This window comes from Pseudomonas neuropathica (genome assembly GCF_051174785.1).
GTDB classification, from domain to species: domain Bacteria; phylum Pseudomonadota; class Gammaproteobacteria; order Pseudomonadales; family Pseudomonadaceae; genus Aquipseudomonas; species Aquipseudomonas neuropathica_A.
This window is the reverse complement of sequence record NZ_CP195111.1, coordinates 2,367,501-2,480,056: the sequence shown is the minus strand read 5'-3', so window position 1 is coordinate 2,480,056 and position 112,556 is coordinate 2,367,501. Positions and strand designations below refer to the sequence as shown.

The following is a 112,556-nucleotide window of genomic DNA, read 5'->3' as shown; positions in this document are numbered from 1 at the left end:
CCTGGATCAGAACCGTTTGGCGATGTTGCTTGCCGTTTTGCACCGCCACGGCGGAATTCCGACTCACGATCAGGATGTGTTCCTCAACGTGGTCGGTGGGGTGAAGGTTCTGGAAACGGCGTCTGATCTGGCGTTGATGGCGGCGGTCATGTCGAGTCTGCGCAACCGACCGTTGCCGCATGATCTGTTGGTGTTCGGCGAGGTCGGGCTGTCTGGTGAAGTGCGTCCGGTGCCGAGCGGTCAGGAGCGGTTGAAGGAAGCGGCCAAGCATGGCTTCAAGCGGGCGATTGTGCCGAAGGGCAATGCGCCGAAGGAATCCCCGCCGGGCTTGCAGATCATTGCCGTGACCCGCCTCGAACAGGCCCTCGACGCATTGTTTGAGTGAACGCCTAACCTGTGGGAGCGAGCCTGCTCGCGAAGGGGCCGTGTCAGTCGGCATCATTGCTCAATGACACACCGTCTTCGCGAGCAGGCTCGCTCCCACAGGGGATTTGTATTGATGGCTAGATTTCGATCAGGGCGCCCAGTTCGCGCTCGAGTTCGGCCTCGTCAGCCAGGTTCAGCTCGATCAGGCGCCGCAAGCGCTGGATCGATTCCAGGCTGATATGTCGGCAGACAAAGCCCAGCTGGCCATTTTCTTCGTGGGCCAGATGCACATCCATCTCGATATCGACGTCATCGCTCAGGTGAATGTCGACGAAAAAATCCTTCTCCGCATCCCCCAGCCACGGCTCAGGCCGTTCGATCAGCAGCCCCTTGAGCGACAGATCAATCAGCTTCACCGGCCACATAAACTGCCCCTGACTCAGCTCGGTTCTGGCATCGAACGCAATACGTTTGAAACGACGTCGATTGGCGGGGTGCTCGCTCATGGCGCAATCCTCATGAAGGTTCGCTGACTATAGACCGCGAATGCGGGCGCCAGCCAATCGCTAAAGCGTCTAGACCAACGTCGGGGTATGGCCTTTGGCGCCGTAAGCGCTAAACTCGGGGTGGCTGTCTTTCTTGTCCACCCTGGCTGGAATAATAAAATGAAAAATAATAATAGCCTGCTACGCCACTTACCCTGGCTATTGCTGGCAATCGTAGGAGCGTGCGCCCTGGGCGTAGTGGCATTGCGCCGCGGCGAGGCGATCAACGCCTTGTGGATTGTGGTCGCCGCTGTGGCCATTTATCTGGTTGCGTACCGTTACTACAGTCTGTTCATCGCCAACAACGTGATGCAACTTGATCCACGTCGGGCCACCCCCGCCGTGCTCAACAACGACGGTCTGGACTATGTGCCGACCAACAAACACATTCTTTTCGGGCACCACTTCGCCGCGATCGCGGGCGCCGGACCTCTGGTCGGCCCGGTATTGGCGGCGCAGATGGGCTACTTGCCCGGCACGCTCTGGCTGATTGCCGGCGTGGTGCTGGCGGGCGCGGTGCAGGACTTCATGGTTCTGTTCATGTCGACCCGGCGCAACGGCCGTTCCCTGGGCGACATGGTGCGTGAAGAAATGGGCCGCGTGCCCGGCACCATCGCGCTGTTTGGCTGCTTCCTGATCATGATCATCATCCTCGCGGTGCTGGCGCTGATCGTGGTTAAAGCGCTGGCCGAGAGCCCGTGGGGCATCTTCACCGTGATGGCGACCATCCCGATCGCGATGTTCATGGGCATTTACATGCGCTACATCCGCCCGGGCCGCATTGGCGAGATCTCCGTGGTCGGCGTATTGCTGCTGCTCGGTTCGATCTGGCTGGGTGGGCAGATTGCCGCTGATCCGGTGTGGGCCAAGGCGTTCACCTTCACCGGCGTGCAGATTACCTGGATGCTGGTCGGTTACGGTTTTGTCGCGGCATCGCTGCCGGTGTGGCTGATTCTGGCACCGCGCGACTACCTGTCGACGTTCCTGAAAATCGGCACCATCGTCGCTCTGGCGATCGGCATTCTGATCACCATGCCCGAGCTGAAAATGCCGGCGCTGACCCAGTTCGTCGACGGCACTGGCCCGGTGTGGAAGGGCGGTCTGTTCCCGTTCCTGTTCATCACCATCGCTTGCGGTGCGGTTTCCGGTTTCCACGCGCTGATTTCTTCGGGCACCACGCCGAAGCTGCTGGATAACGAAACCAACGCCCGTTACATCGGTTACGGCGGCATGCTGATGGAGTCGTTCGTCGCCATCATGGCCATGGTCGCCGCTTCGGTGATCGAGCCTGGCGTGTACTTCGCCATGAACAGCCCGGCCGCTGTGGTCGGCAGTGATGTCGCTTCGGTTGCGCAAGTGGTTTCCAGCTGGGGTTTTGCGATCACGCCAGAAGCGCTACAAGCCGTGGCGCATGACATTGGCGAAACCACCATTCTGGCCCGTGCCGGCGGTGCGCCGACCCTGGCGGTCGGTATCGCGCAGATCCTGCACAGTGTCCTGCCGGGTGAAAACACCATGGCGTTCTGGTACCACTTCGCGATCCTGTTCGAAGCGCTGTTCATTCTGACGGCTGTCGACGCCGGTACCCGTGCCGGACGTTTCATGCTGCAGGATCTGCTCGGCTCCTTCGTTCCGGCGCTGAAACGCACCGAATCGTGGACCGCCAACCTGATCGCCACTGCCGGTTGTGTGGCGATGTGGGGCTGGTTGCTGTACCAGGGCGTGATCGATCCACTGGGCGGCATCAATACCCTGTGGCCACTGTTCGGTATCTCTAACCAGATGCTGGCCGGTATCGCGCTGATGCTCGGCACCGTGGTCCTGATCAAAATGAAGCGTCAGCGCTACATTTGGGTCACCCTGCTGCCAGCCACCTGGCTGCTGATTTGCACCACGACCGCGGGCTTCATCAAACTGTTCGACGCCAACCCGGCGATCGGCTTCCTGTCGCTGGCCAAGAAATACAGCGATGCGCTGGCCAATGGTCAGGTGCTGGCACCGGCAAAAAGCGTCGAGCAGATGCAGCACGTGATCTTCAACGCCTACACCAACGCAACGCTCACCGCGCTGTTCCTGTTCGTGGTCTTCAGCATCCTGTTCTATGCGCTCAAGGTCGGCATCGCCGCCTGGGGCAAAAAAGAACGTACGGATAAAGAATCGCCATTCCAGGCTCTGCCGGATGCGTAACCAGAGGATTGCACCATGTTCAATGACCTGAGTCGCCTCGGTAAATACCTCGGTCAGGCCGCGCGCCTGATGGTCGGCATGCCCGACTACGACACCTACGTCGAGCATATGCAAACCAAGCACCCGGACAAACCGGTGATGAGCTACGAGATGTTCTTTCGCGAACGTCAGGAAGCCCGTTACGGTGGCAAGGGTGGGCCGAAGTGCTGTTGAGCTGACAGCCTGCGGTTGAGGTAATCCCCCTGTGGGAGCGAGCCTGCTCGCGAATACGGAGTGTCAGTTGATGAATGATTTGACTGACACACCGCTTTCGCGAGCAGGCTCGCTCCCACAGTTGTTTTTGTGTTGTTCATTCATTTTGTGAAGGGGATCAGTTTTGTCTTCTCCCATACCTGTAACGGTACTCAGCGGTTTCCTCGGTGCCGGCAAGACCACTTTGCTGCGCCATATTCTGAAAGCCGAGCACGGCCTGAAAATCGCCGTGATCGAAAACGAATTCAGCGACGCCGGTATCGACACTCAGTTGTTGGGTGATGAACCGGTGCAAGTCATGACCCTGGCCAACGGCTGCGTGTGCTGCACCATTCACACTGACCTGACCAAGGCGCTGTACCTGCTGCTTGAGCGCCTGGACAGTGGCGAGATCGCCTTTGATCGTCTGGTCATCGAGTGCACCGGTCTGGCCGATCCGGCTCCCGTGGCACAGACCTTTTTCATCGACGAAGAACTGCGCGAGCGTTACCTGCTCGACGGCATCATCACCCTGGTCGATGCCGCCCACGCGGACGTGCACCTGACCCAGACCATCGCTCAGGCGCAGATCGGTTTTGCCGATCGTCTGCTGGTGAGCAAGACCGATCTGGTCGACGAAGCGACATTCAATGCGCTGAGCGAACGCCTGACGCGGATCAACCGTCGCGCGCCGATCCGTGTGGTCAAGCACGGCAACATTGATCTGGCGGAATTGCTCGATGTACGCGGCTTCAACCTCAATGCTGATTTCGGCGGTGGTTTGAATTTGCGTCCGGTGGGCAAGGCGCCGTCGATCGATCGTATTTCCAGTCTGGTACTGCGCACCGATCAGCCGCTGGATATCGATCAGCTCAGTGAATTCATGAATGAGTTGCTCGAGGAACACGGCAAGCAATTGCTGCGTTACAAAGGCGTGCTGAACATCGCAGGTGAGGATCGGCGTTTGGTGTTCCAGGGTGTGTTGAAGCTTTACGGTTTCGACTGGGACACTGAATGGGCCGAGGGTGAGGCGCGGGAAAGTGTGATTGTGTTTATTGCTGATGAGTTGCCGGAAGAGAAGATTCGGGCGGGGTTTGCCAAAGTCGCTTCTGCCTGATGGATCTTGGTTGTCAGTGATGGCCTCTTCGCGAGCAAGCTCGCTCCCACAGTCGACCGCACTCTGTCAGTCGAATGCAATTCACTGTGGGAGCGAGCTTGCTCGCGAAGGCGATCTAACTGACAGCACATTGCTCAAGGTCTGAACCCAGCAGTGTCTGCTCAAGCTGATCCAGATGCCGATTCATCAGCATCCCGGCCTTGGAAACATCCCGATTCTCCACCGCTTCAACCAAGGCCAAATGCTCCTGCCATGCGCAACAGCTGTGCGTTTGACGCTCACTTCGCGCAATTGCCAACGACGTCAGCGGCACCAGACTGCCAAGAAAATGCGCCAACGGTGCATTCCCCGCCATCTGCGCCAACGTCAGATGAAACTCCCCCGACAAGCGAATCGCCGCGCCGCGCCGATCCTGCTCAATCGCCTGACGCTCACGCTCAATCAGTCCACGCAGCCGTTTCAAACTGTCAGCCTGCGGACGCTGACACGCCAGTCGCACCAGCGTACTTTCAGCTAGCCGCCGTGCATGCAACGTCTGCCGTGTTTGCTCCCGATCAGGTGCGGCGACACGCGGCCGATGATTGGCGCGCAGCACAATGACCTGCTCAAGCGACAACTGCGTCAACACCCGCCGCACATCGGCGCGGCTGGCGCAGAACATCTCTTTCAAACTGTCTTCGGTGAAACGGCTGGCCGAATCGATGCGCTGTTCGAGAATCGCGTCAAACAGTCGCGGATAAAGACCCTCTGCCGGTTCGCGGAGGCGGGAGAAGGGCAGGGGCGCAGTAGTCGATTGGGTTTGCGACGGTGAAGCGAAACTGTTCATGGCCTGTCTCCAATAGAAATCAGCGACTCAGGTTGTCTTCCGGAATATTCAACTCAATCCCCATCCGCTGGCCTTCGCGCAAAATATGTCGACGCATTTCGGCGCTGGCCTGGGCGCTGTTCTTGCTGCGGATGGCACGAACCACGGCTTCGTTTTCTTCCAGACGTTCAGCCAAGTGTTCAGGGGAATTGCGCAGCACCTCGGCGCTCTGCTTGAGGGCGTTGCTGGTTTGCTGCACGACGCTCTGGAAAATCGGATTCGACGTCAGGGTGAACAGCTCTTCGTGGAAGGCGATGTAAGCGCTGACCCCGGCGTCGCTGTCGCCGGCTTCAAGGGCTTCACGCATGTCCATCAAAGTCAGGCGCAACTGGCCGACTTCCTTGCTGCTGATCGATTGCGCGACCAGGCCAACGATGAACGGCTCAAGGGTGTAACGCAGTTGCAGCACGTCTTCGAGGCTGGCACCGGCCACCGCACTGTCGTGGCTTTGACTGTCGCTCGATTGCGCATCGAGCACGACCACGCCTTTGCCCGGCATCGAACGGACGAGGCCGAGGGTTTCCAGGACGATTACTGCTTCGCGCAGGCTCGGGCGGCTGATGCCCAGTTGTTCTGCCAGTTCACGCTGGCCCGGCAGCATCTCACCGGAGCGCCATTGGCCACGGGCGAGGGCGGCGCGGAGTTTTTCTACGACTGAGTTGACGACGGTTGATGTGGTGATCACTTGTCTTGCTCCATGTGCCTGTGGGAGATAGCCGCAGACTCAAGATCAAAAAATCGAAGTCTGCGACAGCTCCTGCAGGGTTAAATCAGAACTCCTGCTGGTGCGCCGGAGTTGCTGGTTTACGCGGCTGAAAGGTGTAGCCCTGCTGACCGCTGAGTACTTTGTTGGCGCGTTGTACGTCGATGTCTTTTTCCCAACGGGCGATGGCGACGGTGGCGACGCAGTTGCCGATGAGATTGGTGAGTGCCCGGCCGATGCCCATGAACCAGTCCACCGCCAGCACAAGTACCAGACCGACTACCGGGATCGCCGGAATCGCCGTCAGCGTGGCCGCCAGAATCACCAGCGCCGAACCGGGAATGCCATGGGCGCCTTTGGAGGTAATCAGCGACACCAGCAGAATGGTCAACAAGTCGGTCATAGCCAGTGGTGTGCCCGTGGCATTGGCAATGAACACAATGGCGAGGGTCAGGTAGATCGAGAAACCGTCGAGGTTGAAGGAGTAGCCGGTGGGAATCACCAGCCCTACGGTCGAGCTGCCGATGCCCAGGTGTTCGAGTTTGCGCATGATCTGCGGCAGCACAGCGTCGGACGAGGCGGTGCCCATGACGATCAACAGCTCTTCACGCAGGTACTTGAGCAGTGGCCACATACGCAGGCCGGACGCACGCATCACCAGACCGAGAATCACGCTGACGAACGCGATGCAGGTCAGGTAGAACAAACCGACCAGGCTACCCAGATGCTGCAGCGAATCGAGGCCATATTTGCTGGTGGTAAACGCGATGGCGCCGAACACGCCGATCGGCGCCAGACGCACGATCATGCCCATGATGCGGAAGATCACGTGGCTCAGCTCGTTGATCAGGCGCGAGATCCCGGAAGCCGCTTCGCCGACCAGATTCAACGCGCTACCGAACAGCACTGAAAACAGCAGCACTTGCAGGATGTTGTTGTCAGCGAAGGCGCCGATCACCGAAGTCGGTATCAGGTCCATCAGGAACTGCGTGGTGGTGTGCATGTGCTGGCTGCGTTCGGCGAGATCGCCCATGTCGGCCGCAGACAGTTGCTCGAGATGGATATTCGCGCCGCTGCCGATGCCGGTGCTGAAGGCGAAGACCAGGCCGATCACCAGAGCGATGGTGGTCAACACTTCGAAGTAGATCACCGACTTGAGTCCGATGCGCCCGACCTTCTTCAAATCGCCGGCACCGCTGATGCCGCTGACCACCACGCAGAACACGATGAGGCCGATGAGCATCTTGATCAGTTTGATGAAGCCGTCGCCGAGCGGTTTGAGCTGGGCCGAGTATTCAGGAAGGGTCAGCCCGCAGACGATGCCGAGCATCAGTCCGAGAACCACTTGGAGGAAGATTGAACGCGAGCACCATCTGAGCATGGGAGGAATCCTGGTCGGTGTCCTGGTTGCCGAGTGCGGAGCACATCAGATTCAGGACTTAATTATTGTGGTCTTACCGGTATGTCCAGTGCAGGCGCAGTCTAGGCGCTGATTTTCCATGATCGCAAGTGAAAAATGACGAATTGGCATGACCGGTCTGACCAGTTGTGCGACAAGTCCCATTCTTGAGCGGTTCAGGCGTTTGAAAATATTCAGGCGAAAAAAAACCGGCCAATCACTTGGCCGGTTTTTCATGCTGCGGATTTAACGTCGCAATCAAGCGCCGTATACCGGCAGTTTCTTGCAGATGGCTTTGACTTTCTCACGAACGGCGTCGATCACCGCTTCGTTGTTCAGGTCAGCCAAGATATCGCAGATCCAGCCGGCCAGCTCTTTGCACTCGGCTTGCTTGAAGCCGCGAGTGGTCACGGCCGGAGTACCGAAGCGCAGGCCGGAAGTGACGAACGGCGAGCGTGGGTCGTTTGGTACGGAGTTCTTGTTCACGGTGATGAACGCTTTGCCCAGAGCGGCGTCGGCGTCTTTACCGGAGATGTCCTGCTTGATCAGCGACAGCAGGAACAGGTGGTTCTTGGTACCACCGGAAACTACGTCGAAGCCGCGCTCGATGAACACTTCGGCCATGGCCTGGGCGTTCAGTACCACTTGTTCCTGGTAGGCCTTGAACTCTGGCTGCAGCGCTTCCTTGAAGCAGATCGCTTTAGCGGCGATCACGTGCTCCAGCGGGCCACCCTGGGCGCCCGGGAATACCGCGGAGTTCAGCTTCTTCTCGATGTCGGCGTTGGCGCGCGCCAGGATCAGGCCGCCACGTGGACCGCGCAGGGTCTTGTGCGTGGTGGTGGTCACGACGTCAGCGAAAGGCACCGGGTTCGGGTAAACACCAGCAGCCACCAGACCGGCTACGTGAGCCATGTCGACGAACAGGTAAGCGCCAACCTTGTCAGCAATGGCGCGGAAGCGCGGGAAATCCAGAATCTGCGAGTAGGCAGAGAAACCGGCCACGATCATTTTCGGCTTGTGCTCTACAGCCAGACGCTCGACTTCGTCGTAGTCGATCAGGCCGTTGGCATCGATACCGTATTGAACGGCGTTGTACAGCTTGCCGGAGGAGGAAACGCTGGCGCCGTGGGTCAGGTGACCACCGTGGGCCAGGCTCATGCCCAGAATGGTGTCGCCACCTTGCAGGAGTGCCAGGTAAACAGCAGCGTTGGCTTGCGAGCCGGCGTGCGGCTGAACGTTGGCGTAATCGGCGCCGAACAGCTCTTTGGCGCGGTCGATGGCCAGTTGCTCAACGATGTCGACGTACTCGCAACCACCGTAGTAACGCTTGCCTGGGTAGCCTTCAGCGTACTTGTTGGTCAGGACCGAGCCTTGAGCTTCCATCACCGCTGGGCTGGTGTAGTTTTCCGAAGCGATCAGCTCAATGTGTTCTTCCTGGCGCTGAGCTTCTTGCTCCATAGCGGCAAAAAGGTCGGCGTCGTACTTGGCAATAGTCAAATCACGGCTGAACATGGCGGTCCTCAAGGATCGGGGGCAGAAAAGGGGGGCATTCTAACCCAATGGGTTTTGGATGGCATATGAAACGACATCATGTCGCAGACAAGTGGCGTTCATGACAGATGTGCGGTGCTTTTGAAGGCTCGCTTCCACAGTAACCGGGGTGCTCTTGCGATTTTCTGACCGACATCAATCCCTTGTGGGAGCGAGCCTGCTCGCGAATGCCGCGCCGCCGATCTTCAGTCGAACATAAAGAGCGCGTCATTACTGAACTGCGCCTCAAACCGCCCCGCCGGCATCGGCCGCCCGAACAGATAGCCCTGAACCTCATCGCAGCCATGTTCGCGCAAGAAGTCCAGTTGCTCATGGGTCTCCACACCCTCGGCGATCACCGCCAGATTCAGGCTGTGCGCCATGGCGATGATCGCCCGGGCGATCTGCGCGTCCTGCTCACCGGACGGCAAGCCATCGACAAAGGTGCGGTCGATCTTCAGCACGTCGATCGGGAATTGCTTGAGGTAGTTCAGCGATGAGTAACCGGTGCCGAAGTCATCGACCGCGATGCTCAGACCAAGGTTTTTCAGCCCGGCAAGAATCTGCATCGCTTCGCTGACTTCGCGCATCAGGATACTTTCGGTCAGTTCAAGCTCCAGACACGCCGGCGGCAGGCCGGTTTCGCGCAGGATCGTGGCGATCCGCGTGCCGAGCTGACCATCGGAGAACTGTCGCGCCGAAATGTTCACCGACACTTTTGGCACGCGTACACGATTCTGGTGCCAGGTCTTCAGTTGACGGCACGCCTCGCTGATCACCCAATCGCCGACGTCGACCACCAGCCCCAGTTCTTCCAGCACCGGAATGAAATCCCCCGGCGGCACCAGCCCGCGACGCGGATGGCGCCAGCGCAACAGCGCTTCGGCGCCGGTCAGGCGTTTGCCGTCGCCGCTGAATTGCGGTTGGTAATACAGGACGAATTCGTTTTGCTCCAAGGCATGGCGCAAATCGCTTTCCAGCTCCAGACGCTCCAGCGCACTGGCGTTCATGTCGGCCTGATAGAACTGGAAGTTGTTCTTGCCGCGTTCCTTGGCGTGGTACATCGCGGTGTCGGCGTTCTTCATCAACTGGCTGAGTTCGTTGCCATCCTGCGGACTCAGGGCGATGCCGATACTGGCGGTGACAAAGAACTCACGGCCTTCAAGCACGAACGGCCGCACCAGGCTGCCGAGAATCTGTTCGGCGACATGAATCGCCCGGTTCAATGCCATTTCGCGGCTGGAGCGATGTTGCAGCAGCAACGTGAATTCGTCGCCGCCCATGCGTGCCACGGTGTCGTCGTCGTCGACGCAGGCCAGCAGGCGCGTGGCCATGTCTTTCAACATGCGGTCGCCGGCAGCGTGGCCGAGGGAGTCGTTGATCGGTTTGAAACGGTCGAGGTCGAGGAACATCAGCACCACCCACGACTTCTGCCGTTCGGCCGATTGCAGCGCGGTGTGCAGGCGATCCTGGAACAGCGTGCGGTTCGGCAGATGGGTCAGGGCGTCGTAATAGGCGAGGCGGTGAATCCGCTGCTCGCTGGCCTTGCGCTCGCTGATGTCGCTGAAGAAGCACACATAGCTGGCCAGATCGCCTTCGTCGTCGAGCACCGCGGTGATGCCGACCCACGCCGGGTAATGCTCACCGTTACGGCGCTTGAGCCAGACTTCGCCTTCCCAGGTGCTGTGCTGATGCAGTTGCTTGAGCACGTAGCGCAGATGCGCGTCCTGTTGTTCGTCGACGGTGAGCATGTTCGGCAACTGGTCGAGCACCTCGCTCACCGCGTAACCACTGACGCGGCTGAAGGCTTCGTTGGCCTGCACGATGTAGCCGGCCGGGTCGGTGATCAGAATCGCCGAGGTCGAGTGCTCGAAAACCGTGGCAGCCATGCGCAGGTCTTTTTCGGCACGGCGCTGCTGGCTGATATCGCGACCGACACCGAGCACGCCTTCGAACGCGCCATGCTCGTCCCATACCAGCACCAGACGCAGCTCGATCGGGATCTTGCGGCCATCGGCGCGCAGGCAATCGAACAGGAACATTTGCGTCTGCACCTGGCTGCGCAACACGGCCAGTTGCTCGGGTTGGTCCAGCGCTTTGCTGACGCGATCCATCAGCGTGTAGATGCCGCTCAGTTGCTGCGGGTTGGCGATGGTCGATTGCCAGCCGTTCTGGAAAATCCACTCGGCGTCGTACCCCAGCACAGCCTGCACTGACGGGCTGACGTAGTTCAGCGAGAGCTTGCTGTCGGTGGAGAAGATCACGTCGCTGATGCTTTCGGCGAGCATGCGATAACGCTGCTCACTGTCGCGCAGGGATTCGCTGGCTTCGATCTGTTCGGTGATGTCCTTGGCTACGCCGATGATCCGCGTAACCTGATCGTGCTTGTCGCGGGCCAGTGCCTGCTCACGGATATCGAAGCGCCGCCACTTGCCGTCGCGATGACGGAAACGCAGTTGGCATTGCAGCAACTGGCTGTAACCGGCGTGACGCTGCATCTGCCGCGAGCGATGGTAATAGTCGGCGTCTTCCGGGTGCAGCAGGATCTCCCAGAAATACTCACCCATCTGGTGCAACTCGGTGCGGTTGTAGCCGAGGGTCTGGCCGAGATGATGATTGCTGAAAATCATCCGCTGGCTGATCACGTCCTGCACATACAGATGATCCGGCACGGTGCGCACCACGTCCGACCAGAAACCTTCGCGTTCGAGCAGCGACAGTTCGATCAGCTTGCGGCTGGTGATGTCGTTGATACTGAGGATCACGGCTTTATAGTCGTGCTGCTCGGTCGGCAGACGCAACACCATCCACAGGTGCTGGTCACGGCCATTGATGTCCGGCAGTTTGATTTCCAGTTCCAGCTGCTTTTGTTGCTGCAGCACAGCGTCGAGCACTTGATTGCCGATGGCGCACTGGCGCTGAGGATGGCCGTCGATCAGCAGTTGCCAGGCGTGCTCGCAGGAGTTGACGTTGAGCAGTTGCAAGGCGACCTGGTTGACCTCGGTGACGCGCAATTCCTGTAGCAGTTGCTGGCGCTGCTGCGGTTGGTCGAGCCAGGCCTTGAGTTGGTCGCTGGTCTGGATCTGTGCCTTGTCGAACACCTGCTTCAGCCCGGACAGGTCCAGCACGCACAACGCCACCCCGGTGCCTTCGAAGATGTCCTGATAGCGTCGACGTCCCTCATGCAGCTGGCGCTGGCGGCGGCGCATGTTCAACAGTGCAATCACCGGCAGCATCGAGAACGCCAGGCCCAACAGGCATTTGCCGATAAACGCCGGCAGCAGTTCTTCGAGTACGCGCTGGCGGTCGAACAGGCCACGCAACTGCCAGTCGCTGCTGCTCAGCGGCACGGTCAACACCGTGTTGGCCATGTCGTCTGGACTCAAGACGCCGGGCCTGGCTGAGGACTGTGCTTCGTCGCGACTGATGATCTGATGGTTGAGGCGGTTTTCCACCAGCCACAGTGGGCGCAGGCCGGTCTCGCTTTGCTTGGTCAGCGAGTCGAAGAACGTCGGGGTCAGACGCAACGCCCAATAACCGCGCGTGCTGCCGCTGGCCTGATGCAGCAACAGATGCACCACCGAGCCGTCATCGGCATTGCTGAAATAATGCGCCTGTGCGCGGCTGCGGCGGACCAGTTCGGTCAGGTAGTCGGCATCGTGACTGTCAGTCGCGCTGTCGCTGATCACTCGCCCGGACGGGCTGAGCAACGCGAGACTGCGCAGGTCGGGCAGCGACTGCTGGAGCTTGCGCAGCAGCGCCTGCTGTTCGTCGGCTGATTGCGGTTGTTCGACAATCGGTAGCAGGTTGAGCGCGATTTGCGCGTTCAGCGCCATGTTCAGGCTGACCTGCGAGGCGAGGTCGGCGGTGTAATCGATGGTGTACTGGCGCTGGTTTTTCTGGGTTTCGCGCAGTTGATCGAGCAATTGCCAGAACAGCAATGCGAGCAACAAAAGCACAAGCGTCGCCAGCGCACCCTTTAATGTACCGCGCAGGGACGAGCCGGGCGCCGGTGGGGTGCTGCTCACAGAGGCTGGCGGAGTGACATTGGACAAGCTGTAATCCTGCGATTTGGCTGGACTGGCGCGACGTGCACTATAAGCCGGACGCCCAAAGGGCGGCTAGCATGCCTTGAGTCGTGGCGAAGTGCCAGCCCCGCTCGGCTGGACTGCCTTCCGTCATTCAGGTAGCTTTGCCGGTTACGCGGGAGCCCAGACACTGTTAAAACTACTGCGCTCGGAAATACTGCGTTGAAAACAGGCTCGGACTGCTCATTTACAACCCGTAAAGTCGAGCGCGACTCCGACCGGTCCTCGCCTGTTTTCGCCTTGTCTTTCCTTCGCTCGTTACGTTTTAACAGCGTCTGGTCCAGCTCCTAGACTCAGACTTTTTCAGCGCGCACGCATTGATAACCATCAAGTGAACGACGCGCATGGTCTGGCCGGGCATCGCCCGCGCTGCAATCATTCATCTGTCACTGACCCAAGGTTCTCCATGGCTCAATACGTCTTCACCATGCATCGGCTGGGCAAGGTTGTTCCGCCGAAGCGGGAAATTCTCAAAAACATTTCGCTGTCGTTCTTCCCCGGCGCCAAGATCGGCGTACTCGGCCTCAACGGTTCGGGTAAGTCCACGCTGCTGAAAATCATGGCCGGCGTCGACACCGAGTTCGAAGGCGAAGCCCGTCCGATGCCGGACCTGAACATCGGTTATCTGCCGCAAGAGCCGCAACTTGATCCAACCAAGACTGTGCGTGAAGTGGTCGAGGAAGCGGTCAGCGTGATCAAGGATGCGCAAGCGCGTCTGGACGAGGTCTACGCCGCTTACGCCGATCCGGATGCCGACTTCGACAAGCTCGCTGCCGAACAAGCCAAGCTCGAAGCGATCCTGCAGGCCAGCGACGGTCACAACCTTGAGCGCCAACTGGAAGTCGCCGCCGATGCGCTGCGTCTGCCAGCGTGGGACGCGAAAGTGGAACACCTGTCCGGTGGTGAAAAACGTCGTGTGGCCCTGTGCCGTCTGCTGCTGTCCGCCCCGGACATGCTGCTGCTCGACGAACCGACCAACCACTTGGACGCCGATTCGGTGGCGTGGCTGGAGCACTTCCTGCACGACTTCCCGGGCACCGTGGTAGCGATCACGCACGACCGTTACTTCCTCGACAACGTGGCTGGCTGGATTCTCGAACTCGACCGCGGCGCGGGCATTCCGTACGAAGGCAACTACTCGGGTTGGCTCGAAGCCAAGTCCGATCGTCTGGCTGCGGAATCCAAGCAGCAGTCGGCTCACGAAAAGGCCATGAAAGAAGAACTGGAGTGGGTGCGCAAAGGCGCGAAAGCCCGCCAGTCGAAATCCAAGGCTCGTCTGCAACGCTTCGAAGAAATGCAATCGCAGGAATTCCAGAAGCGCAGCGAAACCAACGAGATCTACATCCCGGCCGGTCCGCGCCTGGGCGACAAGGTTATCGAATTCAAGAACGTCACCAAGGGCTACGGCGATCGCGTGCTGATCGACAACCTGTCGTTCTCGATGCCCAAAGGCGCCATTGTTGGCGTGATCGGCGGTAACGGTGCCGGTAAGTCGACCCTGTTCCGCATGCTGATGGGCAAGGAAACACCAGATTCGGGCAGCATCGAAGTCGGCGAAACCGTGCAACTGGCCTGCGTCGATCAGAGCCGCGACGACCTGGATGGCAGCAAGACTGTGTTCCAGCAGATTTCCGACGGTTCCGACCAGATCCGCATCGGCAACTACGAGATCCCGTCGCGTACCTACGTCGGTCGCTTCAACTTCAAGGGCGGCGATCAGCAGAAGTTCGTCAAGGACCTGTCCGGTGGTGAACGCGGTCGTCTGCACTTGGCGCTGACCCTGAAGGAGGGCGGCAACGTCCTGCTGCTCGACGAACCGTCCAACGACCTCGACGTTGAAACCCTGCGTTCCCTGGAAGAAGCCCTGCTGGACTTCCCGGGCGCTGCGATTGTGATCTCTCACGATCGGTGGTTCCTTGACCGCGTCGCGACGCACATCCTGGCGTACGAAGACGACTCGCAAGCGATCTTCTTCGAAGGTAACTACACCGAGTACGAAGCGGATCGCAAAAAGCGTCTCGGCGAAGCAGCTGCCCAGCCACACCGGGTACGTCACAAGAAACTGGCCTGATTCGGGTTGGTTGCATAAAGAGCGGAGCCTTCGGGCTCCGTTTTTTTTGCCTGTGTTTTTCAGGTTTAACCGAGTCGAACCCTTCGCGAGCAAGCTCGCTCCCACAGGGGAACGCATTTCAAAATGTGGGAGCGAGCTTGCTCGCGAATGCGGTGTAACTGTTGGTGCATGGCGTTAATCCGATATCACCATTCAGGTGCAAAACAGGGTAAAAAATCAGCATTATTTATATCCTGTGCACCATTTAATTTCATAACTGCGACATTTTGCTCTGTTCCTGTGCGCGATCCGTTTGTTACAGTCCGGCCCAATCTCTTCCAACGACAATAAATTTGCCGAGACTTTTCCCATGATCGAATCCGTCGAATCCTTCCTCGCTCGTCTGAAAAAACGCGACCCGGATCAACCCGAATTTCACCAGGCCGTCGAAGAAGTCTTGCGCAGCCTGTGGCCGTATCTTGAAGCCAATCCGCATTACCTGACTTCAGGAATTCTGGAGCGCATCTGCGAACCGGAGCGAGCGGTGGTGTTCCGCGTGTCATGGGTCGACGATCAAGGCAAAGTGCAGGTCAATCGCGGTTTCCGCATCCAGATGAACAGCGCCATCGGCCCGTACAAGGGCGGCTTGCGTTTCCATCCTTCGGTGAACCTGGGCGTGCTGAAATTCCTCGCCTTCGAACAGACCTTTAAAAACTCCCTGACTTCGTTACCCATGGGCGGCGGCAAGGGCGGCTCGGACTTCGATCCGAAGGGCAAGAGCGACGCCGAGGTCATGCGTTTCTGCCAAGCGTTCATGAGCGAGTTGTATCGCCATATTGGCGCCGACGTTGACGTGCCGGCCGGTGATATCGGTGTCGGTGCGCGTGAGATCGGCTTCCTCTTCGGCCAGTACAAACGCCTGAGCAACCAGTTCACCAGCGTCCTCACCGGCAAAGGCATGACCTACGGCGGCAGCCTGATTCGTCCGGAAGCCACGGGTTTCGGTTGCGTGTACTTCGCTGAAGAAATGCTCAAGCGCCGCGAGCAGACCGTCGAAGGCAAACGCGTGGCGATTTCCGGTTCCGGCAACGTGGCGCAATACGCCGCGCGCAAAGTCATGGATCTGGGCGGCAAGGTGATTTCCCTGTCCGACTCAGAAGGCACGTTGTATTGCGAAGCTGGGCTGAGCGAAGAGCAGTGGCTGGCACTGCTGGAGCTGAAAAATGTTAAGCGCGGACGCATCAGCGAACTGGCGGCAGCGTTCGATCTGGAATTCCGCGCCGGTCAACTGCCGTGGTCGTTGCCGTGTGACATCGCGCTGCCGTGCGCCACGCAGAACGAACTCGACGCCGAAGCCGCGCGTACGCTGTTGCGCAATGGCTGCGTGTGCGTGGCCGAAGGGGCGAACATGCCGACCACGCTGGAGGCTGTGGATATCTTTATCGAGGCCGGCATTCTCTTCGCCCCGGGCAAGGCATCCAATGCCGGCGGCGTGGCAGTGAGCGGTCTGGAGATGTCACAGAACGCCATGCGTCTGCTGTGGACGGCGGGCGAGGTTGACAGCAAGCTGCACGCGATCATGCAGTCGATCCACCACGCCTGCGTGCACTACGGCGAAGAGAACGGGCGTATCAACTACGTCAAAGGCGCGAACATCGCCGGTTTCGTCAAAGTTGCCGACGCGATGCTCGCGCAGGGCGTGGTTTAAGCCGGTTCGATGCGGATCACTTCAATCATTTGATCACCGGCGGGGCGCTGCCACAGCACCTCGTCGTTGAGTCGGGCGCCAAGCAGCGCCCGGCCCAGCGGTGAACCCCAATTGATCAGGCCTTTGCCGGCATCGGCCTGATCTTCGCCGACCAGTTGCACGCGGCATTCGGTGTCGTGCTCATCGGCGTAGGTCACCCAACTGCCGATCTGCACTTTTTCGGTAGACGTGGCGGCAACCGCCACTTGTGCGCTGCTCAGGCGCTGATTGAAATAACGCAAATCCCGTTGCAGATCCGCCAGGCGTTGCTTGTCGGCCTGCTCACCTTTGGCCGATTGTTCGGCGTGCAAGGTTTGCAGTTCAGCGACTTTCGCCTGCAGCTGCGCCAGCCCTTGCGCGGTGACGTAATTGGGCTGCTCGCTGACCTGGCGTTCGACCGGCTGATCGGCTTGCGCGGCGGCGTTGTCTTCGTTGACGAATGCGCGACTCATGGTGTCCTCCTCGTATGAGGTTTGGGCCATGCTCGCAGGCATTTGGTTTCACTGGATTTCTGGAAACGACCTATTGCGAGCGATAAGCCCGTCCGGCGTCCTGATCTTTTTGTTGCTGCCAGGCGCGCTCGCGTTCGTCCCAGTGTTCGTTGCGATACTCTTCGCGATCCTTGTTTTCGAGCATTGCCTGACATTGGCGGAAGCCGTCGGTCCAGCCTTCGGCGTATTGCTTGTCCTTGAGATAGCGCGGCACGTTCTTGCGGAACTCGCCGCTGATCGAACCGGCTGCCTGGCGGCCGCTGATGCAACCGTCATCAAAGCCGTCGGCGAAGGATGGTGGATAACCCTTGGCGATCAAGTCTTCATGGGTGGTCTGGCAACCGCCCAGCAACAGCACAACACCCAGCAACCGCGCACACCGCCACATCGCACTCTCCCGCGCCGGTTGTCCGGCTTATGGGGAAAGTCTAGAAGGGGATTCATGAGGCGGCTGTCGAAGCCCCGTGAAAAATCCATTAACACCACAAATCCCCTGTGGGAGCGAGCTTGCTCGCGAAGGCGTCGTGTCAGGCAACTCTGATATCGACTGACCCACCGCTTTCGCGAGCAAGCTCGCTCCCACATTGGTTTGTGCTGTGTTCAGGATCAGTAGTGATACCACTTCACTTCAAGCATGACCTCGGTTTCCGGCGTGGCAAGGTGGCTGAACTCACGCTGCGCACTCAGGCGCAAACCCAGATTGCGCGACAACTCCCACTGCTGATTCAAACTCAGGCTGCGGCGCACTTCGCCATTGAAGAAGTAATCGCCCTTGGCCTCCAGGCTCATATTCCCCAGCGGGTTTTTCCACAGCACGCCGGTATTGAAACCACCGGCGGGGGAGACGAACTCGGCGAAGTCATTGTTGTGTTCAACGCGCACGGTGCCGAGGGCAAAACCCAACACATCGTCACCCAACGCCCACGTGCCGCCACCGCCGCCATTCACATGGCTGACCAGCGTTTCGTCATCATGCTTGCCCGGTACGCGCTCAAGACCACCGGTGACCTGCCACGACAGCGGTTGCAGCAGCTCGTTACGCGGCGTCAGCGAGCGAATCGTCGCCAGATCCAGTTGCTGGAACTGCCAGTGATTGCCTTCGTATTGACGCAACTTCATCTGCAGGATTTCGATCTGCGCGCCGAGCGGGAAGCTTTCGGCGTTGTCGTTGAGATCGTGATAGGCCATGCGCAAGCCGTACTCACCGAACGCCCGGTCGCCACGGGTGCCGAGACCGGCCTGCCAGGTGCGTGATTCATGGCCATCTTCAGGCAAGCCCGGTTGTGGGATTTCCAGTTCGGGCGCGGGGTTTTTGTTGATCGCCCGCAGCAATTCGAAACTGCGCTGCGCCCGTTGCGGATCACGCTCCTGACCGTTGGCGCGGTAGCGCTCCAGACGATAAGCCGCGTCGATGATCAATGCTTGACGGGCACGGGGCAGGGCTTTGAATGTCGGATCCTGCAACACTTGCTGATCGGCGCTGACGTTCAGCACCCATTGCTGTTCTTCGTCACTCAACGGTTCGGCGCGGCTGAGCAGTTCGCGCTCGCGGGACGGGCGGTATTCGATACTTTCCACCAGCCCGGCCTCTTTCACCGCTTTAACGGTGTCGGTAGGAATGGCGGTCAGCGGAAATTGTTCGGTCAGGCGCAGGCTCGGCCGTGCCACCTGCAGCAACTCAAGCAGCCGATACGAGCAGTTTTCATCGAAGAAGAAATAGTCGAACTGGATCTGCTTCAACTCCCACACATGCTCGACCATGCGCGCGGTTTCTTCCTGGGTCAGATTGAGCCGGTATTCCCACAGGTCGCGGTTTTCCAGGCTGCGGTATTCGGAGAGTTTTTCCTGATAAGGCACCAAAGCGAACAGTCCCGGATAACCGCCCATCAAACCTTTCCAGGCGTACAGAATGCTGTTGTCCGAACCTTCGATGTAGGCGCCGAAGTTGATCGCGTAACTGAGCAGCGACGTCTTGTCCGCCTGCACATCGGCCTGATCGATGCGCAGCAGGGTGTGGCCGAACATCGATGACGGGCTGTTCAAATAAGCCGCCGGGAAGATCATCACCGCGCTGTGCGGCGAAACATCCTTGAACCACTTCTTGTACTCGGCGCATGCAGGTGTCGGTAGATCGCTGAGATTGAGTTGCGCTTTCAGCCAGCGAGTGCGCGCCGGATAAACGCATTGCGCATGTTGCTCGCCGAGACTGGCCGGGGCGTACAGCGCTTGCACGGTGGCCGTCAGTTCGCGGTCGGGATGTTCATTGCCATCGGGCGCGAGAAAGAATTTCTTGTCACTGACATAGCTGCGCCAGCCGCCGAGTTTGGCGGTTTCGTAGTGACCGAGGGAAATCCAGAAACGGTCGTTGGCCAGTTGCTGCAAACGTTGAGGGTCGATGGTTGGCGCGGCGGACAGCGGGGCGCAGACACAGAGCGCCAGCCAGGCAAGGCGTTTGAGCATAGTCGGCAACTTGAACAGGAAAGAAATAAAGACCCAAGGAGGGCGGGCCGAAAAAATAAAACCCGCTTCCCGAAGGAAGCGGGTGGGGTCGAGCTTAAGCCTGAGTTGCGTACTTGGCCAGACGAGGATCCGATTTCAGTACGGCCAGGGTGTTGGTATGCACGTCTTCAGCGGTCACGTCAGCCTTGCTGAAGATCTGCTGGAAGTGCTCGTGAGTCACAGCAGCGAAGTGCGCACGGTCTTCCGGCGCCACGCCCAGTACCACGGCATAAGTCGTCAGCGCTTCGCCGTTGCCTTTGGCCATGTCTTCGGACAGCTCGTTCATCATGCCATTCATGGCAAACCAGGATTTGCCGCCGTAGGTCAGCGATGCGTTGGTCGAGCAGCCGTTGGTGCCGGACGTCATCCCGAAGGTGGCGTTACCGGAAGTGCCGTTGGTGGTGGAAGCGAGGAAGTGCGCCGGGGTGCCACGCTGACCTTCGAACAGCATGTTGCCCCAACCGCAATCCGGGCCGCCTGGAGCTTGCGCCATTGCGTTGATGGATACAGCGGTGAAGAGAGTACCGAGAAGAATCCGTTTCATAGCTTTGTTCTCTTTGTGTGCATACCAATGGACAGGGTTCTGACACCTGACGGTGCCAGTGGGCCAGTATTAGTTCCAGCCGCGCAGTTTGGAGTTTAGGCACGTTCCTGGGGTTCCGTGAGTTTTTACAAAAGATTTGGCGATAACCCCGATTTCATGGGCGCAGGGACATGGGCAGCCGGTTGTCTATGCTTTGTCATGTGGCGCGCCTTGCCAGTGGGGTATGGGCAGCGCCAGAATGCCGCTATCCGCCCCGCCTGATTGTTAAGGAAGCCCGATGCCTGATCCTGTTGCTGCCAGCTTGCGTCTTGCGCCCGAAGCGCTGACCCGTCCGTTTTCCGCTGAACAGTTCAGCTTCACTACCACCAATGATCTGGAGCCCTTTCGCGGTGTGCTCGGCCAGGAACGCGCGGTCGAAGCCTTGCAGTTTGGTGTGGCCATGCCACGCCCCGGTTACAACGTATTCGTCATGGGCGAGCCCGGCACGGGTCGTTTCTCGTTCGTCAAACGCTACCTGAAGGCCGAAGGCAAACGCCTGCAGACCCCGGCGGACTGGGTCTACGTCAACAACTTCGATGAGCCGCGCGAACCCCGCGCACTGGAATTGCCTTCGGGCACTGCCGGCGCATTCATCGGTGACATCAACGGCTTGATCGATAACCTGCTGGCGACGTTTCCGGCGGTGTTCGAGCACCCGTCCTACCAGCAAAAGAAAAGCGCCATCGACCGCGCTTTCAACCAGCGCTACGACAAAGCCCTCGACATCATCGAGCGTCTGGCCCTGGAAAAAGACGTCGCCCTGTACCGCGACAGCAGCAACATCGCCTTCACGCCGATGCTCGATGGCAAGGCGCTGGACGAGGCTGAATTCGCCCAATTGCCAGAAGCTGATCGCGAGCGCTTTCACGATGACATTTCCGGCCTCGAAGAGCGCCTGAACGAAGAACTCGCCAGCCTGCCGCAATGGAAACGCGAGTCGAACAATCAACTGCGTGCGCTCAACGAAGAAACCATCACTTTGGCCCTGCAGCCGTTGCTGGCGCCGTTGTCGGAGAAATATGCCGAGAACGCCGCAGTGTGCGGCTACCTGCAAGCGATGCAGGTCTATCTGCTGAAAACCGTGGTCGAGCAACTGGTCGATGACAGCAAGACTGATGCTGTTGCGCGCAAGCTGCTGGAAGAGCAATACGCACCGAGTCTGGTGGTCGGCCACCCGGTGAGCGGTGGTGCGCCGGTGGTGTTCGAACCGCACCCGACTTACGAAAACCTTTTCGGTCGCATCGAATACACCACCGATCAGGGCGCGCTCTACACCACCTATCGGCAGTTGCGTCCGGGTGCTCTGCACCGCGCCAACGGCGGTTTCCTGATCCTTGAAGCGGAAAAAATGCTCAGCGAGCCGTTCGTGTGGGATGCGCTGAAACGCGCCCTGCAATCGCGCAAGCTGAAAATGGAATCGCCGCTGGGCGAGATGGGCCGTTTCGCCACCGTGACCCTCAACCCGCAGCACATTCCGTTGCAGGTCAAAGTCATCATCATCGGTGCGCGGTCGCTTTACTACACGTTGCAAGACCTCGATCCGGACTTCCAGGAGATGTTCCGCGTTCTGGTCGATTTCGACGAAGACATCCCGATGGTCGACGAGAGCCTGGAGCAATTTGCCCAGCTGTTGAAAACCCGCACATCGGAAGAAGGCATGGCGCCGCTGACCGCCGATGCGGTGGCGCGCCTGGCGACGTACAGCGCACGGTTGGCCGAGCATCAGGGGCGTTTATCGGCGCGCATTGGCGATCTGTTCCAACTGGTCAGCGAAGCGGATTTCATTCGTCATCTGGCCGGCGATGAGATGACTGATGCCGGGCATATCGAACGAGCCTTGAAGGCCAAAGCCACGCGCACCGGGCGTGTGTCGGCGCGGATTCTCGACGACATGCTCGCCGGGATCATCCTGATCGACACCGATGGTGCGGCGGTCGGCAAGTGCAACGGTCTGACCGTGCTCGAAGTCGGCGACTCGGCGTTCGGTGTGCCAGCGCGGATTTCCGCCACGGTGTACCCGGGCGGCAGCGGCATCGTCGACATCGAGCGTGAGGTTAACCTCGGTCAGCCGATCCACTCCAAAGGCGTGATGATTCTAACCGGGTATCTGGGCAGCCGTTACGCCCAGGAATTCCCGCTGGCGATTTCCGCGAGCATCGCACTGGAGCAGTCTTACGGTTACGTCGATGGCGACAGTGCCTCGCTGGGCGAGGCGTGCACGCTGATTTCGGCGCTGTCGAAAACCCCGCTCAAGCAGTGCTTCGCGATCACCGGTTCGATCAACCAGTTCGGCGAAGTGCAGGCGGTGGGCGGAGTCAACGAGAAGATTGAAGGCTTCTTCCGTCTCTGCGAAGCACGCGGGCTGACCGGCGAGCAGGGCGCGATCATTCCGCAGGCCAACGTCGCCACGCTGATGCTCGATGAGAAAGTCCTGGCGGCGGTGCGTGCCGGGCAATTCCACGTGTATGCAGTGCGTCAAGCCGATGAGGCGTTGAGTCTGTTGGTGGGCGAACCGGCGGGTGAACCAAATGCCGATGGCGAATTCCCGGAAGGCAGCATCAACGCACGGGTGGTGGAGCGCTTGCGCGACATCGCCGAGATGATCAGCGAAGAAGACCTCAAGGAAGCCGAGAAGGAATTGGCGCAGGAGGCGTTGGCCGAAGCCAAACCAGCCTGAGCCTAAACGCGGTCAAAACTGTGGGAGCGAGCCTGCTTGCGAAAGCGGTGTATCAGACGACGAATAAGTTGCCTGATACTCCGCATTCGCGAGCAGGCTCGCTCCCACATTTGTTTGGTGTGAATCCATCTGAAATTCGCCACAACTCTGGCGTCAATATTCACACAATGACCATTCGGCGCCTTCTGGTTCTATCTTGCTTGCGCAGCGGACTTTTCTTCTATTCTCAGCTCAAGGATATCGACAGTATCACTGGATCGAGCCAGTCCTCCCGTGGGGGCTGAATACCGGCTTCACCGAGGGTCGCCGCCATGTCGCGCAACCTCTGTCTCACTCGTCAATGCCTGGGTCTGGTGACCCGTATCGAATGCGCCATCAAGCCGTTGGCCGGCGATAACGGCATGTGGACGCTGCTCTTCGCCGCCGGCATGGCCGGTGAACAACCTTCCGCCATCAAGGCTCAGGGCCCGTTTCATGGGCCGGTCGCCGCCGAATCGATACTCGACACCATTGTCGAAAGTCTGACCTTGCATGGCTACGAACTGGCTGACGATCCGCAGATATGGAGCTTGCACCTGCAAGCCCAGTTGCGGCAAATCAACGGTGGTCGCGGCCGCGCTCTTTAGGCGCTGCCGCAGGCTGCGATCTTTTGATCTTGCCCTTCAAGGGGCAGCATCAGGCAGCTGCGCCTTGTCGAGTTTGACCTCAAAACCGTATTGCACGGTAGCGAGGTCGGTTCGCTGATAGGTTTCTACGTGAGTCGGGCGGCCGTAAAAATAGTGCACACCAAACAACGCCGGGCCTTCTGCGCCCGCGTCGTGGCTGACTGAAAGAATCTGCTTGAGGTAGTTGCCACTGTCGTCTTTGACGAAGAAACGCCACTCGTTGGGCGGGAACAGTTTCAGATCCACCACCAACTGGTTGTTCTTGATCTCCAGGCCTTTGGGCAAAGACTTGGCGTCGTATGCCTGTTTGGCAACTGTGGCGAGAAACAACGGCATTGAGCCAACGGCAATCGCCGGAGTTTCCGGGAACAGGTTCAGGTCGTAAGTGATCGTCGCGCGCAACGGATCGACTTGATAGGCCTCGGGCGGCAATTCAATCGGTTCATCGAGCTTGCCACCGCGCTTTTCGGTAAAGAACGTGACGGGGCTGACACCCGGACTGAAATCATCGCCAAGCAATTCATCGTTGAAAGTACGGCGATGAGAAAACTCGATGCGTGCAGCGCTTGGCTCTTCTACGGATTGATGAATGCGGATGCCGGCCTTCAATTGTTCTTCGGTCAGGCTCGCGCCCTTTAGCCAGTTGACTGCCAGGTCGTCGTAAACCGTCACTGACGGATCCAGCGGCTGGATGGTTTTCTCCGTGGTGTGCTGATTGAACGTGCGAATCGGCAGATCCAGCGATTTGCGGGTCACGGTCGCCGAGGAAAAATCCAGCACGCTGACTTCCAGTGTTTCGATCGGGCCATTGAAATAGACCTTGTTGTAGCGACGCGGGTGTTTCTGCTCGAAATCCTGCTGTTCCTGGGTGAGTTGTTTTTCAAGCGTATCGCTCCAGCTCTTTTGCTGTTGCAAGTGGCCCAGTTGCTTTTCGTAGAACGCCACTTGTTCCGGACTTTCGTTGATCGAGCCGGCGCGTACCAGGTACTGCCCGGTCTTGTCGCGGGCCTGGACGATCAGCGGATTGAGCTGAGTCTGCGCGACTTCCTCGGCCAGTGGCAGGTTATTGCTGAATTCGACTTCGGCGTAGTTGTTTTCAAGCTTCAGCAGTTTGACGCTGAGGTTGTCATTGCTGCGGGTCTGGCCGACGTCCTTTTGCGTCAGGTCGAAGCTGTACAGACGACGTGGGGCGATGACTTCGATCTGGCCTTGCAGGCTGACCGGTTGCGGCAGGGTCTTCTTGTCCACGTCCAGGCCGTCAATGAACGGGTAGGTCACGGTCAGGTCATCGGGGTTGGTGACGTTGGAGCTGGAGGGGCTGAGCTGGATGCCCGGATCGGTTTCCGACCATTCCGGCTGAAAGGCAATCACACGTTTGTTGCTCAACGTCACCGACTGCCATTCCACGCCATGGGGGAACAGGAAGCCGCCGGGAATGTTCAGGTTGAACGGGAACACCGGTTGCAGATCGGTGAGGTAATCGGAACTGGCGTCCTTGTGCAGCACGAACAGGCCATTGATGAAGGTGTCGACCAGCGTCTGCGGGGCAGGGTAGTGCTTGAGCACGGCGAGGGCGTCTTCGCCATATTCGGTGCGCGGTGGATTGTCGGCGAGTTTGAGCTGCGCGCGTTCGAGCAGCAGCAGTGAGCCGCCGAGTTCGGTGACGGCGTCCTTGAGTTTCGAATCGGTGATGGCGTCCAGCGACTGTTCGAACTTTGCGGTCTTTTCTTCAAGGCTGGCGGCGTGTTTCTCGTCGCCGGGCGAGCAACCGCTGAGCAGTACAGCAAGGCATATTCCGGCGGTCATTATCGGCAATCGCACATCCATTTCCACACGTCCTGTCTACAGTCACTGGGCTGTCAATGGTTTGGACACTAGCAGAAAAAAAATCACCCACACACGCAGGTGGCGGATTTTCCGGCGGTTTCTGGCTGTCATAGGGGGCTGTTATACTCGCCGCCATTTCCAGCCCCCATGTGTGAGATTCAATGGAACGCTTTATCGAAAATGCAATGTACGCCTCGCGCTGGCTGCTGGCGCCAATCTATATCGGGCTGTCCCTCGGACTGCTGGCGCTGGCACTGAAATTTTTCCAGGAAGTTTTCCACATCCTGCCCAACGTGTTCTCGATGGCCGAGTCGGAACTGATTCTGGTGCTGCTGTCGCTGATCGATATGGCGCTGGTTGGCGGCCTGCTGGTCATGGTGATGATTTCCGGCTACGAGAACTTCGTCTCTGAACTGAACATCGATGAAGGCAAGGAAAAGCTCAGCTGGCTCGGCACCATGGACTCTTCGTCGCTGAAGATGAAAGTCGCGGCTTCGATCGTGGCGATCTCCTCGATCCACCTGCTGCGCATCTTCATGGATGCCAAGAACGTCGATCCCGAGCACTTGATGTGGTACGTGATCATCCACATGACCTTCGTTGTCTCGGCGTTCGCCATGGGTTACCTGGACAAGGTCACCAAGCACTGATCAACCGTTGGTCACTGCAAAAACACCGCCCGTCTGTTGTGAAACAGACGGGCGGTGTCGTTTGTGGCTTGTGCTTTGATGCGCGCGGGCATATCCCTGTAGAGGTCCTGACTCGCCACGTTGTGAGGTGCGTTCATGAATCTGCAAGAGTTGAATGCGTTTGCCATCGCCAAGAAGGTTGATGAGCTGAATCTGATTTCCATGGAAGGCGGGATTTATCTGCTAGAAGCGCGGATGCATGGCGCTGCGTATCCGTTGAGTGATCTCAAGGGCAATATGCTGACGCTGCGCTCGGTTGAGCACGCGCGGGATTTGCTGCATGCCTTTCCGCGGCTGCCATTCAACCTTGTACACACCTCGGTACATGATGAAATGTGCGGTCTGGGCGCCAGTGGCGAGGAAAGCCTGAAAGTGCCGCTTGCCTGGCGTTCTGCCCTGTAGGCGTTGCGCGCCATCGCCGGAACATCTGTGCTAGTCTGCTCGCCCTTTTGGTTCCGGGCGCGCCGGGACGCGCTGTGCACGCACGGCAAGTCTTGTGGCCGTCCGCACAGCGGAGCAGTGTCATGTCCGAAGTAAATCTGTCCACCGACGAAACCCGCGTCAGCTACGGCATCGGCCGTCAGTTGGGTGACCAGTTGCGCGACAACCCGCCACCGGGCGTTAGCCTGGATGCGATCCTGGCTGGCCTGACCGACGCGTTCGCCGGTAAGGAAAGCCGTGTTGGCCAGGAAGAAATGTCCGCCAGCTTCAAGGTGATCCGCGAAATCATGCAAGCCGAAGCGGCTGCCAAAGCTGAAGCCGCTGCTGGCGAAGGCTTGGCCTTCCTCGCTGAAAACGCCAAGCGTGACGGCATCACCACTCTGGCTTCCGGCCTGCAATTCGAAGTGCTGACTCAGGGCGAAGGCGCCAAGCCGACCCGTGAAGATCAAGTGCGTACTCACTACCACGGCACACTGATCGACGGCACTGTGTTCGACAGCTCTTACGAGCGCGGCCAGCCTGCAGAATTCCCGGTTGGCGGCGTGATCGCTGGCTGGACCGAAGCCCTGCAACTGATGAACGCCGGCAGCAAATGGCGTCTGTACGTGCCGAGCGAACTGGCTTACGGCGCTCAAGGCGTTGGCAGCATCCCGCCGCACAGCGTTCTGGTATTCGACGTCGAGCTGCTGGACGTTCTGTAAGACCTTTGTGGGAGCGAGCCTGCTCGCGAATGCAGGCGACTGGATCTAACTTGAGATTCGAGTTGAAGCCTTCGCGAGCAAGCTCGCTCCCACAGGTTTTGTATTGCTGCTCATAGTTCTATCTTGTGATGCAATTCACTGGTCGGGCGCAAGGCCCGGGCGTAGCAGAACAGGAACAGATTGCGTACCAGTTCCTTGAGCACCAGCGGCTCGCTGGAATTCAGGCTGCTGACGTCCAGATCCCCTTGATCTTGCAGCTCATGCAAGGCTTCTTCTTCAAGCACCGCACAGACTTCACCGGTTTCCCGATGGAGGATTCTGAGGTAAGGGTGCGGGCGGTCCAGCCAGGCATCGATCAGATAAGTCATGGTTCTCGTCTCCTTGAAAGGTTTCAATGAGAATAATTCTTATTCGTCAAATAGCAAGCGTCTATTGGCGGATTCTGAGCTTTTCCGGGTAAAGATTGCGTAAGGTCAAAACGGCTGGCGTTTGGCTATTGCGTGGTTTTACCGGGGGGGAAGCGGGGGAGGGCGAAGCTCCATCCCACGGCTGGCGCGGGATGGACGACAGCGGAATCAGACCTTTCTGACGAACTCGGATTTGAGTTTCATCGGGCCGATGCCGTCGATCTTGCAGTCGATGTCGTGGTCGCCATCGCACAGGCGGATGTTCTTGACCTTGGTGCCGACCTTGACCACCAGCGAGGTGCCCTTGACCTTGAGGTCCTTGATCACGGTGATGGTGTCGCCGTCTTGCAGGACATTGCCGACCGAATCTTTCTTCACGGCATCATCGGAGGCCACTTCGGCTTCGCCACTGGCGGACCACTCGTGGGCGCACTCCGGGCACACCAGTTGGGTACCGTCTTCGTAGGTGTATTCGGAATTGCATTTCGGGCAGGGTGGCAACGTGCTCACTAAGGCTCCTTGGGTAGGGATCGCTAAAAGTCGCACATTGTATAGGGTTTTAGCTTTTCAGGCAGTCAAAAGCAAAAATCGCAGCCCCGACAACCCCTGTAGGAGCTGCCGAAGGCTGCGATCTTTTGATCTTGCTTCAGCGATATCAGTGCGTACGGGCGACCGCAAACTCACTCAGTTCCACCAGCGCATCGCGATATTCGCTGGCTGGCAGCGCCTCAAGGCACTTGATCGCGCGGGCCACGTAATCACGGGCCAGTTGCGCGGTGTACTCCAGCGAACCGGAAGCTTCCACGGCAATGCGGATGCTTTCCAGGTCTTCGATCCCGCCTTTCTGGATCGCCTGACGCACCAGTGCAGCCTGTTCCGGCGTACCTTCGCGCATGGTGTAGATCAGCGGCAGGGTCGGTTTGCCTTCGGCCAGATCGTCACCGACGTTCTTGCCCAGGGTTTCCGCGTCGCCCTTGTAGTCGAGCAGGTCGTCGACCAGTTGGAATGCGACACCCAGGTGATCACCGAAGGTGCGCAGGGCTTCGCTCTGTTCGGCGGTAGCGCCGGCCAGCGCGGCGGCACTGTGGGTCGAGGCTTCAAAGAGCATCGCGGTCTTGCCGCGGATGACTTCCATGTAGGTTTCTTCGGTGGTGCTGGCGTCGCGAACCTTGGACAGTTGCAGCACTTCGCCTTCGGCGATGATGCGCGTGGCCTGGGACAGGATCTTCATCACCGGCATCGAGCCCAGTTCGACCATCATTTCGAACGAGCGCGAGTACAGGAAGTCGCCGACCAGCACGCTCGGGGCGTTGCCCCACATGGCGTTGGCGGTCGAGCGGCCACGGCGCATGCCGGACATGTCGACCACGTCGTCATGCAGCAGAGTGGCGGTGTGCAGGAATTCGATGGTGGCGGCCAACAGGCGCATATCGTCGCCTTCGCGACCCAGGGCCTTGCCACAGAGCAACACTAATAAAGGACGCAGACGTTTGCCGCCGGCCGAGGTGATGTAATCGCCGATTTTCGATACCAGCGGTACTCGGGAAGTCAGCTGCTTCTTGATGATGCCGTCGACGGCGCTAAAATCGTCCGCCACCGCGCGGTAGAAAGCTTGGGGTTGCATCAGCGAGAGTCGCTCCAGAAGGGTTGCGCGGCATGCTAGGACCCCCGTCCAGACCTGTCAAGGCGCGATGGACGGCTACTTGCAAGCCTGCCGCGCCTTGCGTACAATCGCGCACCCTGAACTTCCTGGGCAGCACCTGCCTTACGCAATTGCAACGGGCCTTCCAGCCCTATGCAGCCATGCCAGCCAATACCTCTTCCTATAAAGAGCTGGGTGAGCAGGATTATCGGAGAAATACCATGTCTTATGCAGTAATCGTTACTGGCGGCAAGCAGTACAAAGTCGCCCCAGGTGAATACCTGAAGATCGAAAAACTGGAAATCGCTACCGGCGAATCCGTTACCTTTGATCGCGTTCTGTTGGTTGCCAATGGCGACGACGTGAATATCGGCGCTCCAGTTGTTGCTGGCGCTACCGTTGTGGCTGAAGTGATCTCCCAAGGTCGTCACGATAAAGTCCGCATCATCAAGTTCCGTCGCCGTAAGCACCACATGAAGCGTATGGGCCACCGCCAGTGGTACACCGAGATCAAAATCACCGGTATTCAGGCTTAATTTCAGCCTAATTCCTCACTAGGAGAATTGACTCATGGCACACAAAAAAGCTGGTGGTAGTACCCGTAACGGTCGCGACTCAGAAGCCAAACGCCTTGGCGTTAAGATGTATGGCGGCCAGAAAATCATTCCGGGCAACATCATCGTGCGTCAGCGCGGCACCCAATTCCACGCTGGCTACGGCGTTGGCATGGGTAAGGATCACACTCTCTTCGCGAAAATCGAAGGCGTGATCAAGTTTGAAGTAAAAGGCGCGTTCAACCGCCGTTACGTGAGCGTTGTCGCAGCTTAATTGCGCGATCGCTGGAAAAGCCCTGTCTCGCGACGGGGCTTTTTCGTTTGTGGGGTGAGTCTCTTGCAAAACTGTTTGTATGGGCTGTCGGCGTGCGATACATGTCGTGTTTTGGGGTCGCTGCGCTCATTTTTGCAAGAGTCTTATGTCTTGATTGTTTTTCGGCTCGTCCGTACGGCGAGAGGCGTTGGTTATGAAGTTTGTTGATGAAGTATCGATTCGCGTAAAGGCTGGTGATGGCGGCAATGGCGCCATGAGTTTCCGTCGGGAAAAATTCATCGAAAACGGTGGTCCTAACGGCGGTGATGGCGGTGACGGCGGTTCCATCTACATGATGGCTGACGAAAACCTCAACACCCTGGTCGACTACCGTTACACCCGGCACTTCGATGCCGAGCGTGGCTCCAATGGCGGCAGCACCGACTGCACCGGCAAGAAGGGCGAAGACCTGATCCTGCGTGTGCCGGTCGGCACCACGGTGATCGACTCCGCTACCCAGGAAGTGATCGGCGACCTGACCAAGGCTGGCCAGAAGCTGATGGTGGTGCAGGGCGGCTGGCACGGTCTGGGCAACACCCGTTTCAAATCCAGTACCAACCGCGCGCCGCGTCAAACCACGCCGGGCAAGCCGGGTGAGCAGCGCGACCTGAAGCTGGAAATGAAAGTACTGGCTGACGTCGGTCTGCTGGGCTTGCCGAACGCCGGTAAAAGTACCTTCATCCGTTCCGTTTCGGCCGCCAAGCCGAAAGTTGCCGATTACCCGTTCACCACGCTGGTGCCGAACCTCGGTGTGGTCAGCGTCGATCGCTGGAAGAGCTTCGTAGTCGCCGACATTCCGGGTCTGATCGAAGGCGCTTCCGACGGTGCTGGTCTGGGTATTCGCTTCCTCAAGCACTTGGCGCGTACCCGTCTGTTGCTGCATCTCGTCGATATGGCGCCGCTGGATGACAGCAGTGCGCCGGATGCGGCTGAAGTGATCGTCAACGAGCTGATCAAGTTCAGCCCGTCCCTGGCTGAGCGTGATCGCTGGCTGGTGCTGAACAAGTGCGACCAGATCCTTGAAGAAGAGCACGATGAGCGCGTCAAGGAAATCGTTGATCGCCTGGAGTGGACTGGCCCGGTCTACGTGATCTCGGCCATCGCCAAGATCGGTACCGAGCGTCTGTGCCACGACATCATGCGTTACATGGAAGATCGCGCCGATCGCCTGGCCAATGATCCGGCTTACAAGGAAGAGCTGGCTGATCTCGATCAGCGCATCGAAGACGAAGCCCGCGCGCAACTGCAGGCGCTGGATGACAAGCGTGCCCTGCGTCGCAGCGGCGTGAAGTCGGTTCATGACATCGGTGACGATGATTGGGACGAAGAAGATGTCGATGACGAAGACGGTCCGGAAATCATTTACGTGCGTGACTGATTCGTTGCAGTAAACTTAAGCGCCGCTCAATCGAGCGGCGTTTTAGTATCTGGAAATCGCAAGTCACAAATAACGTCATGGGTGGCGCTGGGTCGCGCTGCCCTCAAGCTAAGGTTGAAGATGATGCGGAGCAAGGTGACAGGTGCGCAGCGTTGGGTCGTGAAGATCGGCAGCGCTTTGCTGACAGCTGATGGCAAGGGGCTCGATCGCGCGGCAATGAGTGTCTGGGTCGAACAGATGGTGGCCTTGCATGAGGCTGGTGTCGAGTTGGTGCTGGTGTCCTCCGGGGCAGTGGCCGCCGGCATGAGTCGTTTGGGCTGGACCGCACGACCCAGTGCGATGCATGAGCTTCAGGCGGCTGCGGCTATCGGTCAGATGGGCTTGGTGCAGGCGTGGGAATCAAGCTTCGCCGAGCATGGTCGGCACACGGCGCAGATTCTGCTGACTCACGACGACCTGTCCGACCGCAAGCGCTACCTCAATGCCCGCAGCACTCTGCGTGCACTGGTCGAGCTGAAAGTCATCCCGGTGATCAACGAAAACGACACCGTGGTCACCGACGAAATCCGTTTCGGTGACAACGATACGCTGGCGGCGCTGGTGGCTAACCTGGTCGAGGCGGATCTGCTGGTGATTCTGACCGATCGCGATGGCATGTTCGACGCTGATCCGCGTAACAATCCTGAAGCGCAGTTGATCTACGAGGCGCGCGCTGATGATCCGGGCCTTGATGCGGTAGCGGGCGGCACGGGTGGTGCGCTGGGGCGTGGCGGTATGCAGACCAAGTTGCGAGCGGCGCGTCTGGCTGCGCGTTCCGGTGCGCACACCATTATTGTTGGTGGGCGTCTTGAGCGCGTGCTCGATCGTCTGAAGGCGGGTGAGCGCATCGGCACGTTGCTGTCGCCTGAGCGCGGCATGCTTGCGGCGCGTAAGCAATGGCTGGCTGGGCATCTGCAAACTCGTGGCACCTTGGTGCTGGACGAGGGTGCGGTGTCGGCGTTGTCCAAGGGCAACAAAAGCTTGCTGCCCGTCGGTGTGAAGTTGGTGCAGGGCAGCTTCCGACGCGGCGAGATGGTCGTCTGCGTGGCGCCCGATGGTCGCGAGATTGCTCGTGGCCTGGCTAACTACAGCGCGCTGGAAGCACAAAAAATCATCGGTCAGTCGTCGGATGCGATTGTCGGTTTGCTCGGTTACATGGCAGAGCCTGAGCTGGTTCACCGTGACAACCTGATTCTGGTTTAAGGAAAACTCGATGCGTTTAGCGAAAGGATTGTTGGGCTTGCTGATGGCAATGCCATTGCTGGTCTCGGCCGAGGAAATCGGTCAGGTGTCGACGGTGTTCAAGTTTGTCGGCCCGAACGACCGGATTGTGGTTGAAGCTTTCGATGATCCGAAAGTTGAAGGGGTGACCTGCTACCTGTCGCGTGCCAAGACTGGCGGTGTGAAGGGGGGTCTGGGTCTGGCTGAGGATCGCGCCGAAGCGTCGATCGCCTGTCGTCAGGTGGGGCCGATCAAGTTCAAGGGTGATCTGAAGGATGGCGACGAGGTGTTCAAGGAGCGCACTTCGCTGGTGTTCAAGACCATGCAGGTGGTGCGTTTCCTCGACAAGAAGCGTAATACGCTGGTGTATCTGGTCTACAGCGATCGCTTGATTGAGGGTAGTCCGCAGAATGCCGTGACCGCGATCCCGATCTTGCCATGGGTGCCCGTCCAGCAATAACGCCGCAAATCTAAATGTGGGAGCGAGCCTGCGAGCGCAGAGGTCGTGTCAGTCGATAGAAGTATCAACAGGCAGATCGAATTCGCGAGCAGGCTCGCTCCCGCATTTTTTTGCTGTGCATTTGTTAAATCACAGGCAATAAAAAACCGACCCTAAGGTCGGTTTTTTAATGACTACGTCGGATTAAGCAGCTTCTTTCAGCGCTTTGACGTGGCCATTCAGGCGGCTCTTATGACGAGCAGCCTTGTTCTTGTGGATGATGCCTTTATCGGCCATACGGTCGATAACTGGCACAGCCAGAACGTATGCAGCTTGAGCTTTTTCAGCGTCTTTTGCGTCGATGGCTTTAACTACATTCTTGATGTAGGTGCGAACCATGGAACGCAGGCTGGCGTTGTGGCTGCGACGCTTCTCAGCCTGTTTTGCACGTTTTTTGGCGGAAGGTGAGTTGGCCACCGTCGAGCTCCTCGAAAGACTTTTTAGGAAATAGCAAACAAAATAGGCCGCGAATCATGCCGATGAGTTGAAGTCTTGTCAAGGGCACTTGAAACGTTCCGCTAAGTGGTAGGTATAAAGAGGCGGGATATTTATTTCCGGCGCTTGACCTGTAAACTCGCGAGCTTTGGCTCTGTGCTGCTGCGGCGCGGAGTATCGCACAAGTAGGCGCTTTGTTCGCCTGCTGTTTATCGACAGGCACAAATTCCCTCAATGAATCTGCTCAAATCGTTGGCCGCCGTCAGCTCTATCACGATGCTTTCCCGGATTCTGGGCTTTGTTCGTGACACGCTGATTGCCCGTACATTCGGCGCCGGGATGGCGACGGATGCCTTCTTTATTGCCTTCAAACTGCCCAATCTGTTGCGGCGTATCTTCGCTGAAGGCGCGTTCTCTCAGGCATTTGTGCCGATTCTCGCTGAATACAAAAGCCAGAAGGGTGAAGAGGCGACCCGAACCTTTATTGCCTATGTGTCGGGTCTGCTGACGCTGGTATTGGCGGTAGTGACGGCGCTGGGCATGATCGCTGCGCCTTGGGTGATCTGGGCGACGGCCCCGGGTTTTACCGATACGCCGGAAAAATTCCAGCTCACCTCCGATCTGTTGCGGGTGACGTTCCCCTATATATTGCTGATCTCCCTGTCCTCACTGGCGGGCGCGATTCTCAATACCTGGAACCGTTTCTCGGTGCCGGCCTTCGTGCCGACGCTGCTCAACGTCAGCATGATCGTGTTTTCGCTGTTCCTCACGCCGTACTTCGATCCGCCGGTGATGGCGCTAGGCTGGGCAGTACTGGTCGGTGGACTGGCGCAGTTGCTCTATCAGCTGCCGCACCTGAAAAAGATCGGCATGCTGGTACTGCCGCGCCTGAACCTGCGCGATACCGGCGTCTGGCGCGTAATGAAGCAGATGCTGCCGGCGATTCTCGGCGTGTCGGTCAGCCAGATCTCGCTGATCATCAACACCATCTTCGCCTCGTTTCTGGTCGCAGGCTCGGTGTCGTGGATGTATTACGCCGACCGCTTGATGGAGTTGCCATCCGGCGTGCTCGGCGTGGCATTGGGCACGATTCTGCTGCCGACGCTGGCCAAAACCTACGCCAGCAAGGATCGCCACGAATACTCGCGAATCCTCGATTGGGGCCTGCGTCTGTGCTTTGTACTGGTGCTGCCCTGTGCGCTGGCGCTGGGGATTCTTGCCGAGCCGTTGACCGTTTCACTGTTCCAGTACGGTCAGTTCAGCGGTTTCGATGCCGAAATGACCCAGCGTGCGCTGATTGCTTATTCTGTCGGTCTGCTGGGGATTATCGTGATCAAGGTGTTGGCACCGGGCTTCTATGCGCAACAGAACATCCGTACGCCGGTAAAAATCGCAATTTTCACTCTGGTGTGCACGCAGTTGTTCAACTTGATGTTGATCGGCCCGTTGGCTCATGCCGGTCTGGCTTTGGCGATCAGTGCTGGCGCCTGCCTTAACGCCGGGTTGCTGTTCTATCAATTGCGCAAGCAACAGATGTATCAGCCGCAGCCGGGTTGGGCCAAGTTCGGTTTCAAACTGGTGATCGCGGTGGTGGTGATGTCGGCAGTGTTGCTGCTTGGCATGCATTTCATGCCGGCGTGGGATCAAGGGCACATGCTTGAGCGTTTCCTGCGTCTGGGCGCATTGGTCGCGGCGGGCGTGGTGTCCTATTTCGGTATGTTGCTGCTGTTGGGTTTCCGCTTGCGTGACTTCAATCGCAAGGCCTTGAGCTAAGGTTTTACCCTTTATAAACAGGCGCGGGCCGGCAGTTTTGTCGGCTCGTTCACTTTGCGTTACGGTGTTGCCTGTCGTCGGCCGTCGGGTGTGGTTATAATCGACCACTTTATGAGCAAGAAGCGCGTTATGCAGCTGGTTCGAGGCCTCCACAACTTGCGCCCCCAGCATCGGGGCTGCGTCGCCACTATTGGCAACTTTGACGGTGTTCACCGTGGTCACCAGGCTATCCTGGCCCGACTGCGTGAGCGTGCGCTCGAGTTGGGCGTACCCAGCTGCGTGGTGATTTTCGAACCGCAGCCACGAGAGTTCTTTGCCCCCGAGACCGCGCCGGCGCGTCTGGCCCGGTTGCGCGACAAGCTGCAACTGCTGGCCGCCGAAGGCGTCGACCGGGTGCTGTGTCTGGCGTTCAACCAGCGCTTGAGCAAACTCAGCGCCAGTGAGTTCGTCGACACTATCCTGGTTGATGGTCTTGGCGTGCAGCATCTTGAGGTTGGTGACGATTTCCGTTTCGGTTGCGACCGCCTCGGCGATTTCGACTTCCTGCTGCAGGCCGGGCAGATGCACGGTTTCACCGTTGAAGCGGCACAAACCGTCGAGCTGGACGGCATTCGCGTCAGCAGCACACAAGTGCGCAACGCGTTGGCCGCCGCCGATTTTGCCTTGGCCGAACGTTTGCTCGGCCGCCCGTACCGCATTGCCGGTCGCGTGCTGCACGGCCAGAAGCTGGCCCGGCAACTGGGTACGCCCACTGCCAATATTCAACTCAAGCGTCGTCGCGTACCGTTCACCGGGGTGTATCTGGTGGATGTCGATATCGACGGCAAGACCTGGCCCGGCGTCGCCAATATCGGCGTGCGGCCCACGGTGCAAGGTGATGGCAAGGCCCACCTTGAAGTCCATCTTCTAGATTTTGCCGGCGATCTGTATGACCGGCGTTTGACGGTGGTTTTCCACCAAAAGCTGCGTGAAGAGCAGCGCTTCGCCTCCCTGGAGGCATTGAAAACGGCGATCAATGCGGATGTCGCCACCGCCCGTGCACTAGCCGCACCTAGCGCCCATCGCTAATGAAGAGCCTTAAATGACCGACTATAAAGCCACGCTAAACCTTCCGGACACCGCCTTCCCAATGAAGGCCGGCCTGCCACAGCGCGAACCGCAGATCCTGCAGCGCTGGGACAGTATTGGCCTGTACGGAAAGTTGCGCGAGATTGGCAAGGATCGTCCGAAGTTCGTTTTGCACGACGGCCCTCCGTATGCCAACGGCACGATCCACATCGGTCACGCACTGAACAAGATTCTCAAGGACATGATCATCCGCTCGAAGACCCTGTCGGGTTTCGACGCGCCTTATGTTCCGGGTTGGGACTGCCACGGCCTGCCGATCGAGCACAAGGTTGAAGTGACCCACGGCAAGAACCTGGGCGCGGACAAGACCCGCGAGCTGTGCCGTGCCTACGCCACCGAGCAGATCGAAGGGCAGAAGTCCGAATTCATCCGTCTCGGCGTGCTGGGCGATTGGGCCAACCCGTACAAGACCATGGATTTCAAGAACGAGGCCGGTGAAATCCGTGCCTTGGCTGAAATCGTCAAGGGCGGTTTCGTGTTCAAGGGCCTCAAGCCGGTGAACTGGTGCTTCGACTGCGGTTCGGCCCTGGCTGAAGCGGAAGTCGAGTACGAGACCAAAAAGTCCTCGACCATCGACGTGGCCTTCCCGATCGCTGACGAAGCCAAACTGGCTGCTGCGTTCGGTCTGCCGTCGCTGGGCAAACCGGCCTCGATCGTGATCTGGACCACCACCCCGTGGACCATCCCGGCCAACCAGGCGCTGAACGTGCATCCGGAATTCAACTACGCGCTGGTTGATGTCGGCGACAAGCTGCTGGTGCTGGCTGAAGAGCTGGTCGAAGCGTGCCTGGCTCGCTACAGCCTGGAAGGTTCGGTCATCGCGACCACCACTGGTAAAGAGCTGGAGCTGATCAACTTCCGTCACCCGTTCTATGACCGTCTGTCGCCGGTGTACCTGGCTGACTACGTTGAACTGGGCGCTGGCACCGGCGTGGTTCACTCCGCTCCGGCTTACGGCGTGGACGACTTCGTGACCTGCAAGAAGTACGGCATGGTCAACGACGACATTCTTAATCCAGTGCAGAGCAACGGCGTGTACGTGCCGTCGCTGGAATTCTTCGGCGGCCAGTTCATCTGGAAGGCCAACCCGGCCATCGTCGACAAGCTGACCGAAGTCGGTGCGCTGATGCACACCACCGTCATCGAACACAGCTACATGCACTGCTGGCGCCACAAGACTCCGCTGATCTACCGCGCCACCGCGCAGTGGTTCATCGGCATGGACAAAGAGCCAACCAGCGGCGACACCCTGCGTGTGCGCTCGCTCAAAGCCATTGAAGACACCAAGTTCGTCCCGGCCTGGGGCCAGGCGCGTCTGCACTCGATGATCGCCAACCGTCCGGACTGGTGCATCTCGCGTCAGCGCAACTGGGGCGTGCCGATCCCGTTCTTCCTCAACAAGGAAAGCGGCGAGCTGCACCCACGCACCGTCGAGCTGATGGAAGAAGTCGCCAAGCGCGTTGAAGTCGAAGGCATCGAAGCCTGGTTCAAGATGGACGCTGCCGAGTTGCTCGGCGACGAAGCGCCGCTGTACGACAAGATCAGTGACACCCTCGACGTCTGGTTCGATTCGGGTACCACGCACTGGCACGTCCTGCGCGGTTCGCACCCGATGGGTCACGAAAGCGGCCCGCGTGCCGATCTGTACCTGGAAGGTTCCGACCAACACCGTGGCTGGTTCCACTCGTCGTTGCTGACCGGTTGCGCCATCGACAACCACGCGCCGTACCGCGAACTGCTGACTCACGGTTTTACCGTTGATGAGTCTGGTCGCAAGATGTCGAAGTCGCTGAAAAACGTGATCGAGCCGAAAAAGATCAACGACACATTGGGCGCTGACATCATGCGTCTATGGGTCGCTTCGACAGATTATTCGGGTGAGATCGCGGTATCGGATCAGATCCTGACGCGCAGTGCGGACGCCTATCGTCGTATCCGTAACACCGCGCGTTTCCTGCTCTCGAACCTGAGCGGTTTCAACCCGGCCACCGACATCCTGCCGGCTGAAGAAATGCTCGCGCTGGATCGTTGGGCGGTCGACCGCACCTTGCTGCTGCAACGCGAGTTGCAAGAGCACTACGGCGAATACCGTTTCTGGAACGTCTACTCGAAGATCCACAACTTCTGCGTGCAGGAGCTGGGTGGTTTCTACCTCGATATCATCAAGGACCGTCAGTACACCACTGGCGCCAACAGCAAGGCCCGCCGTTCGGCGCAAACCGCGCTGTTCCACATCTCCGAAGCGCTGGTGCGCTGGATCGCGCCGATCCTCGCCTTCACCGCCGACGAGTTGTGGGAATACCTGCCGGGCGAGCGTAACGAGTCGGTCATGCTCAATACCTGGTACGAAGGTCTGACCGAACTGCCGGCTGACGTTGAACTGGGCCGCGACTACTGGGAGCGCGTGATGGCGGTCAAAGTAGCGGTCAACAAAGAAATGGAAATCCAGCGCGCAGCGAAAGCGGTTGGTGGCAACCTGCAAGCCGAAGTGACGCTATACGCCGAAGACGCGCTGAGCGCCGATCTGGCCAAACTGAGCAACGAACTGCGCTTTGTCCTGATCACTTCGACTGCCAGCGTTGCGCCGTTCGTTCAGGCTCCGGCTGATGCGGTAGTGACTGAAGTCAGCGGCCTGAAGCTGAAGATCGTTAAATCGGCCTTCCCGAAGTGCGCCCGTTGCTGGCACTGCCGTGAAGACGTTGGCGTGAACCCGGAGCATCCGGAAATCTGCGGCCGTTGCGTCGACAACATCAGCGGCGCTGGCGAGGTTCGTCACTATGCCTAATGCCGTTGGCCGTTTCGGACGGTTGAGCTGGCTCTGGTTGAGTTTGCTGGTTCTGGTCATCGACCAGGCCAGCAAGTTCTACTTCGAAGGCAAGCTCGAAATGTTCCAGCAGATCGTGATCATTCCCGATTACTTCAGCTGGACCCTCGCTTACAACACCGGCGCTGCCTTCAGTTTCCTGGCTGACAGCTCCGGCTGGCAGCGCTGGTTGTTCGCCCTGATCGCGATTGTGGTCAGTGCGGTGCTGGTGGTCTGGCTCAAACGCCTGGGCCGCAATGACACCTGGCTGGCTGTCGCTCTGGCACTGGTGCTGGGCGGTGCACTGGGCAATCTGTATGACCGCATTGCCCTGGGCCATGTGATCGACTTCATTCTGGTGCACTGGCAGAACCGCTGGTACTTCCCGGCGTTCAACTTCGCCGACAGCGCCATTACCGTTGGCGCGGTGATGCTGGCACTGGATATGTTCAAAAGTAAAAAGACCGGAGAAGCCGTTCATGACTGAACAGGTATTGGCTGAGCAACGCATCGGCCAGAACACGGAAGTCACTTTGCACTTTGCATTGCGCCTGGAGAACGGCGACACCGTCGACAGTACTTTCGACAAAGCCCCGGCGACCTTCAAGGTCGGCGACGGCAACCTGCTGCCGGGTTTCGAAGCGGCGCTGTTCGGCTTCAAGGCCGGCGACAAGCGTACGCTGACCGTCGAGCCGGAAAACGCCTTCGGCCAGCCGAACCCGCAGAACGTGCAGATCATTCCGCGTTCGCAGTTCGTCGATATGGAGTTGTCGCCGGGTTTGCTGGTGATCTTCAACGATGCGGCCAATACTGAGCTGCCGGGCGTGGTGAAAGAGTTCGATGACGCGCAAGTGACCATCGACTTCAATCACCCGCTATCGGGCAAGACGCTGACCTTTGACGTGGAAATCATTTCCGTCAAAGCGCTGTAAAAATGTGGGAGCGACGGTGCGACGATTCGACCTGCTCGCGAAAGCGGTGTTTCAGGCGACATCGATGTTGACTGTCAGTCAGCTTTCGCGAGCAGGCTCGCTCCCACAATGTTTTCCACTGTTTTCGCTATTTCTTGCGCGCAAGACACGAGGCACAGCATGCAAATCAAACTCGCCAACCCCCGTGGCTTCTGCGCCGGTGTGGACCGGGCGATCGAAATCGTCAACCGCGCCCTGGAAGTCTTCGGGCCACCGATCTACGTGCGTCATGAAGTGGTGCACAACAAGTTCGTCGTTGAAGACCTCCGCAGCCGCGGGGCGATCTTTGTCGAAGAGCTGGATCAGGTGCCGGACGACGTCATCGTGATTTTCAGTGCTCACGGCGTATCCCAGGCCGTGCGTACCGAAGCCGCCGGCCGTGGCCTGAAAGTATTCGACGCCACGTGCCCACTGGTGACGAAGGTGCACATCGAAGTGGCGAAATACAGCCGCGACGGTCGCGAGTGCATCCTGATCGGTCACGCCGGTCACCCGGAAGTCGAAGGCACCATGGGCCAGTACGACGCCAGCAATGGCGGCGCGATCTACCTCGTCGAAGACGAGAAAGACGTCGCTGAATTGCAGGTGCATAACCCGGACAAACTGGCTTTCGTCACCCAGACGACGCTGTCGATGGACGACACCAGTCGCGTCATCGATGCGCTGCGTACGCGCTTCCCGGCCATCGGTGGCCCGCGCAAAGACGACATCTGCTACGCCACGCAAAACCGCCAGGACGCGGTCAAGCAATTGGCCGACGAGTGCGACGTGGTGCTGGTGGTCGGCAGCCCGAACAGCTCCAACTCCAACCGTCTGCGTGAGCTTGCCGAACGCATGGCCACACCGGCCTATCTGATCGACGGCGCCGAAGACCTGCAGAAGAGCTGGTTCGATGGCGTTGAACGTATTGGCATCACCGCCGGTGCCTCTGCGCCGGAAGTGCTGGTGCGCGGCGTGATTCAGCAATTGCAGGCCTGGGGCGCAACCGGCGCCGATGAGCTGGCCGGGCGCGAAGAGAACATCACGTTCTCGATGCCTAAAGAGCTGCGCGTACGTTCGATCTGACGTTTTCGGTTTTTTGACACAGCGCCTGCTCAGTCTCTTGACTGTTCAGGCGCACGCGACCGGTCGCCGCCAGTACTATCTGGCGCTGACTGACCGGCTCGCGAGCCGAGCAGACATGTAATGTCCCTGCCTGAAACGCCCGTCCGGGCATCAGTGGCTGCCCCAGACTGCTGAATCTGATGTAACGACTCACCAGCCAATTGCCGACCACCGGCACCTTCGCCTCGCTTGCGTGCTCCACCAGCAGCGGATTACTGCTGTCTTTTGGCCCGGTGCCGCTGATATCCAGAATGATCCGCCAGCCTTGGCTCCAGTCGCCGTTGATGCCGTGAATCACTACGCTCTGATTGCGCGTGATCGCCAGCGTTCGCGCGTTGCGAATGCCGTCGAGCAGCGATTGCGCGGCCTGATCACGCTGGTTCGATTCCCTGAGCGTGGCAAATGCCGGACTGACCAGCAGCAGAACAATTGCGCCAATCGCCAGTCCCATAAGCAGTTCTATCAGGCTGAAACCCTGTTGCGGCATGAAAACGCCCTCCGTGGCGTGTGATGTGCGGCGCGGTCCGTGCGCCGGGCAGGGCAAATCAACCGACGCGGGCCGGTTGAATGTTCTAGCGTGTAGAAGCAGGTATAGCCGACGGCAACGGAGGGCATCGATGGATCTTCGTACAAAAGGTTTCACGCTGATCGAGTTGTTGGTTGCGATCGCGATCTTCGTGGTTCTGATCACCCTGGCAGTGCCGGCGTTCACCCGTTCGGTACAGGGCAGCAAGGCTGATACCGAAATGGGTGACCTGCAACGGGCGATCAATTTCGCCAGGCTCGAAGCGATCAACCGTGGCACCACTCTGCGCCTGCGCCCGACCGCTGGCGGCAGCGTATGGAACGGGGAACTGGCGGTCTACGACAGTACTGGCAATCCGGCCAATGTGTTGCGGGTTGTTCCCGCGATGAGCAGCGGCGCGACTCTGACGCTACCCTCTGGAGTGACCGCACTGGATTTCAACAACCTCGGCGGTCTGGCAGCACCGTCGACGGCGGTGGTCATCAGTTACACGCTGGGAACGCAAAGCAGGACGCTGAACGTGTGTTTGAACGGACGAATTCAATTGGGTGGAACTTGCGGATGAGGGCAGGGAGTACACAAGCACAGCAGGGCATGACGCTGATCGAAGTACTGGTCGCGTTGCTGATTCTGACGGTCGGGCTGCTGGGTGCGGCGGCGGTGCAACTGAATGCGCTGAAATACACCGACAGCTCACGGATGACCAGTCAGGCCAGTTTCATTGCCTACGACATGATGGACCGCATCCGCGCCAACTCCGGCGCCGACTACACCGTCACGCCGCCGGCCGCGGGCAATCTCAGCGTTGCCCGCGATCAGGACCTCTACGATTTTTCGACCAATATCATCAATTTCGGCGGACCGACGGCGACCGGCAGTATCACCGTCAATCAGCGGGTTTACACCATCACGATCAACTGGAGCGATGCGCGAGCCGCCAACACCGCCAGCGCTCAACGCAGTTTTGTCCTGACCAGCCGCGCCGCAGTCGATCCGGTGGCTACACCATGAGGCGTCGTCAGCGTGGTTTTGGTCTGATCGAGATGCTCGTTGCCCTGGCACTGGGACTGATTGTGGTGCTGGGCGTGGTGCAGATTTTCATCGCGGCGAAAAATACTTATGTCAGCCAGAACAGCGCCGCCGCGATGCAGGAAGACGCGCGGTTCGTGTTGAGCAAAATGATTCAGGAAATTCGCATGGTCGGGATGTTCGGCTGTCTGGGCACTATCCTCGATTCGAGCTCCGCGGGTGACTTTAACGCTGCGCAGGTCATGCCGATCAGTTGGGATAATGCCAACCTGAAACTGACGCTGGTCACTGCCGATGTCGGCAGCGGCGGGGGCACCCCGACCTGGACGGTGATTTCCGATTGCCGCAACAATGCGACGGCCTATACCGGCTTGCGCTCCCCGGCGAGCGGGCAGATCGCGTTCCCGATCCGGCGCCTGATCTACAGCTTCAGCAACAATCAGATTCTCATGGGCACCGGCAGCGGTAATCCTGCGCAGCAGGTGCTGGTGAACAATGTCAGTGCGTTCACGGTGATGTTCGGTCTGGCCAGTTCCGCGACGGATGTGGCCGCTTCGACTTACAGCGCCAACCCCAGTGATCCGGCGCGCATCCGCAGTGTGCGCCTGAGCCTGACCCTCAACGACCCGAACAATCGGGTGCGCAGTCAAACCTTCAACGTGGTTGCCGCTTTGCGCAACCGCTTGCAATGAAGGGGCAGCGATGAGGATTTCCATGAAACAACGTCAAGCACAGCGCGGCATGGTCTTGTTGGTCAGTCTGGTATTTCTGCTGTTGCTCACGTTGATCGGGTTGTCCTCGATGCAGAGCGCCAACCTGCAAGAGAAAATGGCCGGCAGCGTGAGTCTGCGCAATCAATCGTTCCAGGCCGCCGAGGCGGCGTTGCGGGTCGGCGAAAGCGCGGTGCAACTGAACAGTTATTCGCTCGCCGTGTGCAGCGGCACCACCCAATGCGCACCGCCAGCGGAGTCATCAGTGGTCAGTTCGGCGGGGTTCAACTCGACCTCCGGGGTGACCTGGATCGCCGCTGGCAATGGTTTCTATGGTGTACAGAATATCGGCACCACACTGACCGCCGTCAACGTGCCGAGCAACACCTCGGCGACGTTGTATCGCGTCACCGCTATCGGCCTTGCCGGCAGTTCGCGCAGTGTGGTGGAGAGTGTTTATGCGAAGTATTGAGCGCTGCACATCGCTGCTGCTCGGCATGCTGCTGAGCTTGTATCTGGCGACGCCTGTCTATGCATTCACGCCCTCTGATTCACCACTGTTGAGCGCTGCGGCGGTGCCACCGAATGTGATGCTGCTGATCGACGATTCGGGGAGTATGAACAGCATCATTTACGCCGCTGGATTTGATCCGAACATCAACCGTACACCCGCGCGGCAGTGCAATGCCTTCCTGGGATTGTGCTCTGCGCTCAATGCTCCGCAGATCACTGGCGACACGGTGTTTCTATCGAGCCTGCCGACCTCCGGGTGCTCGGGCGGCGCCTATGCGTTCTACAACAACAGCGTGGCGCCGTTATGCCTGAAACTGCCCGACCCCGTCGGCAATGAGAACACCCGATATTCCGCCGATTACATTTCCTATATCGTCGGCCTGGCCACGAGTAACGGCACCCGCGACTTCACCACCGGAGCGATTCCCAACGACTACCGCATCAACGTCGCGCGCAACGTCTCTACAGCCTTGGTCAGTAGCAACCGCACGTTGCGTATCGGCCTGTCGACATTCAACCCTGCCACCAGCACCAATTCCGGCAATGGCGGCTTCATCGCCCGTGCGATCAGCGATTTGTCGCCGGTGTCCGGCAGCGTGACTCAAGCCCAGGCCGACACCAATTACAACGCACTGATCTCTTCCATCAACGGCTTGAGCGCCGTGGCCAACACGCCGTTGGCGGAAACCTATTACGAAATCACTCGCTACATGCGCGGCATGGCGCCCTACTACAACAGCACGCCGAGCACCTACACCAGCCCGATTCAGTACCGCTGCCAGAAAAACTATGGAGTGGTGATCACCGACGGCTTGCCGACCTTCGACCGTACTTTCCCCACCAATGACCCGTTGGGCGGCAGTCGTTTGCCGAACTGGGATGGCGTCAACAACGACGGCAACAACCTCAACGGTGATGGTGAAGGGGATACGCTGTATCTGGATGACATCGCCAAGTTCGCCTTCGATATCGACATGCGTTCGACCGGAACGGACGCCGCAGGCAAGAGCTGGAATGCGGTGGATTTTCCCAAGCAGAACATGAACACCTACACGGTCGGGTTCACCGCCGATAACGACGTGCTCTCCGATGCCGCCGCTTATGGGCAGGGCAAGTACTATCAGGCGACGGACAGTACCGGGCTCAATGCGGCGTTGTCGTCGGCATTGAGTGACATTACTTCCAAGGCTGGATCCGGCGGCGCAGCTGTTGCCAGCGTTGGGACACTCTCCAGTGGCAGCAGTTTTTACCAAACCACTTATGATCCCAAGGATTGGCGAGGCACCATCAAGTCTTTCGGTTTTACGTCGGCCGGGGTTGTGAATACTTCGACCGCACTCTGGACGACTGACACAACCATCGTGCCGGGGGCGACCGCGCCGACGTATCAATCATGGAACACCACAAGCAGCGCCGCCGTGACGCTGGCTTACGGCAACTTTTCCCCTGCGCAGCAGACGACGCTCAGCCAGAGTCTGCCCACGGGTATTACCGGCAATGACCTGGTGGAGTGGAGCAAAGGCACCAACAAAACCGGGCTCAAGGTTCGCAGTGTGTTGCTCGGTGACATCATCAACTCGCCGTTGGTGCTGGCGGCCCCCACGGACAAGACCGCTGCTGACTTGTCCGGCGATACCACTTACACCTCATACCTGACCACCAAAGCTGCCAACATGAACTCCAGCCTGGTGGTGAATGCCAATGACGGTTTCGTCAACGTCATCAACTCGGTCAACGGCACCCGGCGCTATGCCTACATGCCATCCAGTGTGTTGCCGTCGCTACGGTTGATTGCTGATCCGACCTATATCAACGGTGTCAGCCACAAGTTTCTCGTCGATGGTCAGGTCGGGGTGTTCGACGCGCAGTCCGGCACGGCCTGGAAAACCCTGGCCATTGGTGGCGTCGGTGCCGGGGGTAAAACGTTCTACGGGTTGCAGCTGTTTGATGCTTCTGCGGGCAATGTGATCAAGGCGTTATGGGAGGTCAGTGCGCCGTCCGCGGCCAACACCTCCAACGCATTTAATGATCTGGGTTACGCCTACGCCCGCCCGGAAGTGGCACGCTTGGCCGATGGTCGTTGGGCGGCGTTCATCTCGAATGGTTACGGCAGCAACTCCGGTGTGGCCGCCCTGTATGTGCTGGATGTGCGCGATGGTTCGCTGATCAAGAAAATCGTCATCGACAGCACGGAAACCACTAACGGTTTGTCCTCGGTAATACTCAAGGTCAACTCTTCAAATGTCGTCCAGGCCGCTTATGGGGGTGATTTGAAAGGGCGCCTGTGGAAATTTGATCTGAGCGCGACATCGTCGGACAGCTGGGGCGTGGCATTTTCCGGTAAACCACTGTTCACCACGGCGGGCGGGCCGACACAGCCGATTACCGCGCAGCCGCTGCTGGCGGATAACGCATTGGGCGGCAAACAGATCTTTGTCGGCACTGGCAAATTCAATGAAACGGCCGACAAGACCAACAAGGATTTGCAGGCATTCTATTCGGTATGGGATGCCGATGGCGGCTCAGGGAACATCACTGTCAGCAGTTTGCAGACGCAGGCGATTACCGGATCATTTTCTGGCAGCTCTGGGCAGTTTCTGACCACGACGCAAAATGACACGACATATCCGGGGGAGAAGGGCTGGTACCTGCCATTGGTCTACAACAACGTGTTGACCGGCGAACGGGTGATCAATCAAGCGAATATCGTGCTTGGCCGTATCGTCTTCACCACGGCTATTGTCGATACCACCGATCCGTGTGCGAGTTTTGGTACGGGCAAGTTGGTCGAACTCGAGGCGTTCAGCGGTAAGATGCTCAACTATGCGGTGATTGATACTGGTGGGGATAGTTTGGTCGACAACAATGACTCAATCTCCAGCGGCGTGAGTTTCGCTGACGGCATTCCGAACCTGGCGTTTATAAACCCGAATGCTACGAAAAAGGGAGTGAATGACACCAGTGGGAAGCTCACGATAATCAATGAAAAGGGCGGTGGCGGCAGCCGTCGTATCATGTGGCGACAAATACAGTAAGCGAGAGTTTGAGGCATGCGCAGATCCAACCGAGGCTTCACCCTGATCGAAATCATGATCGTGATTGCGATCATCGGGATCGTCATCACCATCGCCGCACCGAGCTATACCGAGTACCTGAAAAAGGGCCGCCGCGCCGAAGTGGTGTCGCTGCTCTCGGAGCAGGCACAGAGCCTCGAACGTTTCTACACCAAGAACAATGTCTACACCGGCATCACCGGACTCAGCACGGGCAATGATTTCTACACCATCACCCCGACCATCGCTGACCAGACCTTCCTGCTGACCGCTACCCGTAAAACGGGTACCTCCATGGCCACCGACAAGTGCGGGGATTTCACCCTGACCAACACCGGTGTCCGCAGCATGAACAACGCGACTACCGGGCTGACCACCAAGGATTGCTGGGGCCGCTGAGGCGCTTTCTTTCGGGTGCCTTTTGCGCCCACTGTCTTTTTTACGGTTGGATCAAACATGACCAGGCAACAGCAAGTGGTGATTGTCGGTGGCGGGGTGATTGGCCTGCTGACCGCCTACAATCTCGCCTCCGAAGTGCGCAATGTGGTGCTGCTCGATCGTTCGAACCTCGGCCAGGAATCGTCCTGGGCCGGCGGCGGTATCGTTTCGCCGTTGTATCCGTGGCGTTACAGCCCGGCGGTCACGGCACTGGCGCACTGGTCGCAGGATTTTTATCCACAGCTCGGCGAGCGCTTGTTCGCTGACACTGGAGTGGATCCTGAAGTGCACACCACCGGCCTGTACTGGCTGGATCTGGACGATGAAGCCGAAGCACTGGCCTGGGCCGAGCGGGAAAACCGTCCGCTGCGGGCTGTGGATATCTCGGCGGCGCATGATGCGGTGCCGGTGCTCGGTGGCGGTTTCTCCCGAGCGATCTACATGGCGGATGTCGCCAACGTACGCAATCCGCGGCTGGTGAAATCACTGAAAGCGGCACTGCAGGCATTGCCGAACGTGACCATTCACGAACAATGCGAGGTCAGCGGGTTTGTCCGCGAGGGTGAGCAGGTTGTTGGCGTCGAGACGTCGAAGGGTGTGATCAGCGGTGATCAGGTCGTACTGACCGCGGGGGCGTGGAGCGGTGATCTGCTCAAGACGCTGGACCTGACACTGCCGGTCGAACCGGTCAAAGGCCAGATGATTCTCTACAAGTGTGCGGCGGATTTTTTGCCGAGCATGGTATTGGCCAAGGGCCGTTATGCGATTCCGCGTCGCGACGGCCATATCCTGATCGGCAGCACGCTGGAGCACGAGGGCTACGACAAGACGCCGACCGAGGTGGCGCTGGAAAGTCTCAAGGCTTCGGCAGTGGAGTTATTGCCAGCGTTGGCCGATGCCGAAGTGGTCGGGCACTGGGCGGGGTTGCGTCCGGGCTCGCCGGAGGGCATTCCGTATATTGGCCGGGTGCCGGGGTTTGACGGGTTGTGGTTGAACTGCGGGCATTACCGCAATGGACTGGTGCTGGCGCCGGCGTCGTGTCAGTTGTTTGCCGATGTGATGCTGGGAAGGGCGCCGATTATTGATCCGACGCCGTATGCGCCCGAGGGCCGCATTTAATCTGATAGTTCTCTGTAGCCTGGCAGATCGCTTTCGCGAGCAGGCTCGCTCCCACAGTTGATCTTGGTCGTTCACAAAATCCAATGTGGGAGCGAGCCTGCTCGCGAAGGGGCCCTCAATCCAGGCCCAATTTCTTCAGGCGATAACGCATCGACCGAAACGAAAGGCTCAACCGCTGCGCCGCCGCCGTGCGATTCCAGCGCGTTTCTTCCAGCGCTTGCAGAATCAGCTTCCGCTCGACGTTCTCCAGATAATCCTCCAGATTATCGATCTGGGTCAGATCGGCAATCCCGCCATCCGCCGCACAATTGCCTTCACTCAGACGCAAATCCTGCGCCTCGATCGTGCGGTTTTCACACAAGGTGTGCGCCCGTTCGAGAACGTTCTCCAGCTCCCGTACATTCCCCGGAAACCGGTAATTCTTCAAGGCTTCCAACGCCTGCGGATGCAAGCGTGCTGCCGGCTGGCCGGTGTCTTTGGCGAGGCGCTTGAGCATATTGGCCGCCAGCACTTCAATGTCATCACGGCGCTCACGCAGGGACGGCACGCGCAATTCGATTACGTTGAGACGGTAATACAGATCCTGACGAAAGCGCTCGGCCGCGACTTCGGCATCGAGATCCTTGTGGGTGGCGCAAAGAATCCGCACATCGACCACGCTCTCCTGCTGGCCGCCGACACTGCGCACGGCTTTTTCCTGAATTGCGCGCAGTAACTTCACCTGCATCGACAACGGCAAGTCCGCTACTTCATCGAGAAACAACGTGCCGCCATGCGCTGCTTGAAACAGCCCTGGCTTGTCTTCGACCGCGCCAGTGAAACTGCCTTTGCGATGGCCGAAAAACTCGCTTTCCATCAGCTCCGAAGGAATCGCCCCGCAGTTGACCGGAACGAACGGCTGGCTGGCGCGCGGCCCTTGCTCATGAATCAGGCGAGCGACCAGTTCCTTGCCACTGCCCGACTCGCCACTGATGTACACCGGCGCCTGGCTGCGAGCGAGTTTGTCGATTTGCTTGCGCAGACTGCGCATCGGCGGCGAATCGCCCAGCAAGCGCCGTTCTATCGTTGTAAAGCTGCCTCCTGCCGCCGGCATGCGCAGGGCCGTGCCGACCAGTTCGCGCAGGCGCGTGAGGTCCACCGGTTTGGTCAGGAAGTCGAAAGCACCTGCTTTCAATGCGTTGATGGCCGTTTCCAGGCTGCCATAGGCGGTGATCATCGCTACAGGCAGTTGTGGATAACGTTGCTGAATGTGCTGCACCAGTTCCAGGCCCGTACCGTCGGGCAGGCGCATGTCGGTCAGGCACAGGTCGAAGCTCTCGCGGTTCAGCAGTGCCTGCGCTTCAGCCAGATTGCGCGCGCTGTGGGTGTCGAGTTTCATCCGTCCCAGGGTGATTTCCAGGAGTTCGCGGATGTCCGGTTCGTCGTCGACGATGAGGATTTTTTGCCGTGGGCTCGTATTCAACTTTGTTTCCGTCCGTGAGCAAAGGTGATGCGAAAGCAGCCGCCGCCTTGGCGTGATTGAAAGTCTAGGCGCGCTTGGTTGCTTTCGCACAGCTCACGGGACAGATAAAGACCAAGACCGGTGCCCTGGCTGCTGGTGGTGAAGAACGGTTCGAACAGATGCGTCTGTTCATCGGCTGGCACGCCGGGGCCGTTGTCCTGCACTTCGAGGACCGCCAACTGGCTGTCGGGGTCGATGAACAGGGCCAGCCAGACTTGCGCCTGATCGTGCAGCAGGGCGCTGTGGCGCCAACCGTTGCGTAACAGATTGTCGAGAATCTGCGTGAGCTGGCCGGGGTCCATCAGCGTGGTGAAATCCCCCGAATGGGTCCGCAGGTGAATCAGCTGGTGCTCGCTGGCCTGTTCGCGGCTCTCGGAGACGAAGTTTTCCAGCCATGGCTTGAGATCCAGCCGTTGCGGGGCGCTCTGTTGGCGGCGGGACAGTTGCAGGACGTTTTCGATGACTCGGTTCATGCGTTGGGAGTGGTCTTGAATGATCTGTGTCAGACGCCGATCCGCGCTGTCGAGTTCCTCGGATTCAGCCAATAGCTGTGCGGCGTGACTGATGGCACCCAGCGGATTGCGGATCTCGTGGGAGATGCCGGCGGTCAAGCGGCCGAGTGCGGCAAGTTTCAGTTGCTGCGCTTGCTGGGCGATTTGCGCGAGGTCTTCGAGAAACACCAGGGTTTGCTGTTTGGGACTTTGTTCGAGGGCGATGAAACTCGGTTGCAGCTCCAGGCCGTTGCCGGGGATTTTCAGGCTTTGTGGACGCAGGGTCGGGTTATTCATCCACAGTTGCAGGCGATCAACCAGCGCGGTCGAATAGTCATCGATCAGGTGTCCCTGAAGATGCGATTGCGCGAGCAGGGTTTGCGCGCTGTGGTTGGCCAGCTGCACCCGACGCTCTTCGTCGAGCACCAGAATGCCGGTGCGCATGCGTTGCAGGATCAGCGCGTTGAGGGCTTCGAGGCCGACGACTTCGCTGGCGCGCTTTTCCGCGAGTGTCTCGCTGACTTCGAGGCGAGTGATCAGTCCTTGCACCAGCAACGACGCGGCAAAGCACAATGCACCGAGGGTGCCGGCTTGCATGTATTCATTGGCGCTTAGCGGGTGGTTGAAACTCAGCAGGAAACTCGAACCGACGATGCCCAGCGCCGCGATCGCGGCGATCAACAGGCCGATGCGCCGTCGTAGCAGGGTGTTGCTGATCGCCACCGAGACGATCAGTAAATTGCCCAGCGCACTGCCAACCCCGCCCGCCGCAAAGAACAAACCGCATAAAAGCAGGACATCGACGAGGGCCAGACTGAACAGCTGCGCCGGCCGTCGCGTGTTCTCAAGGAATACCACCAGCAGAATGTTGAGGATCAGATACAGCCAGCTGCCGCCGCGCAGCAATTCGTCATTGGCCGAGGTCAGCAGGCGGTTGTCCATGTTGCTGGAGATCAGCAACACCAGTGTGATGCCGACGCTTAGACGGTAAAGATGATAAAGGCGCAGCAGGCGCTGCGCCTGTTTGCTGTCGGCGCTGGTGGCCTCAGCGATCACTGGCACCCGGGCCTTGCTCAAGGTGAGCCTGGCTGCAATACCACTGTTGTTGAACGCTCAGCGCACGGTCGCGCGGTAAATGCACGCCGCAATGGGCGCAGCGCACCATCGGTGGAGCGTCCTGTTCGCGAGGGGCGCGATTGGATTGATTGGACGCGACAGGCGCCTTGAATTTACGCCACAACCATATCGCGGCGAAAATCACGACGATCCAGAACAATATACGAAGCATGATGAGCGGCTTTTCGACTGATGATCCGGCAGTTTAGCCAAGGACCCGACAAGCGCACAGCCAATTAAAGCGCGGAAATGAAAAAGGGAGATCCGCAGATCTCCCTTTTCTGTACATCCGATGTGATCAGTCGAACACGCCGAAAGTCATGTAGCTGAACCACGAGCGGTCGGTGTTGCTCGACTCAGGCTCCGGCTCTTCGATCACGTCGCCGTTTTCGTCTTTAGGCTTGAGCTCGTTCGGGATCGCGTCTTTCGCGTCCTGGAACTGCTTCTGCACGTCCTGGTTGGCGCGGGTTTCGCCCGGCGGCAGTGGTGGACGCGACTCGATCAAGCCCAAAGTCGCCTTGCTCAGGAACGAACGGTTGTCGGCTTCGGCAACCCGTGGCACGAACTGGCCATCCTGCAGGCTCGGGTGATTCGGGTAATTGAGCTTCAGGGTTTCCAGGCTGGTCGCCGCCAGATCGTCCAGGTGCAGACGCTGATAGGCTTCAGTCATCACCGCCAGGCCGTCACCGACCGATGGGGTTTCCTGGAAGTTTTCCACGACGTAACGGCCACGGTTGGCAGCGGCTACATAAGCCTGACGGGTCAGGTAGTAGTCGGCCACGTGGATTTCGTAAGCTGCCAGCAGGTTGCGCAGGTAGATCATGCGCTGCTTGGCGTCCGGCGCGTAGCGGCTGTTCGGGTAACGGCTGGTCAGCTGGGCAAACTCGTTGTACGAGTCGCGCGCGGCGCCCGGGTCACGCTTGGTCATGTCCAGCGGCAGGAAGCGCGCCAGCAGGCCGACGTCCTGATCGAAAGAAGTCAGACCTTTGAGGTAGTACGCGTAATCCACGTTCGGGTGCTGCGGATGCAAACGAATGAAACGCTCGGCAGCGGACTTTGCAGCTTCCGGCTCGGCGTTTTTATAGTTGGCGTAGATCAGCTCCAGCTGTGCCTGATCGGCGTAGCGACCGAACGGATAACGCGACTCCAGAGCCTTCAGCTTGGCTGTGGCGCTGGTGTAGCTGTTGTTGTCCAGGTCAGTCTGAGCCTGCTGATACAGCTCGGCTTCGCTGAGGTTTTCGTCTACGACTTCCTTCGATGAGCAAGCAGCGGTCAATGCGAGGATGGCGATCAGCAGCAGGTGTTTCACTTGCATGGCGGCTTGCGTCCCTATGACGGCCGCTGTCTTGGGCGGGGCCGTCCTGTTATGATGAGCGCCCCGTTGAAAAGCCTCGGGGCAAAAGACGCCGTATTTAACCACAAGCGCGCAGCCGAAACCAAAAGCTGTGCCGACGCACAGTCAGAGCATGTCCGATAAAATTGAACTTCGCGCAGAGGTGCCGTCCGAATTGGGCGGCCAACGCCTCGATCAAGTCGCAGCCCAACTCTTCGCTGAGCACTCTCGCTCGCGCCTTTCCGCCTGGATCAAAGAAGGTCGCCTGACTGTGGACGGGGCGGTCATCCGCCCTCGCGACATCGTGCACGGCGGTGCCATCCTTGAGCTGACTGCCGAGCAGGAAGCCCAGGGCGAGTGGATCGCCCAGGACATCGAACTCGACATCGTCTATGAAGACGACGACATTCTGGTGATCAACAAGCCTGCGGGCCTGGTGGTGCACCCGGCTGCCGGTCACGCCGATGGCACGCTGCTCAACGCCTTGCTGCACCACGTGCCGGACATCATCAATGTCCCGCGCGCCGGTATCGTGCATCGTCTGGACAAGGACACCACCGGTCTGATGGTGGTGGCCAAGACCATTCAGGCGCAGACCAAACTGGTCGCACAGCTGCAAAGCCGTAGCGTCAGCCGCATCTACGAGTGCATCGTGATTGGCGTGGTGACGGCCGGTGGCAAGATCAACGCGCCGATCGGTCGCCACGGCCAGCAGCGCCAGCGCATGGCGGTAATGGAAGGTGGCAAGCCTGCCGTCAGTCATTACCGCGTGCTGGAGCGCTTCCGTTCCCACACCCATGTACGGGTGAAACTGGAAACCGGTCGTACGCACCAGATCCGCGTGCACATGGCGCACATCAACTTCCCGTTGGTCGGCGACCCGGCGTACGGCGGTCGTTTCCGCATTCCGCCAGCGGCCAACCCGACGATGGTTGAATCGCTCAAGCATTTCCCGCGTCAGGCCCTGCACGCGCGTTTCCTTGAGCTGGATCACCCGACGAGCGGTGAGCGCATGAGCTGGGAATCGCCGCTGCCGGAGGATTTCGTCTGGCTGCTGACCCTGCTCAAGCAGGATCGCGAGGCCTTCGTCGGATGAACTGGCTGACGCCGGACTGGCCTGCGCCGGCCAGCGTCAAAGCCTGCGTCACCACCCGTGAGGGCGGTGTCAGCGCGGCGCCGTTCGACAGTCTCAATCTGGGCGATCATGTTGATGATCGTCCTGAGGCGGTCGCCGAGAACCGTCGGCGCCTCACTGAACACTTCTCTATAAAGCCTGCCTGGTTGCAGCAAGTGCACGGGATTACCGTGGCGCATGCTGATCCGAGCATTGTTGCGACCGCCGATGCCAGCTGGACGACAACGCCGGGCATTGCCTGCGCAGCGATGACGGCGGATTGTCTGCCGGCATTGTTCTGTGATCGTGCCGGTACTCGCGTCGCAGCGGCTCACGCCGGTTGGCGTGGTCTGGCGGCGGGTGTGCTGGAAGCGACCCTCGACAGCCTCGATGTTCCGGCTGAAGAAGTGCTGGTCTGGCTCGGCCCGGCCATCGGCCCGCAAGCCTTTGAAGTCGGCCCGGAAGTGCGGGAAGTCTTCGTCAAGCAATTGCCGGAAGCGGCGGATGCCTTTGTACCGAGCAGCAATGCTGGCAAGTTCATGGCCGACATCTATAGCTTGGCGCGTCTGCGTCTGGCAGCCCGCGGTGTCACAGCGGTTTACGGCGGCGGTTTGTGCACCGTCACCGATCCGCGCTTCTTTTCCTACCGTCGTGCATCTCGCACCGGTCGCTTCGCCTCCCTTATCTGGCTCACCCGCTAGACTTGCCTGACCTGAATCAACTCTCTGACGCTTGAATCTCCCAGAATTGACCACATCTACAGTGGTATCTGGCAGGTTTCTTTATTCAGGATGGTTTTTAGGTCCGGCCTGCTCAAAAGGAAGGTGACTTATGCGAATAGACCGTTTAACCAGCAAATTACAGTTGGCCTTGTCCGACGCCCAGTCGTTGGCTGTCGGCCACGATCATCCGGCCATCGAGCCGGCGCACTTGATGCAAGCCATGCTTGAGCAGCAGGGTGGTTCGATCAAACCTCTGCTGATGCAAGTGGGCTTCGACGTCAACAGCTTGCGCAAAGAGCTGACCAAAGAGCTCGACCAATTACCGAAAATCCAGAACCCCACCGGCGACGTCAACATGTCGCAGGATCTGGCGCGCCTGCTTAACCAGGCCGACCGTCTGGCCCAGCAGAAGGGCGACCAGTTCATTTCCAGCGAATTGGTATTACTCGCGGCGATGGACGAGAACAGCAAGCTTGGCAAGTTGTTGCTCGGTCAGGGCGTGAGCAAGAAAGCCCTGGAAAACGCGATCAACAACCTGCGCGGCGGCGAAGCGGTGAATGACGCCAACCACGAAGAGTCGCGCCAGGCGCTGGATAAATACACCGTCGACCTGACCAAGCGCGCCGAAGACGGCAAGCTCGATCCAGTGATCGGTCGTGATGACGAAATCCGTCGCACCATCCAGGTTCTGCAACGCCGCACCAAGAACAACCCGGTGCTGATCGGCGAACCTGGCGTGGGTAAAACCGCCATTGCCGAAGGTCTGGCCCAGCGCATCATCAACGGCGAAGTGCCGGACGGCCTTAAAGGCAAGCGTCTGCTCTCGCTGGACATGGGCGCGCTGATTGCCGGTGCCAAGTATCGCGGTGAGTTCGAAGAGCGCCTGAAATCGCTGCTCAACGAGCTGTCGAAGCAGGAAGGACAGATCATTCTGTTTATCGACGAACTGCACACCATGGTTGGCGCCGGGAAAGGCGAAGGCTCGATGGACGCCGGCAACATGCTCAAGCCTGCGCTGGCTCGTGGTGAGTTGCACTGCGTTGGTGCGACCACGCTCAACGAGTACCGCCAATATATAGAGAAGGACGCGGCGCTCGAGCGACGCTTCCAGAAAGTCCTGGTGGATGAGCCGAGCGAAGAAGACACCATCGCTATCCTGCGCGGCCTTAAAGAGCGTTACGAGGTTCACCACAAGGTGGCGATCACCGACGGTGCGATCATCGCGGCAGCAAAGCTCAGCCATCGCTACATCACTGACCGGCAGTTGCCGGACAAGGCCATCGACCTGATCGACGAGGCCGCCAGCCGCATCCGCATGGAAATCGATTCCAAGCCGGAAGTTCTGGATCGTCTGGAGCGTCGCCTGATTCAGTTGAAGGTGGAATCCCAGGCGCTGAAGAAAGAAAGCGACGAGGCGGCGATGAAACGTCTGGAAAAACTCCAGGAAGAAATCGTCCGTCACGAGCGTGAGTACTCGGATCTGGAAGAAATCTGGAACTCGGAAAAAGCCGAGGTGCAGGGTTCTGCGCAGATTCAGCAGAAGATCGAGCAGTCGCGTCAGGAACTGGAAGCCGCGCGCCGTAAAGGCGACCTCAACCGTATGGCTGAATTGCAGTACGGGGTGATCCCGGATCTGGAACGCAGCCTGCAAATGGTCGACCAGCACGGCAAGAGCGAAAACCAGCTGTTGCGCAGCAAAGTGACTGAAGAAGAAATCGCTGAAGTTGTATCAAAGTGGACCGGCATCCCTGTGTCGAAAATGCTCGAAGGCGAGCGCGACAAGCTGATGAAGATGGAAAGCCTGTTGCACAAACGAGTCATCGGTCAGGAAGAGGCCGTGGTCGCTGTGGCCAACGCCGTGCGGCGTTCGCGTGCCGGGTTGTCCGACCCGAATCGTCCGAGCGGCTCGTTCATGTTCCTCGGCCCGACCGGTGTCGGTAAAACCGAGCTGTGCAAGGCGCTGGCCGAATTCCTTTTTGATACTGAGGAGGCGATGGTGCGGATCGATATGTCCGAGTTCATGGAGAAACATTCCGTGGCTCGCCTGATCGGTGCGCCACCGGGATACGTCGGTTACGAAGAGGGCGGTTATCTGACCGAAGCGGTACGCCGCAAGCCTTACTCGGTGATCCTGCTGGACGAAGTCGAGAAAGCGCACCCGGATGTGTTCAACATCTTGCTGCAAGTGCTTGAGGATGGTCGTCTGACCGACAGCCATGGCCGTACGGTGGACTTCCGCAATACCGTGATCGTCATGACTTCGAACCTCGGCTCTGTGCAGATTCAGGAACTGGTCGGTGATCGCGAGGCTCAACGGGCTGCAGTCATGGATGCGCTGACGTCGCACTTCCGTCCGGAGTTCATCAACCGGGTCGACGAAGTGGTGATCTTCGAGCCTTTGGCACGGGATCAGATTGCGGGCATTACCGAGATCCAGTTGGGCCGTCTGCGTACTCGTCTGGCCGAGCGCGAGCTGAAGCTGGAACTCAGCCCAGAGGCGATGGACAAGTTGATCGCCGTTGGTTACGACCCGGTGTATGGCGCACGTCCTTTGAAACGGGCGATTCAGCGCTGGATCGAAAACCCGCTGGCGCAACTGATCCTCTCGGGTCACTTCATGCCAGGCGACACGGCGACCGGCGCTGTCGAGAACGACGAAATCGTTTTCAACTGAGTCCAGGCGCCAATGAAAATTGGGAGGCTCTACATCGTAGGGCCTTTTTTTTCGTTAGGCTGTTGAACTCAAAGGAAAAGGCTTGTAAAGTGCGCCCCGCAGTCAGTCGCCAAGACGGTCTCAGCTCACTGAGTTGAAATCTGAAATAAGTTGCAAATCATTAACTTGAAAGCAATTTAGGGGGTTGACAGAGGTGTTCTAGGTTGTAGAATAGCGCGCCTCAGACACACGAACGCAGCGATGCGAACGAGTGACTAGATGCAACAAGTTTCACCGTTGTAAATTGAAATATGTAGTTCCGTGATAGCTCAGTCGGTAGAGCAAATGACTGTTAATCATTGGGTCCCAGGTTCGAGTCCTGGTCACGGAGCCAATTTCAAACCGGGGTATAGCGCAGTCCGGTAGCGCGCCTGCTTTGGGAGCAGGATGTCAGGAGTTCGAATCCCCTTACCCCGACCATTTTTGGGTCGTTAGCTCAGTTGGTAGAGCAGTTGGCTTTTAACCAATTGGTCGTAGGTTCGAATCCCACACGACCCACCATTTTTGAAACCAGTTAGCGCTGGGATCGAATCTTAAGATCAGAGGCCAAAAGCGCTGATCGAAGAAGGCGATCTTTGAAAGGTCGCCTTTTTTTTACCGGGGTATAGCGCAGTCCGGTAGCGCGCCTGCTTTGGGAGCAGGATGTCAGGAGTTCGAATCCCCTTACCCCGACCATATTAAAAATCCTCGTATCGAAAGATACGGGGATTTTTTTTGTCCTACAAAAACTCATTTCCCCTTCAAGTCATCATACAACCTGCCGATAGCCCGCTAACAAGAGGGGACTGCCATGGCTTCGCCCCTTGAATCTGGCCAATACAAGAATAAGGGCGTTCGTCATGTTGCTTCGTCAGTTGAATATTGCTCCCCGGGCTGCCCTGGGATTTGCCCTGATCGCGGTGTTGGTGGCATTGCTCGGCGTATTTGCGCTCGGGCAGATGTCGAGCATTCGCGACAGCGAGGTCGCGGTAGAAAATCAGTGGCTGCCGAGCATTCGTGGCGGTGACGAGATCCGCGAGATCATGCTGCGCATCCGCACCATCTCGCTGCGCATGGCGCTGGATCAGGACCCGGCCAACATTGCGACTTACCGCAGCCAGATGGACACCCGCGACAAGGAGTTGAGCGAGAAAATCGCCGCCTACGACAAACTGGTCGACACCCCGGAAGGCCAGCAGCTATACGACCAATTCAGAAAGACATTTGCCGCGTATCGCAGCGGTATCGCTCAATCCTTCGCCCTCGCCGAGCAAGGCAAGCGTGATGAGTTGACCAAATTGTTGCTGGTCGACATGAAAACTGTCGTCGATGGTTCCGGCAAGCAACTCAATGATCTGGCGGACCTGTTCGCCAAACAGGTCGCCGCCGAAAGCCAGAAGTCCGCTGCGCACTACGAAAATTCGCGCACGATTGTCAGCTTGTTCATCGCCTTGGCCGCGCTGGCCACGGTGGCACTGGCGATGATGCTCACGCGCAGTATCGTTCGGCCGCTGAGCAGCGCTGTCAGCGCAGCAGAAAGTGTCGCGCAGGGCGATCTGACCCGGCCGATCGAGACCCATGGCAATGATGAAGTCAGTCGCTTGCTCAAGGCTCTGGCGACCATGCAGCAGAACCTGCGCGAGACGCTGCAAGGCATCAGTGGTTCGGCGACGCAACTGGCGACGGCTGCCGATGAACTCAATGCGGTAACACTCGACAGCACACAGGGGCTGCAGCAGCAGAACAACGAAATCGAACAAGCTGCGACTGCGGTCAATCAGATGACGGCCGCAGTGGAAGAGGTCGCACGCAATGCGGTGTCGACGTCTGACGCGACCCGTCAATCCAGCGAGTCGGCGCATCTGGGCCAGGTGCGCGTCAGTGAGACCGCCACCGCCATCAATGCCCTGGCCAGCGATGTGCAGCAGACCGGTGAGTTGGTGCAATCACTGGCCAACCAGTCGCAGGACATCGGCAAAGTGCTGGACGTGATTCGGGCGATTGCCGAGCAGACCAACCTGCTGGCGCTCAACGCGGCGATTGAAGCGGCGCGCGCCGGTGAGAGCGGGCGAGGCTTTGCTGTAGTCGCCGATGAAGTGCGGGCGCTGGCTTATCGCACGCAGCAATCGACGCAGGAGATCGAGCAAATGGTTCAGGGCATGCGCAGCGGTTCGAGCCTGGCGCTGGATTCGATGCAGGCCAGCACGGCGCGGGCAACCACCACGCTGGCGTTGGCTGAGCGCGCCGGTGAGGCGCTGCAAACCATTACCGCGTCGGTGCATGAGATCCATGAGCGCAATCTGGTGATTGCCAGCGCGGCGGAAGAACAAGCGCAAGTCGCCCGCGAAGTCGATCGCAATCTGGTGAACATTCGTGATTTGTCGGTACGTTCTGCCGCAGGTGCTGACCAGACCAGTGCCTCCAGCCATGAGTTGTCGCAGCTGGCCAATGCTTTGCAGGGCATGGTGCGGCGTTTCCAGCTGTAAATAACCACACATGAAAAAGCCGCGCTTCTCACAGGAGAAGCGCGGCTTTTTTCTGCCGATCAGGCGCCGTCTTGATCCTTCAGGTGTTCGAACAGGCCTTTCGGCATCTTCTTGCCGTTGGCTTCAAAGTTGGCCTTTACGTTGTTGTAGGCCTCTTGCTCGTCGATGAAACCGTCATGGTTGGTGTCGATCTTGTCGAAGTCGGACTTCGGCGCGACTTTGAGGAATTCGGCGCGGGAGACCTTGCCGTCACCATCGCTGTCAGTCTTGGCCATCGAAGCATCGCCACACTTGCCTTCACCGCATTTGCCTTCCGGCGCTTTCACCGAGGTTTCCGCCGAGGCGACCATGTAGCCCTGCGCCAGTGGCTGGGCGGCAAATACCGAGCCGGACAACATCAGACCGCCAGCCAGTGCGGCGCCGATCAGGCCAATGGATTTTTTACCGAGGGTCGAAGTACGGGACATATACATTCTCCAGGGCTGCGCTGTGCAACCACACGTTAAGGACGATTGCCTGAGCAGGTGTGCTCGGGTGTGGCCATTAAGCGGTCGCGGTGTATCGCGACTGTGTCGCGTAGCGGGGGAGTTTGTAAGCGAAGGGCGATAAGGAGGGCGCAGATACACTACGAGACAGAATCACAGATCAAATGTAGGCCTTCGCCTGCTCGCGATAGCGGTGTGTCATTCAACAATGATGTCGACTGACCCACCGCTATCGCGAGCAGGCGAAGGCCTACAGGTTTTTACATCAATGCAGTTTCAGACGCGGCTCGGTGCCACGACCAATCTTGCTGCCCAGCATCAGCATCGCCGTGCGGAACGGCCCGTACAGCGCCATCTGGTGCATGCGATACAGCGATACGTAAAACATCCGCGCCAGCCAGCCTTCGAGCATCACGCTGCCGGTCAGGTTGCCCATCAAGTTACCCACAGCCGAAAAACGCGACAGCGAGATCAGCGAGCCGTAGTCGGTGTACTTGTATTCCGGCAGGGTCTTGCCTTCGATGCGCAACTTCAGGGACTTGGCCAGCAGCGACGCCTGTTGGTGCGCCGCTTGTGCGCGTGGCGGTACGTTGCGATCGGTGCCGGGTTGCGGGCACGCGGCGCAGTCACCGAAGGCGAAGATGTTCTCGTCGCGAGTGGTTTGCAGGGTCGGCAGCACTTGCAGTTGATTGATGCGGTTGGTTTCCAGGCCGTCGATGTCCTTGAGAAAACCCGGTGCGCGAATACCGGCAGCCCAGACTTTCAGGCTGGCCTTGATCTCATTGCCATCGGCCGTGATCAGACTGTCGGCGGTCACTTCGCTGACCGAAGCGTTGGTCATCACATTGACCCCGAGCTTTTCCAGGGTTTTGTGCACCGGCCCGCTGATGCGCTCAGGCAGGGCGGGCAGCACCCGTGGCCCGGCTTCGATCAGGGTGATGTGCATGTTTTCCGGTTTGATCCGGTCCAGGCCATACGCCGCCAGTTCATGGGCGGCATTGTGCAGTTCTGCCGCCAGCTCGACGCCCGTGGCGCCAGCGCCGACGATCGCGACGCTGATCTGCTCGACCACATCGGTTTGCCCGGCGTGTGCACGCAGGTAGTGATTCAACAGTTGCTGGTGAAAGCGCTCGGCCTGTTTGCGGGTATCGAGGAACAGGCAGTGCTGCGCCGCGCCCTGAGTGCCGAAATCATTGGTGGTGCTGCCGACGCTGATCACCAGCGAGTCGTACTGCACTTCACGCGCCGGCACTAGCTCGACGCCGTTTTCGTCGTAGGTCGCCGCCAACTGGATTTTCTTCTGTGCGCGATCAAGCCCGCTCATGCGCCCCAGCTGGAACTCGAAGTGGTTCCATTTCGCTTGGGCAACATAGTTGAGTTCGTCTTCGGAAGAGTTCAGCGATCCGGCGGCCACTTCGTGCAGCAGTGGTTTCCAGATGTGCGTCAGGTTGGCGTCGACCAGCATCACGCTGGCCGTGCCGCGCTTGCCCAGAGTCTTACCCAGACGGGTAGCCAACTCCAGACCGCCGGCGCCGCCGCCGACAATAACAATACGATGGGACATGGGGATAACTCGCAAGGTTTTTAAAGGAAATCGGTGCGGTTACCCAAGCGAGCGCGAGGCTGCTCATAGCGTCAGGTAACTGATAAATCGGCTCAACAGGCCAAGACCAATGGTCACTGCCAGCACCAGCACCAGGAGCATCCACGGCCGGAATGGCCGGCGCTCGACTCGGTGCTGGGACAGTTGCAGGTACTCTTCGACATGTTTCTGGTCTTCAGGGTTCAGGCGGCTGGTCATATTTGCCTCGTCAGGTAGACGTTGCTGAATGGGCAGAAGCTACAGCGGTTTTTATCCGGGGTTGAACGCAGCATAGCCGCTGTCCGGAACCGGCTCGACGCTCACACTATCTTCGAGGCGAATGATCCCGCTTTGTAACACCCGCGCGGTAATTCCGCCATGCCCGCGCACCGCTTGAAACGTGCCGGGGCCGAGGTTGTTCTGCAAGCGTGCGCAGGGCTGACACCAGCCCGTGGTTTCGAATATTGCCTGACCGATGCGAAAGCGCCGACCCTTGAGACTAAACAAATTGATACCGCTGATAACGAGATTGCGCCGCAGATCTTCAGGTCTGACCGGTTGATCGTGCGCACGGCCCATCAATCCGCTGATCACCGCCAAATGTTCCCACTGGATCAGGGTCACCTGCCGTGCGTTGCGCACACCGGGGCGGGCGTGATCGCCGGTCAGTCCAGCTTCAAGTCGAGCCTCCACGGCATCGAGTTCGATCATCGGCCCACGGGATTCTGGACGCACGCCGATCCAGCGCACACATCCGGTCTGCGGCACATCGGCGATCAATTGCTGCAGCGGCGTCACAGGCTGATCCCGACATCGAAAACGATGCTGCGACCGAGGTTGCTGCGCAGGAAGTCCGGTGCGTCCGGGTGGGCGAACAGCACTCGGGCGAAGGCCGGGCCGACCAGCGATAGTGAGCGCCAACCCTGGCGCAGATATTCAGTGGGCGGGGGGAAATGGCTGTTCAGATCCAGCACCTCACGTTTAAGACTGGCGAAGGCGATGATGTCCAGTTCGCCCAGGTCCATGCCGCGTTCTTTGTAGTTGTGCGCTTTTTTGCGCAAGGTCGGCGCCAGTCGCAGCAGGAATTCATTAGCCGGAATCCGCTTGGGCTTGGCTTCACGGCGCACCAGTTGGCTGAGGGAAAAGGCGCTGCGGCGGCGCTGCAGTTCATCGCGCCATTCGTCGTTGAGCCGGCGCCCCTCGTCGAGCACAAAGAACACCTCGAAATTGGCATCGCGAAACAGCACGTCCGGCGGTTCGCCGGCCGGCGCGAATTCGTCGGCACGGTAGGGAATGTTCAGGCCTTGCAGCAGGCGTTGGCAAACCCAACGCTCACGCTCCCATTTGCGGGCATTGGACAGAAAGGCGTTGGCCTGCTCGGCCGCGATGGTCAGCAGGCGTAAATAATCTGAGTCATCCATAAGCCCAAGCTTAGCGTTCAAATGCGACAAGCTGAAAGCGTTACGCGGCAAAGTGCATCAGTGGGCAGTCGAGAAGGGCGGTGTAGACTCATGGAAATCGATTGTTTGCGTCAAACCGTGAGGACTTATCGTGAAATTTCGCTGGCTGCTGCTGTTTGCTGTTTTTCCGCTGTTTGCCCATGCACTCGAAACCGGCGAGCGTCTTGCACCCTGGACGTTGCTTGATCAGTACGAGCAGCCCTTCACCCTAGACGACAGCACTACAACGTTGCTGGTAGCGCGGGATATGGACGGCGCCAAGCTGATCAAAGAAGCGTTGAAGGATCAGCCCAAGGGCTATCTGGAGGCGCGCCACGCGGTATTCGTTGCCGATATCCAGCGCATGCCGGCGCTGATTGCCAGGATGTTTGCCGTACCGGCCATGCGCGACTACCACTACCGGGTCATGCTTGATCGAGAAGGCCGGGTCGCGTCGCGCTATCCCGTCGCAGAAGGCCAGGTGTTGTGGTTGCAATTGAAGGACGGTCGATTGCTTTCGCAACGTGAGTACGCCAACGCGAGCGAACTGCGTGAGGCGCTGGAGAAGGCGCGCCCATGATCGGCGTCGAGGTGCTGGCGACTGAAAGTCTGCTGCTGGGCTGGCTGATTTATCTGTCGGTGCTGCTTTGGGCGATCGTGCGGGCGCCGTGGGTCGAGTTATTCAGCGACAGCCGGCGTCAGCATCTGCTGTTCGGCACCGTGTTTGCGTTGTTTCTGTTGTGGTTGATGCGCAGGGATTTCGACACGGGCGTGTCGTATCACTTCCTCGGCATGACGGCGGTAACGCTGTTGCTGGACTGGCCGCTGGCAATTGTCGGCGGGCTGGTGGCGCAAATCGGCCTGGTGCTGCTCGGGCGTCAGGATCTCGCGGCGATGGGGGTCAATGGCGCGATGTTCATTTTGCTGCCGGTGCTGGTCACCGAGTGCGTGGCAATCCTTGTCGAGCGTGCTCAACCGCGCAACCCGTTCGTGTACATCTTCTGTTCCGGTTTTTTTGCCGCCGCGTTGTCGGCCTTGTTGTGCCTGATCCTCAGCCTGACGCTGCTGTGGTACGACGGCCTCTTCGCCATGCCGGAATGGCTGGAAGATTTCATCGGTTACGTGTGGCTGATCATTTTTCCCGAGGCGTTCATCAACGGCATGATCGTCAGTGCGCTGGTGGTATTCAGCCCGGAATGGCTGGAGACCTTCAACCGCACGCGCTACCTTTCGGCGCCGTGGAAGGACGACGACCCCAAGTCTTGATCCATATCAAACCCGCCAGACGCGGGAAATTTCATGCTCGCGCAAATCCCTTCAGGAGCAGCGGCATGAGCGTTTACGAGTGGGCAAGGCAGGAGACCCGGCAGAGTCTGGACATGGCGCAGGAGGTGGGCTTTGACCCGGGGTTGAGTTTGCGTGCCTTGCTCAGTGCGGTGGTGCAGCAGAGCAAGGCTGTGCGCAACGCCGAAGACCTGGCCGACGAGTTGCGCTTTCTAGCGGAAAACCTCGACGACGAACAGGACTACAGCTTTATGCGGCCCTGATCAGGTCAGTGGCGCGGATCGAAATCGCCGGAAAACAGCTCGTCCTCGGCATCCGGTGCGACCGGAATCTTGTGTTCTTCCGACGCCCATGCGCCGAGGTCGATCAATTTGCAGCGATCGGAGCAGAACGGACGGAATTTGTTCTCGGGAGTGTATTCCACGGGGGCGCCGCAGGTTGGGCAGTCAACGGTGGGGATCTGGCTCATGCTTGGCCTCCGGATAAAGTCAGGTAAAAGTGATGCAGACGCTCGACCTCGCACTGCAACCAGGCGAGGTCGCGATCATTGACCACCACGTCGTCGGCACGGCTCACTCGGTCTTCGCGGCTCGACTGAGCCTTGAGGATCGCCTGAACCTGCTGCTCGCTGGTCTGGTCACGCTGCAAGGTGCGTTCGATCTGCAATTGTTGCGGGGCGTCGATCACCAGGATGCGCTGGGTCATCGCGTATTGCCCGGATTCGATCAACAGCGGCGACACCAGAATCGCGTAAGGCGATTTTGCCAGCGCCAGATGATGGGCGATTTCCTCGGCGATCAACGGATGAAGCAGGGATTCTAGCCAGCGACGTTGCTCCGGCACTTCGAAGATCAGCTTGCGCAGGGCGGCGCGATCCAGCGTGCCATCGGCCTGCAACACGTCGGGGCCGAAGTGTTCGGCAATCTTCGCCAGCGCCGGGCGCCCCGGTTCAACCACCCAGCGCGCCGCGTGATCGGCATCCACCACGTGGATACCCAGATCAATGAAGTGCTGAGCCGCCGCGCTCTTGCCGCTGCCGATGCCGCCGGTGAGGCCGAGAATCCAGGGTTTTTCCACAGGGGTATTCATTTCAAACCGACAAACTGCCAATAGAAGTCGGTTATTTGACCACCCCAGAGCAAGGCAATCCAGCCGGCAATTGCCAGATAAGGGCCGAAAGGGATTGGCGTCGAGGTTTTCTGCTCGCGAAGGCGCAATAAAATCACCCCGATAATGGCGCCGACCAGCGATGACAACAGGATCGTCAGCGGCAGAATCTGCCAGCCGCCCCAGGCGCCGAGCAGCGCCAACAGCTTGAAATCTCCGTGACCGATGCCGTCCTTGCCGGTCAGCAGTTTGAACAGCCAGAACACCGACCACAACGCCAGGTAACCGGCCACCGCGCCCCACAGCGCATCGTGCAAAGATACGAACAGGCCGAAACTGTTGACGATCAACCCCAGCCACAACAACGGCAGCACCAGCACATCTGGCAGCAGTTGATGCTCAGTGTCGATCAGACTCATCGCCAGCAAACCCCACGTCAGGACAATCAGCAGGCATGCCGCCCAACCGAAGCCGATATGCCAGGCGATGAAGGCCGAGAGCAGCCCGCAAGCCAGTTCGGTCAGCGGATAACGTTTGCTGATGGGCGCAGCACACGCGGAACAACGCCCGCGCAGCCACAGATAACTGAGCAGGGGAACGTTCTCCCACGGACGGATCCGGTGGGCGCAATGCGGGCATTCAGAGTGCGGCAGCATCAGGTTGTAAGTGGGCAGCGGCGTCTCGCCGGGCAAACCGAGCACATCATGGGCCTGCTGGCGCCAATCGCGTTCGAGCATTTTCGGCAGACGCCAGATCAGCACGTTGAGAAAGCTGCCGACCACCAGACCGAGCAGCAGGGCGGTAAAGACAAAGGCCAGCGGATACAGGGCAAACAGTTCGTCGATAGGCATGTCAGATCGCTGAGCCGAGTTGGAAGATCGGCAGGTACATGGCTACCACCAGACCACCGACGATCACCCCCAGTACGACCATGATGAACGGCTCCATGAGACTGGTGAGGTTGTCGACCATGTTATCCACTTCCTCTTCGTAAAATCCCGCGACCTTGTCGAGCATCTCGTCCAGCGCGCCGGACTCTTCGCCGATCGCGGTCATCTGCACGGCCATGTTGGGAAAGACCCCGGTGCTGCGCATCGAAAAATTCAGCTGCATACCGGTTGAGACATCCTGGCGAATCCGCAGCACGGCACGTTTGAACACCACATTGCCGGTGGCGCCGGCCACCGAGTCGAGCGCTTCCACCAGCGGCACACCGGCAGCGAATGTGGTCGACAGGGTTCGAGCGAATCGCGCCACGGCGGACTTGTACATCAGCGTGCCCACCAAGGGCAGTTTCAACAGCCAGGTGTCTTTGCGATCGCGTAATGCCTGAGATGTTTTCAGTGCATGGCGGGTACCAAAGATCGCCGCGACCAGCGCACCGAGAATCGCCCACCACCATTGCTGCATGAACTCCGAAAGGCTGATCACCATCAGGGTGAACGCTGGCAACTCAGCGCCGAAACCGGAAAACACGGATTGAAATTGCGGTACCACTTTCACCAGCAGAATTCCGGTCACGACCGCTGCGACCAGCACGACGGCGGTGGGGTAGGTCATGGCTTTTTTGATTTTGGCCTTGAGCTGTTCGCTTTTTTCCTTATAAGTCGCGACACGTTCGAGCAAGGTGTCGAGCGCGCCGGACTGCTCGCCGGCATCGACCAGGTTGCAATACAACTCGTCGAAGTATTGCGGCTTCTTGCGCAGGGCTGCGGCGAAGCTGTTACCGGCCGCGACCTCCTGTTTCACCTCGTCTACCAGTTTGCGCATGGCCGGGTTTTCAAAGCCTTCGCCGATGATGTCGAACGACTGCAACAGCGGCACGCCGGCCTTCATCATGGTCGCCATCTGCCGGGTGAACAGGGCGATATCCTGGGCCTTGATACGTTTGCCAAAGCTCAACAGTGACGCGGATTTTTTGCGCACCTTGCCCGGGTTGATCCCCTGTTTGCGCAATTGTGCCTTGATCAACGCCGGGTTCTGTCCGCTCAACTCACCGGTGACCTTACTGCCTTTCCTGTCCGTACCTTCCCAGGCATAAATACTGATTTTCGCTGCCTTGACCGCCATGTTCAGTCCTTGGTGACCCGGTTGATTTCTTCAAGGCTGGTGATGCCTTGCATGGCCTTGTGCAGCCCGGAGGTGCGCAGGTCGTCGAAGCCGTCGCGGCGCATTTGCAGGTCAATTTCCAGCGAATTGCCTTCGGCCATGATCAAGTGTTGCAGTGCCGGTGTGTTTTTCACCACTTCATAAATCCCCACGCGTCCCTTGTAACCGCCGTTGCAGTGATCGCAACCGACCGGCTCGTAGATCGTGAAATGGCCGATGCGTTCCTCGGGGAAACCTTCCTTGATCAAGGTTTCGCGCGGGATCTCGATGGCTTTCTTGCAGTGGCTGCACAGTTTGCGTGCCAGGCGTTGGGCGATGATCAGGCTGACCGAGGTGGCGATGTTGAAGCCGGGAATGCCCATGTTGTGCAGACGGGTCAGGGTTTCCGCGGCGCTGTTGGTGTGCAGGGTCGAGAGCACCAGGTGACCGGTCTGCGCGGCTTTGATCGCGATCTCGGCGGTTTCCAGATCGCGGATCTCGCCGACCATGATCACGTCCGGGTCCTGACGCAGAAACGAGCGCAGCGCCTGGGCAAAGTCGAGCCCTTGTTTGGGATTGACGTTGACCTGATTGATGCCTTCCATATTGATCTCTACCGGGTCCTCGGCGGTGGAGATATTGATGTCGACGGTATTGAGGATATTCAGGCCGGTGTACAGCGACACGGTTTTCCCCGACCCGGTGGGGCCGGTGACCAGAATCATCCCCTGTGGCTGTTTGAGCGCGGCCATGTACAAGTCTTTCTGCACCGGCTCATAGCCGAGGGCGTCGATGCCGATCTGTGCGCTGGACGGGTCGAGAATCCGGATCACCACTTTTTCGCCCCACAGGGTCGGCAGGGTGTTGACCCGGAAATCGATCGACTTGCTTTTCGACAGGCGCATCTTGATCCGCCCGTCCTGGGGTTTGCGCCGTTCCGAAATATCGAGACTGGCCATGACCTTCAGGCGTGCGGCGATACGCCCGGCCAGTTGAATCGGTGGCTTGGCCACCTCGCGCAGGATGCCGTCGGTGCGCACCCGCACCCGGTAGTTTTTCTCGTAAGGCTCGAAATGCAAATCGGACGAGCCGCTCTTGATCGCATCGAGCAGCATCTTGTGCACGAAACGCACCACTGGCGCATCGTCGGCGTCGAGGCCACCGATGGCCTCCTGTTTGCTGTCGTCGATGGATTCGACATCGAGGCCATCAAGATCGACATCGGCCATGTCCTCAAGGCCGCTGGTGTGGGTATCGAAGAACTTCTCGATGGCATCGGTGAGTTTGTCGTCCTCGACCAGAATGGCTTCGGTGCTCAGCCCGGTGCTGAACTGGATGTCGTTGATCGCTTGATGGTTGCTCGGGTCTGAAATGCCCACGAACAGCTTGTTGCCACGTCGCCACAGGGGCAGGGCGTGATGCTGGCGCACGAGTTTTTCGCTGACCAGGCCTTTGGGCTGGGTTTCCTTGTCGAGGCAGTTGAGATCAAGGAACGCCATGCCGAAATGCTCGCTGGCAATCTCGGCCACCTGCCAGCTCTTGACCAGTTTGTTCTGCACCAGATAGCTGACCAGCGACAAACGATTGCGCTGGGCCTGTTGCCAGGCTTGCTGGGCGCTTTTTTCCGTGAGCAGCTCGGCCTGCACCAATTGCTTGGCCAGACCGCTCAGAGCGATGTCATTCATGGGGATTCCGCACGCTTGCAGTTCATGACTTATAGCCTAGTCAAGTGACAGCGCCAAACACGGCCAGTGCAGGTGACAAAAAGTGTCAGATAGTGCGGTTGTGGGTTGTAGGAAATGGCGTTGTAGAGGGTTCGCACTCAACGGGCGGGGCTTGGAGGCGTTGGCATGGCCTATGCTGCTTCCCTTTCAGATCATGAGATTTCGACTCATGCATGGAGTGTGTCTATGAAAAAACAACAAGGTTTTACTTTGATCGAGCTGTTGATCGTGGTGGCGATCATCGGGATTCTGGCGACCATCGCCTTGCCGCAATATTCCAAGTATCAGGCGCGGTCGAAGGTGACGGCGGGGCTGGCGGAAATCAGCGCAATGAAAGTGCCGTTCGAGGATGTGATTAATCAAGGCACCGATCCATCGCTGACTAACGTGGCGGGCAGTGCAACGGTTACAACCTCCAATTGTTCGGTATCTGCATCGGGCACAGCTTCCTCGGGTGCCGGGTCAATTGTTTGCACGATTAAAAACGCTCCAGGCCCGGTACTCGACAAAACCATCACACTGACCCGCTCTTCCGGTACGGGCGCAGGTGTCTGGACGTGTGCCACGACGGTTGCACCGGATTACTCGCCAAAAGGCTGTACGGCAAGCGGTACATGATTAGTTGATGGACAGGTAAATGCCCCGCACTGCGGGGCATTTTTCATTGCGCAGCCGTTCACAAAAGCTTCAATAATTTCAGCGTCTTAGGAACTTTCCAAAAAACCGCAACTTGCATGTGAATATTGCGCGCGTCATGCAAATTGCATGATTCCGAAAATCTGCGTTAAGCATAAACTATTGATTTACAAGGGTTTTATGTTGATGGAAAAGTTGGCACAGCGTTCGCAACTACCTTGGTAACCCTGCTGACAAGACAACCAGCAGACTTTCCAGAAAAACAGGAGTTACTCGTATGAAGAAGTTCGCTATCACTGCCGCTGCTGCTACCGCGCTGACCCTGACCATGGCTTCCGGTGCATTCGCACAATCCACCCAGGCTACCCAGGCTCCAATGACTTTGGCTGCCGGTGAAGTCACCCAGGCTAAAGAAGCTACTTCTGACACCTGGATCACTACTAAAGTCAAAGCTGACCTGGTCACCGAAAAAGGCATTCCAGGTACTGACATCAAAGTAGAAACCAACAAAGGCGTTGTATCGCTGTCGTCGACTACTGCTGTAACTGATGCGCAGAAAGCCACAGCTGTTGCGATCGCCAAGAAAATCAAAGGCGTCAAAGCGGTCTCCGCTGACGGCCTGAAAGCCGAGTAAGGCATGACTTCTCGCCTGGACCGGGAGAAGACGCGACAGACGGGCCGAGCAATACGTCTGCCGCAACTTTAGAGTTCATGCGAACGGTCACACGGATGTGACCATTACAGGCCCCGCCACTTGTGTCGGGGCCTGTTCTATTTCAGGGGCAACACAAAACAATTGTGGGAGCGAGCCTGCTCGCGAATGCGGTCTTTCAGCCGATGAAGATGTCGACTGACACGACGCATTCGCGAGCAGGCTCGCTCCCACAGAGGTTTGGTGTTGGTTTAGTTACCGCGTTTGCTGTTGATCTGGCGCAGGCGATTGCCTTCAAAGCGCAGGTATTGGTACATGCCGTTGCTCGGGCCGTAGGTCCATTCCTCGACCTGAAACTCCTCGCGGCGATTGGCGCTGCGTTTGTAGCCGAGCACATCACGGCTGACCGGCTCACCGCACTTCTGCAGGACTTCGCTGGAACGGTCGCCAAGGCTGATCAGCTGACTGCCGCAGCGCAACGTATCGGACGCCGAGGCGTGACTGGCCGCGAGCGTCATTGCGAGCAAGGCCAGCCACTGTAGTTTCATTACTCTGCATCCAGGTGCATTTGCGTCACCACGCGGCCATCGCTCTCGGCTTCACCGAGATTGGCGTCGATGAAGTACACGCGGTCGTCTGCCAGTTGGCCTTTATCGACCAGATAATCCTTGATGCTGCTGGCCCGGTCCTGACCCAACTGACGCAGCAGCACATCGCTGCCACTCCAGAACTGGATCACGCCTTCGCGCATCTTCGCCGTACGTTCTTCCTTGCCCAGATCCTTCCATTCCGCCGGTGGCTGGGTTTTCAGGCGGGTGCGGTAAATGCCTTCGAGCAGCGGGCCTTTTTCGCTGTCTGGCACTTGCAGCAACGAAGCTTGGGCCGGGACTTTATCGCCACGACGCTGGAGCATCTTGTAGTAGTTGTACTGGTATTCGCGTTCCAGACGTTGCTCGGCGAGCAACGGACCGTCACTGCTTTTGGCCGCAGTGCCTTCGATTTCCAGACGCAGGGCCGGACGCTCCTTCAGCGCCTGGGACAATTTGACCAGTGCGGCCTCGGCATCCTTGCTCAACTCGCTGGAACCCGGCGCAAACGACACGGTGCCAAGGTCTTGCGAACTGCCGCCACTGATCAGCCCGCCAATCATTTTGAAGGGCGCGGCAGCGGCTTTGACGATCAGGTTGCGCAGGGTCTGCCAGACAATCGGCATCACGCTGAACTGCGGGTTGTTCAAGTCGCCGGTCACCGGCAACTCGATGGAAATCTTGCCGTCGACATCCTTGAGCAGGGCAATCGCCAGTTTCAGCGGCAGGCTCACGGCATCCGGGCTGTCGACCTTTTCACCGAGCTGCAATTGCTCGACCACCACTTTGTTCTCGGCTTTGAGCTGGCCCTTGGTAATCAGGTAGTGCAGGTCGAGGTTGAGCCGGCCTTTGCGGATGCGGTAACCGGCGAATTTGCCGGAGTAGGGCGTCAGCGTGGTCAGTTCGACCCGTTTGAAACTGGTGGCGATGTCGAGGCTGGCCATTGGGTCAAATGGATTGACCGCGCCCTTGATGGTCACCGGTGCATAGCGGTCGACCTTGCCTTTGATGTCAACGCTGGCCGGTTTCGCCTGACGACTGTCGATGGTGCCGATCTGGCCGTTGAGTTGCTGCACGGCGGTGGCGAAGTTGGGTGTCAGACTGAAGTCGGCGAAGTTCGCCGAGCCGTCATTGATCGCGATGCCACCAATGTGAATACCCAACGGTTTCTCGTTGCTGGCCGGTTTGGCTGCCGTGGTTTTCGCGCCACTGTCGGCGGGTTGGGGGATCAACAAGTCATCAATGTTGGTGGTGCGGTCGTCGTTGATCATGAACCGCGCATACGGCTGGAACAGGTTGACCTTGTCGATCGACAGACTGTCGCCGTGCTGATAATTCAGGCCTTCGACCACCACTTGCTGCCACTTGAGGAAGTCGCGGGTTTTCAGGGTGTCGAGGGTGTGCAATTGATCGATCTGCGCGCGGCCGGTGACGCTGAGTGCCAGTGGTTCGGTGCTCTTGAGATTGACCTTCAGGTCACTGCCGAGCATGCCGCTGCGCAGTTCCAGACGAATGAACGGATTGATGTAGGACTGTGCGACGCGCAGGTCGATGTCCTGGGTTTTCACGTTGAGCTGGGCGTTTACCGGGGCGAGATTGACCGTGCCGTCAGCCGTGATCTTGCCTTGTTTGCCCACGCCGCCGTCGAGCTTGAGCTTGAAAGGCGAACCGTTGAGGCTGTCGAAATCCTGCAGGTCGACGTTCAGCGGTGTGATATCGAGTGCCACTGCCGGTGTCGCCGAACGGTCGGCCAGGTGCACGGTGTAGTCGCGTAATTGCACGTCTTTGAGCAGCACTTGCCATGGTTTGCTCGGCGCAGTCGGTTCAGCTTTCGGCGAATCGGCAGCGGCTGGCGTGTTCGCCGGTTCAGCGGCGGCTTTGGCGGCGGGTTTCGACGGTTGGCTGGCGAACAGTTTCTGCCAGTCCAGTTGGCCGTCGGCTTCGAGGGCGGCCCAGGTTTCCAGTTTGTTGCTGCGGATCTTGCCGACCACGACTTGTTGCTTGGCCAGATCCACCGAAGTTTCGCTGACGTCGAGACGCTCGAGTTTCGCCAGTGGCCGCCCGTCCGGAGCCTTGATGGCGAACGGCGCGATGCTCACCGCGACATTGTTCAGCAGCAATTCGGTTTCTTTCGACAGATTGAGTTTGTAGTCGGTGCTGATGCTGATCACGCCATCTTCGAGCACCAATGGCACCGAGTCACGCACGTAGGGCCAGAAGGCTTTCATCTTGCCGTCGGTGACTTTCAGGGTACCTTCGGAGGTGAACGGGATCAGGCTGAAATTACCGCTCCAGTCGATCCGCCCACCGGCCGGGCCGATGGCGACCAAGGTCATGTCGGCGCTGTCTTCGGGCAGGGTGCTGAGGTTTTTCAGTTCGAAGCTGAGGTCGTCGTAGAGAAATTCGATGGGCTCGCTCGGGCGCACGTCCTGAAAGTGCACGACACCGCTGGCCAGTTTGATGTTGTCAATGCGTAGCGGGAAGGGCTTGGCATCCGGGTCGGCCGGTGTAGGCTCGCTGGACGGCACGTTGAACAGGCCCAGCAGGTTGAGTTTGCCGTCTTTGGCGAAAAGGATTTCGCTTTTCGGTTTGTCCAGCTCGATGTTCGCCAGATGCAGGGCTTTGGTCCACAGGCTGTCGATTTGCAGGTCGGCGTACAGGCGATCGAAGCCGATCTGTTCCTTGCCCGGCTCGCCGATGACCAGCCCCCACAAGGTGACTTCCAGGCTGAACGGGTTGAGCTCGATGCGCTGGATATGCGCAGGCACCGTCGCGTAGTTGGCCAGTTGCTGGTTGGCTACCCGCAGAGCGATGCCCGGCAAAATCAGAAACCCCAGCAGGCTGTAGAGGGCCAGAGCAGTCAACAGGGCGCCAATCGCGCGAATCAATCCTTTGGGCATGTGCGGCTTCATCTGTCTGAATCGGAGTGCCTTGGAGTATGGCACGCGATTCTGGTTCCGAAGTACCTCGCGTGGAGCAGGATTGTTCAGATTCTTCTGTAGGAACAGATCCCATGTGGGAGCGAGCCTGCTCGCGAAGGCGTCATATCAGTCGCTCTATTTGTTGGCTGATACACCACTTTCGCGAGCAGGCTCGCTCCCACATTAGATAGTTGTCAGCCGCGCGAGCGGTTTAGAGCTGCAGGATCAAGGTTTTCAGCGGTGGTTGCTGGTCCATGGACGGGAAGTCCGCGCCGGGAGTCATCACGCTCCACTCGCGCACAGGCCGGCCAGCCTTTTCGGCGCAGCGCAGGACCTGCTCGCGCCATTCGTCCATGCTGACTTTCGCCAGGTTGTTGCAGCAGATCAGCACGCCGTTGTCGGCGGTGGTCAGCAGGGCCGGTTTGAGCAGGCTCTGATAGTCGCGCAGCAGGTCGACGGTGCCGAATGCGCTCTTGGCCCAGGCGGGCGGGTCGAGCAGGACCAGATCATATTGACGCTGATCGAGACGCTGGTAGCTCGGCAGTTTCTGTCCGCGGCGCTGACTGATCGGCAGACCGGCGAGTTGGCGGATTGCCGGAAAGTAATCGGACTGGATGAACTGCATCTCCGGCAATTGCGGGTTGAGCAGACCGTTTTCGCGTCCGACCGCCAGATTGCCTTCGGCGAAATCCAGGTTGCACACTTCACGCGCGCCACCGGCGGCGGCACTCAGGCCAACGCCGCAGGTGTAGGCGAACAGGTTGAGCACGGATTTGCCTTTCGCGTGATCCTTGACCCAGCCACGCGTATTGCGCAGATCGAGGAACAGCAGCGGATCCTGCCCTGCATGGCGTCCACGCACACGGTAGTTCAAGCCCCATTCATGGCCAACCAGATCGGCCAGTGCGGCATCGTCGGCTTTGTAGACGCTATCTTCGCGGTCGATGCGCGAGTTGCCACGGGAACGGTCGTTGTAAACCAGCAACATTTCCAGGCCCAAAGCTCGATTGACCACGGCGTGCAGTTGCAGCAGGTCATCGCGCTCGAGCGTCTGGTGGAAGCTTTGCACCAGCAGTTGCGGGCCGTAGCGGTCGATGGTCAAACCGCCGGCGCCTTCCTGGCTGCCATGGAACAGCCGATAGCAATCGGTGCCCTGGCTGTGCAGCTCGGCGAGCAAGTCCTGGCGTTGATCGAGGGCGGCGCGCAGCGCCTGATTCAAGGAAGACATGCGGGCGCCTTGCTGGAGAGAATGGGGGCGCGGGAGTTTAGCAGCTTGGCGGGCAATCGAGTTGCGCCCTTCGCGAGCAGGCTCGCTCCCACATAGGATCTATGCTGCAAATCAAATCTCCTGTGGGAGCGAGCCTGCTCGCGAAGCTTTCAGGTCAGCAAACCCATCCGGCGTTTGGCGCGTTGCACCGAACCATTGCGCATCGCCCAGCGCAGCATCGGTGCGCTGCGCCTCACGCTGGCACGAATCAATTGCCGTTGCAGCGAGCTCTGCCGGACATCAAGCATGTTGCTGGCCCAGTCCGGCAGCAGGTCGATGCCGGCCTTCATCATCAAATCACCAAATGGTCGCGCCAGAGCACTCGGCGCCGGTGCTGCAAGCAACAATCGCAAAACCTCGCGGCTGCGCTCATCGCACAGCAACTGCGGGCGCATGCGTTGCAGATAATCGGCCACCGCTTGCCGTGATTTCGGCACATCCCGCGCGCCCAGGCGTTCAGCAATCACGGCAATCTCTGCGTAATAACGATCCTGATCCGCCCCCGACAACTGCGGGTTGCGATAGCGCAAATGCGCTGCGAGAAAGTTACTCACTTCCGCCACATGCACCCACGTCAGCAAATCCGCATCGCTGGCCGCGTAGGGGCGGCCATCTGGCGCGGTGCCAACCACTTGCAAGTGAATGGTGCGCACTTTCTCGATCAACCAGTCGGCGTCGCGGCGCGAGCCGAACGTGGTGCCGGAAACAAACTGACTGGTGCGCCGCAAACGCCCGAGCATGTCCTGACGAAAATTCGAATGATCCCAAACCCCGGCCAGTGCCAGCGGATGCAAAGCTTGCAGCAAGAGCGCGCTGATGCCACCGATCAACATGCTGCTGAAGTCGCCGTGCACCTGCCAGCTGATCGAATCCGGACCAAACAGGCCGGGATCGCCCTTGGGGTTTTCCAGATCGAGCTGACCGAGCGACAGCCCGGTCAGGCTCATGAGCTGGTTTTCAATACGACTGCGGATGAATTCCATGAGCACTCAGTGAAGAAGGGAGGGCGCGGCCGATGGGCCGCGCCCGGGATGCTACTGATTGAGGCGCTTGTCGATCAGGCCTTGCACCACACTCGGATCGGCCAGGGTCGAGGTGTCGCCGAGGCTGTCGAGTTCGTTGCAGGCGATCTTGCGCAGAATGCGCCGCATAATCTTGCCTGAACGGGTTTTCGGCAAGGCCGGCGCCCACTGGATCAGGTCAGGCTTGGCGAAGCTGCCGATTTCCTTGCTGACGTGCGCCAGTAGTTCTTTCTTCAGCTCGTCATTCGGTTCGGTGCCGTTCATGGGCGTGACGAAGGCGTAGATGCCCTGACCTTTGACGTCGTGCGGGTAACCGACCACGGCAGCCTCGGCGATGCTGTCGTGCAGCACCAGTGCGCTTTCCACCTCGGCGGTGCCGATGCGGTGGCCGGAGACATTGATCACGTCGTCGATGCGCCCGGTGATCCAGTAGTCGCCATCCTCGTCACGTCGTGCGCCGTCGCCGGTGAAATAGTAGCCGGGATAAGGTTTGAAATAGGTGTCGACCATCCGTTGCGGGTCGCCATAGACGCTGCGGATCTGCGCCGGCCAACTCGACTTGATCGCCAGTACGCCGCTGCCGGCGCCTTTGATTTCCTTGCCGTGCTCATCGAGCAGCACCGGTTGCACACCGAACATCGGTTGCGTGGCGCAGCCCGGTTTGATCCGCTGGGCGCTGACCAGCGGGCTGAGCATGATGCCGCCGGTTTCGGTCTGCCACCAGGTGTCGACGATGGGGCAGCGCTGTTCTCCTACGACGTTGAAATACCATTCCCACGCTTCCGGGTTGATCGGCTCACCGACGCTGCCGAGTAATCTGAGGCTCTCTCGCGACGTTTCCTTCAACGGTTCGGCACCTTCACGCATCAACGCGCGAAGAGCCGTCGGAGCGGTATAGAAAATGTTGACCTTGTGTTTATCGATGACCTGCCAGAATCGTGAACTGCTCGGGTAGCTCGGCACGCCCTCGAACATCAATGTGGTCGCGCCGTTGGCCAGCGGGCCGTAGACAATGTAACTGTGGCCGGTGACCCAGCCGACATCGGCGGTGCACCAGAACACTTCGCCGTCGCGGTAATCGAGCACGTATTTGAAGGTCATCGCCGCTTGTAGCAGGTACCCGCCGGTGGTGTGCAGCACGCCTTTGGGTTTGCCGGTACTGCCGGAGGTGTAGAGGATGAACAGCGGGTCTTCGGCGTCCATTGGTTCTGGCGGGCAATCGTCGCTGACGTCGCGCACCGCCTGGTGATACCAGAGATCGCGGCCCTCGACCCAGTCGACTTTGCCTTGGCTGCGTTCGACCACCACGACGGTGCTGACGTCCGGGCAACTTTGCAGGGCTTTATCGACGTTCTGCTTCAGCGGCACGAACTTGCCGCCGCGCACGCCTTCATCCGCCGTGATCACCGTGCGGCAGTCGGCATCGAGAATGCGGTCACGCAGTGAGTCGGGGGAGAAACCGCCGAACACCACCGAATGAATCGCGCCGATCCGCGCGCAGGCAAGCATGGCGTACGCGGCTTCGGGGATCATTGGCATGTAGATGCACACCCGGTCGCCTTTCTTCACGCCACGGCTTTTCAGCACATTAGCCAAGCGGCAGACGTGGTGGTGGAGTTTTTTATAAGTGATTTGCGCCGATTCGGCGGGATCGTCGCCTTCCCAGAGCAGGGCGGTCTGCTCGCCACGCTGGTCGAGGTGGCGGTCGATGCAGTTGTAACTGACGTTCAGTTTGCCCCCGGCAAACCAGGCGGCTTCACCGGTTTTCAGGTCGTAGCGCTGAACGGTCTGCCACGGTGTGCTCCAGTCGAGGAAGCGCGTGGCCTGTTCGGCCCAGAAGGCCGTGGGGTGTTCAATGGATTCGCGGTACAGGCGCCGATAGTCGTCCTGACTCAACTGAGCAGCCCGGCGGACGGCATCGGCTTTGGGGAACGTGCTGATATCGAACATGACGGTTCCTTATTCTTGTGGTGCGACAGGAATAAAGATGCGCCGAGCGATGCAGAGGTTCAAGTCATGCGCAAAACAACTGTGGGAGCGAGCCTGCTCGCGAATGCGGTGAGTCAGTCAACAAAGAGGCTGAATGACACACTGCATTCGCGAGCAGGCTCGCTCCCACATTGGAGATGGGTTGCCCACTGGAATTGTGGGCAACCCATTTACATCACCCGCGGTGACGACCGCGGAAGTAGTTGATCAGGCCCTGGGTGGAAGGATCATCGGCAGTGGTCTCATCGCTGCCGACCAGGCGGTTGTAAACGCCTTTGCCCAGTTCCTTGCCCAGTTCCACGCCCCATTGGTCGAAGGCGTTGATGCCCCAGACCACGCTCTGTACGAAGACTTTGTGCTCATACATCGCCACCAGAGCACCGAGGCGACGCGGGCTGATGCGTTCGACCACGATGGTGTTGCTCGGGCGGTTGCCCGGGATCACCTTGTGCGGTGCGAGTTTGTGCACCTGCTCTTCGCTCATGCCCTTGTCGCGCAGTTCCTGCTCAGCTTCCGCCAGGGTCTTGCCGAGCATCAGCGCCTGGCTCTGCGACAGGCAGTTGGCGTACAGCCACTGATGGTGGTCGGAGACCGGGTTGAAGCTGACGATCGGCACGATGAAATCGGCCGGGATCAACTGCGAACCTTGATGCAACAACTGGTGGTAGGCGTGCTGACCGTTGCAGCCGACGCCGCCCCAGATCACCGGACCGGTATCGGTCGATACCGGCGTGCCGTCCTGACGCACGCTCTTGCCGTTGGATTCCATGTCCAGCTGTTGCAAGTGCTTGGTGATGTTGCGCAGGTAGTGGTCGTACGGCAGGATCGCGTGGCTTTGCGCGCCCCAGAAGTTGCCGTACCAGACACCGAGCAGGGCCAGCAGCACCGGCATGTTCTGTTCGAACGGCGCAGTCTGGAAATGCTGGTCCATGGTGTAGGCACCGGACAGCAGCTCCTTGAAGTTGGACATGCCGATGGCCAAAGCAATCGGCAAACCGATGGCCGACCACAGCGAGTAACGACCGCCAACCCAGTCCCACATCGGGAAGATGTTTTCTTCACGGATACCGAACGCCACGGCTGCCGCGTTGTTGCTCGATACGGCGATGAAGTGACGATACAGCTCGGCTTCCGAACCGCCCTGTGCCAGGTACCAGGCACGGGCAGCCTGAGCGTTCTTCAGGGTTTCGAGGGTGTTGAACGACTTCGACGAAACAATGAACAGCGTGGTCTCGGCGCGCAGTTTCTGCGTCAGCTCGTGAAATTCGCTGCCGTCGATGTTCGCCAGATAATGGCAACGCACGCCTTTCTGCGCGTACGACAGCAGTGCTTCGGAGACCAGCTCAGGGCCGAGGAACGAGCCACCGATGCCGATGTTGACCACGTCGGTGATCGGCTTCTCGGTGTAACCACGCCACAGGCCATCGTGTATGCGGCCAACCAGATCGGTGATCTGGTTCAAAACCTTGTGGACTTCCGGCATCACGTTGACGCCATTGACCGAAAGCTTATCGCCTACCGGGCGACGCAGGGCGGTGTGCAGCGCCGGGCGGCCTTCGGAAGTGTTGACGATTTCGCCTTCAAACAGCGCTTTGATGGCGCCTTTGAGATCGACTTCATTGGCCAGACCGACCAGCAGGTTGCGGGTCTGGGCGTTGATCAAATTCTTCGAATAATCGAGAAACAGTCCGCAGCTGCTGAGGGTGAACTGGTTGAAGCGCTGCGGATCGGCGTTGAAGGCTTCGCGCATGCTGAAATCCTGCATGGCTTGGCGGTGATCTTTCAACGCTTGCCAGGCGGGCAGAGCGGTAACGTCTTGAGGAGTGAGGTAATACGCCATCGCTGCGGTTTTCCTTTTTACTTGAACGGCCTTTTGAACACTGAACAGATCCGGCACGCCCTGTTTGGGCATGGGATCAACTGTGTCGACACGATTTCCGGACACAGGGCGAATACAGTAAACCTCGCGCTGCGTTCTGTCTTGACTTTGTCTGACCAGATCCCTGTACTTTTTTAACATCCAGACCGGGAACTGGCCGACAAACGGAGGAGGTGGGGCGAAATCGGGATCAGGCGAGCTGAACCGGGATGGCGTTGCTGGTGTGGCTCAGCTCATTGCCCGGCGCCATGTAAAGCATGCGCGGCTTGAAATTGACCAGCTCGGCTTCGCTGTAATGGGCGTAGGCACAAATGATCACGCGGTCGCCGACCTTGGCCTTGTGCGCAGCAGCGCCGTTGACCGAGATCATCCGCGAGCCTTCTTCGCCACGAATCGCGTAGGTGGTGAAACGCTCGCCGTTGTCGACGTTGTAAATCTGGATCTGCTCGTATTCACGGATGCCGGACAAGTCCAGCCACTCGCCATCGATGGCGCACGAACCTTCGTAATCGAGCACTGCATGAGTAACTTCGGCGCGGTGCAGTTTGGCCTTGAGCATGATCGCGTGCATGAGGATTTTCCCGGGTTGGCATCGAACGGCGGGCAGTGTGCCCGAAGGCTTTGGGAGCGGCAATATGGCGTGAAATGCAATTTTCATAACACCGAAAACCCCTGTGGGAGCGAGCCTGCTCGCGAAGGCGGTGTGTCAGTCAACATTTGTGCTGAATGACACACCGCCTTCGCGAGCAGGCTCGCTCCCACAGGGGGTATTGCGGTGTTTTTAAGCAGGCGTATCGAGATTCAGGTGCAGGTTGTCGATCAGCCGTGTGGTGCCAAGGAACGCTGCCACCAGAATCACCAGATCACGGTCTTCGGCCGTCGCCGGACGCAAGGTCAGGGCATGGCGGATTTCCAGGTAATCCGGACGCAGGCCTGCCGCTTCCAACTGCTGCACCTGAGCACCGATCAGTGCCGGGAAGTCGCGCTCACCCTGCTTGATCGATTCGGCAATGTTACTCAGCGAGCGATAGACCACCGGCGCCACGGCACGTTGTTCTTCGCTGAGGAAACCGTTGCGCGATGACAACGCAAGGCCATCGGCGGCGCGAACAGTCGGCTCACCGATGATCTGGATCGGCATGTTCAAGTCATGCACCAGCGCACGGATCACCGCCAGTTGCTGGTAATCCTTCTGGCCGAAAATCGCCAGATCCGGCTGGACCATGTTGAACAGCTTGCTGACCACGGTCGCCACACCTTCGAAGTGCCCCGGACGGCTGGCGCCGCACAGGCCTTCGGACAATTGCGGCACGCTGACCCGAGTCTGCCCGGCCATGCCGTCGGGGTACATTTCCTCGACAGTCGGCGCGAAGAGCAGGGCGCAACCGGCTTCGAGTAGTTTTTCCTGGTCCGCCGCCAGGGTGCGCGGGTATTTGTCGAGGTCTTCGCCGGCGCCGAACTGCAGTGGATTGACGAAAATGCTCGCGACCACGAAGTCCACCCGTTGGGTGGCTTTGGTGATCAGCGCGACGTGACCGCTGTGCAGGTTACCCATGGTCGGCACGAAGCCGATGCGCTTGCCTTCGCTGCGGGCGCGGGCTACAGCGGCGCGCAGTTCGCGTACGGTTTTAACGGTGTTCATGCAGAGAATCCGTGTTCGATGCCAGGGAACGTGGTGGCTTTGACTTCGTTGACGTAAGCCTTCAGCGCGGACTGGATGCTGTCCTGACCGTGCATGAAGTTCTTCACGAATTTCGGCACGCGGCCAGTGATCGACAAGCCGAGCATGTCGTGCAGTACCAGAACCTGGCCGTCGGTGGCGTTACCGGCACCGATACCGATAACCGGGATCTTCACGGCCTGGCTGATTTCAGCGGCCAGTTCGCTCGGTACGCATTCCAGCAGCAGCATCGCCGCACCAGCCTGTTCCAGCGAGATCGCATCAGCACGCATCTGCCGCGCCTGGTTTTCGTTGCGGCCCTGTACTTTATAGCCACCAAGAATGTTCACCGCTTGCGGGGTCAGGCCCATGTGCGCGCACACCGGAACACCGCGCTCGGCGAGCAGACGGATCGACTCTGCCAGCCACAGCTGACCTTCGACTTTGACCATGTGCGCACCGGCCTGCATCAGCATGGCGCTGTTGCTCAGGGTTTGTTCAAGGGTGGCATTGGCCATGAACGGCAGGTCGGCGAGGATCAGGGCATCGCTGTTGCCGCGTTTGACGCAAGCGGTGTGGTAGGCCATTTCTGCGGTGGTCACCGGCAAAGTGCTGTCGTGACCTTGCAGGACCATGCCGAGGGAGTCGCCCACCAGCAGCACTTCGACACCGGCCTCGTTGCAGGCGTGGGCGAAGGTCGCGTCATAGCAGGTCAGCATGGTGATCTTTTCACCTTTCTGCTTGAGGCTCTGGAGCGTGGTCAGGGTGATGGCTGGCATGTAAAAAATCCTCGTTCAGGCGCTCTGGAAACTACTGCGAGTAACGCGCGTGATTCTTCATCTACTCAGGCGCACGCTCTTTTGTCGTGCTTATAAGGCCTGGATTGCGCCCGTATGTGCCGGGTTGGCGGCAGCGGGACGCCTATAGTCGTGATGAGCCAACAGGAAGTCAATTGCGTGTGTTACCGCGTTGTTACGAGGGGAGTGTTACCGGCGTTACTGATGCGATTCAGCGGCGCGGCGGGGCTGATTCGACGGGTTTTTGTCCGACAAAATCCAGCGTATGCAATGCAATAGACCAATGTGGGAGCGAGCTTGCTCGCGAAAGCGGTGGATCAGCCAACACAGTGTTGAATGACACACCGATTTCGCGAGCAAGCTCGCTCCCACAGGGGATTGCAATCAGTCTGTCGGGAGGCGTTCCAGGCCGACGAACGGGCAGGCTGCCAGCAGTTCGGGCAGGGTGCGGCCGTCGGCCAGGCGCAAATCTTGCGGCGCCAGTTCGGCAAGGGGATAGAGCACGAACGCGCGTTCCTGAATCTGGTAATGCGGGACTTTCAGACGTGGCTCATCGATCAGTCGATCACCGAACAGCAGAATGTCCAGATCCAGCGTACGCGGGCCCCAGCGTTCGAGGCGTTCGCGACCTTGGTCATTCTCGATGGCTTGCAATGCATCGAGCAGTTCCAGTGGGGCAAGATCGCTGTCGAGCGCCGCGACCGCGTTGGTGTAACGCGGTTGGCCCGGCAGCAACGAGTCGCTTTGATAGAAGGCGGAAACGCCAGCGAGGGTGGTTTGCGGCAATTGCCCGAGCGCCTCGACGGCGCTGCGCAATTGTTCGGCCGGGTCAGCGAGGTTGCTGCCCATGCCGATGTAGATGCGTTCCATGCCTTTACTCGCCGGTCGAAGCGCTCGGTGCGCCGGCGCGTTTGCGTTTGGAACCGCTGCTGCGGCGACGTTTGCGCGGAGCACCGCTGGCGTCATCACCTTTACCGCTGAGGTCGCGGATCATGTCGCGACGTTCACTGTCGTTGGCGTCCTGATAGTCCGTCCACCATTCGCCCAGGCCGTCAGTCTCCTCGCCAGCGCTTTCACGCAGCAGCAGGAAGTCGTAACCGGCGCGGAAGCGTGGATTGTCCAGCAACAGGTCGGCACGTTTGCCGCTGCGCCGTGGCAGGCGCTCCTGCATGTCCCAGATCTCGCGGATCGGCATGGTGAAGCGTTTCGGAATCGCAATGCGCTGGCACTGTTCTGCGATCAGCTCGTGGGCGCCTTCCTGCATCGCCGGAATCGGCGGCATGCCACGTTCCTGCAAGCGCAACACGCGGGCCGGCAGGGCAGGCCACAGCAGTGCGGCAAACAGGAACGCCGGAGTGACCGGTTTGTTCTGCTTGATGCGCAGATCGGTGTTGGTCAGCGCTTCGCTGATCAGCGTGTGGGTGTATTCCGGGTTGTGTTCCAGCGCATCGGCGCTGGCCGGGAACAGCGGGGCGAACAGTTGCAGGTCGACCAGCATTTCGAAGGTGATCGCGCCGTGGCCCGAGAGGAATAGCTTGAGCACTTCTTCGAACAGACGTGCCGACGGGATCTCGCGCAGCATTGGCGCCAGTTCACGGATCGGCTGCACGGTGTGCTTTTCAATGCCGAAATTGAGCTTGGCGGCGAAACGCACCGCGCGCAGCATGCGCACCGGGTCTTCCTGATAACGCTGCTTCGGGTCGCCGATCAGGCGGATCAGGTGATTGCGGATGTCGTGTACGCCGTTGGCGTAGTCGAGAATGCGCTCGCTGACCGGATCGTAATACAGGGCGTTGATGGTGAAGTCGCGGCGTTGCGCGTCTTCTTCCAGGGTGCCGTAAACGTTGTCGCGCAGAATTCGCCCGCTCTCGTTACGCGAAGACTGGTTGCTGTCTTCGTCGTCTTCGTTGACCGGATGATTGGCACGGAAGGTCGCGACTTCAATGATTTCGCGACCGAAATGAATGTGCACCAGTTTGAAGCGACGGCCGATGATCCGCGCATTGCGGAATTCGGCACGCACCTGCTCAGGCGTGGCACTGGTGGCGACGTCGAAATCCTTGGGTGTGATGCCCAGCAGCATGTCACGCACGCAACCGCCGACCAGATAAGCCTGGTAACCGGCACCTTGCAGGCGTTCGACGATATTCACCGCATAGCGGCTGAACTGCGTTTTCTGCAGCGAATGTTGACCGCTGTTGAGCACTTCAGGGGTGCTGCGGATGTGTTGCGTACGACGCACGGGAGTTCGGAATGACTGGAACAACTTCTTCAGCATGGGATGCACTGTTTGAAGGAATGTTCGGCCATACCAAAGAATGACCGCATGATGGGCGCAGATTCTAGCATTTAGTCGGGGGATGGTGTAGGACACGGCCGATTTGAGCTGCAAGCCGCAGGCTACAGGCATCGCGCGCGATAAAAACGGGGGATTTTGCCGGGAAGGAGAAACTACAAGGGGAGCCGAAGCTCCCCAAGAAGTAGTTGCGTGCTCTTTTTATTATTGATTCGGGCTTCTTGTTTTTGTTGAGTGCCCTCGCCACGAAGCTTTTCCTTCGTGACCCTCCCAATCGGGAGCCAAGAGCAAACGGATTGCTTTGGTCGCTGAATTGCAGTGATCTCTCGATCCAACCAGTACAGGCTCTGTCTTAGGACAGTTTTTGTTGTTCTCGGCCTGGTCGTGGGGCAAGCCCCAAATACAACGCCTCTCCAAAAGAATCAGTTAGCTGCGCCTCTCGCCGTCTTGTTTTTATTGTGCGTGAGTCGATTCGTCTTATTTTTATTGTCTTGTGCATTGCTTGTTATTGTTCTTGTACCAAACATATAGCAGGGGCCGTGCCAACTTTTGCGAAACCCAATAAAACAAGGGGTTAGGTCGATATAACCGTTTTGTCGGGGCGAAAAAAAGCCGGGGTTTCGTTACCGATAACCCCGGCTTCTGTTACGTGAAAGGACTGAGGTAACAGTTTTTTCACATCCTCAAGCGTTACCCGCACACTCGACAGGTAACGTTCAGCTCTCGCTGGCGACCCCGGTCTTGCGCCGTGGGATGCCCAGACGCTGACGGCGTTCCCAAAGGCATTTACGGCTAACGCCCAGTTTGCGCGCCAGTTCGGTCTCGGTCATGTGGTCCTGATGCTCGAGGACGAAGTGCTGGAAGTAATCTTCCAGCGACAGGTCTTCGGTCGGTTCATGGCTGCTGTTGCTGGCGTTACCCGGCGTTTGTGGCGGCAGACCAATGAATTCATCGTCTTCCAGATCACTCAGCTCGATGTCGATGCCCAGCAGATCGGCGGAGATTTCCGGGCTTTCACTCAGAATCACTGCGCGCTCGACCGCGTTCTCCAGCTCACGCACGTTACCCGGCCAGGAATAATGCCGGATCGCCTGTTCGGCATCAGCAGCAAATTTCAGGTCGGTACGGCTGATGCGCGCACTTTGGCGAGCGAGGAAGGCAGTGGCGATTTCGTTGACGTCGGCGCCGCGCTCACGCAAGGCTGGCAGTTTCAGTGCGATGACGTGCAGACGGTAATAAAGGTCCTCACGGAACTGGCCGATTTTCGCCAGGCTCTTCAGGTCCCGGTGAGTCGCCGCAATAAGGCGCACATCGACTTTCTGCGACTGCACCGAGCCGACCCGACGAATCTCGCCTTCCTGCAACACACGCAGCAGGCGGGCTTGCGCCTCAAGTGGCAGCTCACCGATTTCGTCGAGGAACAACGTGCCGCCGTCCGCCGCTTCGACCAGACCGGCACGCCCGGCGCTGGCGCCGGTGAACGCGCCTTTTTCGTGGCCGAACAGTTCGGACTCGATCAGGCTTTCCGGAATGGCCGCGCAGTTCACCGAAATCATCGGCGCCTTGGCGCGTTTCGACAGGTTGTGCAGGGCGCGGGCCACCAGTTCTTTACCGGTACCGGACTCGCCCTGGATCAACACATTGGAATCGGTCGGCGCGACTTTACGGATCTTGCTGTACAGATCCTGCATCGGTGGGCAGGAACCGATGATGCCGATTTCACCGTTACTGTTGTCGACGGCAGATTTGCCGCTGCCGTTGGTCGGTTTGCTGGCAACCGCTTCGCCGGCAGCCGGAGCTGATTGGCGATCACGCAGGATCCGCGCGACAGCCTGGAGCATTTCATCGTGGTCGAAAGGCTTGGCGATGTAGTCCACCGCACCCATCTTCATCGAGTCGACCGCCGAGCGCAGGCTGGCGTAACTGGTCATGATCAGCACCGGTGTGCCCTGGCCGAGCTTGATCAACTCGGTGCCCGGAGCGCCCGGCAAACGCAGATCGCTGACGATCAGATCGAACGTAGGAATGGTGAAGCGTTCTTGTGCTTCCTGCACTGAACCGGCTTCGCTGACCTGGTACTGGTTGCGTTCCAGCAGGCGGCGCAAGGCGGAGCGGATAATTGTTTCGTCTTCGACGATCAAAATGTGCGGCATTGATTCGATACTCTCGACGGTCTCAGTTCACAGCGGACGTCGCTTCGACATGACGCGGTAAGGTCACCCGGATACGGGTGCCGCGTTGGCTTTGTACATCAGCCGGGCTGTCGATGGTGATTTGTCCATAATGCTCTTCAACGATGGAATAGACCAGTGCAAGGCCCAGACCGGTGCCTTCGCCAGGATCCTTGGTGGTGAAGAAGGGTTCGAACAATCGGTCCATGATGTTCTTCGGAATACCACTGCCTTCGTCTTCGACGATCAGATCGACCGTGTGTTCGCCGGCTTCGCTCTTGACCCGCACCGCACTGTGCGGCGGCGAGGCGTCGCGGGCGTTGGAGAGCAGATTGATCAGCACCTGAGCGAGCCGCTGCGGATCGCCTTCGACCCAGTGATCCGGATCGCACAGGTTGTAGAACTGCACTTCGAAATTGCGTCGGTTCAGGGCCAGCAGGCCAATCGCATCTTGAGCGACCTCTGCCAGACAAACCGGTTCGTCGCTGTGCTGATGGCTGCCAGCGTGGGCGAAACTCATCAGCGACTGGACGATGCGCGAGACGCGTTTGGTCTGTTCAAGAATCTGCCCGCTGATTTCCGTCAGCTCGCCGTCGTCCTCCCGTTCTTCGCGCAGGTTCTGCGCCAGACAGGCGATGCCGGTGATCGGGTTGCCGATTTCGTGGGCCACACCGGCCGCAAGACGACCAATGCTCGCCAGGCGCTCGGAGTGCACCAGTTTGTCTTCGAGCATTTGCGTTTCGGTCAAATCTTCGACCAGTAACACCAGGCCGCTGTTACCCGGTGCCAATGGCTCATCAATCGCTGCTTTGTGCAGATTCAGCCAGCGCGTCTGACCGTCGAGGGCCAGATGCTGTTTGTGCAAATGCTCGTCGGGCAGGTTGATGAAACCCTGGAGCAATTCTTTCCACGGCTCGCCAATGGTGCTCAGACGCGAACCGACCACGCGTTGTGCGGCGATCCCGGTAAGTTCTTCCATGGCCTTGTTCCACATCAGGATCTCTTGATCCTTGGCCAGCGAGCAGACGCCCATCGGCAGTTCCTGCAGGGTTTGGCGGTGGTAGCGACGCAGGGCATCGAGTTCGGCAGCCAGGCCTGTGAGGCGCGAGTGGTAATCCTCAAGGCGGCTTTCGATGAAGTGAATGTCTTCGGTCACATAGTTTTCGCCACCCGCCTTGTAGGGCAGGAAGGTTTCCACCATGTCCTGGGCCACACTCGGTCCCATCAGCCCGGACAGATTAGCTTCGATACGGTCACGCAAACGGCGCAAGGCGTACGGGCGGCGTTCGTCGAACGGCAGATAAAGATCACGCAGCGCTTGCTCGACTTCTTTCTGCGCAGCCTTGGCGCCCAACGGTTTCGCCAGTTGTGTAGCGAATTCCTGTGGTGAGGCCGCGTGCAGTTCGCGGCGTTGCGGGCGACGAACGTTATCCACAGCGCAAGCTTCGGCAGCACTGGCTTCTTCGGGACTGGCGTTGGTGAACAGCGAGATCAGCGTGAACATCAAGACGTTGGCGGCGAGCGAGGCAATGGCCGCCATGTGCCAACTGGTGTCGTCGAGCACGTAAATCATGTTCAGCAGCGGGATGTAGAAACCCTGCAGATTGCCGACCAGCGGCAGCAGCATGGTCACTACCCAGACCAGGATCCCCGCCAGCAGACCGGCGATAAAACCGCGACGGTTGGCGGTCGGCCAATACAGCACCGACAACACGCCGGGCAGGAATTGCAGGGTCGCCACAAACGCGACGATGCCGAGGTTGGCCAGATCCTGCTCGGCGCCGAGCATCAGGTAGAAACCGAAACCGGCCATGATGATCGCGACGATCAATGCGCGGCGGGTCCACTTCAGCCAGCGGTAGATATTGCCTTCGGCCGGCGGCTGATAAAGCGGCAGCACCAGGTGGTTCAACGCCATGCCTGACAGTGCCAGCGTAGTGACGATGATCAGCCCGCTGGCCGCCGACAGACCGCCGACATAGGCGAGCAATGCCAGCGGTTTGCTGTTGGCAGCAATGCCGATGCCGAGGGTGAAATATTCAGGATTGGTCGTGGCGCCGAGTTTCAGGCCGGCCCACAAGATCAGCGGCACCGCCAGGCTCATCAACAGCAAGAACAGCGGCAAACCCCAGCTCGCACTGACCAGCGAGCGCGGATTGAGGTTCTCGGTGAAGGTCATGTGATACATGTGCGGCATCACGATTGCCGAGGCAAAGAACACCAGTAACAAGGTGCGCCACGGGCCTTCCTGCAATGGCGTGTGCAGGGCGGCGAGGGCGGTCTGGTTTTGCAGCAGCCACAGTTCCAGCTGTTGCGGGCCATCGAACACGCCGTACAACGCATACAGGCCGACGCCGCCGAGAGCGATCAGTTTGATTACCGATTCAAAGGCAATCGCGAATACCAGGCCTTCGTGCTTCTCGCGCGTAGCGATATGCCGGGAACCGAAGAAAATCGTGAACAGTATGATCAGCGCGCAAAACGCCAACGCGACACGGCTCTGGATCGGCTCGCCGGTGAGGATGCCAATGGAGTCGGCGACCGCTTGAATCTGCAGCGCCAGCAACGGCAGCACACCTATCAGCATGAAAATCGTGGTCAGCGCACCGGCCCAGGTGCTGCGAAAGCGAAATGCAAACAGATCGGCCAGCGAAGACAGTTGATAAGTACGGGTGATCTTCAGAATTGGATAAAGCAACACCGGCGCCAGCAGAAACGCGCCGGACACGCCGAGGTAACTGGACAGAAAGCCGTAGCCGTACTGGTAGGCCAGTCCGACCGTGCCGTAGAACGCCCACGCACTGGCGTAAACCCCCAGCGACAAGGTGTAGGTCAACGGGTGGCGAATGATCGCGCGCGGGATCATGCCCCGTTCGCTGATCCAGGCAACACCGAACAGCACCGCCAGGTACGCGGCGCTGATCAGAATCATCTGGGTCAGGCTAAAGCTCATCGGCATCTTTTTGGCTCTGCAGGATGAAGGTCACGACTATGAGGATCAGCCAAAGCAGATAGGGGCGATACCAGGCGCCCGTAGCGTCGATCCACCAATCCATGATGGCGGGGGAAAACAGGTAGATCCCCACGACTAAAAGCAGGACCAAGCGATAGATGTACATCCCGGCCTCTCTTTTTTATGCGCGTGCCCGAAAACGTGCGGCGATGGTAACGGATGGGCGCACGACTGCAAGTGTCGTCATAGCAGTTGCGCTTCGGGCAGGGTCAGTGTGCGCGGGATCTGTGTGGCATCCCAGTGCGCGCTGCCCCACGCCAGCAACTCTTGCGGCGAGGCATGAGCCAGTTCGGCGCCGGGGTTTTGCCCGAGTGCGCGCAGGGCTCGCAGTAACAGCGGCGTGGCTTGATCAGCTTGCAGCGGCGGCGAGCGGTAGGACTTGCCTAGCTTGTTGCCATCTGGCTGGATGATCAGCGGCAAGTGCAGGTAACGCGGCTGACGCAGGCCGAGCAGTTCTTGCAGATAGAGTTGGCGCGGGGTCGAGTCGAGCAGGTCGGCACCGCGCACGATGTCGGTAATGCCCTGCCAGGCATCATCGAGCACTACGGCCAGTTGATAAGCGTAGAGACCGTCGCGGCGGCGGATCACGAAATCGCCGACGTCGCGGCCCAGATGCTGACGGTACTCACCCTGCACACGGTCGACGAAATGGTATTCCAGCTCCGGCACGCGCAGACGGATGGCGGCGTCTTGCTGATCGTGGCCGGCATTGCGGCACAGGCCCGGATAAATGCCGTTGTACGGCTCGAGCTGTTTGCGCGAACAGGTGCAGGCATAAGCGAGGCCGTGATTGAACAGGCTGTCGAGCACTTCGGCGTAAGCGTCGTGCCGATCGCTTTGGCGCACCATGTCGCCGTCCCATTCAAAGCCGTAACTTTCCAGCGCCTTGAGAATCGCCGCTTGCGCACCGGGTTCTTCGCGGGGCGGATCGAGATCTTCCATGCGCACCAGCCAGCGACCACCGACCGAACGGGCGTCGAGGTAAGAAGCGAGGGCGGCGACCAGCGAACCGAAGTGCAAGTGGCCACTAGGGGTTGGGGCGAAGCGGCCGATGTAGGCGGGGGATGTCTTGACAGTCATGAATGCGATAGTACTTTTTCAGCGCGTGTACACAACACCTGTGGGAGCGAGCTTGCTCGCGAAAGCGGTGTGTCATTCAGCATTAAATTGTCTGATCCGGCGCCTTCGCGAGCAAGCTCGCTCCCACAAAGGTAAAGGCAAAGGCAAAGGCAAAGGCAAGGCAAAAGGCAAAAGACAGAAACAAAAACGGAGCGTTCGCACGCTCCGTTTTTCGTTCAGGTCGAGATTACTTGCCGACCTGCTTTTCCTTGATCTCAGCCAGGTTCTTGCAGTCGACGCACATGTCGGCGGTAGGACGGGCTTCAAGGCGCTTGACGCCGATCTCGATGCCGCACGAATCGCACCAGCCGTATTCACCGTCTTCGATCAGTTGCAATGTCTTGTCGATCTTCTTGATCAGCTTGCGCTCGCGATCACGGGCACGCAGTTCAAGGGCGAACTCTTCTTCCTGACTGGCACGGTCGGCCGGGTCGGGAAAGTTGGCCGCTTCGTCCTTCATGTGATCAACAGTTCGGTCGACTTCCTGCATCAAGTCCAGTTTCCACTTGGTCAGGATCTTGGTGAAGTGCGCGCGCATGGGTTTGCCCATGTACTCTTCGTCTTTAGCCTGAACGTAAGGTTCGAAGCCACTGATCGCCGTTTGCTGCTGTTGCTTTGCTTGGGTGGGCATGAAATGGACCGCCTCTACTCTTGTAATCCATTGCGCAGGATTGCTCCATCACCGACACCTGCCGGCCCTGCGGCTGCAAGCGGGCGAACTTACCAGATCAAATCGGCCTGCGCTACTCCCGGATGTCGAGGCCCCGGCGGGTGGCGCTTGCAAATGTTTGGCAAGCCGTGTCTGGTGGTGTTGAAGACCTGTTCAATCACTGATTTTAGTCAATCCTGGAGCGTACGCTCATATCGTTACAGTCCAGCGTTCTTGAGGCTGTGACCGCTGCGGGTTCTCGCTCGTTCCGGCAGATGGGTAGAATCGTCTCTTTTTCCCTGCCGAAGGAAAACCAATGGCTCAGCCCTACAGTGCGCGCAGTCGTGCGATCGAACCGTTCCATGTGATGGCGCTGCTGGCGCGGGCCAATGAATTGCAGGCTGAAGGCCACGATGTCATCCATCTGGAGATCGGCGAGCCGGACTTCACCACTGCCGAACCGATCATCCGCGCGGGGCAGGCAGCGCTGACGGCGGGCAAGACCCGTTACACCGCCGCACGCGGCATTCCCGAGCTGCGCGAGGCCATTTCCGGGTTTTATCAATCGCGTTATGGCTTGAACATCGATCCACGGCGGATTCTGATCACGCCGGGCGGTTCTGGTGCCCTGTTGCTGGCCAGCGCTTTGCTGGTCGATCCAGGTAAACACTGGTTGCTGGCGGATCCCGGTTATCCGTGCAACCGGCACTTCCTGCGTTTGGTCGAAGGCGCGGCGCAGTTGGTACCGGTAGGTCCGGACGTACGCTATCAACTGACTCCGGATCTGGTTGAACGCCATTGGGATCACGACAGCGTTGGTGCTTTGGTCGCTTCGCCAGCCAACCCGACCGGCACCATTTTGACCCGTGATGAACTGGCCGGGTTATCCACAGCCATCAAAGCCAAGCACGGGCATTTAGTGGTGGACGAGATCTACCACGGTCTGACTTACGGCACCGATGCGGCGAGCGTGCTGGAAGTCGATGACAGCGCTTTTGTGTTGAACAGTTTCTCCAAATATTTCGGCATGACCGGCTGGCGGCTTGGCTGGCTGGTGGCGCCGGAAGCGGCCGTCAGCGAGCTGGAGAAACTGGCGCAGAACCTCTACATCAGCGCGCCGAGCATGGCGCAGTACGCGGCGTTGGCCTGTTTCGAGCCGGACACGATCGCAATACTTGAAGAGCGTCGTGCCGAATTCGGCCGACGTCGCGATTTCCTGCTACCGGCTTTGCGTGAATTGGGTTTCAACATCGCCGTCGAACCTGAAGGTGCTTTTTATCTTTACGCCGATATCAGCCAGTTCGGCGGCGATGCCTTCGCCTTTTGCCGACATTTCCTTGAAACCGAGCACGTAGCCTTCACGCCGGGGCTGGATTTTGGTCGTTATCAGGCCAGCCATCATGTGCGTTTTGCCTACACGCAAAATCTCCCTCGCTTACAGGAGGCGGTGGAGCGAATCGCCCGTGGCTTGAAGAGTTGGCAAGGCTGATGCGCTTTTATCCACCACTTGAAGAGGCGCGTCTGATCCGGCGTTACAAGCGTTTTCTCGCCGATATCGAAACCGTTGGCGGCGAGTTGCTGACCATTCACTGCCCGAACACCGGTTCGATGCTCAACTGTCAGGTCGAGGGCGGGCAAGTCTGGTTCAGCCGTTCCAATGACCCGAAGCGCAAATTGCCTGGCACTTGGGAAATCGGCGAGACACCGCAGGGCCGCTTGTTCTGCGTGAATACCGCACGGGCCAACGGTTTGGTTGAAGAGGCGTTGCAGGCTGGCGTGATCACCGAGTTGAACGGCTTTACCGCGTTGAAACGTGAAGTCGCTTACGGGCAGGAAAAGAGCCGTATCGATTTCCGCCTCGAATACCCGAGTGGCCCGGCTTACGTGGAAGTGAAAAGCGTCACCCTGGGCTTCGACGGTACAGCGGTGGCGGCGTTTCCCGATGCCGTGACCCAGCGTGGCGCCAAGCATCTGCGGGAACTGGCACATCTGGCGCGGGACGGGATCCGGGCGGTGCAGTTGTATTGCGTCAATCTCACCGGGATTGAATCGGTGCGGCCGGCGAAGGAAATCGATTCGGCCTACGCCGATGCGCTTGTTGAAGCGGTCGCTTGTGGCGTTGAGGTTTTGGCATATGGCGTGCGGCTGGACAATGAAGAGATGGTCATCGACCGGCGTCTCGACGTATTGCTCAACGGTTAAAAATCGATCCACAGGCCTTGGGCGTCTTCGCGGCAAGGGATGGCGGTGAGTGATTGTCCGGCGCAGGGGCCGGCCACGCATTCACCGTCCTCGATCAGAAACAGCGCGCCGTGGGTGGCGCACTGAATCAGGCTGTTGCTCGGGTCGAGAAACTGGTCGGGTTGCCACTCCAGCCCCACGCCCCGGTGCGGGCAGCGATTGAGATAGATATAGGCCTGACCGTTGCGGCGCACGGCGAACAGCTTTTTCCCGTCGACGTCGAAACCGCGGCTGCTGGCCTCGGCGAGTCCGGCGCCCGCGCAAAGAAACTTCATGGCTATCCTCTAGTGTCCGCTCGTGTCTGGATATGTCCGAGCTTGACGTTTAAATGCAAACAATTATCAAATGGCGGCCTTCGCCCGCAGGCGACTGGCAGAGGTCGAGGATACTTGGCCTGCCATCCTGATGCCCGGGAAAAACTTATTCAAGGAAGCTGTGTATGCGCCTGAGTACCCGCGTTGCTGTGCTGTGTGTCGGACTTTTGGTCAGCCACCAGGCTGCTGCGGCTGATTTGCCGCAACGTTGGGTCAGTGCTGGCGGTGCGCTGTCGGAGTGGGTCAGTGCCTTGGGCGGCGAGGCGAAACTGGTTGGTGTGGATACCACCAGTCAGCATCCGGAGTCGTTGAAGGCGCTGCCGAGCATTGGCTATCAGCGCAGTCTTTCGGCTGAGGGCATTCTCAGTCTGCGTCCGGACATTCTCATCGGCACTGAAGAGATGGGGCCGCCGCCGGTACTGTCGCAAGTCAAAGCGGCCAAGGTTCAGGTGGTGTTGTTCTCGGCGCAGCCGGATCTGCCGACGCTGGAGAAAAACGTCACCCACTTGGGCCAGTTGCTGGGCACCGAGCCTCAAGCTGCACAGTTGCTGAAAAGTTATCAACAGCAGCTCGATGCGCAGAAGGCACGGGTTGTTCAGGTGCAAACCAGACAAAAAGCGCCAGGCGTGCTGCTGTTGCTCGGGCATGCCGGTGGCAAACCGTTGATCGCCGGCAAAGACACCGCCGCAGATTGGCTACTGCAACAGGCCGGTGGGCATAACCTGGCAACCCATACCGGTTACAAGCCGTTCTCGGTGGAATCCCTCGCCAGCCTTGATCCCGAAGTGCTGGTATTCGCCGACCGTGCCTTGACCGGTGACGCAGCGAAAGCAGCGCTGTTCAAGGAAAACCCGATTCTCGATTCAAGTCGCGCGGCCAAGGCCGGGCGGGTGCTGGAGCTGGATCCGACCTTGTTGGTCGGTGGACTCGGGCCGCGACTGCCGGCAGCGCTGAAAACCCTGACTGACGGCTTCTACCCGGCCAAGAGCGGCCAATGACACTGGTAAAACCTCGTGCCTTGTTCATCGGTCTGACGCTCCTGTGTTTATTGGCGATCTGGCTGTCGCTGGCGTTGGGGCCGGTCAGCCTGCCGCTGTTCGATACATTGCGCGCGGCATTGCGCATGCTCGGCGTGCCGCTGGCACCGGAAGGACTCGAGCAGGCTGAACTGATCCTCGGACAGATTCGCCTGCCGCGAACGCTGCTCGGGCTGGCGGTCGGCGGTGTATTGGCGTTGTCCGGCGTGGCGATGCAAGGCTTGTTTCGCAATCCGCTGGCGGATCCGGGATTGGTCGGTGTTTCCAGCGGCGCGGCATTGGGCGCAGCGATCGCGATTGTCGGCGGTTCTTTTTTTGGCGGCCTGCCGGAGTGGTTCGGGCCGTATCTGTTGTCGGTCTGTGCGTTTCTCGGCGGGCTCGGCGTGACGGCGCTGGTCTATCGACTCGGCCGCCGTAATGGCCAGACCAATGTCGCGACCATGTTGCTCGCTGGTATTGCGCTAACGGCGCTGGCCAGTTCGGCGGTCGGGCTATTCACTTATCTGGCGGATGACGCGACGCTGCGCACGCTGACCTTCTGGAATCTCGGCAGCCTCAATGGCGCCAGTTACGCGCGGCTCTGGCCATTGCTGATCATCAGCGCCGGTGTCGCATTGTGGTTGCCGCGTCGAGCCAAAGCGCTGAATGCCTTGCTGCTCGGGGAGTCCGAGGCCGGGCATTTGGGCATCAATGTCGAGCGGCTCAAGCGTGAATTGGTGTTTTGTACGGCGCTGGGTGTTGGCGCGGCAGTGGCGGCTGCCGGAATGATCGGTTTTGTCGGGCTGGTGGTGCCGCATCTGGTGCGTTTGCTGGCGGGCCCAGACCACAAAGTCTTGCTGCCGGCATCGGTGCTGGCGGGGGCGAGCCTGTTGCTGTTGGCTGATCTGGTCGCGCGGCTGGCGTTGGCGCCGGCAGAATTGCCGATCGGTATTGTCACTGCGTTTATCGGCGCGCCGTTCTTCCTTTACCTGCTGTTGCGAGGGCGTGCCTGATGTTGCGTGCGCACAATCTGCACATCCATCGTGGTCGCAAGGCAGTGCTCAGCGATGTCACGCTGCAACTCGAACCGGGTGAGGTGCTTGGTGTGCTCGGGCCGAACGGTGCAGGTAAAAGTACCTTGCTCGGCGCGTTGTGCGGTGAGTTGACGGCGAGCGCGGGCGGGGTTTCGCTCGATGGGCAAGCGTTGAGTTACTGGACCGGTGCGCAACGCGCGCAGCGATTGGCGGTGTTGCCGCAAGTGTCGACTCTGGATTTTGCTTTCCGCGTCGAAGAGGTGGTCGGCATGGGCCGCTTGCCTTGGCAAAGCGGTCGGGTGCGCGATGACGAAATCATCGCGGCGGCGTTGGCGGCGGCGGATGCCGGGCACTTGAGCGGTCGCAGTTATCTGGCGCTGTCCGGTGGCGAGCGTCAGCGTGTGCATCTGGCGCGGGTGCTGGCGCAGCTTTGGCCGGGGCAGGCCGGGCAGACGCTGCTGTTGGATGAGCCGACGTCGATGCTTGATCCGCTGCATCAACACACAACGCTGCAGGCCGTGCGCGAGTTTGCCGATCGTGGCGCCGCGGTATTGGTGATCCTGCATGATCTGAATCTGGCGGCGCGTTATTGTGATCGCATTCTGCTGCTTGAAGGCGGTCGCCCGGTGGCGCTGGATACACCGCAGCAGGTTTTGCGACCGGACACGCTCCAAGCTGTATTCGGTCTCGAAGTGTTGGTGCAGCCGCACCCGGAGCGTGGGCATCCGCTAATCATCGCCCGCTGACTGGATCATCGAGGTGATTGCATGCGTGGGATGTGGCTGTTGGCGGTGGTGTTGCTCGCGGGGTGTCAGCATGCTGTGGCGCCACCGCCGGTCAGTGGCGAGATCCGCGATCTGCACAGCGGTGAAGTGCTGACGGCGCAGCAGCTGTTGAAGCGCTTGGTCGAGCCTGAGCGGTTGATCATCGGCGAGCAGCATGACAATGCCGATCATCATGCCGCGCAGTTGTGGGTGTTGCGCTCGCTCGGTGAGCGGCGGCCGCAAGGCAGTCTGCTACTGGAAATGCTCACGCCGGATCAGCAGCCTCGCGTTGATCAAGTGCGCCAGACGACTACGCCGCCCGCTGACCTCCCTGGCGCATTGGCCTGGCAGGATGGCTGGGACTGGAATCTCTACGGGCCGATTGTCCGCTTCGCTTTGACTCAGCCGTATCCAATGCTGGCAGCGAATCTGAATAACGCTGAAATCCGCACCTTCTATCGTGATCCGCCGGTGTTGAGAGGGGAACGCAGCGATGTGGCATCCGTGAAAGCGGTTTTGCTGGAGCAGATCAGCGATTCCCACTGTGGCCTGCTGCCCGAATCACAGATGCCGGCGATGCTCGCCGTTCAGCAACAACGTGATCGGCGTATGGCCGAGCGTCTATCCGCGGCCCCCACACCTTCAGTCTTGCTGGCCGGCGCGTGGCATGCGCGCAAGGATGTTGGCGTGCCGCTCCATGTTGTGGATTTGGGTGCCACTGAGACTCCGACAGTGTTGATGCTGGCAGAGCAGGGCGCCGAAGTGACCGTAACGATGGCCGATTACGTTTGGTACACGCCCGCCACGCCCAAGCAGGACTACTGCGAGCAGATGCGCAAACAGTTCGGTAAATGACTTTTCCACAGGCAAAAAAAGACCCGGTAAAAACCGGGTCAAATAACCGTGATTAGCCTGATGAGGAGATAATCTGAGAGTCCGAACCAAGGGCTTTTCAGAATATCGACTGATCTCGCGACCAGTTGTGATAATCATAGCGATTCTCATTACCGAGTCAACAACTGTTTTTCCGTTTCTGTGAATTCGTCTGGAAAATGGCCGGTACGTCCCGTAAACAAAGGACTTCAGCGCTAGCCTGCTGGTAACGTCATTTGCGTGATCTGCCGGTTCAACTGGCCGATCCGTCGCGCCATGCTCTCAATCAGGCTGTGGGCGATCTTTGGATTGGTGCGGGTCATGCTCAAGAATTGCTCACCGGGAATCAGCATCACCGTACTTGGCTCCCGGGCAATGACCGTGGCATTGCGCGGCTCACCGGTGAACACGGCCATGGCGCCGAAAATCTCGTCCTTGGTTACATCTCCCACCTTATGCCCGTCGACAAACGCTTCGGCATGCCCGTCGATGATCACGAATACGTGATCAGCCGCGTCCCCCTGCCTGATCAGGGTTGCACCCGCCTCGACCCGTTTGAAGCCATTGGTGCTGCGAAACTCGCGCGGTTTCAACTCCGCGACGGCATGGGCGAGGATTGCCATTTGCCCCAGCAGATACTCCAGAAACTGCTCTGCCCGACGAGCGTCGGCATACAAGTGCTGAAAAACCTCACCGCGCCGATAGGGCGTCAAACGCAATGCTCCATCACTGCACAAACGGCAATCAGCCCAGTCCTCACCCTGCTGAAGGCCGATCAAATCACCCTCCTGCCAATAGAACAGTGGTCTGGCGCCGATGTAGCCGTTGATCACGCCTTCATTCAGCAGAAACAGCTGATCAGCGGGCAGCCGCGCGAACAAGTCTTCCGTCGCTTCCAGTTCCAGAGGTGGCCCGCAAGGCGCCAAGTCGCGCAGCCACAACAAGGGCAAGCTCTGCAAACGGTTGATCAAGGCATCGGCCCAAGCCGATTGTTCCCCCAGTAAATACATGACGGTCTATGCCCGTTCAGTTCTTGTGGCGCGAGGAAATGGCATCGAGCTGTTTGTTCAGGGCGTCCTTGCGTTCGGCGGGGATGTCGTTCCAGTGCACATCCATCAGCGCGCCTTCGATCGCATACAACAACACCTTCGATGCGCGAAACCCGCGGGTACGCACGGCCCGGTAGGCATCCACTGCGCCCAGGCGACGCAAGTCCGAGGCGCTGTGGATGCCCACGGCATGCAGCCATTGCGCCGACGTCTTGCCAAGATTCTTCAGGTGTTGCAGTTCATCATTCATCAAGCCTCCTTGCGACGGCCGAATGGTGCGTGGGCGAGCTTCTCAGGAGTGTAGCCATCAGTAGGAAAAGCGTGGTTGTTTGGTCGGATTCAACGCAAACGCTTCTAAGAAAGGGAGCTTGTAAGGCTTGCGAGCGCAGAAAGGCAGGAGGAAACACATTCCAAATGTGGGAGCGAGCCTGCTCGCGAAAGCGGTATGACTTTCACGATCAGGGTGACTGACACTCCCTCTTCGCGAGCATGCTCGCTCCCACCAGGTGAGTGTTGTATCAGTGAGGGGTATGCGTATCAGCGGGTGCGATAACGCAAACGCGTGCCGAAATTCATTGACATCAGAATCTCGTCAGCGCTCAGCTCCGGCGGGAAATACGCCCCGGAAATCTGTGCGTGAGCCAGACTTGCACCTTCCAGCGATGCGTTGCGGAAATCGATGCCACGCAAATCGGCGGAACGAAAGTACGCGTCCCGGAAATCCACGCCATCGGCATTCAGTTCACGCAAATCGAGACCACGGAAATCGCCGCCGACCATGTCGATCGGGCCATCCTGTGGACGCTCTTTGTTGAAACCTTTGATGTCGTCTTTGTGCAGCAAGGCATACAGCGGGGTGTCGAGAAGTTTCGGCTGGCTCATGTCATATCACCGTTGGTTTTATGACGCCAGTATAGTGCCACTATTTGACGGCCGTGAAGCAAGCGAGGGCTTCACGGCCGAAATAGTTTCTTACAGGCCTGGCAGGCGCTGACGGATCTGCGCGACCACGGTGTCCAGCGTGCCGGATTCGTTGGTTTGCACGCGTTTGCTGCGCAGGATTTCTTCCGGCGTCAGCGGTTCACGGCTGGCCTGCTGCGCTTCGATTACGGCCAGGGTGGCGTCGGACGGATCCTTCTGGTCGGCCTGACGAATCGCCAACCAGCTCTCGATCACCGCTTGTGGCGCGTTGCAGTCGAGGATCAGGAACGGTGTGCCGGTGGCTTCGGCAATTTTTGCCGCGTTGTCGCGTTGTTCGCGTTTGAGGTAAGTCGCGTCGATGACCACCGGGAAACCGGCGTGCAGGATCACTTCCGCAATTTCATGCAGGCGCGCGTAGGTCGCGGTACTGGCGTCAGCACTATAGATACCGGCTTGCACGTCGTTGGCAACGGTTTGCTCGCCGAACAGGCGCTTGCGCTCAACGTCGGAGCGCAGGCGAATGGCGCCCAGTGCTTCGACCAGGCGCATGGCCACGTGGCTCTTGCCGACAGCGGAAACGCCGTGGGTGATCGCCATGAAACGCGACGGAATGGTGCTGTAGCTTTCCGCCAGGTTGGCGTAGTTGCGGTATTGGCGCAGGGTGGTGGCGCGCTGCACAGGGGATGCGTCTGCCGGCATGCTGAACAGTGCAACCTTGGCGCGAACCAGTGCGCGGTAGGCTTTATAGAAGTTCAGCACTTCCAGGCCTTGATAGTCGCCGGTCAGCTCCAGGTATTGGCTGATGAAACGGCGCGCCAGGGATTTCAGGCCACGGTCTTCCAGGTCCATCGCGAGGAAACCGGTGTCGGCCCAGACGTCGGTGAAGCGGAACGGTTCGTTGAACTCGATGCAGTCGAAGATCACCACTTTGCCGCTGATGACTGTGGCGTTGCCCAGGTGGATATCGCCGTGGCACTCACGGGTGAAACCTTCGGCCTTGCGCTGGGCGAACAGGGGCTTGAGACGCTCGAAGCTGCTTTCGGCCCAGGCTTTCAATGCTTCGAGTTGCAGCAGATCGTTTTTGTCGCTGAGGAACGGCAGGATCTGTTCGAAGTTTTGCGAGACCGGCGCCATCACGCTGTCCGGGGTGCCGGCATCGTGTTCGGCCGGGACTTTTGGCGCGCTGAGGTGGAAGCGCGCAATCTGCTCGGCCATCTCGTCGATGTGCTGGGTGGTCAGCTCGCCGTTGGCTTGCAGGGTGCTGAGCAAACCGCTCTGCGGGAACTGGCGCATTTTCAGCACATATTCGATCGCTGCGCCGTCGCCGCCCAGTTGCGGTGCTTCAACGCTACCGGTGACTGGCAACACTTCCAGATACAAATCATCAGTCAGACGCTGGTTCAGACGCAGCTCTTCAGCGCAGAAATGTGCACGCGAGTCGAGACCGGTGAAATCGAGAAAACCGAAGTTGACCGGTTTTTTCACTTTATAAGCGAAGGGACCGGTGAGGATCACCCACGAGATATGGGTTTCGATGACCTGAAACCCTTCGACAGGGTGCGGGTAGAGGGCCGGGTTTTGCAGGGCAGCGATCAGTGACTGGCTCACGGGCGATCCTTCAGAGACTGGGGGAAATTCGAGGCCGCCATTATGGCCGCTCGCCAGCCTGACGCAAACCTCGGAGCGCTCCTGTTGAGTATGAATAAAGTGCGTATAATCCGCCGCCATGACTCGAACTCGATCCCCCCGTACCAAGAAAAAACCACCCTCCAAGGGCCTTAGCCCATGGTTGAGCTGGGCCATTAAACTCAGTCTGGTCGGCCTTGTCGTGCTGGCCGGCTTCGCCGTTTACCTCGATGCTGTGGTGCAGGAGAAGTTCTCCGGCAAGCGCTGGACCATCCCGGCCAAGGTTTACGCGCGGCCGCTCGAGCTGTTCGTCGGACAAAAACTCAGCAAGGACGACTTCCTGACCGAGCTCGATGCCCTTGGCTATCGTCGCGAAGCCGTGAGCAATGGCCCCGGCGCCGCAGCCGTCAGTGGCAATACGGTCGATCTGAATACCCGTGGCTTCCAGTTCTATGAAGGTCTGGAAAAACCGCAGCCGGTGCGCGTGCGTTTCTCCGGCGATTATGTGGCTGAGCTGTCGGCGACCAACGGTTCGAAATTGTCCGTGGTGCGTCTTGAACCGCTGATGATCGGCGGCATTTATCCGAAAAATCTCGAAGACCGCATTCTGATCAAGCTCGATCAAGTGCCGCCGTATCTGCTCGAAACGCTGGTCGCCGTGGAAGACCGCGATTTCTACAGCCACTGGGGCGTGTCGCCGAAGTCGATTGCCCGGGCTGTCTGGGTCAACACCTCGGGCGGCAAGATGACGCAGGGCGGCAGTACGCTGACCCAGCAGTTGGTGAAAAACTTCTACCTGACCAGCGAACGCAGCCTGACCCGCAAGCTCACCGAAGCGATGATGGCGATGCTGCTCGAGCTGCATTACGACAAAAAGGAAATTCTTGAGGCCTACCTCAATGAAGTCTTTGTCGGCCAGGACGGTCAACGTGCGGTGCACGGTTTCGGTCTGGCCAGCCAGTTCTTCTTCGGTCAGCCATTGTCCGAGCTGAAACTGCATCAGGTGGCGATGCTGGTCGGCATGGTCAAAGGCCCGTCCTACTACAATCCGCGTCGCAACCCGGAGCGTGCGCTGGAGCGGCGTAACCTGGTGCTCGACGTGCTTGAGCAGCAAGGCGTGGCGACGGCCGAACAGGTCGAAGCGGCGAAGAAAATGCCACTGGGTGTGACCACGCGCGGCAAGCTCGCCGACAGTTCGTTCCCGGGCTTTATCGATCTGGTTAAACGTCAGTTGCGTGAAGACTACCGCGACGAAGACTTGACCGAAGAAGGCCTGCGCATCTTCACCAGTTTCGACCCGATCCTGCAGATGAAAGCAGAAGCCTCGGTCAACGACACTTTTAAACGTCTGGCCGGGCGCAAGGGCTCCGATGACGTAGAAGCGGCGATGGTCGTGACCAACCCGGAAACCGGTGAAGTGCAGGCGATGATCGGCAGCCGTCAGGCCAGTTATGCCGGTTTCAACCGCGCACTGGACGCGGTGCGGCCGATCGGTTCGTTGATCAAACCGGCGGTTTATCTGACCGCGCTGGAAAAACCGAGCCAGTACACACTGACCAGTTGGCTGTCGGATGATCCGTTGTCGGTCAAAGGCGCGAACGGTCAGGTGTGGAAACCGCAGAATTATGATCGCCGCTCCCACGGTACCGTGTTCCTCTATCAAGGCCTGGCGCATTCCTACAACCTGTCGACCTCGCGTCTGGGTCTGGAAGTCGGCGTGCCTAACGTGCTCAAGACCTTGGGTCGTCTGGGCGTGACGCGTGAGTTCCCGGCATTCCCATCGATGTTGCTGGGCGCCGGCGGCATGACCCCGATCGAAGTCGCGACCATGTACCAGACGCTGGCTAACGGTGGTTTCAATACGCCGATGCGCGGGATTCGCAGCGTGCTGACCGCCGAGGGCGAGCCGCTCAAACGTTATCCGTTCCAGATCGAGCAGCGTTTCGATCCGGCGTCCATCTATCTGATCCAGAACGCCATGCAGCGCGTGATGCGTGAAGGTACCGGCAGCTCGGTTTATAACGTGTTGCCCAAGACCCTGACGCTGGCCGGCAAAACCGGTACCAGTAACGATTCCCGTGACAGCTGGTTCGCCGGTTTCAGTCAGGACTTGCTGGCAGTGGTCTGGCTGGGCCGCGATGACAATGGCAAGACGCCGTTCACCGGTGCCACCGGTGCGCTGCAGGTCTGGACCAGTTTCATGCGCAAGGCCGATCCGCTGCCGCTGGACATGCCGCAGCCGGACAACGTCGTGCAGGCATGGGTCGATTCGCGTACCGGGCAGGGCTCCGATGCCAACTGCCCGGGAGCGGTGCAGATGCCGTATATTCGCGGCAGCGAACCGCCACCCGGCGCCGCGTGTGCGGGCGAAACGCCTGCTTCCGGCGAGTCGGTGATGGATTGGGTCAAGGGCTGGATGAATTAAGCAAAGAGGGTTTCAAGTGAACAAGTGGTTGATTCCAGCGGTGACCGCCGTGGCTTTGCTCAGCGGCTGCTCTACCGTACAGCGTGGTTCGATCCCGGTGGTTGACTCCGGAACTGCGGTGTCCAACAGCGAACGTATGTCGGCCAATGGCGGTTTCCGTCAAACGACGGTCAAGCGTCCTGCGCAGGGCCAGACTCAGGCGATCCCGCAAGGTGATACTGGCGTGGTGGTGATGGTGCCGGGTGGCGGCGCTGCCGTTTCGACTCCGATCAGCTCTTCTCCAATCGTGCCGGGTCCGGCATCCGGTGGTATCACGTCGGGACCGTATAATCCTTCTTCGGTTGAATCGGCGCCGATCAATTCCGGCAGCTACAGCATGCCGTCGACGCCGAGCGGCATTCCTTCGGCCAGCAGTGGCGGTGGTCTGTCGGCCGACGAGCAACTGGACGGTCCGGTGCTTGCCTTGCTGACGACGGCTCAACAACAGCAGGCCGGTGGCGACCTCAATGGTGCGTCGTCCAGCCTGGAGCGTGCCCAGCGTGTCGCTCCGCGTGAGCCGCAGGTGCTTTACCGTCTGGCGCAGGTGCGCATGGCCCAAGGTGATGCGCCGCAAGCCGAACAGTTCGCCCGTCGTGCGCTGACCATGGCTAGCGGTCGCCCGGACCTGCAAGCCAGCCTGTGGGAAATCATTGCCCAGTCCCGTGAGAAACAAGGCGATTCCGCCGGCGCCGCGCAGGCCCGTCAGAAGGCCAAGGTTTCGCTGTGATGGATGCTCGTTTCCCGAAAATCGCCGATCAGCTGTTGCTGATCGAGCGTGAACTGCGCACTCAGGGTTGGTGGGACGACGTTCAGCCGTCGGCCGAAGCGTTGAGCAGTGTCGAGCCGTTTTCGGTCGATACGCTGGACTTCGAGCAGTGGCTGCAATGGATCTTCCTGCCGCGCATGAAGATGATCCTTGAACAGGATCTGCCGTTGCCGAATGCTTCGGGCATTCAGGAAATGGCAGAAATGGTCTTCGCCCAGCGCAATGTGGGCGGCAAGGATCGTCAGCTACAGGTGCTACTCAAAGAGTTTGACCTGCTGATCACTGCCTCGCGCTAGTAGCGATTCTGTGTAGGAGCTGCCGCAGGCTGCGATCTTTTGATCTTTAAAGTCAAAAGAGCGCAGCCTCGTTTCACTCGACAGCTCCTGCAGTCCTGCAGATGCCTATTGGCAATTCTCGGCTATCTGTTTCTGAGCCTCGACAATGCGCTCCTTCCGCTGCGCATCATCCAGCCTTCGCAACTGTCCCTCCACTTCCTCCCTCAATCGCGGATTGTTCTGCAATTGCGCAAGGTTCGTCCGTGCCTGCTCACAAAACTGTTTGAGCTGCGCCTGCTGATCCGCCACCTGTTTCTTCACCTTGTCATCGATAGCCTTCTGATCACCGAGCGGTCCACTGCCGGGGATTGCCGCAGGTTTCGGCGGAGGCGAGGAGGGTGTCTGCAAGGTCGTCGACGGCCGGCCCGGTGGCGGCTGCGCATCAAAGTGCGTGACACCTTGAGCATCGACCCATTTGTAGATTTGAGCGGCCATGCACCATGGGCTGAGGCCGATCAGCAGAGTAAGGAGGAGCGTTCGCATGCTGATTCCTTGGCAAAATTGCGCAATTGACACTAACAGAGTAGCGGTTTTCAGGTTTTTTCTTGCGTTCTCATGTGCTTACCCACAATTAACCACACAGACGACTTGACTTGGAGAGGGCGAAACAGAAGAATCCAAAGTCCGCTGTAGAGGGACTGCCAGAAGCAGACCCACTCGGTAGATCATGAGGCGCACATCCGCGCCGACCTGTTACACCCGCAACGCGTTACCTCGCGCTGGGTGGGAAAGGCCCGCAACACTTGGGACGATCCCAATACTTGCTCAGTCAGTGCTGACGTAGTCGGCGACCACCGTCGCTCATGCTCTGCCGAGAAGTAAACCTATTAAGACCCGCCCCTTTTTTGTGGACGGTATTCTGGCGTTTTAGAGGTGAACAACGTGGAGCTTTTATCTGGCGGTGAGATGCTCGTCCGCTTTTTGCGTGACGAAGGCGTCAAATATATCTACGGGTACCCGGGTGGTGCTCTCCTGCATGTTTACGATGCCCTGTTCAAAGAACCGGAAGTGACTCACATTCTGGTTCGTCACGAACAAGCGGCAACCCATATGGCTGACGGTTATGCCCGTGCCACCGGTAAAGCCGGCGTGGTATTGGTGACGTCCGGTCCTGGCGCCACAAACGCCATTACCGGGATCGCGACCGCCTATATGGACTCGATTCCAATGGTGATCATTTCCGGTCAGGTGCCAAGCACCATGGTCGGCACCGACGCGTTCCAGGAAACCGACATGATCGGTATCTCCCGGCCGATCGTGAAGCACAGCTTCATGATCAAGCACGCTTCGGAAATCCCGGAAGTCATGAAGAAGGCCTTCTACCTGGCGCAATCCGGTCGTCCGGGCCCGGTCGTGGTCGATATCCCGAAAGACATGACCAACCCGGCCGAGAAGTTCGAATACATCTTCCCGAAGAAAGCCAAGCTGCGTTCCTACAGCCCGGCCGTTCGCGGTCACTCCGGGCAAATCCGCAAGGCAGCAGAAATGCTCCTGGCGGCCAAGCGTCCGGTCATGTACTCCGGTGGCGGCGTGATCCTCGGCAACGGTTCGGCACCGCTGACTGAACTGGCGAAAATGCTCAACCTGCCAGTGACCAACACCTTGATGGGCCTGGGTGGTTTCCCAGGCACTGATCGTCAGTTCATCGGCATGCTCGGCATGCACGGCAGCTACACCGCCAACCTGGCGATGCACCACGCTGACGTGATCCTCGCGGTCGGCGCGCGTTTCGACGATCGCGTGATCAACGGCGCGGCGAAGTTCTGCCCGAACGCCAAGATCATCCACATCGACATCGACCCGGCTTCGATTTCCAAGACCATCAAGGCTGACGTGCCAATCGTTGGCCCGGTGGAGAGCGTCCTGACCGAAATGGTCGCGATTCTCAAGGAAATCGGCGAGACCCCGAACAAGGAGTCCGTGGCCAGTTGGTGGAAGCAGGTTGATGAGTGGCGCGGTGATCGCGGCCTGTTCCCTTACGAAAAGGGCGACGGCAGCCTGATCAAGCCGCAGACCGTGATCGAAACCCTCTGCGAAGTGACCAAGGGCGATGCCTTCATCACTTCCGACGTGGGCCAGCACCAGATGTTCGCTGCGCAGTACTACACGTTCAACAAGCCGAATCGCTGGATCAACTCCGGTGGTCTGGGCACCATGGGCTTCGGTTTTCCGGCGGCCATGGGTATCAAGTTGAGCTTCCCGGATGACGACGTTGCCTGCGTCACCGGCGAAGGCAGTATCCAGATGAACATCCAGGAACTGTCGACCTGCCTGCAATATGGCTTGCCAGTGAAAATCGTCATCCTGAACAACGGTGTTCTGGGGATGGTTCGTCAGTGGCAGGACATGAGCTACGGCAGCCGTCACTCGCACTCCTACATGGAATCGCTGCCTGACTTCGTCAAGCTGGCTGAAGCCTATGGCCACGTCGGCGTACGCATCACCGAATCGAAAGATTTGAAGTCGAAGATGGCAGAAGCGTTCGCCATGAAGGATCGCCTGGTGGTGATCGATATTTCGGTCGATACCAGCGAGCACGTCTATCCGATGCAGATCAAAGACGGCTCGATGCGCGATATGTGGCTGAGCAAGACGGAGCGTACTTAATCATGCGGCACATTATTTCCTTGCTTCTGGAAAACGAACCCGGCGCTTTGTCTCGCGTAGTCGGCCTGTTCTCGCAGCGCAACTACAACATTGAAAGCCTGACTGTGGCCCCGACCGAAGACCCGACCCTGTCGCGTCTGACGCTGACCACCGTTGGCCACGATGAAGTCATCGAGCAGATCACCAAAAACCTGAACAAGCTGATCGAAGTGGTCAAGCTGGTGGACCTGTCGGAAAGTGCTCACATCGAGCGCGAACTGATGCTGGTCAAGGTCAAGGCCACTGGCGCCCAGCGCGCCGAGATCAAACGCACCACCGATATTTACCGTGGACAGATCGTTGATGTCAGTGCCAGCGTGTATACCGTTCAACTGACCGGTACCAGCGACAAGCTCGACAGCTTCATTCAGTCCATCGGCACCGCATCGATTCTGGAAACCGTCCGCAGCGGCGTGACCGGCATTGCCCGCGGCGACAAAGTACTCAGCATCTAAACCAAATTAGCGAATGGCCTGAACGGCCTGGATATAAAGGGGAAATTCATGAAAGTTTTCTACGATAAAGACTGCGACCTGTCGATCATCCAGGGCAAGAAAGTTGCCATCATCGGTTACGGTTCCCAGGGCCACGCCCAGGCGTGCAACCTTAAAGACTCCGGTGTCGACGTTACCGTTGGTCTGCGTAAAGGTTCGGCCACCGTTGCCAAAGCTGAAGCTCACGGCCTGAAAGTGACCGACGTTGCTTCCGCTGTTGCGGCGGCCGATCTGGTCATGATCCTGACCCCGGACGAATTCCAGTCTTCCCTGTACAAGAACGAAATCGAGCCGAACATCAAGAAAGGCGCCACCCTGGCCTTCTCCCACGGCTTCGCGATCCACTACAACCAGGTTGTGCCGCGTGCCGACCTCGACGTGATCATGATCGCGCCGAAAGCTCCGGGTCACACCGTACGTTCCGAGTTCGTGAAAGGCGGCGGTATTCCTGACCTGATCGCGATCTACCAGGACGCCTCGGGCAACGCCAAAAACGTTGCACTGTCCTACGCTGCCGGTGTTGGCGGCGGCCGTACCGGCATCATCGAAACCACTTTCAAGGACGAGACTGAAACCGACCTGTTCGGCGAACAAGCCGTTCTGTGCGGCGGTACCGTTGAGCTGGTCAAAGCCGGTTTCGAAACTCTGGTTGAAGCTGGCTACGCGCCGGAAATGGCCTACTTCGAGTGCCTGCACGAACTGAAACTGATCGTTGACCTCATGTACGAAGGCGGTATCGCCAACATGAACTACTCGATCTCCAACAACGCTGAGTACGGCGAGTACGTGACCGGTCCGGAAGTGATCAACGCCGAATCCCGTCAGGCTATGCGCAACGCCCTGAAACGTATTCAGGACGGCGAATACGCCAAAATGTTCATCAGCGAAGGCGCAACCGGCTACCCTTCGATGACCGCCAAGCGTCGTAACAACGCCGCTCACGGTATCGAAGTCATCGGCGAGCAACTGCGCTCCATGATGCCGTGGATCGGTGCCAACAAGATCGTCGACAAAGCCAAAAACTAAGTCGTCGTTCCTTGTACGAAAAACGCGGCCTCGGCCGCGTTTTTTCGTTTGGGCCGGTGGTTCTGGTATAAAGCTGCAGCGTTTGTGGCCGAACTGTCGTCCTCAAGCATCTGTCGAATTTTCTCCAAACCGTTGCAAGGTAATGTCCATGAGCGAACGTCCCGAAGAGCCGAACAAGGCTTCCGACGCCGAAAGCCTGCTGCCCATCGATGAACACATCGAGGAAGGGCACGACGCAGAAGGTCGTAAAGTCCGGCATCGTGGTATCTATCTGCTGCCGAATCTGTTCACCACTGCGAACCTGTTCGCAGGGTTTTACTCCATTATCAACTCGATGAGCGCCCAGGCTGCGCTGAGCGCCGGTGATTCGGTGAACGCGAGCAAGTATTTTGCTTTCGCCGCGATCGCGATTTTCGTTGCCATGGTCCTCGACGGCCTCGACGGTCGTGTAGCGCGCATGACCAATACGCAAAGTGCCTTCGGTGCCGAGTACGACTCGCTGTCGGACATGGTCGCTTTCGGTGTTGCACCGGCGCTGCTGGCCTTTGGTTGGGCGTTAGGCGATATGGGCAAGGTCGGCTGGATGGTTGCCTTCATCTATGTAGCGGGCGCGGCGTTGCGTCTGGCGCGTTTCAACACGCAGGTCGGCACGGCTGACAAGCGCTACTTCATCGGACTGGCCAGTCCGGCAGCTGCCGGTGTGGTCGCGGGGATTGTCTGGGCGTTCAGCGATTACGGCATTCAGGGTTCGAAGATGTCGTTCCTGGTTGCGTTGATGGTGGCGGCCGCCGGCATGCTGATGGTCAGCAACATCAAGTACAACAGCTTTAAGGAGCTGGATCTGAAGGGGCGCGTACCGTTCGTGGCGATCCTTGCTGTCGTGCTGGTGTTTGCCGTGGTATTCAGCGATCCACCGCGCATTCTGCTGCTGGTGTTCCTTGCTTACGCGGCGTCCGGCCCGGTTCAGTACCTGTTGCATCTTCGTCGGCACAAAAAAGCCGAGTGATGTAATTTCCCGCATACTCCGCAGTCTATGGGTGCATCAGTCCTCCAAAGCTGCGGAGTTGCCATGTTGATCAAAGTCCCCAAAGCGTCCGACTGCCACGAGTCGGATGTCACGCCTGAATCCATTTATCTCTCTCGCCGCCAATTATTGGGGGCCACTGCTGCCGGTATCGCCGTCAGCAGCCTGCCGCGCTGGGCCAATGCCGACGATGCGGCGCGGTATGCCGATGTCGAGCCGGGCAAGGCTCCCGCATGGTTCGCTGAGAAACTTCCTTCTACTAAATGGGGCGCCGTCAACGTCAAGGATGAGGCGATCACGCCTTTTAAGGACGCCACTCACTACAACAACTTCTATGAGTTCGGAACCAACAAGGGCGATCCGGCGACGAATGCCGGCTCGTTGAAAACCGAACCGTGGAGTGTGGTGATAGACGGGGAGGTGGCTAAGCCGGGGCGATATGCGCTGGAAGACTTCATGAAACCGTACCAATTGGAAGAGCGCATCTACCGTTTGCGCTGTGTCGAGGCATGGTCGATGGTTATTCCGTGGGTTGGCTTTCCGATCTCGGCGCTGCTCAAGCAAGTCGAGCCGACGTCCAATGCCAAATACATCCGCTTTGAAACTCTGCAGGATCCGAAAACCATGCCGGGGCAGCGATCTGGTTTTGCCTTGATCGATTGGCCATATGTAGAAGGCCTGCGTCTGGATGAGGCAATGAATCCTTTGGCGATTCTGGCGGTGGGCATGTATGGCCGTGAATTGCCGAATCAGAATGGCGCGCCACTGCGTTTGGTGGTGCCGTGGAAGTATGGTTTCAAGAGCGTCAAATCCATCGTGCGTATCAGTCTGGTCAGCGAACAGCCGAAGACGACCTGGCAGAGCATTGCGGCAGATGAATACGGTTTCTACGCGAATGTGAACCCGACGGTTGATCACCCGCGTTGGACGCAGGCGCGGGAGCGGCGTCTGCCGAACAGTCTGTTCAAGCCGAATGTTCGTGATACGCAAATGTTCAACGGCTACTCGGATGAAGTCGCTTCTTTATATACAGGGCTCGATCTGCGGAAGAACTACTGATGCGATTCCCTTACTGGCGTATAAGC

General features: G+C 59.0%; 105 protein-coding genes, 4 tRNA genes and 1 pseudogene (2 of these 110 cut by a window edge). 58 read left to right on the top strand and 52 right to left on the bottom strand.

What is annotated here, in order from left to right; translation table 11 throughout:
• On the top strand, window positions 1-385 hold the final stretch of the coding sequence (gene radA, locus ACRRSD_RS11230) for a DNA repair protein RadA (protein ID WP_007909773.1). Its footprint begins 983 nt before the window's first position; the window shows 385 of its 1,368 coding nt (coding positions 984-1,368); the start codon falls outside the window, past its left edge; it ends in the stop codon at window positions 383-385.
• 118 nt (window positions 386-503) lie between these two features.
• On the opposite strand, the gene ACRRSD_RS11225 is transcribed toward radA, so the two are convergent.
• Window positions 504-872, bottom strand: a complete 369-nt coding sequence (locus tag ACRRSD_RS11225) for a PilZ domain-containing protein (RefSeq protein WP_435038093.1) — start codon at window positions 870-872, stop codon at window positions 504-506.
• A gap of 159 nt (window positions 873-1,031) precedes the next feature.
• Here ACRRSD_RS11225 and ACRRSD_RS11220 point away from each other — a divergent pair, with 159 nt between their 5' ends.
• The 3 genes from ACRRSD_RS11220 (at window position 1,032) to yjiA (ending at window position 4,446) form a co-directional block, all read left to right on the top strand.
• The gene (locus ACRRSD_RS11220) at window positions 1,032-3,098 is read left to right on the top strand and encodes a carbon starvation CstA family protein (protein WP_435038092.1); all 2,067 of its coding nucleotides are present in this window, start codon (window positions 1,032-1,034) and stop codon (window positions 3,096-3,098) included.
• Window positions 3,099-3,113: 15 nt separating this feature from the next.
• The gene (locus ACRRSD_RS11215) at window positions 3,114-3,311 is read left to right on the top strand and encodes a YbdD/YjiX family protein (RefSeq protein ID WP_003228401.1); all 198 of its coding nucleotides are present in this window, start codon (window positions 3,114-3,116) and stop codon (window positions 3,309-3,311) included.
• 163 nt (window positions 3,312-3,474) lie between these two features.
• A complete protein-coding gene (gene yjiA / locus ACRRSD_RS11210; RefSeq protein WP_435038091.1) occupies window positions 3,475-4,446 on the top strand; it encodes a GTPase in 972 nt (323 codons plus the stop codon).
• A gap of 115 nt (window positions 4,447-4,561) precedes the next feature.
• Here yjiA and ACRRSD_RS11205 read toward each other — a convergent pair whose 3' ends face one another.
• The 5 genes from ACRRSD_RS11205 to morA form a co-directional block, all read right to left on the bottom strand.
• Window positions 4,562-5,272 (bottom strand): GntR family transcriptional regulator, encoded by a 711-nt coding sequence (locus ACRRSD_RS11205; protein ID WP_435038090.1) that lies wholly within the window; start codon window positions 5,270-5,272, stop codon window positions 4,562-4,564.
• Window positions 5,273-5,291: 19 nt separating this feature from the next.
• Window positions 5,292-5,996 (bottom strand): FadR/GntR family transcriptional regulator, encoded by a 705-nt coding sequence (locus ACRRSD_RS11200; protein WP_435038089.1) that lies wholly within the window; start codon window positions 5,994-5,996, stop codon window positions 5,292-5,294.
• Window positions 5,997-6,081: 85 nt separating this feature from the next.
• The gene (locus ACRRSD_RS11195) at window positions 6,082-7,395 is read right to left on the bottom strand and encodes a C4-dicarboxylate transporter DctA (RefSeq protein ID WP_150694652.1); all 1,314 of its coding nucleotides are present in this window, start codon (window positions 7,393-7,395) and stop codon (window positions 6,082-6,084) included.
• Window positions 7,396-7,671: 276 nt separating this feature from the next.
• Window positions 7,672-8,925: a serine hydroxymethyltransferase gene (gene glyA, locus ACRRSD_RS11190; RefSeq protein ID WP_007909785.1), complete on the bottom strand. Its 1,254-nt coding sequence runs from the start codon at window positions 8,923-8,925 to the stop codon at window positions 7,672-7,674.
• Window positions 8,926-9,149: 224 nt separating this feature from the next.
• Complete coding sequence (morA, locus tag ACRRSD_RS11185; RefSeq protein WP_435038088.1) at window positions 9,150-12,998, bottom strand: cyclic di-GMP receptor MorA; 3,849 nt, start codon at window positions 12,996-12,998, stop codon at window positions 9,150-9,152.
• 439 nt (window positions 12,999-13,437) lie between these two features.
• Between morA and ettA the strand changes: the two genes are divergently transcribed.
• Window positions 13,438-15,102, top strand: a complete 1,665-nt coding sequence (gene ettA, locus ACRRSD_RS11180; RefSeq protein WP_007909789.1) for an energy-dependent translational throttle protein EttA — start codon at window positions 13,438-13,440, stop codon at window positions 15,100-15,102.
• Window positions 15,103-15,451: 349 nt separating this feature from the next.
• Entirely contained in the window at window positions 15,452-16,789 is a 1,338-nt protein-coding gene (gene gdhA / locus ACRRSD_RS11175) for an NADP-specific glutamate dehydrogenase (RefSeq protein ID WP_435038087.1), read from the top strand.
• On the opposite strand, the gene ACRRSD_RS11170 is transcribed toward gdhA, so the two are convergent.
• From ACRRSD_RS11170 to ACRRSD_RS11155, 4 genes are all read right to left on the bottom strand, one after another.
• Window positions 16,786-17,280: a GreA/GreB family elongation factor gene (locus ACRRSD_RS11170; RefSeq protein ID WP_435038086.1), complete on the bottom strand. Its 495-nt coding sequence runs from the start codon at window positions 17,278-17,280 to the stop codon at window positions 16,786-16,788. The two genes, gdhA and ACRRSD_RS11170, sit on opposite strands and share 4 nt — an antisense overlap.
• Before the next feature lie 70 nt (window positions 17,281-17,350).
• Window positions 17,351-17,707, bottom strand: coding sequence for a hypothetical protein (locus tag ACRRSD_RS11165; RefSeq protein WP_435038085.1), 357 nt, complete (start codon window positions 17,705-17,707; stop codon window positions 17,351-17,353).
• A gap of 218 nt (window positions 17,708-17,925) precedes the next feature.
• Window positions 17,926-19,779, bottom strand: a complete 1,854-nt coding sequence (locus ACRRSD_RS11160; protein WP_435038084.1) for an Lnb N-terminal periplasmic domain-containing protein — start codon at window positions 19,777-19,779, stop codon at window positions 17,926-17,928.
• 94 nt (window positions 19,780-19,873) lie between these two features.
• Window positions 19,874-20,362: a DUF3015 domain-containing protein gene (locus ACRRSD_RS11155; protein WP_007909797.1), complete on the bottom strand. Its 489-nt coding sequence runs from the start codon at window positions 20,360-20,362 to the stop codon at window positions 19,874-19,876.
• 277 nt (window positions 20,363-20,639) lie between these two features.
• Here ACRRSD_RS11155 and ACRRSD_RS11150 point away from each other — a divergent pair, with 277 nt between their 5' ends.
• Entirely contained in the window at window positions 20,640-23,078 is a 2,439-nt protein-coding gene (locus ACRRSD_RS11150) for a Lon protease family protein (protein WP_435038083.1), read from the top strand.
• 311 nt (window positions 23,079-23,389) lie between these two features.
• On the top strand, window positions 23,390-23,704 hold the full coding sequence (locus ACRRSD_RS11145; protein WP_007909799.1) for a hypothetical protein: 315 nt from the start codon (window positions 23,390-23,392) through the stop codon (window positions 23,702-23,704).
• Between the two features lie 36 nt (window positions 23,705-23,740).
• On the opposite strand, the gene ACRRSD_RS11140 is transcribed toward ACRRSD_RS11145, so the two are convergent.
• Entirely contained in the window at window positions 23,741-25,570 is a 1,830-nt protein-coding gene (locus ACRRSD_RS11140; protein ID WP_435038082.1) for a hypothetical protein, read from the bottom strand.
• Between the two features lie 161 nt (window positions 25,571-25,731).
• Between ACRRSD_RS11140 and ACRRSD_RS11135 the strand changes: the two genes are divergently transcribed.
• The 3 genes from ACRRSD_RS11135 to ACRRSD_RS11125 all read left to right on the top strand — a co-directional run bounded on the left by ACRRSD_RS11135 (window position 25,732) and on the right by ACRRSD_RS11125 (window position 27,401).
• Entirely contained in the window at window positions 25,732-26,220 is a 489-nt protein-coding gene (locus tag ACRRSD_RS11135) for a TIGR00645 family protein (RefSeq protein ID WP_007909801.1), read from the top strand.
• A gap of 135 nt (window positions 26,221-26,355) precedes the next feature.
• Window positions 26,356-26,661 carry a DUF6482 family protein gene (locus tag ACRRSD_RS11130; protein ID WP_435038081.1) on the top strand — a complete coding sequence of 102 codons (306 nt, stop codon included), beginning with the start codon at window positions 26,356-26,358 and terminating at the stop codon, window positions 26,659-26,661.
• A gap of 122 nt (window positions 26,662-26,783) precedes the next feature.
• Window positions 26,784-27,401: an FKBP-type peptidyl-prolyl cis-trans isomerase gene (locus tag ACRRSD_RS11125; RefSeq protein WP_008078561.1), complete on the top strand. Its 618-nt coding sequence runs from the start codon at window positions 26,784-26,786 to the stop codon at window positions 27,399-27,401.
• A 110-nt stretch (window positions 27,402-27,511) separates the two neighbouring features.
• On the opposite strand, the gene ACRRSD_RS11120 is transcribed toward ACRRSD_RS11125, so the two are convergent.
• The 3 genes from ACRRSD_RS11120 to ACRRSD_RS11110 form a co-directional block, all read right to left on the bottom strand.
• Window positions 27,512-27,769 (bottom strand): PA4570 family protein, encoded by a 258-nt coding sequence (locus ACRRSD_RS11120; RefSeq protein WP_034153845.1) that lies wholly within the window; start codon window positions 27,767-27,769, stop codon window positions 27,512-27,514.
• Window positions 27,770-27,976: 207 nt separating this feature from the next.
• Window positions 27,977-28,318 carry a zinc ribbon domain-containing protein YjdM gene (locus tag ACRRSD_RS11115; RefSeq protein WP_016986200.1) on the bottom strand — a complete coding sequence of 114 codons (342 nt, stop codon included), beginning with the start codon at window positions 28,316-28,318 and terminating at the stop codon, window positions 27,977-27,979.
• Between the two features lie 145 nt (window positions 28,319-28,463).
• A complete protein-coding gene (locus ACRRSD_RS11110) occupies window positions 28,464-29,432 on the bottom strand; it encodes a polyprenyl synthetase family protein (protein ID WP_007909817.1) in 969 nt (322 codons plus the stop codon).
• Window positions 29,433-29,671: 239 nt separating this feature from the next.
• On the opposite strand from ACRRSD_RS11110, the gene rplU reads away from it, so the two are divergent.
• From rplU to ACRRSD_RS11085, 5 genes are all read left to right on the top strand, one after another.
• On the top strand, window positions 29,672-29,986 hold the full coding sequence (gene rplU / locus ACRRSD_RS11105; RefSeq protein ID WP_003176051.1) for a 50S ribosomal protein L21: 315 nt from the start codon (window positions 29,672-29,674) through the stop codon (window positions 29,984-29,986).
• A 34-nt stretch (window positions 29,987-30,020) separates the two neighbouring features.
• Complete coding sequence (gene rpmA / locus ACRRSD_RS11100) at window positions 30,021-30,278, top strand: 50S ribosomal protein L27 (RefSeq protein ID WP_003176049.1); 258 nt, start codon at window positions 30,021-30,023, stop codon at window positions 30,276-30,278.
• A 193-nt stretch (window positions 30,279-30,471) separates the two neighbouring features.
• Window positions 30,472-31,695, top strand: coding sequence for an Obg family GTPase CgtA (gene cgtA / locus ACRRSD_RS11095; protein ID WP_095189331.1), 1,224 nt, complete (start codon window positions 30,472-30,474; stop codon window positions 31,693-31,695).
• Between the two features lie 123 nt (window positions 31,696-31,818).
• Window positions 31,819-32,937, top strand: a complete 1,119-nt coding sequence (gene proB / locus ACRRSD_RS11090) for a glutamate 5-kinase (protein ID WP_435038080.1) — start codon at window positions 31,819-31,821, stop codon at window positions 32,935-32,937.
• A gap of 10 nt (window positions 32,938-32,947) precedes the next feature.
• Complete coding sequence (locus ACRRSD_RS11085) at window positions 32,948-33,415, top strand: CreA family protein (RefSeq protein WP_186614015.1); 468 nt, start codon at window positions 32,948-32,950, stop codon at window positions 33,413-33,415.
• Between the two features lie 183 nt (window positions 33,416-33,598).
• Here ACRRSD_RS11085 and rpsT read toward each other — a convergent pair whose 3' ends face one another.
• Entirely contained in the window at window positions 33,599-33,871 is a 273-nt protein-coding gene (gene rpsT, locus ACRRSD_RS11080; protein WP_003228351.1) for a 30S ribosomal protein S20, read from the bottom strand.
• Window positions 33,872-34,123: 252 nt separating this feature from the next.
• Here rpsT and murJ point away from each other — a divergent pair, with 252 nt between their 5' ends.
• From murJ to ispH, 6 genes are all read left to right on the top strand, one after another.
• Window positions 34,124-35,662 carry a murein biosynthesis integral membrane protein MurJ gene (gene murJ, locus ACRRSD_RS11075; RefSeq protein ID WP_435038079.1) on the top strand — a complete coding sequence of 513 codons (1,539 nt, stop codon included), beginning with the start codon at window positions 34,124-34,126 and terminating at the stop codon, window positions 35,660-35,662.
• 129 nt (window positions 35,663-35,791) lie between these two features.
• Window positions 35,792-36,730: a bifunctional riboflavin kinase/FAD synthetase gene (ribF, locus tag ACRRSD_RS11070; RefSeq protein ID WP_008078544.1), complete on the top strand. Its 939-nt coding sequence runs from the start codon at window positions 35,792-35,794 to the stop codon at window positions 36,728-36,730.
• A gap of 13 nt (window positions 36,731-36,743) precedes the next feature.
• Window positions 36,744-39,575 (top strand): isoleucine--tRNA ligase, encoded by a 2,832-nt coding sequence (gene ileS / locus ACRRSD_RS11065; RefSeq protein WP_038361705.1) that lies wholly within the window; start codon window positions 36,744-36,746, stop codon window positions 39,573-39,575.
• Entirely contained in the window at window positions 39,568-40,080 is a 513-nt protein-coding gene (gene lspA / locus ACRRSD_RS11060; RefSeq protein WP_007963824.1) for a signal peptidase II, read from the top strand. Before ileS ends, lspA begins: the two co-directional genes overlap by 8 nt.
• Before the next feature lie 7 nt (window positions 40,081-40,087).
• Window positions 40,088-40,525 (top strand): FKBP-type peptidyl-prolyl cis-trans isomerase, encoded by a 438-nt coding sequence (fkpB, locus tag ACRRSD_RS11055; RefSeq protein ID WP_180988114.1) that lies wholly within the window; start codon window positions 40,088-40,090, stop codon window positions 40,523-40,525.
• 159 nt (window positions 40,526-40,684) lie between these two features.
• Window positions 40,685-41,629 (top strand): 4-hydroxy-3-methylbut-2-enyl diphosphate reductase, encoded by a 945-nt coding sequence (gene ispH / locus ACRRSD_RS11050; protein ID WP_007959549.1) that lies wholly within the window; start codon window positions 40,685-40,687, stop codon window positions 41,627-41,629.
• On the opposite strand, the gene ACRRSD_RS11045 is transcribed toward ispH, so the two are convergent.
• Window positions 41,601-42,155, bottom strand: a complete 555-nt coding sequence (locus ACRRSD_RS11045; RefSeq protein WP_435038078.1) for a GspH/FimT family pseudopilin — start codon at window positions 42,153-42,155, stop codon at window positions 41,601-41,603. The genes ispH and ACRRSD_RS11045 overlap by 29 nt on opposite strands.
• 130 nt (window positions 42,156-42,285) lie before the next feature.
• On the opposite strand from ACRRSD_RS11045, the gene ACRRSD_RS11040 reads away from it, so the two are divergent.
• From ACRRSD_RS11040 to thiO, 7 genes are read left to right on the top strand one after another with little or no spacing between them, the layout of a single operon-like run.
• On the top strand, window positions 42,286-42,759 hold the full coding sequence (locus tag ACRRSD_RS11040) for a GspH/FimT family pseudopilin (protein ID WP_435038077.1): 474 nt from the start codon (window positions 42,286-42,288) through the stop codon (window positions 42,757-42,759).
• The gene (gene pilV, locus ACRRSD_RS11035) at window positions 42,756-43,205 is read left to right on the top strand and encodes a type IV pilus modification protein PilV (protein WP_435038076.1); all 450 of its coding nucleotides are present in this window, start codon (window positions 42,756-42,758) and stop codon (window positions 43,203-43,205) included. Before ACRRSD_RS11040 ends, pilV begins: the two co-directional genes overlap by 4 nt.
• Window positions 43,202-43,915 carry a PilW family protein gene (locus ACRRSD_RS11030; protein WP_435038075.1) on the top strand — a complete coding sequence of 238 codons (714 nt, stop codon included), beginning with the start codon at window positions 43,202-43,204 and terminating at the stop codon, window positions 43,913-43,915. Before pilV ends, ACRRSD_RS11030 begins: the two co-directional genes overlap by 4 nt.
• Window positions 43,916-43,937: 22 nt before the next feature.
• The gene (locus tag ACRRSD_RS11025; RefSeq protein WP_435038074.1) at window positions 43,938-44,405 is read left to right on the top strand and encodes a pilus assembly PilX family protein; all 468 of its coding nucleotides are present in this window, start codon (window positions 43,938-43,940) and stop codon (window positions 44,403-44,405) included.
• Complete coding sequence (locus tag ACRRSD_RS11020) at window positions 44,392-47,481, top strand: pilus assembly protein (protein ID WP_435038073.1); 3,090 nt, start codon at window positions 44,392-44,394, stop codon at window positions 47,479-47,481. The genes ACRRSD_RS11025 and ACRRSD_RS11020 overlap by 14 nt, the downstream gene beginning before the upstream one ends.
• Window positions 47,482-47,496: 15 nt before the next feature.
• Window positions 47,497-47,898: a type IV pilin protein gene (locus tag ACRRSD_RS11015; RefSeq protein WP_435038072.1), complete on the top strand. Its 402-nt coding sequence runs from the start codon at window positions 47,497-47,499 to the stop codon at window positions 47,896-47,898.
• A gap of 57 nt (window positions 47,899-47,955) precedes the next feature.
• A complete protein-coding gene (thiO, locus tag ACRRSD_RS11010) occupies window positions 47,956-49,056 on the top strand; it encodes a glycine oxidase ThiO (RefSeq protein ID WP_435038071.1) in 1,101 nt (366 codons plus the stop codon).
• A gap of 115 nt (window positions 49,057-49,171) precedes the next feature.
• Here the strand turns inward: thiO and ACRRSD_RS11005 are convergent, their stop codons facing one another.
• The 4 genes from ACRRSD_RS11005 to ACRRSD_RS10990 form a co-directional block, all read right to left on the bottom strand.
• Window positions 49,172-50,518, bottom strand: a complete 1,347-nt coding sequence (locus tag ACRRSD_RS11005; protein WP_435038070.1) for a sigma-54-dependent transcriptional regulator — start codon at window positions 50,516-50,518, stop codon at window positions 49,172-49,174.
• Window positions 50,515-52,104 (bottom strand): sensor histidine kinase, encoded by a 1,590-nt coding sequence (locus ACRRSD_RS11000; protein WP_435038499.1) that lies wholly within the window; start codon window positions 52,102-52,104, stop codon window positions 50,515-50,517. The genes ACRRSD_RS11005 and ACRRSD_RS11000 overlap by 4 nt, the downstream gene beginning before the upstream one ends.
• Complete coding sequence (locus ACRRSD_RS10995) at window positions 52,094-52,336, bottom strand: PP0621 family protein (RefSeq protein WP_435038069.1); 243 nt, start codon at window positions 52,334-52,336, stop codon at window positions 52,094-52,096. The genes ACRRSD_RS11000 and ACRRSD_RS10995 overlap by 11 nt, the downstream gene beginning before the upstream one ends.
• Window positions 52,337-52,462: 126 nt before the next feature.
• On the bottom strand, window positions 52,463-53,479 hold the full coding sequence (locus tag ACRRSD_RS10990; protein WP_093434846.1) for an outer membrane protein assembly factor BamD: 1,017 nt from the start codon (window positions 53,477-53,479) through the stop codon (window positions 52,463-52,465).
• A gap of 151 nt (window positions 53,480-53,630) precedes the next feature.
• On the opposite strand from ACRRSD_RS10990, the gene rluD reads away from it, so the two are divergent.
• The 9 genes and pseudogenes from rluD to ACRRSD_RS10945 all read left to right on the top strand — a co-directional run bounded on the left by rluD (window position 53,631) and on the right by ACRRSD_RS10945 (window position 60,511).
• Window positions 53,631-54,593, top strand: coding sequence for a 23S rRNA pseudouridine(1911/1915/1917) synthase RluD (gene rluD / locus ACRRSD_RS10985; RefSeq protein WP_042610487.1), 963 nt, complete (start codon window positions 53,631-53,633; stop codon window positions 54,591-54,593).
• Window positions 54,590-55,312 carry a peptidoglycan editing factor PgeF gene (gene pgeF / locus ACRRSD_RS10980; RefSeq protein ID WP_435038068.1) on the top strand — a complete coding sequence of 241 codons (723 nt, stop codon included), beginning with the start codon at window positions 54,590-54,592 and terminating at the stop codon, window positions 55,310-55,312. The genes rluD and pgeF overlap by 4 nt, the downstream gene beginning before the upstream one ends.
• 130 nt (window positions 55,313-55,442) lie before the next feature.
• Entirely contained in the window at window positions 55,443-58,007 is a 2,565-nt protein-coding gene (clpB, locus tag ACRRSD_RS10975; RefSeq protein WP_435038067.1) for an ATP-dependent chaperone ClpB, read from the top strand.
• A gap of 297 nt (window positions 58,008-58,304) precedes the next feature.
• Window positions 58,305-58,380 (top strand) — tRNA-Asn (locus ACRRSD_RS10970).
• A 9-nt stretch (window positions 58,381-58,389) separates the two neighbouring features.
• Window positions 58,390-58,466, top strand: a tRNA-Pro gene (locus ACRRSD_RS10965).
• A gap of 5 nt (window positions 58,467-58,471) precedes the next feature.
• A tRNA-Lys gene (locus ACRRSD_RS10960) sits at window positions 58,472-58,547 on the top strand.
• A gap of 97 nt (window positions 58,548-58,644) precedes the next feature.
• Window positions 58,645-58,721: transfer RNA gene (locus tag ACRRSD_RS10955), tRNA-Pro, on the top strand.
• 164 nt (window positions 58,722-58,885) lie between these two features.
• Window positions 58,886-59,656 (top strand): annotated as a pseudogene (locus ACRRSD_RS10950) (MCP four helix bundle domain-containing protein); the annotation flags it as partial.
• A complete protein-coding gene (locus tag ACRRSD_RS10945) occupies window positions 59,648-60,511 on the top strand; it encodes a methyl-accepting chemotaxis protein (protein ID WP_371044025.1) in 864 nt (287 codons plus the stop codon). The pseudogene ACRRSD_RS10950 and the gene ACRRSD_RS10945, both read left to right, overlap by 9 nt.
• 59 nt (window positions 60,512-60,570) lie before the next feature.
• On the opposite strand, the gene ACRRSD_RS10940 is transcribed toward ACRRSD_RS10945, so the two are convergent.
• The 5 genes from ACRRSD_RS10940 to ACRRSD_RS10920 form a co-directional block, all read right to left on the bottom strand.
• Entirely contained in the window at window positions 60,571-60,978 is a 408-nt protein-coding gene (locus ACRRSD_RS10940) for an HvfA family oxazolone/thioamide-modified RiPP metallophore (RefSeq protein WP_016986236.1), read from the bottom strand.
• Between the two features lie 283 nt (window positions 60,979-61,261).
• A complete protein-coding gene (locus tag ACRRSD_RS10935; protein WP_016986237.1) occupies window positions 61,262-62,560 on the bottom strand; it encodes an NAD(P)/FAD-dependent oxidoreductase in 1,299 nt (432 codons plus the stop codon).
• A 63-nt stretch (window positions 62,561-62,623) separates the two neighbouring features.
• Entirely contained in the window at window positions 62,624-62,797 is a 174-nt protein-coding gene (locus ACRRSD_RS10930; protein ID WP_007909875.1) for a DUF3094 domain-containing protein, read from the bottom strand.
• Between the two features lie 51 nt (window positions 62,798-62,848).
• Window positions 62,849-63,376, bottom strand: a complete 528-nt coding sequence (locus ACRRSD_RS10925) for an MOSC domain-containing protein (RefSeq protein ID WP_435038066.1) — start codon at window positions 63,374-63,376, stop codon at window positions 62,849-62,851.
• Entirely contained in the window at window positions 63,373-63,999 is a 627-nt protein-coding gene (locus tag ACRRSD_RS10920; protein ID WP_435038065.1) for a DUF1780 domain-containing protein, read from the bottom strand. The genes ACRRSD_RS10925 and ACRRSD_RS10920 overlap by 4 nt, the downstream gene beginning before the upstream one ends.
• Window positions 64,000-64,129: 130 nt before the next feature.
• On the opposite strand from ACRRSD_RS10920, the gene ACRRSD_RS10915 reads away from it, so the two are divergent.
• The 3 genes from ACRRSD_RS10915 to ACRRSD_RS10905 all read left to right on the top strand — a co-directional run bounded on the left by ACRRSD_RS10915 (window position 64,130) and on the right by ACRRSD_RS10905 (window position 65,564).
• Window positions 64,130-64,597 carry an FAD/FMN-containing dehydrogenase gene (locus tag ACRRSD_RS10915; protein WP_435038064.1) on the top strand — a complete coding sequence of 156 codons (468 nt, stop codon included), beginning with the start codon at window positions 64,130-64,132 and terminating at the stop codon, window positions 64,595-64,597.
• Window positions 64,594-65,283 carry an energy-coupling factor ABC transporter permease gene (locus ACRRSD_RS10910; RefSeq protein ID WP_435038063.1) on the top strand — a complete coding sequence of 230 codons (690 nt, stop codon included), beginning with the start codon at window positions 64,594-64,596 and terminating at the stop codon, window positions 65,281-65,283. Before ACRRSD_RS10915 ends, ACRRSD_RS10910 begins: the two co-directional genes overlap by 4 nt.
• A 65-nt stretch (window positions 65,284-65,348) precedes the next feature.
• The gene (locus ACRRSD_RS10905) at window positions 65,349-65,564 is read left to right on the top strand and encodes a hypothetical protein (RefSeq protein ID WP_435038062.1); all 216 of its coding nucleotides are present in this window, start codon (window positions 65,349-65,351) and stop codon (window positions 65,562-65,564) included.
• A gap of 5 nt (window positions 65,565-65,569) precedes the next feature.
• Here the strand turns inward: ACRRSD_RS10905 and yacG are convergent, their stop codons facing one another.
• From yacG to pilB, 5 genes are read right to left on the bottom strand one after another with little or no spacing between them, the layout of a single operon-like run.
• On the bottom strand, window positions 65,570-65,770 hold the full coding sequence (gene yacG / locus ACRRSD_RS10900) for a DNA gyrase inhibitor YacG (RefSeq protein ID WP_435038061.1): 201 nt from the start codon (window positions 65,768-65,770) through the stop codon (window positions 65,570-65,572).
• A complete protein-coding gene (gene coaE, locus ACRRSD_RS10895; protein WP_435038060.1) occupies window positions 65,767-66,390 on the bottom strand; it encodes a dephospho-CoA kinase in 624 nt (207 codons plus the stop codon). Before coaE ends, yacG begins: the two co-directional genes overlap by 4 nt.
• A complete protein-coding gene (locus ACRRSD_RS10890) occupies window positions 66,387-67,259 on the bottom strand; it encodes a prepilin peptidase (RefSeq protein ID WP_435038059.1) in 873 nt (290 codons plus the stop codon). Before ACRRSD_RS10890 ends, coaE begins: the two co-directional genes overlap by 4 nt.
• Window position 67,260: 1 nt before the next feature.
• Window positions 67,261-68,478, bottom strand: a complete 1,218-nt coding sequence (locus ACRRSD_RS10885; RefSeq protein WP_435038058.1) for a type II secretion system F family protein — start codon at window positions 68,476-68,478, stop codon at window positions 67,261-67,263.
• A gap of 2 nt (window positions 68,479-68,480) precedes the next feature.
• Window positions 68,481-70,181: a type IV-A pilus assembly ATPase PilB gene (gene pilB, locus ACRRSD_RS10880; RefSeq protein WP_435038057.1), complete on the bottom strand. Its 1,701-nt coding sequence runs from the start codon at window positions 70,179-70,181 to the stop codon at window positions 68,481-68,483.
• Between the two features lie 225 nt (window positions 70,182-70,406).
• On the opposite strand from pilB, the gene ACRRSD_RS10875 reads away from it, so the two are divergent.
• Together ACRRSD_RS10875 and ACRRSD_RS10870 are read left to right on the top strand one after the other, a co-directional pair.
• Window positions 70,407-70,838, top strand: a complete 432-nt coding sequence (locus ACRRSD_RS10875; RefSeq protein WP_122607925.1) for a pilin — start codon at window positions 70,407-70,409, stop codon at window positions 70,836-70,838.
• Between the two features lie 295 nt (window positions 70,839-71,133).
• Window positions 71,134-71,490 (top strand): BON domain-containing protein, encoded by a 357-nt coding sequence (locus ACRRSD_RS10870; protein ID WP_414872138.1) that lies wholly within the window; start codon window positions 71,134-71,136, stop codon window positions 71,488-71,490.
• A 269-nt stretch (window positions 71,491-71,759) separates the two neighbouring features.
• Here ACRRSD_RS10870 and ACRRSD_RS10865 read toward each other — a convergent pair whose 3' ends face one another.
• From ACRRSD_RS10865 to dksA, 16 genes are all read right to left on the bottom strand, one after another.
• Window positions 71,760-72,056 carry a DUF2845 domain-containing protein gene (locus ACRRSD_RS10865; protein WP_007909909.1) on the bottom strand — a complete coding sequence of 99 codons (297 nt, stop codon included), beginning with the start codon at window positions 72,054-72,056 and terminating at the stop codon, window positions 71,760-71,762.
• A complete protein-coding gene (locus ACRRSD_RS10860) occupies window positions 72,056-75,007 on the bottom strand; it encodes a DUF748 domain-containing protein (RefSeq protein ID WP_435038056.1) in 2,952 nt (983 codons plus the stop codon). Before ACRRSD_RS10860 ends, ACRRSD_RS10865 begins: the two co-directional genes overlap by 1 nt.
• Before the next feature lie 220 nt (window positions 75,008-75,227).
• Window positions 75,228-76,244: a class I SAM-dependent rRNA methyltransferase gene (locus tag ACRRSD_RS10855; protein ID WP_435038055.1), complete on the bottom strand. Its 1,017-nt coding sequence runs from the start codon at window positions 76,242-76,244 to the stop codon at window positions 75,228-75,230.
• Window positions 76,245-76,393: 149 nt separating this feature from the next.
• Window positions 76,394-77,266, bottom strand: coding sequence for an oxygenase MpaB family protein (locus ACRRSD_RS10850; RefSeq protein ID WP_435038054.1), 873 nt, complete (start codon window positions 77,264-77,266; stop codon window positions 76,394-76,396).
• 51 nt (window positions 77,267-77,317) lie between these two features.
• Window positions 77,318-79,255, bottom strand: coding sequence for an acetate--CoA ligase (gene acs / locus ACRRSD_RS10845; RefSeq protein WP_435038053.1), 1,938 nt, complete (start codon window positions 79,253-79,255; stop codon window positions 77,318-77,320).
• Between the two features lie 214 nt (window positions 79,256-79,469).
• The gene (gene pgi, locus ACRRSD_RS10840; protein ID WP_435038498.1) at window positions 79,470-81,134 is read right to left on the bottom strand and encodes a glucose-6-phosphate isomerase; all 1,665 of its coding nucleotides are present in this window, start codon (window positions 81,132-81,134) and stop codon (window positions 79,470-79,472) included.
• A gap of 229 nt (window positions 81,135-81,363) precedes the next feature.
• The gene (panD, locus tag ACRRSD_RS10835; RefSeq protein ID WP_003205654.1) at window positions 81,364-81,744 is read right to left on the bottom strand and encodes an aspartate 1-decarboxylase; all 381 of its coding nucleotides are present in this window, start codon (window positions 81,742-81,744) and stop codon (window positions 81,364-81,366) included.
• A 210-nt stretch (window positions 81,745-81,954) separates the two neighbouring features.
• Window positions 81,955-82,815: a pantoate--beta-alanine ligase gene (gene panC, locus ACRRSD_RS10830; protein WP_435038052.1), complete on the bottom strand. Its 861-nt coding sequence runs from the start codon at window positions 82,813-82,815 to the stop codon at window positions 81,955-81,957.
• Window positions 82,812-83,612 (bottom strand): 3-methyl-2-oxobutanoate hydroxymethyltransferase, encoded by an 801-nt coding sequence (gene panB, locus ACRRSD_RS10825; RefSeq protein ID WP_435038051.1) that lies wholly within the window; start codon window positions 83,610-83,612, stop codon window positions 82,812-82,814. The genes panC and panB overlap by 4 nt, the downstream gene beginning before the upstream one ends.
• Window positions 83,613-84,014: 402 nt before the next feature.
• On the bottom strand, window positions 84,015-84,500 hold the full coding sequence (gene folK / locus ACRRSD_RS10820; protein ID WP_435038050.1) for a 2-amino-4-hydroxy-6-hydroxymethyldihydropteridine diphosphokinase: 486 nt from the start codon (window positions 84,498-84,500) through the stop codon (window positions 84,015-84,017).
• A 4-nt stretch (window positions 84,501-84,504) separates the two neighbouring features.
• Window positions 84,505-85,908 (bottom strand): polynucleotide adenylyltransferase PcnB, encoded by a 1,404-nt coding sequence (locus tag ACRRSD_RS10815; protein WP_038369032.1) that lies wholly within the window; start codon window positions 85,906-85,908, stop codon window positions 84,505-84,507.
• A 734-nt stretch (window positions 85,909-86,642) separates the two neighbouring features.
• Window positions 86,643-88,079, bottom strand: coding sequence for a sigma-54-dependent transcriptional regulator (locus ACRRSD_RS10810; RefSeq protein WP_435038049.1), 1,437 nt, complete (start codon window positions 88,077-88,079; stop codon window positions 86,643-86,645).
• A 22-nt stretch (window positions 88,080-88,101) separates the two neighbouring features.
• Window positions 88,102-91,056, bottom strand: a complete 2,955-nt coding sequence (locus tag ACRRSD_RS10805; protein WP_162483053.1) for a sensor histidine kinase — start codon at window positions 91,054-91,056, stop codon at window positions 88,102-88,104.
• Entirely contained in the window at window positions 91,040-91,216 is a 177-nt protein-coding gene (locus ACRRSD_RS10800) for a hypothetical protein (protein ID WP_003176118.1), read from the bottom strand. Before ACRRSD_RS10800 ends, ACRRSD_RS10805 begins: the two co-directional genes overlap by 17 nt.
• A 77-nt stretch (window positions 91,217-91,293) precedes the next feature.
• A complete protein-coding gene (gene gluQRS / locus ACRRSD_RS10795) occupies window positions 91,294-92,190 on the bottom strand; it encodes a tRNA glutamyl-Q(34) synthetase GluQRS (RefSeq protein WP_435038048.1) in 897 nt (298 codons plus the stop codon).
• Window positions 92,191-92,416: 226 nt separating this feature from the next.
• Window positions 92,417-92,860 (bottom strand): RNA polymerase-binding protein DksA, encoded by a 444-nt coding sequence (gene dksA, locus ACRRSD_RS10790; protein WP_007909922.1) that lies wholly within the window; start codon window positions 92,858-92,860, stop codon window positions 92,417-92,419.
• 334 nt (window positions 92,861-93,194) lie between these two features.
• On the opposite strand from dksA, the gene ACRRSD_RS10785 reads away from it, so the two are divergent.
• Complete coding sequence (locus tag ACRRSD_RS10785) at window positions 93,195-94,367, top strand: pyridoxal phosphate-dependent aminotransferase (RefSeq protein WP_435038047.1); 1,173 nt, start codon at window positions 93,195-93,197, stop codon at window positions 94,365-94,367.
• Window positions 94,367-95,080 carry a DNA/RNA nuclease SfsA gene (sfsA, locus tag ACRRSD_RS10780; RefSeq protein ID WP_435038046.1) on the top strand — a complete coding sequence of 238 codons (714 nt, stop codon included), beginning with the start codon at window positions 94,367-94,369 and terminating at the stop codon, window positions 95,078-95,080. The genes ACRRSD_RS10785 and sfsA overlap by 1 nt, the downstream gene beginning before the upstream one ends.
• Here sfsA and ACRRSD_RS10775 read toward each other — a convergent pair.
• Window positions 95,077-95,394, bottom strand: a complete 318-nt coding sequence (locus tag ACRRSD_RS10775) for a Rieske (2Fe-2S) protein (protein ID WP_435038045.1) — start codon at window positions 95,392-95,394, stop codon at window positions 95,077-95,079. The genes sfsA and ACRRSD_RS10775 overlap by 4 nt on opposite strands.
• A gap of 164 nt (window positions 95,395-95,558) precedes the next feature.
• On the opposite strand from ACRRSD_RS10775, the gene ACRRSD_RS10770 reads away from it, so the two are divergent.
• From ACRRSD_RS10770 to ACRRSD_RS10755, 4 genes are read left to right on the top strand one after another with little or no spacing between them, the layout of a single operon-like run.
• Complete coding sequence (locus ACRRSD_RS10770) at window positions 95,559-96,431, top strand: heme/hemin ABC transporter substrate-binding protein (protein WP_435038044.1); 873 nt, start codon at window positions 95,559-95,561, stop codon at window positions 96,429-96,431.
• The gene (locus tag ACRRSD_RS10765; RefSeq protein WP_435038043.1) at window positions 96,428-97,462 is read left to right on the top strand and encodes a FecCD family ABC transporter permease; all 1,035 of its coding nucleotides are present in this window, start codon (window positions 96,428-96,430) and stop codon (window positions 97,460-97,462) included. Before ACRRSD_RS10770 ends, ACRRSD_RS10765 begins: the two co-directional genes overlap by 4 nt.
• Window positions 97,462-98,229, top strand: coding sequence for a heme ABC transporter ATP-binding protein (locus ACRRSD_RS10760; RefSeq protein WP_435038042.1), 768 nt, complete (start codon window positions 97,462-97,464; stop codon window positions 98,227-98,229). The genes ACRRSD_RS10765 and ACRRSD_RS10760 overlap by 1 nt, the downstream gene beginning before the upstream one ends.
• A 21-nt stretch (window positions 98,230-98,250) precedes the next feature.
• Window positions 98,251-99,102 carry a ChaN family lipoprotein gene (locus tag ACRRSD_RS10755; protein ID WP_435038041.1) on the top strand — a complete coding sequence of 284 codons (852 nt, stop codon included), beginning with the start codon at window positions 98,251-98,253 and terminating at the stop codon, window positions 99,100-99,102.
• 233 nt (window positions 99,103-99,335) lie between these two features.
• Here the strand turns inward: ACRRSD_RS10755 and ACRRSD_RS10750 are convergent, their stop codons facing one another.
• From ACRRSD_RS10750 to ACRRSD_RS10735, 4 genes are all read right to left on the bottom strand, one after another.
• Window positions 99,336-100,130, bottom strand: a complete 795-nt coding sequence (locus tag ACRRSD_RS10750; protein ID WP_435038040.1) for a Crp/Fnr family transcriptional regulator — start codon at window positions 100,128-100,130, stop codon at window positions 99,336-99,338.
• A gap of 16 nt (window positions 100,131-100,146) precedes the next feature.
• On the bottom strand, window positions 100,147-100,419 hold the full coding sequence (locus tag ACRRSD_RS10745) for a TfoX/Sxy family protein (RefSeq protein ID WP_064392505.1): 273 nt from the start codon (window positions 100,417-100,419) through the stop codon (window positions 100,147-100,149).
• Between the two features lie 287 nt (window positions 100,420-100,706).
• Window positions 100,707-101,051, bottom strand: coding sequence for a pentapeptide repeat-containing protein (locus ACRRSD_RS10740; RefSeq protein WP_435038039.1), 345 nt, complete (start codon window positions 101,049-101,051; stop codon window positions 100,707-100,709).
• 90 nt (window positions 101,052-101,141) lie between these two features.
• Window positions 101,142-102,698: an AAA family ATPase gene (locus tag ACRRSD_RS10735; protein WP_435038038.1), complete on the bottom strand. Its 1,557-nt coding sequence runs from the start codon at window positions 102,696-102,698 to the stop codon at window positions 101,142-101,144.
• Between the two features lie 118 nt (window positions 102,699-102,816).
• On the opposite strand from ACRRSD_RS10735, the gene mrcB reads away from it, so the two are divergent.
• The 3 genes from mrcB to ACRRSD_RS10720 are packed head-to-tail and all read left to right on the top strand — an operon-like array spanning window position 102,817 to window position 106,242.
• The gene (gene mrcB, locus ACRRSD_RS10730) at window positions 102,817-105,141 is read left to right on the top strand and encodes a penicillin-binding protein 1B (RefSeq protein WP_435038037.1); all 2,325 of its coding nucleotides are present in this window, start codon (window positions 102,817-102,819) and stop codon (window positions 105,139-105,141) included.
• Window positions 105,142-105,157: 16 nt separating this feature from the next.
• Window positions 105,158-105,907: a hypothetical protein gene (locus tag ACRRSD_RS10725; protein WP_435038036.1), complete on the top strand. Its 750-nt coding sequence runs from the start codon at window positions 105,158-105,160 to the stop codon at window positions 105,905-105,907.
• The gene (locus ACRRSD_RS10720; protein WP_102900488.1) at window positions 105,907-106,242 is read left to right on the top strand and encodes a YqcC family protein; all 336 of its coding nucleotides are present in this window, start codon (window positions 105,907-105,909) and stop codon (window positions 106,240-106,242) included. The genes ACRRSD_RS10725 and ACRRSD_RS10720 overlap by 1 nt, the downstream gene beginning before the upstream one ends.
• A gap of 105 nt (window positions 106,243-106,347) precedes the next feature.
• Here ACRRSD_RS10720 and ACRRSD_RS10715 read toward each other — a convergent pair whose 3' ends face one another.
• The gene (locus tag ACRRSD_RS10715; protein ID WP_435038035.1) at window positions 106,348-106,764 is read right to left on the bottom strand and encodes a DUF4124 domain-containing protein; all 417 of its coding nucleotides are present in this window, start codon (window positions 106,762-106,764) and stop codon (window positions 106,348-106,350) included.
• A 399-nt stretch (window positions 106,765-107,163) separates the two neighbouring features.
• Between ACRRSD_RS10715 and ACRRSD_RS10710 the strand changes: the two genes are divergently transcribed.
• The 6 genes from ACRRSD_RS10710 to msrQ form a co-directional block, all read left to right on the top strand.
• Entirely contained in the window at window positions 107,164-108,888 is a 1,725-nt protein-coding gene (locus tag ACRRSD_RS10710; protein ID WP_093434972.1) for an acetolactate synthase 3 large subunit, read from the top strand.
• Window positions 108,889-108,890: 2 nt separating this feature from the next.
• Window positions 108,891-109,382: an acetolactate synthase small subunit gene (gene ilvN / locus ACRRSD_RS10705; protein WP_003176102.1), complete on the top strand. Its 492-nt coding sequence runs from the start codon at window positions 108,891-108,893 to the stop codon at window positions 109,380-109,382.
• Window positions 109,383-109,430: 48 nt separating this feature from the next.
• Window positions 109,431-110,447 (top strand): ketol-acid reductoisomerase, encoded by a 1,017-nt coding sequence (gene ilvC / locus ACRRSD_RS10700; protein WP_007909969.1) that lies wholly within the window; start codon window positions 109,431-109,433, stop codon window positions 110,445-110,447.
• 148 nt (window positions 110,448-110,595) lie between these two features.
• Window positions 110,596-111,453, top strand: a complete 858-nt coding sequence (gene pssA, locus ACRRSD_RS10695) for a CDP-diacylglycerol--serine O-phosphatidyltransferase (RefSeq protein ID WP_053123855.1) — start codon at window positions 110,596-110,598, stop codon at window positions 111,451-111,453.
• Window positions 111,454-111,516: 63 nt separating this feature from the next.
• Window positions 111,517-112,530, top strand: a complete 1,014-nt coding sequence (gene msrP / locus ACRRSD_RS10690) for a protein-methionine-sulfoxide reductase catalytic subunit MsrP (protein ID WP_435038034.1) — start codon at window positions 111,517-111,519, stop codon at window positions 112,528-112,530.
• Window positions 112,530-112,556, top strand: the beginning of a protein-coding gene (gene msrQ / locus ACRRSD_RS10685) for a protein-methionine-sulfoxide reductase heme-binding subunit MsrQ (RefSeq protein WP_435038033.1). 597 nt of this gene lie beyond the right edge of the window; the window shows 27 of its 624 coding nt (coding positions 1-27); it begins with the start codon at window positions 112,530-112,532; its stop codon lies beyond the right edge, outside the window. Before msrP ends, msrQ begins: the two co-directional genes overlap by 1 nt.

Bases quoted from the DNA above. Each gene is read 5' to 3' on its own strand.
- yacG (WP_435038061.1), bottom strand. From the start codon at position 65,770: ATGAGCCAGATCCCCACCGTTGACTGCCCAACCTGCGGCGCCCCCGTG.
- ileS (WP_038361705.1), top strand. From the start codon at position 36,744: ATGACCGACTATAAAGCCACGCTAAACCTTCCGGACACCGCCTTCCCA.
- ACRRSD_RS10860 (WP_435038056.1), bottom strand. From the start codon at position 75,007: ATGAAGCCGCACATGCCCAAAGGATTGATTCGCGCGATTGGCGCCCTG.
- rluD (WP_042610487.1), top strand. From the start codon at position 53,631: ATGTCCGATAAAATTGAACTTCGCGCAGAGGTGCCGTCCGAATTGGGC.
- ACRRSD_RS11020 (WP_435038073.1), top strand. From the start codon at position 44,392: ATGCGAAGTATTGAGCGCTGCACATCGCTGCTGCTCGGCATGCTGCTG.
- ACRRSD_RS10890 (WP_435038059.1), bottom strand. From the start codon at position 67,259: ATGCCTATCGACGAACTGTTTGCCCTGTATCCGCTGGCCTTTGTCTTT.
- ACRRSD_RS11225 (WP_435038093.1), bottom strand. From the start codon at position 872: ATGAGCGAGCACCCCGCCAATCGACGTCGTTTCAAACGTATTGCGTTC.
- rplU (WP_003176051.1), top strand. From the start codon at position 29,672: ATGTCTTATGCAGTAATCGTTACTGGCGGCAAGCAGTACAAAGTCGCC.
- ACRRSD_RS10870 (WP_414872138.1), top strand. From the start codon at position 71,134: ATGAAGAAGTTCGCTATCACTGCCGCTGCTGCTACCGCGCTGACCCTG.
- pgi (WP_435038498.1), bottom strand. From the start codon at position 81,134: ATGGCGTATTACCTCACTCCTCAAGACGTTACCGCTCTGCCCGCCTGG.
- pgeF (WP_435038068.1), top strand. From the start codon at position 54,590: ATGAACTGGCTGACGCCGGACTGGCCTGCGCCGGCCAGCGTCAAAGCC.
- ACRRSD_RS10865 (WP_007909909.1), bottom strand. From the start codon at position 72,056: ATGAAACTACAGTGGCTGGCCTTGCTCGCAATGACGCTCGCGGCCAGT.
- ACRRSD_RS10770 (WP_435038044.1), top strand. From the start codon at position 95,559: ATGCGCCTGAGTACCCGCGTTGCTGTGCTGTGTGTCGGACTTTTGGTC.
- ACRRSD_RS10775 (WP_435038045.1), bottom strand. From the start codon at position 95,394: ATGAAGTTTCTTTGCGCGGGCGCCGGACTCGCCGAGGCCAGCAGCCGC.
- thiO (WP_435038071.1), top strand. From the start codon at position 47,956: ATGACCAGGCAACAGCAAGTGGTGATTGTCGGTGGCGGGGTGATTGGC.
- ACRRSD_RS11110 (WP_007909817.1), bottom strand. From the start codon at position 29,432: ATGCAACCCCAAGCTTTCTACCGCGCGGTGGCGGACGATTTTAGCGCC.
- ACRRSD_RS11145 (WP_007909799.1), top strand. From the start codon at position 23,390: ATGTCGCGCAACCTCTGTCTCACTCGTCAATGCCTGGGTCTGGTGACC.
- ACRRSD_RS10800 (WP_003176118.1), bottom strand. From the start codon at position 91,216: ATGTACATCTATCGCTTGGTCCTGCTTTTAGTCGTGGGGATCTACCTG.
- rpmA (WP_003176049.1), top strand. From the start codon at position 30,021: ATGGCACACAAAAAAGCTGGTGGTAGTACCCGTAACGGTCGCGACTCA.
- ACRRSD_RS10760 (WP_435038042.1), top strand. From the start codon at position 97,462: ATGTTGCGTGCGCACAATCTGCACATCCATCGTGGTCGCAAGGCAGTG.
- panD (WP_003205654.1), bottom strand. From the start codon at position 81,744: ATGCACGCGATCATGCTCAAGGCCAAACTGCACCGCGCCGAAGTTACT.
- ACRRSD_RS10805 (WP_162483053.1), bottom strand. From the start codon at position 91,056: ATGCCGATGAGCTTTAGCCTGACCCAGATGATTCTGATCAGCGCCGCG.
- ACRRSD_RS10815 (WP_038369032.1), bottom strand. From the start codon at position 85,908: ATGCTGAAGAAGTTGTTCCAGTCATTCCGAACTCCCGTGCGTCGTACG.
- ACRRSD_RS11085 (WP_186614015.1), top strand. From the start codon at position 32,948: ATGCGTTTAGCGAAAGGATTGTTGGGCTTGCTGATGGCAATGCCATTG.
- mrcB (WP_435038037.1), top strand. From the start codon at position 102,817: ATGACTCGAACTCGATCCCCCCGTACCAAGAAAAAACCACCCTCCAAG.
- gdhA (WP_435038087.1), top strand. From the start codon at position 15,452: ATGATCGAATCCGTCGAATCCTTCCTCGCTCGTCTGAAAAAACGCGAC.
- ACRRSD_RS11130 (WP_435038081.1), top strand. From the start codon at position 26,356: ATGAATCTGCAAGAGTTGAATGCGTTTGCCATCGCCAAGAAGGTTGAT.
- ilvN (WP_003176102.1), top strand. From the start codon at position 108,891: ATGCGGCACATTATTTCCTTGCTTCTGGAAAACGAACCCGGCGCTTTG.
- ACRRSD_RS10920 (WP_435038065.1), bottom strand. From the start codon at position 63,999: ATGGATGACTCAGATTATTTACGCCTGCTGACCATCGCGGCCGAGCAG.
- pilV (WP_435038076.1), top strand. From the start codon at position 42,756: ATGAGGGCAGGGAGTACACAAGCACAGCAGGGCATGACGCTGATCGAA.
- ACRRSD_RS11025 (WP_435038074.1), top strand. From the start codon at position 43,938: ATGAAACAACGTCAAGCACAGCGCGGCATGGTCTTGTTGGTCAGTCTG.
- ACRRSD_RS11155 (WP_007909797.1), bottom strand. From the start codon at position 20,362: ATGAAACGGATTCTTCTCGGTACTCTCTTCACCGCTGTATCCATCAAC.
- ACRRSD_RS11140 (WP_435038082.1), bottom strand. From the start codon at position 25,570: ATGGATGTGCGATTGCCGATAATGACCGCCGGAATATGCCTTGCTGTA.
- ACRRSD_RS10715 (WP_435038035.1), bottom strand. From the start codon at position 106,764: ATGCGAACGCTCCTCCTTACTCTGCTGATCGGCCTCAGCCCATGGTGC.
- ACRRSD_RS11030 (WP_435038075.1), top strand. From the start codon at position 43,202: ATGAGGCGTCGTCAGCGTGGTTTTGGTCTGATCGAGATGCTCGTTGCC.
- ACRRSD_RS11215 (WP_003228401.1), top strand. From the start codon at position 3,114: ATGTTCAATGACCTGAGTCGCCTCGGTAAATACCTCGGTCAGGCCGCG.
- ACRRSD_RS11165 (WP_435038085.1), bottom strand. From the start codon at position 17,707: ATGTGGCGGTGTGCGCGGTTGCTGGGTGTTGTGCTGTTGCTGGGCGGT.
- ispH (WP_007959549.1), top strand. From the start codon at position 40,685: ATGCAAATCAAACTCGCCAACCCCCGTGGCTTCTGCGCCGGTGTGGAC.
- ACRRSD_RS10995 (WP_435038069.1), bottom strand. From the start codon at position 52,336: ATGCTTCGTATATTGTTCTGGATCGTCGTGATTTTCGCCGCGATATGG.
- ACRRSD_RS11045 (WP_435038078.1), bottom strand. From the start codon at position 42,155: ATGCCGCAACAGGGTTTCAGCCTGATAGAACTGCTTATGGGACTGGCG.
- ACRRSD_RS11195 (WP_150694652.1), bottom strand. From the start codon at position 7,395: ATGCTCAGATGGTGCTCGCGTTCAATCTTCCTCCAAGTGGTTCTCGGA.
- panB (WP_435038051.1), bottom strand. From the start codon at position 83,612: ATGCCAGCCATCACCCTGACCACGCTCCAGAGCCTCAAGCAGAAAGGT.
- ACRRSD_RS10720 (WP_102900488.1), top strand. From the start codon at position 105,907: ATGGATGCTCGTTTCCCGAAAATCGCCGATCAGCTGTTGCTGATCGAG.
- msrP (WP_435038034.1), top strand. From the start codon at position 111,517: ATGTTGATCAAAGTCCCCAAAGCGTCCGACTGCCACGAGTCGGATGTC.
- ACRRSD_RS10930 (WP_007909875.1), bottom strand. From the start codon at position 62,797: ATGACCAGCCGCCTGAACCCTGAAGACCAGAAACATGTCGAAGAGTAC.
- ACRRSD_RS11150 (WP_435038083.1), top strand. From the start codon at position 20,640: ATGCCTGATCCTGTTGCTGCCAGCTTGCGTCTTGCGCCCGAAGCGCTG.
- acs (WP_435038053.1), bottom strand. From the start codon at position 79,255: ATGTTCGATATCAGCACGTTCCCCAAAGCCGATGCCGTCCGCCGGGCT.
- ACRRSD_RS11170 (WP_435038086.1), bottom strand. From the start codon at position 17,280: ATGAGTCGCGCATTCGTCAACGAAGACAACGCCGCCGCGCAAGCCGAT.
- ACRRSD_RS10945 (WP_371044025.1), top strand. From the start codon at position 59,648: ATGCAGCAGAACCTGCGCGAGACGCTGCAAGGCATCAGTGGTTCGGCG.
- ACRRSD_RS11220 (WP_435038092.1), top strand. From the start codon at position 1,032: ATGAAAAATAATAATAGCCTGCTACGCCACTTACCCTGGCTATTGCTG.
- ACRRSD_RS10740 (WP_435038039.1), bottom strand. From the start codon at position 101,051: ATGAGCCAGCCGAAACTTCTCGACACCCCGCTGTATGCCTTGCTGCAC.
- clpB (WP_435038067.1), top strand. From the start codon at position 55,443: ATGCGAATAGACCGTTTAACCAGCAAATTACAGTTGGCCTTGTCCGAC.
- gluQRS (WP_435038048.1), bottom strand. From the start codon at position 92,190: ATGACTGTCAAGACATCCCCCGCCTACATCGGCCGCTTCGCCCCAACC.
- pilB (WP_435038057.1), bottom strand. From the start codon at position 70,181: ATGAATGACATCGCTCTGAGCGGTCTGGCCAAGCAATTGGTGCAGGCC.
- ACRRSD_RS10810 (WP_435038049.1), bottom strand. From the start codon at position 88,079: ATGCCGCACATTTTGATCGTCGAAGACGAAACAATTATCCGCTCCGCC.
- coaE (WP_435038060.1), bottom strand. From the start codon at position 66,390: ATGAATACCCCTGTGGAAAAACCCTGGATTCTCGGCCTCACCGGCGGC.
- ACRRSD_RS10765 (WP_435038043.1), top strand. From the start codon at position 96,428: ATGACACTGGTAAAACCTCGTGCCTTGTTCATCGGTCTGACGCTCCTG.
- ACRRSD_RS10910 (WP_435038063.1), top strand. From the start codon at position 64,594: ATGATCGGCGTCGAGGTGCTGGCGACTGAAAGTCTGCTGCTGGGCTGG.
- murJ (WP_435038079.1), top strand. From the start codon at position 34,124: ATGAATCTGCTCAAATCGTTGGCCGCCGTCAGCTCTATCACGATGCTT.
- ACRRSD_RS11015 (WP_435038072.1), top strand. From the start codon at position 47,497: ATGCGCAGATCCAACCGAGGCTTCACCCTGATCGAAATCATGATCGTG.
- cgtA (WP_095189331.1), top strand. From the start codon at position 30,472: ATGAAGTTTGTTGATGAAGTATCGATTCGCGTAAAGGCTGGTGATGGC.
- ACRRSD_RS10785 (WP_435038047.1), top strand. From the start codon at position 93,195: ATGGCTCAGCCCTACAGTGCGCGCAGTCGTGCGATCGAACCGTTCCAT.
- ACRRSD_RS10755 (WP_435038041.1), top strand. From the start codon at position 98,251: ATGCGTGGGATGTGGCTGTTGGCGGTGGTGTTGCTCGCGGGGTGTCAG.
- ettA (WP_007909789.1), top strand. From the start codon at position 13,438: ATGGCTCAATACGTCTTCACCATGCATCGGCTGGGCAAGGTTGTTCCG.
- folK (WP_435038050.1), bottom strand. From the start codon at position 84,500: ATGGAACGCATCTACATCGGCATGGGCAGCAACCTCGCTGACCCGGCC.
- ACRRSD_RS10905 (WP_435038062.1), top strand. From the start codon at position 65,349: ATGAGCGTTTACGAGTGGGCAAGGCAGGAGACCCGGCAGAGTCTGGAC.
- ilvC (WP_007909969.1), top strand. From the start codon at position 109,431: ATGAAAGTTTTCTACGATAAAGACTGCGACCTGTCGATCATCCAGGGC.
- ACRRSD_RS10875 (WP_122607925.1), top strand. From the start codon at position 70,407: ATGAAAAAACAACAAGGTTTTACTTTGATCGAGCTGTTGATCGTGGTG.
- ACRRSD_RS10885 (WP_435038058.1), bottom strand. From the start codon at position 68,478: ATGGCGGTCAAGGCAGCGAAAATCAGTATTTATGCCTGGGAAGGTACG.
- ribF (WP_008078544.1), top strand. From the start codon at position 35,792: ATGCAGCTGGTTCGAGGCCTCCACAACTTGCGCCCCCAGCATCGGGGC.
- ACRRSD_RS11205 (WP_435038090.1), bottom strand. From the start codon at position 5,272: ATGAACAGTTTCGCTTCACCGTCGCAAACCCAATCGACTACTGCGCCC.
- ACRRSD_RS11135 (WP_007909801.1), top strand. From the start codon at position 25,732: ATGGAACGCTTTATCGAAAATGCAATGTACGCCTCGCGCTGGCTGCTG.
- sfsA (WP_435038046.1), top strand. From the start codon at position 94,367: ATGCGCTTTTATCCACCACTTGAAGAGGCGCGTCTGATCCGGCGTTAC.
- ACRRSD_RS10935 (WP_016986237.1), bottom strand. From the start codon at position 62,560: ATGTCCCATCGTATTGTTATTGTCGGCGGCGGCGCCGGCGGTCTGGAG.
- ACRRSD_RS10745 (WP_064392505.1), bottom strand. From the start codon at position 100,419: ATGAATGATGAACTGCAACACCTGAAGAATCTTGGCAAGACGTCGGCG.
- ACRRSD_RS10940 (WP_016986236.1), bottom strand. From the start codon at position 60,978: ATGTCCCGTACTTCGACCCTCGGTAAAAAATCCATTGGCCTGATCGGC.
- panC (WP_435038052.1), bottom strand. From the start codon at position 82,815: ATGAACACCGTTAAAACCGTACGCGAACTGCGCGCCGCTGTAGCCCGC.
- pssA (WP_053123855.1), top strand. From the start codon at position 110,596: ATGAGCGAACGTCCCGAAGAGCCGAACAAGGCTTCCGACGCCGAAAGC.
- dksA (WP_007909922.1), bottom strand. From the start codon at position 92,860: ATGCCCACCCAAGCAAAGCAACAGCAGCAAACGGCGATCAGTGGCTTC.
- ACRRSD_RS10855 (WP_435038055.1), bottom strand. From the start codon at position 76,244: ATGTCTTCCTTGAATCAGGCGCTGCGCGCCGCCCTCGATCAACGCCAG.
- ACRRSD_RS11160 (WP_435038084.1), bottom strand. From the start codon at position 19,779: ATGCTCAAACGCCTTGCCTGGCTGGCGCTCTGTGTCTGCGCCCCGCTG.
- proB (WP_435038080.1), top strand. From the start codon at position 31,819: ATGCGGAGCAAGGTGACAGGTGCGCAGCGTTGGGTCGTGAAGATCGGC.
- ACRRSD_RS11040 (WP_435038077.1), top strand. From the start codon at position 42,286: ATGGATCTTCGTACAAAAGGTTTCACGCTGATCGAGTTGTTGGTTGCG.
- ACRRSD_RS10850 (WP_435038054.1), bottom strand. From the start codon at position 77,266: ATGGAATTCATCCGCAGTCGTATTGAAAACCAGCTCATGAGCCTGACC.
- lspA (WP_007963824.1), top strand. From the start codon at position 39,568: ATGCCTAATGCCGTTGGCCGTTTCGGACGGTTGAGCTGGCTCTGGTTG.
- ACRRSD_RS11120 (WP_034153845.1), bottom strand. From the start codon at position 27,769: ATGACTTATCTGATCGATGCCTGGCTGGACCGCCCGCACCCTTACCTC.
- ACRRSD_RS10750 (WP_435038040.1), bottom strand. From the start codon at position 100,130: ATGTATTTACTGGGGGAACAATCGGCTTGGGCCGATGCCTTGATCAAC.
- glyA (WP_007909785.1), bottom strand. From the start codon at position 8,925: ATGTTCAGCCGTGATTTGACTATTGCCAAGTACGACGCCGACCTTTTT.
- ACRRSD_RS11125 (WP_008078561.1), top strand. From the start codon at position 26,784: ATGTCCGAAGTAAATCTGTCCACCGACGAAACCCGCGTCAGCTACGGC.
- ACRRSD_RS10990 (WP_093434846.1), bottom strand. From the start codon at position 53,479: ATGCAAGTGAAACACCTGCTGCTGATCGCCATCCTCGCATTGACCGCT.